Raw genomic sequence first — 113790 nt, forward strand, 5'->3', positions numbered from 1 at the left:
ACCGAGCAGGCCCCGCCCGCCGAGACGCAGGAGGCCCGGCTCCAGCGCCTCTTCGACACGCACGACGGCGTGACCAAGCGATGGCTCGAGTACGAGCTCGACGTCGCCAAGGCCATCTCGTATCCGGCGATGAGCGACGGGCGCCAGCCCCTCACCGCGGCGTTCCTGCGCGCCAAGCGCGTGGCGGACAACCTCCGTCCGGCGTCCGCCAAGTCGCGGCTGACGAAGGAGCAGTTCACCGAGTACCGCAATGCGGTGACAGACTACGAGGTCGCCTTCGACGTCGCAGAGCGGGATGCCCGCCGCATCCAGGACTCGGGATTCACGGATGCCGAGCGCAAGCGCCTCGACACGGCCAAGCAGCTGCTCACCGTCGCCATCGACCAGGCAGCGACCCCGGCCGAGCGCCAGCTCGCGTACAAGCGCGTGCGGGAGGAGCTCGACGGCCTGATCTCGCTGTCGGACGGTGCGATCGACCGGCTGGAGAAGCAGGTATCGCTCGAGCTGACGATGGGCCCGTCGGCCACCCCCTCGGCCACCCCGGCGCCCGCATCCGATCAGCGCCGGCCCGCGGCATCCGCCCCGCCCTCGGCCCCCCCGGCGGCGTCGGCGCCGCCGTCGCAGCTTCCGACCCAGGCGGTGCCCCAGCCGATGCCGGCGCCGTGGCCCGTGCCGTCGCGCTCGGTCAAGCGACCGCCGAAGTCGTAGCCCGCCGCGTCAGCGGCTGTCGGCGGCTTCGGTGTGATGCCGGATGACCTCGGCCACCACGAAGTTGAACCACTTCTCGGCGAAGGCGGGATCGAGGTCGGCCTGCTCGGCGAGACTGCGCAGGCGCGCGACCTGCTGCTCCTCACGAGCCGGGTCGGACGCCGGCATCCCGTGCTCCGCCTTCAGCACGCCCACTTCCTTCGTGCACTTGAAGCGCTCCGCGAGCAGGAAGATCAGCGCGGCGTCGATGTTGTCGATGCTGCTGCGCAGTCGCAGCAGGGTGTCGGTCGGGTCGGCGTTCATGGATCCTCCTCTGCAACGACGATACGGGATGCCGTGTCCCCCTGATTCCGCACCTCTCGGGCTTGCGACTCAGCGAGCCATATAGTTAGCGGCATGACCGACGCCACGCCCGTTGCAGGGGCCGAGAAGACCGAGCCTGCCGACATCGCGGCGGTCAGCCCCGCCGCCGTGGATGGCCCCGCAGAGGCCGTCCCGGTCGGCGCGTCGGCCGAGGCTGCGACCGCAGACGCGCCGGTCGAGACTCCGGTGCCGACGAGCAGGAGGGCCGCGGGGCCCCGGGGGTCGGAAGGGTCGAAACCGATCTGGGCGTCCCTCAGCAACCCGTTCGCCGTCGGACTCTCGCTCACTCTGGGCGGTCTGGTCGCCGTCGGGCTCGGTACGGCCTTCGTCAGCCTGTCGACGATCATCATCTACGTCATCTTCGCGCTGTTCGCCGCGCTCGGCCTGGATCCGGTCGTGCGGTTCTTCGAGCGCCACAACGTCAAGCGCGCGTGGGGCATCGTCATCGTCTACACGATCTTCGCGCTCGTGATGGCCGGCATCCTGCTGCTCGTGGTCCCCGCGCTGGTCGGCCAGATCACGAAATTCTTCACCAACCTGCCCCAGACGATCGCCGACTTCGAGAAGACGCCGTTCTACGCGTGGCTGACGAGCACGTTCGGCTCCCAGGTGAGCGCCATCGTCGACCAGGTGCAGAAGTACTTCACCAGCCCCGCGAACCTCGCGAAGATCGGCGGCGGCGTCCTCAACTTCGCGGTCACGGTGGGCACGACGATCTCGGGACTGATCATCGTGCTGGTGCTGAGCCTCTACTTCCTGGCATCCCTTCCCTCGATCAAGGTCGCGTTCATCCAGTTCGCGCCCGCGCGCAACCGCGCCGTCGTCGGCGAGCTCACCAACCACATCACCGACTCCATCGGCGGATACCTGATGGGGATGGTGGTTCTGGCCGGCTGCAACTCGGTCGTCGCGTTCATCCTGCACCTGCTGCTGGGTCTGCCGTATCCGGGGATCATGGCGCTGCTCGCCTTCGCGATCACCCTGATCCCGCTCGTCGGCTCGGTGCTGTACTGGATGACGGCGACGGTGATCGCCCTGTTCACCGGCGGGTGGGTTCCCGCCTTGATCTTCGCCGTGGTCTACCTGGTCTACATCCAGCTCGAGGCCTACGTCCTGACCCCGCGCGTCATGAACAAGGCGGTCTCGGTGCCGGGCTCGCTCGTGGTCATCGGCGCGCTCGTCGGCGGCACGCTGTTCGGCCTGCTCGGGGCGCTGGTCGCCATCCCGATCACGGCGTCGATCCTGCTCATCATCAAGCAGGTCGTGATCCCGAGGCAGGACGCCAAGGTCTAGTCTTGCGGCCCGACCGGCCGGACTGGATACTGTGCCCATGGCCATCCGGGAGGCCGCGGTCGTCGACTGGACCGGACGTTTCGCCGAGTTCAGTGCACGCGAGGCGACGCTCACCGCGCCCGAGCTCGCCGAGTACGGCCAGGCGGCATGGTTCACCGGGCGCGATGACATCGCCGCCGTCGCGCTGGAGCGTGCGCATCTGACCTTCCTCGACGAGGGCGATCCGGTGTCGGCCGTCCGCTGCGTCTTCTGGCTCGGCTTCACACTCGGCGAGCGTGGCGAGGACGTCAAGGCGCGGACGTGGATGCAGCGCCTCTTCGAGCTGTGCGCCCGCTCCGCGGGCGACCCGACGATCGACGCCACAGCGGCGTTGTGCCGCGGCCAGGTCGCGTATCTCCAGGGCGACCTCGCGGGGGCCGCCACTCACTACCGGGAGGCCGCCCGTCTCGCCGAAGCCGCGGACGATCCTGATGTGCAGGTGCTCGGGATCATGGGCGAGGGGCGCGCGCTCATGCGCAGCGGCCGCCTCCAGGACGGCGTGGCATGCATGGACCGGGTCATGCTCATGATCGGCACGGGCAGGGTCAGCGACCGGGCAGCCGGTCCCGCGTACTGCGCCGTCATCGCGAGCCTCCTCGCCCGCGCCGACATCCAGCGCGCCCGCGTCTGGACGCGCGATCTCGGTGAGTGGTGCGACACGCAGCGCGGGCTCGAGCCCTTCCGCGGCGAGTGCACTCTGCACCGCGCGACCGTCATGCAGGTCGGCGGCGAGTGGGAGGCGGCCGTGCAGGCCGCGGAGAGCGTCTGCCGCACGGAGGAGCGGCCCGAGACGCTGGCCAACGCGTGGTACCGGCTCGCCGAGCTGCATCGCGTAGCCGGCCGCGGTGTCGCGGCCCGAGACGCCTACCGGCAGGCCGCAGGGCTCGGCCGAGAGGTGCAGCCCGGGCTGGCGCTGCTGCACCGCGACGCAGGTGAGCTCGACACCGCGTGGGCGGGCCTCGAGCGCGCACGGGCGACGGTGTTCGAACCGGCCGCGCGCGCGGAGGTCCTCGCCGCCGCCGTGGACATCGCCCTGGCCCGCCGGCAGCCCGCGATCGCGCGGGATGCGGCCGCTGAGCTGCGGGGATGCGCGGATGCGGTCGGAACGCTCCTGCTCCACGCCATGGCGGCGCAGGTGGACGGCGATGTCGCGATCGCCGACGGCCGCACAACGGATGCCCTGCAGCTGCTGCGGACCGCGTGGTCGCGGTGGCGGAAGCTCGACGCCCCGTATGACGCCGCGCGCGCTCGGTTCTCGATGGGGCGGGCGGCCCGAGCCGCGGGCGACGAGGAGGGGGCGCAGCTGGAGTTCGACGCGGCGCGCGCCGTCTTCGAATCCCTGGGCGCGGTGCCGGATCTCGCACGGCTCGAGCGGGTCGCGGCGGCCTCGGCGGGAGCCGCCGTCGCCGACGTCGGACTGAGCCGCCGGGAGCGCGAAGTGCTCGAGCTGGTGGCCGAGGGCCTGTCGAACCGGCGCATCGCGGAGCGGCTGTTCCTCTCCGAGCGCACCGTCGCCCACCACGTGGGCAGCATCCTGGCGAAGCTCGACGTGCCCAGCCGGTCGGCCGCGACCGCGTACGCGTTCGAGCACGGCCTGGTGTCCGCATCCTGAATTGGTCATTTCTGCCGATGCCGACCTTCGGCGCTCTCCGTAGCGTGAGCGAGAAGGAGGCATCATGTCCACCATCACGCTCGATCTGGCCATCATCGGGGCCGGAGCCGCCGGCCTGCACACCGCCCGTCTGGCCGCCGCCCGCTCAGCCGACTTCGCCGTCTTCGACGCCGATCCGCGCGTCGGCGACACGTGGCGCCGGCGGTACCGCACGCTGCGGCTGTTCACTCCACGCCGCTGGGCGAGCCTGCCCGGCATGCGCATCGACATCGGGATGTTCGCCTACCCGACCGCCGCCCAGCTCGCCGACTACCTGGAGCGGTACGCGGTCTCGTTCGACCTTCCCGTCCGCACGTCGACGCGTGTCGAGCGGCTGACGGTCGACGGGTCGGGTCGGTTCCAGCTCGACCTCTCCACGGGCGAGACGGTTCATGCCGAGCGCGTCGTCGTCGCGACGGGTGCCCACCATCGGCCGATCACGCCCGCGTTCGCTCGAGACCTCGACGCGGGCATCCACCAGCTCCACTCGCTCGACTACCGCGGGCCGGAGGACCTCGCCGACGGGCCCGTCCTCGTCGTCGGAGTGGGCAACTCCGGAACCGACATCGCGCTGGATGCCGCGGCATCCGGTCACGCCACGATGATCGCCGGGCGCGTACCGGGTGAGGTTCCCGGGCGCATCGACACCCCGATCGGGAACCTGATCAGCGAGATCTTCATCCGGCGGTTGCGCAACACGACGATCGACACGGAGAAGGGCCGGCGGTTCCAGGAGGAGCACCGCGGGCACGGCGTGAACCTCGTGCGCAACCACATGACCGACCTCCGGAAAGCCGGCATCCGTCATGTCGCGCGCGTGGCCGGTGTCGTCCGCGGGCGCCCCGTCCTCGAGGACGGGCACGCCGTGGATGCCGCCACCGTCGTCTGGGCGACCGGGTCGCTGCCCCGCCACGACTGGGTCGACATCCCCGCGGCCTTCGACGCCCGGGGGTGGCCGGCGCACGAGCGCGGCGTGGTTCCGGCCGTGCCCGGGCTGGCCTTCGTGGGGCTGCCGTTCCAGTACTCTGTCGCGTCGCCGACGCTCATGGGGATGGGTCGCGATGCTCAGTACGTCGTGGATCGGCTCTTCGCCGTCGACGCGAAGGCGACGGTCACCACCTGACTCCTCGGGCTCGCCGGGTCACGGCAGGGCGACGAGGCAGGTCGGCGACGGGACAGCAGTCCGGTGCCGCACCTTGCCCGGGACCCCGGTGCGCGTATCGAGGGTGAGCGAGGCGACGTCGTCCGACTTCTGACCCGCGACGAGCAGGGTGTCGCGCACCACGAGGTGGTGGCGCGGCCAATCCACCCCGGCCTCGACGAGTGCGACAGGTTCGAGCGATTCGCCCGAGCCGCGCACGCGCAGCGTTCCGATCGTGTTCGTGCCGCGCACTCCGGCGTACAGGAACGCGGCGTCGTGCGACAGCGCGAGCTCGGCGCCCGTGTCGGTCGGCAGGACCCCGGGCGCGATGGACGTGCCGCCCACGACGCTCCAGACGCCCTCGCGCGAGGCGCCGAGGACGAACACCTCGTGCGACAGCTCGGTGATGACGTACACGTGGCCGCTGGGGTGGCGCACCATGTGCCGCGGGCCGCTGCCCTTCGGCAGAACGACCTGCTGCACGGGGCGGAGCCCCTCGGGCGTCGCACGCCAGAACCGGACGAGGTCGTAACCGAGGTCGGTCGTGACCACGAGCCCGCCGGGCAGGAACATCGCCTCGTGCGCCCGCGAGACGCGCGCGTCGGCGTCCTGCGGCTCGGCCTCGGCATGCGTCAGCGCCTGCGCCGCCTCCTCCTCACCGTCGCCGCCCGGGATCAGGTACGCGTATTCGCCCGCGACCTCGCGCAGAGCGCGGGCCGCGGCGGCGAGGTCGATGCCGCCGTCCGTGCCGTCCGCATCCCTCGGCGGCGCGTCGGGACCGTAGGGATCGACAGCGGCGGGAGCGATGGATGCCGCGCCCGGCCGGCCCGCGGCATCCAGACCCACACGGACCACGCGTCCGTCGCCCCAGCACGCCGCGACGAGGTACGACGCATCCGGAGACACGACGACGTGGCAGTTCAGCCGGCCGGTCGGAACCGGCTCGCCCAGCGCGACGAAGCTCTGCTCGCCGGTCCGGCGGAAGCCCTGCACCGCCCCCGTGCCCTCGAGCGACGCGTAGACGACGTCGAGCGACGGATGTCGCGCCACCCACGACGGCGAATCGGCCGTCGCGACCGTGCCGGCGAAGCCGAGGGGTCCGCCCGCCAGGGCGTCATCCGGAGCGCCGGCGAACAGCATCCCGATTCCGGAGCCCGCTCCGTCCATGTCGGCGGTGTAGCCGCCCGTCAGGAACCTCATACGAGATCGTGGCGCACGACGACTTCGTCGCGCGCAGGGCCGACGCCGACGACCGAGATGCGGGTGCCGCTCATCGCCTCGAGGGCGAGGATGTACTCCTGCGCCTCGACCGGCAGCTCGTCGAAGGTGCGGGCGCCCGAGATGTCGGCCTTCCAACCGGGCAGGTACTCGTAGATCGGCTTCGCGTGGTGGAAGTCGGTCTGGTTGACCGGCATCTCGTCGAAGCGCACGCCGTCGACGTCGTACGCGACGCACACCGGGATGCGGTCGAGCCCCGTCAGGATGTCGAGCTTCGTGAGCACGAGGTCGGTGATGCCGTTGATCCGCGTGGCGTAGCGCGTGACCGGAGCGTCGTACCAGCCGACGCGACGGGGTCGGCCGGTCGTCGTGCCGAACTCGAAGCCCCGCGAGCGCAGCCAGTCGCCGCTCTCGTCGAACAGCTCCGTCGGGAACGGGCCGGAGCCGACGCGCGTCGTGTAGGCCTTGACGATGCCCACGATGCGGTCGAGGCGGTTCGGACCCACGCCGGAGCCGGTGGCAGCGCCGCCCGCGGTCGCGGACGAGGACGTCACGAAGGGGTACGTGCCGTGGTCGACGTCCAGCATCGTGGCCTGTCCGCCCTCGAAGACGACGACCTCTCCGGCGTCGAGCGCGTCGTTGAGCAGCAGCGACGTGTCGGCGACCATCGGCGCGAGGCGCTCGGTGTACGACAGGAGGTCGTCGACGATCTCGTCGCACGTGATCGCGCGGCGGTTGAAGACCTTCACGAGCATGTGGTTCTTCTGATCGAGGGCACCCTCGACCTTCTGCCGAAGGATGTTCTCGTCGAAGAGGTCCTGCACCCGGATACCGACGCGGTTGATCTTGTCCGCGTAGGCCGGGCCGATGCCGCGCCCGGTCGTGCCGATCTGCCGCTTGCCGAGGAAGCGTTCGGTCACCTTGTCGAGTGTCCGGTGGTACTGCGTGATGATGTGCGCGTTGGCGCTGATCCGCAAGCGCGACGTGTCGAGGCCGCGGGCGTTCAGCGCCTCGAGCTCGTTGAAGAGCACCTCGAGGTCGACGACGACGCCGTTGCCGATCACCGGGTTGACTCCGGGGGTCAGGATGCCGCTCGGCAGCAGGTGCAGGGCGTACTTCTCGTCACCGATGACGACCGTGTGCCCTGCGTTGTTGCCGCCGTTGAACTTGACCACCCAGTCGGTGCGGTCGCCGAGGAGGTCGGTGGCCTTGCCTTTCCCCTCGTCCCCCCACTGGACTCCGATGATCACGATTCCTGGCATGAAGCCCTCCGGGTGTCTCAGGTCGGGTTGCACCCCATCCTATCGAGGAGGTCGGCGCCCTCCTCGATAGGGTGAGCGCATGCTGCAGACCACGGCGTGGGCGCGGGCGTGGACGATCGCCCGTATGGCAGGCGCCCTGCTCATCCTCATCGGAGTCGCCGCCCAGGCGGCGAAGACGTTCAGCGGGGCGCTCGAGAAGCACCAGGACGTGGCCACCGTCATCGTCAACTTCTTCAGCTTCTTCACGGTCCTGTCCAACTGCGGCGCGTGCATCGTGCTGGCCTGGGCGGCGGTCTGGTTCTGGACTCGGGCGAAGGATGCCGGTCCCGAGCCGCGCGGTCTCGGCCTCGCCCTCGCGTCGGTCTCGACCTACATGATCGTCACGGGAATCGTGTACAACCTTCTGCTGCGGGGCATTGCGCTCCCGCAGGGGACGACCGTGTGGTGGTCGAATGAGATCCTGCACGTCGTCGGGCCGCTGTTCCTGCTGCTCGACGTGTTCCTCGGCCCGCGACGCCGATGCCTCGGCTGGGGGGCGATCGGCGTCGTGCTGATCTTCCCGCTCGCCTGGGTGGCGTACACGCTGATCCGCGGCGAGCTCGTCGTCAACCCCGTGACGGGCGAGCACTGGTGGTACCCGTATCCGTTCCTGAACCCGCACCTGGGCGGCTATCCCTCGGTCTGGCCTTATGTCGTCGGCATCGCCGTGGCGCTCGGCGTGGTCGCGGCCGGTGTGGTCTGGGTGAGCCGGCGGCGCGGTCGCGCAGCATCCCCGGACGATCAGTCCGTCGGCAGTCCGGCCCTCGCCAGCAGCTGAACCGCGGGGAGGTCGGCGGGCGCCCACTCCAGGTCGCCCAGCTCGTGCGGCGGGACCCACCGGAGCTCCGAGTGCTCGGTCGGCTCCGGCATGCCGTCGACGAGCCGGCAGAAGTAGGTCGTCAGGACCACGTGACCGTGGGTCGTCGACTCGACGTGGTCGCCGACCTCGACGGTGCACCGCAGCTCCTCGATGAGCTCGCGGCGGAGCGCCTCCTGGGGCGTCTCGCCCGCTTCGACCTTGCCGCCGGGGAACTCCCACATCCCGGGCAGGTCCATCTGCGGCCCGCGCCGCGCGGCCAGGACACGTCCGTCGTCGACGAGCACCGCGCCGACCACCTCGATCTGCCCCACGGGGTCCACCGTAGCCCGCGCGCCGGTCGCGGGCCGAAGGCTGCCGCGGGAGTGTGACAGGGCCCGCCATCGGGGCACGTCCCGCGCAAATAGACTGTCGGCATGTCGAAGGTCCTCCAGTCCCTGCCCATCGGCGAGCGCGTCGGCATCGCCTTCTCGGGGGGTCTCGACACCTCGGTCGCGGTCGCCTGGATGCGCGACAAGGGCGCCGTGCCGTACACCTACACCGGCGATCTCGGCCAGTACGACGAGGACGACATCGCGTCGATCCCCGACCGCGCACTGCAGTACGGGGCGGAGGCCTCGCGACTCGTCGACTGCAAGACGGCACTCGTCGAGGAGGGCTTCGTCGCCCTGTCGTGCGGCGCGTTCCACATCCGCAGCGGCGGCCGCACCTACTTCAACACGACGCCGCTGGGACGCGCCGTCACCGGCACACTGCTCGTGCGCGCCATGAAGGACGACGGCGTGGACATCTGGGGAGACGGCTCGACGTACAAGGGCAACGACATCGAGCGGTTCTACCGCTACGGCCTGCTCGCCAATCCCGCGCTGCGCGTCTACAAGCCCTGGCTGGATGCCGACTTCGTGACCGAGCTCGGCGGCCGCCAGGAGATGAGCGAGTGGCTCGTCGCGCACGGCTTCCCGTACCGCGACTCCGCGGAGAAGGCCTACTCCACCGACGCGAACATCTGGGGGGCGACGCACGAGGCCAAGACCCTCGAGCACCTCGACGTCTCGCTCGAGACCGTCGACCCGATAATGGGCGTGCGCTTCTGGGACCCGAGCGTCGAGATCGCGACCGAGGATGTGACCGTCACGTTCGAGTCCGGCCGCCCGGTCGCGATCAACGGCGTCGAGTTCGCGGATCCGGTCGAGCTCGTGCGCGAGGCCAACGCCATCGGCGGACGCCACGGCCTCGGCATGAGCGACCAGATCGAGAACCGGATCATCGAGGCGAAGAGCCGCGGCATCTACGAGGCTCCCGCGATGGCACTGCTGTTCATCGCGTACGAGCGACTGCTCAACGGCATCCTGAACGAGGACACCCTCGCGACCTATCACGAGCAGGGCCGCCGTCTCGGCCGCCTGATGTACGAGGGCCGCTGGCTCGAGCCGCAGTCGCTGATGCTGCGCGAGTCGATCCAGAAGTGGGTCGGCTCCGCGATCTCCGGCTCGGTGACCCTGCGCCTGCGCCGGGGCGAGGACTACTCGATCCTCGACACGAGCGGTCCGGGCCTCTCGTACCACCCCGAGAAGCTCTCGATGGAGCGCGTCGGCGATGCGGCCTTCGGCCCGACCGACCGCATCGGGCAGCTCACGATGCGCAACCTCGACATCGCCGACTCGCGCGCGCGCCTGGAGCAGTACGCGGGCCTCGGCCTCATCGGCGGCGCCACCGGCGCGCTGGTGGGTCGCCTGGAGAAGGGCGCATCGTCGGAGATCACCGAGGGCGAGGATGCCTCGGCCCTCGCCGAGGCGGTCGAAGAGGCATCGGAATCCGCGGCCTTCGACACCGGCACCGACTGACTCAGACGGAATTAACTTGCACAGTCGTGTGCAAGTTATAGTGGAGGGGTGAACAGCACCCCTCCGTCTGCGCGCCGTCCCCGCCGAGATGCCCTCGAGAACCGAGCCGGCATCATCGCCGCGGCCACCGCCGCCCTCGCGCTCGACCCCCGCGCATCCCTCGACGTCATCGCCCGCGGCGCCGGCCTCACGCGCCGCGCCGTCTACGGCCACTTCGAGGATCGGGATGCGATCATCCGCGAGATCCTCGCCGGCGGCGCACCGCGCTTCAACGCCATCGCGCTCGGCATCGCCGACCCCGAGGCCCCGCTCGCGCTCGCCCGCCTGACGGCCAGGCTGTGGCGCGAGGCCGCGATGGTGCAGGTCGCCGCGGCGATCGCGCTCGACGACGCGCACGTCCACGAGACCGCCGACATCCTCGCACCGCTCCGCCGGGTCCTCCTCGCCATCGTGTGTCGCGGACAGGATGACGGCACCCTCCGCGACGACCTCCCCGCCGCGACGACCGCGCGCCTCATCGAGGAGACCGCGCGCTCGGTGGTCTCGCACCTCGACGCATCCTCGCCCGAATCCGGGCCGGTCGCGGTCAAGGCCGTGCTCGGGATCGCGGGACTCTCGTGGACCGAGTCGAGCGCGCTGGTGGCGGCGCATCCCGATCTCTTCGACGGACCCGCCCGCGCGGAAGCGGCCGCCTGATGCGCGTTGAGCTGCAGGAGGTCTCGAAAGGCCTCGCCCTTCCGACGACCTCGCTCGCGTACTCCTCCGGCGAGGCTGTCGTCGCGGTCGCCGAGACCGAGCAGCGGCCGACGGTGCTCGGCCTCATCGCCTCGGGCCGCATGCGCTCGGCGACGGGGCACGTCCTCATCGATGGACGGGAGGACGCCGCGACCCTCCGGCGAAGGGTCGCCCTGGTCGACGCCCCCGCGGTCAGCGACCCGGCTCCCGATGTCACCGTCGCGGGCGTCACGGCCGAGGAGCTCATGTTCGCCGGCCGCACCGCCACTCCGATCGCCGTGCGGCGATGGCTGGATGCCGCGGGCTTCGGCGACCTCGCCCGTGTGCCGATCGGCGACGTGCCGGCCCGCGAGCGCATCGCGCTCCTGCTGGAGCTGACCGCGCTCCGCGCGGGCGTCGAGGGGATCGTCCTCGTCTCGCCCGATCGCCATGGCGGCGACCCGGTCGAGTGGATGCAGCTCGCCGACGACATCGCCGCCCGCGGCATGGCCGTGCTCGTGATCGCGGGAGAGGCCGCGGCATCCCTTCTCCGCCTGTCGTCGCCCGCGGCGACCCCCCAGCCGGCACCGGTCCCCGAGCCTGTCGAGGGGCCCGAGCCTGTCGAGGGGCCCGAGCCCGCACCGGTCCCCGAGCCTGTCGAGGGGTCCGAGCCCGCACCGGTCCCCGAGCCTGTCGAGGGGCCCCAGCATCATCCTTCCGACCTGTTCGGGATTCAGTCCGCCGAGGGCGCCGAATGTGCGACACGCCGGGAATCGTCCGCGGTGATCACCGAAGAGACTGAATCCCGAACGAGCGAACCCGAACACCCCGTGACCGCAGGGACCGACCCCTCGACAGGCTCGGGGACCGACCCCTCGACACGCTCGGGGACCGAAGCGGAACACCCGGGCAGCGGACCCGAAGAAGGCGAGGACCAGCGATGAAGGTCCCCGCGATGATCGCAGCGGAGCTGCGCCGTCTGACGTCGACCCGCATGTCGGTGATCGCGCTGATCGCGCTGATGCTGGTGCCCGTCCTCTACGGCGGGCTCTACTTGTGGGCCAACCAGGACCCGTACGCGCGCCTGTCCGACGTGCCCGTCGGGCTCGTCGTCGCGGACGAGGGCGTCGGCGACACGAACTACGGCGACCAGGTCGCGAAGGAGCTCGTCCACGGCGGGGCGTTCGACTGGCAGATGATGTCGGCGAAGGCTGCCACGGCGGCCCTGCAGGACGGCTCGGTCGACTTCACGGTCACGCTGCCGAAGGACTTCTCGGCCGCTCTCACCTCGGTCTCGGGCGACACCCCGCATCAGGCGAGAATTCTGCTGGAGACGAACGACGCCAACAACTACCTCGCCTCGACGATCGGCACGCAGGCCGTCGAGAAGATCCGGCGTTCGGTCGCTCAGCTCGTCGGACAGGAGGCCGCCACGCGGCTGCTGACCGCGATCTCGGACATCCGCGCGAACCTCGTCACCGCAGTCGACGGCGCATCCGCCCTCGCCGACGGCGCCGCGAGCGCGCACGACGGTGCCCAGCAGCTCTCGAACGGCGCTTCGCAATTGGCGAGCGGTACCGCGACCCTCGCGCAAGGTGCCCATCAGGTCGCGGACGGCGCAGCCCAGGTCGCAGCGGGCAACCGCACGCTCGCCGGCTACGCCGACCGCGCCGGCGCCGCCTCGCAGGACATCGCGAACGCGCTGCCCCATGCCCGCACCGACATCATCGCCGAGCTGCAGAAGCAGGGGCTCGACCAGGCGCAGATCGATGCGGTGGTCGCGAAGCTCGATGTGCTCGGCGACAAGGTGCGCGCGGGCAACACGACCGTGCAGGGCGCGGTCGGCAAGGTCGACCAGTTGTCGGCCGGCGCGAACCAGGTCGCGTCCGGCGCCGCACAGGTGGCGTCGGGGGCGGATGCCGCGGCATCCGGGTCCGCCCAGCTCGCGAGTGGCGCCTCCGCACTGACGTACGGGCTCGGCACCCTCACAACGGGCGCCGACCGGCTGCGCGACGGCCTGAAGGACGGCGTCGCGAAGATCCCCGACTCGTCGGCGGCGTTGCGCGCCGCGCAGGCGAAGACGATCGCCGATCCGGTCGACGTCTCGTCGGGCAAGCTCGCATCCGCCTCGAACTACGGCTCCGGACTGGCGCCCTTCTTCGCGGCCCTGGCGGGATGGATCGGCATCTACGCGCTGTTCCTCATCGTCAAGCCGATCTCGCGCCGCGCTGTGACGGCGCTCCACCGTCCCGTCAAGATCACCCTCGCCGGCTGGCTGACCCCGGCGGTGCTCGGCGGCATCCAGATGATCGCCCTCTTCGGCGTGCTGGCCGTGGCGCTCGGCTTCGGGTTCGCGCATCCGCTCGGCACGCTCGGCGTGATGGTCGTGGCCTCCTTCGTCTACGCGTCGATCATCCTGGCGCTGAACGTGTGGCTCGGTTCCGTCGGCCAGTTCCTCGGGCTCGTCCTCATGGTGATGCAGCTCGTGACGGCGGGCGGCACCTTCCCGTGGCAGACTCTGCCCGGGCCGCTCGCGAGCCTGCACCACGTGCTTCCGATGGGATACGTGGTGGATGCGATGCGCCAGCTGATGTACGGCGGAGACCTCGCGCGCGCCGGCGGCGACCTGCTCGTGCTCGCGGCGTGGCTCGTCGGAGCGCTCGTGCTGTCGATGATCGGCGTGCGGCGGATGATCCGCGGGCGCACACTGCGCGACCTCCAGCCGAGCCTCATCGGCTGAACCCCGAAAGGCCTGACCCGCACGAATCCCGAACGGGGCTCGGCGGAGGCGAGAGCCCAGGCTACGATTCGGAGGGCGGCCGCGGACACCCGAGTCCCGGCCGCCCTGACACCGAGTTCCATGCCGGGAGACCCCTCGATGACGAAGACCGACACGGCGTCCATCGCTGCCGTCCATGCCGAGACCACGCCGAAGCGCCGCGTCGGCCGCACCATCGGGATCACTCTCTTCGGCATCGTCGCCGGCGTCGTGGCGATCGCGCTGGTCGCCGCGGGCGTCGGGCTCTGGGTCGTGCAGCGGTCGTTCCCCCAGCTCGACGGAACGATCGCGTCTGCGGGCCTCCATTCGAAAGTGAGCGTGCTGCGCGACGACCGCGGCATCCCGACCATCACCGCCGACGATTCGCACGACCTGTTCTTCGCGCAGGGCTACGTGCACGCGCAGGATCGCTTCTGGGAGATGGACTTCCGCCGTCACGTCACGAGCGGCCGGCTCTCGGAGCTCTTCGGCATATCCCAGCTGCCGACCGACGAGTTCCTCCGCACGCTCGGCTGGCATCGCATCGCCCAGCAGGAGGTGGACAGGATGGATGCCGCCACCCGCGCCTACTACCAGGCCTACGCCGACGGGGTGAACGCGTACCTGTCCGATCATGAGGGGTCCGCGGCATCCCTCGAATACGCGGTGCTGGGCCTGCAGAACCCCGGCTACACCATCGAGAAGTGGACGCCCGCAGACTCGGTCGCGTGGCTGAAGGCGATGGCCTGGGACCTCCGCGACAACATCGAGGCCGAGACCGAGCGCGCCACCTTGGCCGCGAACTACGACACGGCCAAGATCCACGAGCTGTACCCGGACTACCCGTACGACAAGAACCCGGTGATCGTGCCGACGATCAGCACCAAGGCGCCCGCACCGGCGGCGGCCGCCGTGTCGACCGCCGCATCCATCCAGTGGAAGAGCGTGAACAGCGTCGTCGAGGCGGCGGGCGCGCTGCTGGGGGGTGCAGGCGAGGGCATCGGCTCGAACTCGTGGGTCGTGTCCGGGGCGCTCACCGCGTCGGGCAAGCCGCTGCTCTCGAACGACCCGCACCTGGGCGCGGCGATGCCGAGCGTGTGGTACCAGGTGAACCTGACCTGTGCGACCATCACGGCGGACTGCCCGTTCGATGTCGGCGGCTTCAGCTTCTCGGGGCTTCCCGGCGTCATCATCGGCCACAACGCCAAGATCGCGTGGGGCTTCACGAACCTCACGACCGATGTCACCGACCTCTACATCGAGAAGGTGCAGGGCGACAAGTACTGGCGAGACGGCCAGCTGGTCCCCCTGCAGGTGCGGACCGAGACGATCAAGGTCGCCGGCGGCCACGACGTCAAGCTCACGATCCGCTCCACCGTGCACGGCCCGATCGTGTCGTTCAGCGGCGACTTCCGGGGCATCGCGGCCGCCCCGCACACCGGCTCCAGCACCGGCGAGGTCACGACACCGCAGGGCGCTCCCGAGGGCGTCACCGCGGTGAGCCTGCAGTGGACCGCACTGCAGCCCGGCACGACGGCCCAGGCGATCTTCGCCCTGAACGCAGCGCAGGACTTCGCCGGCTTCCGGCACGCGGCATCCCTCTTCGACGTTCCCGCGCAGAACCTCATCTACGCCGACACCGCGGGCGACATCGGCTACCAGACGCCCGGCCGCCTGCCCATCCGCGGGGCGGGAGACGGATGGATGCCGCAGCCCGGGTGGGACTCGGCCTACGACTGGAAGGGGTACATCCCCTTCGACAAGCTGCCGGTGTCGTACAACCCACCCGAGGGCTACATCGTCACAGCCAACAACCCGATCGTCGGCCCGGACTACCCGTACTTCCTCACGAAGGACTGGGACTACGGCTGGCGCGCGGCGCAGATCACCGAGCTGATCGACCGGCTGTCGTCGCAGCGCAAGCTCACCGCGGCCGACATGAACGGCATCCAGGCCGACACGTCGTTCTGGATGGGCATGCGGCTCATCGCCGCCTACTCCGACATCACCGTCGACGACAAGGGCGCCGCATCCGCCCTCTCCCTCCTGAAGACATGGGACGCCCGCGACGATGCGGACTCATCCGCGGCCGCCTACGCCAACGTGCTGTGGGACGAGCTCGTGAAAGACCTGTTCACCGCGCGCGCACATCCCGTCTCCCTCGACGGGCAGGGCCGCCTGTTCCTCGTCGTCGACAAGCTGCTCGGCGAGCCGACCTCGTCGTGGTGGACCAACGACCGCATCGGCGTCTCGGGCGAGCGCGAGATGCTGCAGAAGGCCGCGGTGGACGCCTACCACCGCCTCGCGAAGCTGCAGGGCGACACCCCCTCGAAGTGGAGCTGGGGCGACCTGCACGCGCTGACCCTCACGAACGCCACTTTCGGGACCTCCGGCATCGCGCCGATCGAGTGGCTGTTCAACCGCGGTCCGTTCCCGGTGAGCGGAGGATCGTCGGTCGTGGATGCGACGGGCTGGGTGCTCGGCAAGGGATTTCAGACCGTGACCGTGCCGTCGATGCGGATGATCGTCGACCTGTCGGGCTTCGACGAATCCCAGTGGAACAACCTCACGGGCGAGAGCGGACACGCGTTCCACGAGAACTACTTCGACCAGACGGACGACTGGAAGCACGTCCGTCTGTCGCCGTGGGCGTTCTCCCCGAAGGCCGTCCGGGCTGCCGCGACGCACTCCCTCACGCTGACCCCGAAGGGCTGACCCAGCCCGTCGACGCCGGCACCGGCGTGGATGGGCTTGCCAGGGGTCTTGGACGAACCGTCCAGACTCGCCGCCTACGGTGGTCCGAGTTCGTCGCCCGCACCCGAATGCGTGCGACGGATGCCTCGGCACGGCCGCTCGTGAGCGGCAAGGTGACTCAGCATCCAGCGATCGCTCACGCGTTCTCTCTCCCACCGTCCGAGGCGACACGCCTGCCCGGGTGACGCGTGCTGACGCGTGCGCCCGTTGCCGCCGCGCCTGGAGACAGGCCGGCGTGCGGACACGCAGGACAGCCCGACAATTGGAGTTTCATGCGCGTCCCCACACGCATCCACAAGTTCGCCATCCCCGCCATCGCCGTCATCGCGGCGGTCGCCATCCCCCTCGGCGTCGCCACGAGCGCCGCCGCCGCCGACGAGCTCATCGCCTCCGGATCCCTGTCCGTCGAGCGCAGCGTCGACCACTCGGCCGCCTTCTTCGCCGTGACCGCGCGCGCCACCTCCGAGCGCGCCGCCGGCAAGGTCGACACCAGCTCCCTCGACCGTCAGACGGCCATGCTCGACGATTCCGAAGGGCTCCCGGCCGCGACCGTCGACGCCCTGACCGACCTCGTCCGCACCAACACCGCCCGCATCTCGCAGGAGCTCGCCGACACCCAGGCGCGCGAAGCGGCCGCTGCGCAGGCGGCGGCCCAGGCGGCCGCGGCCGCCGCCGCTCTCGCTCAGGCGAACACGCCCGACGGCGCTCGCGCCGTCGCCCGCTCCATGGCGGCCAGCCGCTACGGCTGGGGCGACGGACAGTTCTCCTGCCTCCAGTCGCTCTGGCAGAAGGAGTCGGGCTGGAACTACAAGGCCTACAACAAGGGCGGCGGGGCGACCGGCATCCCGCAGGCCCTTCCCGGCTCGAAGATGGCCGCGGCCGGCGCCGACTGGCAGACCAACGCCGCCACGCAGATCGCCTGGGGCCTGTCGTATATCAAGGGGTCGTACGGCTCGCCGTGTGCGGCCTGGGCCCACTCGCGGGCCGTCAACTGGTACTGATCCGACACGTTCCCGTCGTCGGGGTACACAACCGCGGGTCGTCCACGCGACACGCCGGGCGCACCCATCCGCCGCCCGCGTGTCGCAAGGTAGACCCGCGGTTGTGCACGCCCGGCCCACCCGCGGTTGTGCACGCCCGGCCCGGGCGCTGCGGCGCCGACCGCGGGAGCCGAACTCAGCCGCCCGCGGCCGGCGGCGTCTCCCGCGACTGGGCGAGCTCGTCGACGTAGAGCGACGGCTCGTCGATCGTGCCGTTGCGGTACGCTTGCCGGCCGATCATGTGGGCCGCGAGGGGTGCCGTCGCGAGCTGGATCAGCACCACAGCGACGAGGAACGCGACCACCGGCCACGACCGCAGCGACAGCGCGATCGCCACGCAGATGAGCAGGAAGCCGAGCACCTGCGGCTTGGTCGCCGCGTGCAGGCGCGTCGGCACATCGCGGAAGCGCAGGAGGCCCACCGCGGCGGAGAGGCACAGCAGAGCACCGGCGAGCACGAGGGCCAGGGACACCGCATCCAGGATCGCGTTCATCCCTCCCCCTTGTCCCTGCGCGCGACGTACCGCGCGATCGCGATGGAGCCGAACACGCCGACGGCCGCGATGATCAGCAGCACGGGCAGCGTGGTGACGTGGTGGTTGATCGCCATGTCGGCGCCGAGCACGCACATCACCTCGGTGAGCAGCACGTCGGATGCGACGGCCCGGTCGAGGATCGACGGCCCGACGACGATCCGCCACAGGGTGAGCAGCGCGGCGACGGCGAAGACGACGTAGATCACCATGAGCACCGGGTTCATGCCGACCTCACCGCCTCGACCTGCGCCCTCGACCCCAGCGCCATGACGATCCGGCGCTCCCAGCGCAGCACGCTCTCGCGCTGACGCTCGACATCCAGGTCGGACGAGACGCCGACGACGTGCAGGTACAGGATCCGCCGGTCCCGGTCGGCCTCGATGATGAGCGATCCGGGAATGAGGGATGCGGTCACCCCGACGTGGGTCATGATGAGGTCGTCGTCGGTGCGCAGCTGTACCGCGATCACCGCGGTGCCGGGATAGCGCCAGGGATTCATGACCTGCCAGGCGACGGTGAGCGATCCGCGCACGAGGGCGCCGACGAAGGTCACGACGAACACGAGGCCGAACCAGAGGTTGAGCCGGCCCGAGAGCTCGACCGCGGGGAGACGGAAGACGCGGGTGACGAACACCGCGACGACGACGCCCGTGACGAAGGCGAGCACGGTGAACTGCCCCCACAGCAGCATCCACAGGGCGACGAGCCAGACGAAGAACGGCAGCTGGCGCCACGCGCGCCGGGCGACCGACACCCCGGGGCTCACTTCGCCGCCTCCTGCCCGAGCTGGACGAGACCGACGGGCTGGAGGATCTCGGCGCCGATGCGGTTGCAGACGTCGTACAGCGGTCCCGCGAAGACCGTGAGGGCGACGGTGGCGGCGACCATGCCGACGGTCGCACCCGTCATGATGCGCGGGATGGCGCGGCGCTCGGTCTGCACGAGGGCCTCCGGCGCGTCGCCGAGGTACGCGACGCGCGCCTCGGTCTCCGGCTCGGCGAGGTCCTCGTCGCTCTCGCGCCAGAAGGACAGGTTCCACGCACGCATCAGGGCGTACAGCGTGAGCAGCGACGTCACGATGCCCCCGACGATGAGCACCATCATGAGCGGGGTGCCGACCTGGGCGGCCGCGTCGAACAGCGCGAACTTGCCGATGAACCCGGAGAAGGGCGGCAGGCCGCCCAGGTTCACCGCGGGGATGAAGTACAGCACGGCGATGACGGGGGCAGCCCGCATGAGGCCCTTGACCTTGAGGATGGACGTCGACCCGGCTCTGCGCTCGATGAGGCCCACCGCGAGGAACAGCGTCGTCTGCACGACGATGTGGTGGACGATGTAGTACGTCGTCGCACCGAGCGCCGCCGGGGTGGCGATCGCGATGCCGAAGACCATGTAGCCGATGTGGCTCACGAGCGTGAACGACAGGATGCGCTTCATCTCGGCCTGCGCCACGGCCCCGAGCACCCCGACGATCATCGTCAGCAGAGCGACGATCAGCAGCAGCGTGTTGACGTCGTTGTCGCGGAACAGCTCGGTCTCGGTGCGGATGATCGCGTACACGCCGACCTTGGTCAGCAACCCGGCGAACACCGCGGTCACCGGCGCCGGCGCCGTCGGGTACGAGTCCGGCAGCCAGAACGACAACGGGAAGACCGCGGCCTTGATGCTGAAGGCCAGGAGCAGCATGACGTGCAGAACGAGCTGCGTCTGCTGCGGCAGCTCGCTCATGCGCTGCGAGACCTGCACCATGTTCACAGTGCCGAGGGCCGCGTAGACCATCGCGATCGACGCGAGGAACAGCACAGACGACACGAGCGAGACGACGATGTAGACGATGCCCGCGCGGATGCGGCCCGACGTCCCGCCGAGGGTGATGAGCACGTACGACGCGACGAGCAGGATCTCGAACCCGACGAAGAGGTTGAACAGGTCCCCGGCGATGAAGGCGTTGAAGATGCCCGCCGCGAGCACCAGGTACGTCGGGTGGAAGATGGACACCGGGGTGTCGTCATCCCCGTCCGCCGCCCCCTGGCCGACGGAGTACAGCAGCACCGCGAGCAGCACGATGCTGGACACCAGCACGAGCAGGGCCGCGAGCCCGTCGACGTAGAGCACGATGCCGAACGGGATCGGCCAGCCGCCCACGGAGACCGCGATGGGCTCGCCCCGCACGCCGACCGCCGCGAGGAGCACCGCGGAGATCACGAGCACGCACGTGAGGGTCGCGATCGACACGACGATCTGCGTGCGCCGATGGCGGCCGGCGATCAGGGCGATCGCCGCCCCGAGGAGGGGCAGCGTCACGAGCAGGGGCACGAGCGCGCTCATCGCGGGCCGCCCCCGTCCCTCTCGTCCGTCGGCGCGTCGTCGCGGATGTCGGCGATGTCGCGGTGGTGCAGCACGCGCAGCGGTGTCGTCGGGGTCCCGATGAAGTCGGTCGTCTCGTCCTCGTCGGCCTCCTCGAGCTCGACCTCGTCGTCGAGCGCGTCCTCGACCGCCTCTCCGCGCTGGCGCACCTCGATATCGGCTTCGTCGTCCGGCACGATGTCGGCGCGGCCGAGCTGCCACGAGCGGTAGATCAGGGCGAGCAGGAAGGCCGAGACGGCGAACGTGATCACGATCGCGGTGAGCATGAGCGCCTGCGGCAGCGGGTCGGACACCCTGCCCTCCGCACCGTGGAACGGCGCCTGGCCGGGGTATCCCATGACGATGAGGAGCAGCAGATTCACGGCATTGCCCAGCAGCAGGAAGCCGATCAGAACCCGGGTGAGGCTGCGCTCGAGCATGGCGTAGACGCCGCACGCGAAGAGCACGGCCATGATGACGATGAGGATGCCCGAGACGCTCACGGCAGCGGCACCCCCTCTCGCCGCTGTCCTTGCAGCTGCCGGTCGACCTCCGCGCCGAGGCTGCGCAGCACGTCCAGGACGAGCCCGACGACGACGAGGTACACGCCGATGTCGAAGATCGTCGAGGTGACGAATTCGATGTGGCCGATGACCGGGATCGTCGCCTCGAAGAACGCGCTCGTGAGCGGGTCGGCGCCGAAGAGCAGGGGCACGACCGCACAGGCCACCGCCAGCGTCATCCCGACCCCGAGCAGGCGCCCGGCATCCGCCGGCGCCGCCGCGCCGAGTTCGTAGCGCCCGCCGCCGATGTACCGCATGACGAGCGCCATGCCGGCGACGAGCCCGCCGGCGAAGCCGCCTCCGGGTGCGTTGTGGCCGGCGAAGAGCAGGAACAGCGACACGACGATGATCGAGTGGAAGAGGATCCGCACGATCACCTCGACCATGAGCGACCGGTTCTCGGTGCGCACACGCTGTCCGCCGACGAGCCACGCCTGCCAGCCCGTCGTCTTCGACGAGCGCGGCCGGACGCCCTCCGACGTCTCGACCATCGGGCGTCGGCTGCGCACCGGCAGGGCGGACAGGCTCGACAGCCGGTCGGCACGGTCCGTGACGAAGACGAGGGATGCGACGCCCGTCGCCGCCAGGACGAGCACCGACAGCTCGCCCATCGTGTCCCACCCGCGCAGGTCGACCAGGGCGACGTTGACGACGTTCTTGCCGTGGCCGAGGTCGTACGCGAGGTCGGGGAAGCGCTCGGAGATCGGCTTGTAGACCCTCGCTCCGGTCGCGACGAGGGCGACCGCGGCCATCGTGAGCCCGACGGCTGCGCCGATCACGCCTCTCGCGATCGGCTTGACGGATGCATTGTGCTCGCCGAGACGGGACGGGATGCGTCGCAGCACCAGCGCGAAGGCCACCATCGTGACGGTCTCGACGAGCACCTGCGTGAGCGCGAGGTCGGGGGCGCCGCTCGTCGCGAACAGCACGACCATGCCGAGCCCCGTGACCGAGACGAGGACGACACCCGTGTAACGCTTGCGTGCCCGGACGGCGACGAGCCCGGCCGCGATCATGAGCGGGGCCACGAGCAGCTGGGCCGGGGTGTGCCACGCATCCAGCTGAGCCCGCCATCCGCTCCCGGCCAGCAGGGCGGTCCCCTCGGCGGCGACGAAGACGATGAAGATCGTGCCGACGTACACGGGGAGCGAACCGGTCTGGGTGAAGCTCGTGACCGAGACGGACACCCGCGCGATGCCGCGCAGGGTCGCGTTGTACGCGTCCGCCGCGGTGAAGGGCAGCAGGCGCCGGCGTGCATCCCACCGCGTGCGGACGGTCAGCCAGAACACGACCGCGCCCACCGCGATCGAGGCCAGCGAGATCCACAGCGCGGGCTCGATGCCGTGCCACGGCGCGAGGTGCGCATCGGGGGGTGCGGGCACTCCGGGACTCGACGGAGGCAGGGTGTCGGCGTAGCCGGCGAGCACCGTGTCGAGGACGGGCGAGGCGATGCCCGCGACGGCCGTGAGGGCTGCGAGCAGGATGGGGGCGGACAGGAATCCGATGGGGGGATCGGGCCATTCCGTCTTCGGCATGGGGCGGCGGGCGCTGCTCTTCTTGGTCCAGAAGGCGCCCCACACGAACCGGATGCCGTACGCCGTCGTCAGCACCGATCCGAGGGCGATGCCGATCAGGGCGACGAGCCCCCACACCTCGCCGTGCGACGCCTCGAAGAGAAGTGCGGAGAGCGACCCCTCCTTCGCCACGAAGCCGATCGTCGGCGGGATGCCGATCATCGAGGCCACCGCGATCATCGAGAAGACGGCGAGAGTCGGCGCCTGACGGCCCACGCCGCTGAGCTCGCCGACGTCGCGCGTGCCGAGCTGGCGGTCGATGACGCCCACGACGAGGAAGAGGCTCGACTTGAACAGGGCATGGCCGATGAGAAGGGCCATGCCGGCGAGCGCGGCGTTGCGGGTGCCGTAGCCGAGGACGACGGTGAGGAGCCCGAGCTGGCTCACCGTGCCGAACGCGAGGATGCGCTTGAGGTCCGTCTCCCGGAGGGCCTGGAAGCCGCCGAGCAGCATCGTGAAGACCCCGAGACCGATGACGATCGGTCGCCAGGGTGCGGCGAACGCGAACGCCGGAGCGAAGCGCGCGATGAGGTAGATGCCCGCCTTCACCATCGCCGCCGCGTGGAGATACGCGCTCACCGGTGTGGGCGCGGCCATGGCCCCGGGCAGCCAGAAGTGGAAGGGGAAGATGGCCGACTTGCTCAGCGCGCCGACGAGGACCATGACCAGCGCGGCATCCGCGAGCGCACCGGTCGGCGGGTGCGCGAGGATCTCCGACATGCTGCTGGTGCCGGCCATCACCACGAGCAGCACGACGCCGACGAACATCACGAGACCGCCGACCGTCGTCACCAGCAGGGCCTGCAGCGCCGCCCGCCTGCTCCCGCCGCGGCGGTGCGCGTACCCGATCAGGAGGTACGACAGGATGCTCGTGATCTCCCAGAACATCACGAGCACGACGATGTCGTCGGTCAGCACGAGCCCGTACATCGCCCCGGCGAAGGCGAGGAGGACGGCGGAGAACTGCCCGAGGCCCTCGCGCTTGCCGCGGAAGTACCAGCGGCAGTAGAGCATGACGAGCGCCCCGACGCCCGTGACGATGAGCGCCATGATCCACCCCAGGGTGTCCATGCGCATCGACAGGACGATGCCGAGGCTCGGGATCCAGTCGTAGGACTCCGTCACGATCCCGCCCGAGACCACGGCCGGCGCCTGAAGCGCAGCCTGCACGAAGGCGGCGGCCGCGAGCGCCGCCCCGATGTAGAACGTGCGGGCCCCGATCCGGCCGACCAGCCACGGCAGCGCCAGCGGGACCACCGCGAACGCACCGAGGAGAGCCAGCATGGGCGACCTCCTCGGAGTCGTCGGCCGGAGGATTCCTCCGGCACGGGCGATTCGGGTCGGCCCAGTCTATCGGCGGCGCTTCCGCCTCCTTCGCCCTCACCTCCCCCGACCCGCGAGCCCACACTGATCTCCCGAACCCACAGCCGATGGCCGCCCATCGCCTGTGGGTTGGGGAATCGTGTGTGGGTTCGCGCGAGACGAGCGGCTACAGGCGGGGAGGTGCCGTGGTGTTTCCGGCGCGGAAGGTGCACGTGAACCGGAAGGACGCCGCATCCCGTCCGTCGAGGCGTGCGGCCACCGCCTCGCCCGCCGCGCGTCCCTTGTCGGTCGCGGGCTGCACCACCGTCGTGAGCTCGTAGGGTTCGAGGCCGTCGACGACCACGCCGTCGAACCCTGTGACCGAGAGGTCCTCGGGCACGCGCAGCCCGGCCTCCTCGGCCGCGCGGATCATGCCCGCAGCGAGCAGATCGCTCTGGGCGATCACCGCGGTCGGCCGGCCTGCGGCGAGGATCGCGCGTCCCGCCGCGAGTCCCTGATCGATGGAGCTGCTCTCGGCGGCGAACGCAGGCGCATCGGGGAAGACCTCGCGCGCGCCGCCCAGGCGCACGCGCGTCACGTCGGTCGTGATCTCCCGGTCCTCTCGGATCCAGCCGAACGTCCGCACCGCGTCCGCGGGCAGTGTCAGCAGCACGACGTCGGTGTGCCCCAGGCCACGCACGTGCTGCGCCACCGCCCGCTGGGCCTCGTGGTTGTCGAGGTCGATGCGCGGCACATGGGGACCCGCATCCCCCTCGATGACGACCACGGGGATGCCGCGGGCCTCGAGCACGGCGAGCTGGTCGCGCATCCGCCCGCTGCAGCCGATCAGGACGGCCGCGTCGATCGGCGCCGTCGTGAGGGAGGGGTCTGATGAGGCGCCCTCCGGCGTCTCGTCGTCGCGGAGCAGGAGGAGGCCGGCGCCGAGCGGCGCGACGGCATCCGCGAGACCGTCCATCATGTGGGTCACGACCGGGTCGAGGAACACCCGGCTGAGGTGGTCCTGGAAGACGACGCCGACGATCCCCGAGCGGCCGCGGCGCAGCGAGGCGGCGCGCGGATCGGGTCCGGTGTAGCCGAGGGTCGCGGCTGCGACGAGCACCCGACTCCGGGTGGCGTCCGACACGGGCGTCTTGCCGCTGAAGACGACGGATGCGGTGGACACCGACACCCCCGCCTCCCGGGCGACGTCTGCGATCGTGGCTCTGCGAGAACTCATGGTCCTCCGATGCTAACGCGCCGGGGTTCCGCTGTGTCGAATCGATTCGATATGCTGTTCCGATGGACACCCCGCTCACTCGCGTGCAACTCGTGCGCTGGCGCACCGCCGTGTTCGCGATCTTCTTCGCCACCGGCCTGGGCTTCGCGACGTGGGCGTCGCGTGTCCCGACCGCCAAGGCGAACCTCGGCATCGACGACTTCCAGCTCGGCATCCTGCTGTTCGCCTCCGGCGCCGCCTCGATCCTCGGCCTGTCGCTCGCCAATGTGCTCCTCGCGCGCTGGGGAGCCCGCCGAGGGCTCCTGGTCGGGCTCGCGATCTTCGCCGGCGGCATCCTGCTCGTCGGCCTCGGCGCGCAGACGTTCACGTCCTACGCGCTGACGGGCGTCGGACTCGCCCTCATGGGACTCGGGATGGGCGCCACCGACGTCATGATGAACGTCGAGGGCGCCGCGATCGAGCGGGCGAGCGATCGCACGATCATGCCGCTGTTCCATGCGCTGTTCAGCCTTGGCACCGTCGCCGGCGCCGGCATCGGCGTCGCGATGACCTTCTGGAGCGTGGGCATCGCGCCGCACCTGTGGATCATGGGCGTGGTCGTGGTCGTGGGCGGCCTCGTGGCGGTCGCGTTCGTCCCGCGGCGCGAGGCGGTCGAAGACCCGGTCCCCGGCGAGGCCGGGCCGACCCGGCGGGAGAAGTTCGCCGCGATCCTCGCCGTGTGGCGCGATCCGCGCACGTACGCGATCGGGGCGATCATGCTCGGGATGGCGTTCGCCGAGGGCGGCGCGAACGACTGGCTGCCGCTCGCCGTCGTGGACGGCCATGGCGGCACCGTCGCTCAGGGCGCCATCGCACTCACCGTCTTCTCGGTCGCCATGACGGCGGTCCGCGCGCTCGGCGGTCCGCTCGTCGACCGGTTCGGGCGCGTGTGGACTCTCCGCATCCTCGCCGTCGCCGCGGGTATCGGGCTGATCGTGTTCATCCTGGCGCCCACGCTGCCGATCGCGCTGATCGGCGTCGCGCTGTGGGGCGTCGGCGCCTCCCTCGGCTTCCCGCTCGGGATGTCGGCCGCGGCCGACGATCCGACCAAGGCCGCCGCATCCGTCAGCGCCGCCGCCACGATCGGCTACATCGCGTTCCTGTGCGGCCCGCCGATCCTGGGCTGGATCAGTCACCAGATCGGTCTGCTCAACACCCTGTGGATCCTCGTGGGCCTGATCGCCCTGTCCGGCTTCGCCTCCGGAGCCGCCAAGCCCATCGCGGGCTCGACGGTCGGCGCGGGCCGCGCGCACAACGAGGCCTGAGCCTCGGCGTCAGGTCACATCGTCGAAGTCCCCGTGGACCCACGCGATGTGCCGATCGGCCGAGCGCCGCACGACCGCGCGGGCGTCCGCCGGGATGACGTTCGCGAAGTTGCCGTAGAGCCGATCGAACGCGAAGCGCTCGACGTGGGCTGCGACCCGCTCCACGACGGCCCCCGACAGCGGGATGCGGTTGGGGTAGCTCCACATGAAGCTCACCGAGGTGCGGTCGGGGTTCGCGAAGATCGTGTCGCTCGACAGCAGCACGCCCTTCCCGTCGGCTCCCGCCGCCCAGTGCACGACGGAGCTCCCGGGGAAGTGCCCACCGGGCTGCGTCAGCGTCACGCCGGGGAACAGCTCGATGTCGTCGGTCCAGAAGCGCATCGCGGGATCGGTCCGCGCGACCCACTCCCTGTCCCTCTCGGCGATGAGCACCGGCACCCCGCCGAGCGCGCGGCTCCACTCGACCTGCGCGCCGTACATGTGCGGATGGCTCGCCATGATCGCCGCCACCGGTCCGAGCTCGCGGATCGCGGCGACGGCCGCATCGTCGAGGTAGCCGATCGGATCGAACAGCAGGGAACCGGCATCCGTTCGCAGCAGCTTCGCCTGCTGCCCGATGCCCGCCCCCGGGCGGCTGGTGATCCCCCAGAGGTCGGGCTCGATCTCGGCCACCTCCGTCCGGTAGCCCGCCGTCCGCATCTCCTCGAGAGTCGTCCACCGCTGGCCCTCGGCCGGGACCCACTGCCGTGGATCCGCGCAGATCGCGCACACCTCCACGCGCTGCTCGTGCTCGACGGCACACGTGGCACAGATCCAGAAGGACACCGCATCCCCTCTCCTGCCGGACGCCCATCGGCCGGCACCCGCCCCGCGCGAGGCAAGCACAGTCAAACACGAGCGCTCGATGTCGCGCCGGGCTGACGCCCTCCCTGCCCCGGCTAGGCTCGAACGGTGCGCCTTGTCATCGCCCGCTGCTCGGTGGACTACTCCGGGCGCCTGAACGCCCACCTGCCGCTGGCGACACGCCTGCTCGTGCACAAGGGCGACGGCAGCCTGCTCGTGCACTCCGACGGCGGGTCGTACAAGCCGCTCAACTGGATGAGTCCGCCCTGCACGTTCACCGTCGAGGACCCGACGGGCGAGGGCGTCATCGAACAGTGGCGCGTGACGCACGCCAAGTCGGGCGATGCGCTGGTGGTGCGCATCCATGAGGTCCTCCACGATTCGCTGCACGAGCTCGGGATCGACCCCGGCCTGCAGAAGGACGGCGTCGAGGCCGACCTGCAGCGCCTGCTCGCCGAGCAGGTCGGCGTCATCGGCGACGGGTTGACCCTCGTGCGCCGCGAGTTCCCGACCGCGATCGGCCCGGTGGACCTGCTGCTGCGCGATCCGGCCGGCGGCACGATCGCCGTCGAAGTCAAGCGCCGCGGCGACATCGACGGCGTCGAGCAGCTGACCCGCTACCTCGAGCTGCTCGGCCGCGACCCGCACCTGGCCCCCGTGACCGGCGTCTTCGCGGCACAGGAGATCAAGCCGCAGGCGAAGGTCCTCGCCGCGGACCGCGGCATCCGCTGCGTGACCCTCGACTACGACGAGATGAAGGGGATCGAATCCGGTGCACCCCGACTCTTCTGACTCCGCCCGCTCCCCGTGGACGTGCATCCTGTGGGATGTCGACGGGACGATCGTGGACGGATCGGATGCGATCCTCCGACGGCTCGCGATCACGCTCGAGCACTTCGGCCTGCCTGCTGCGAAGCGCGAGGAGCTCGCGCACTGGATCGGGCCGCCGATGTTCGAGTCGTTCCAGCAGAACGTCGGCCTGTCGCCCGATCAGGCGGCGGAGGCCGTCGCGTACTACCGGGGCCTGAGCAAGGCCGAGGGCTACACGATCGGCGCGCGGGTGTACCCGGGCGTCGGCGAACTCATCGCCGAGCTGCACGCGTGCGGCATCCCGCAGGCGACGGCGAGCTCGAAGCCCGAGAACCAGGTCGTCGCGCTGATGGACCACTTCGGGCTCGAAGACTACTTCGTCACGATCACCGGTGCGAGCCCCGATGAGCGGACCCTCGGCGCGAAAGCCGACATCGTGCGAGAGGCCCTGCGACGTCTCGCCGCAGCGGGCGTGGACACGACGCGACCGGTGCTGATCGGCGACCGCCACCACGATGTCGACGGCGGCGCGCAGAACGACGTGCCGGTCATCTTCGTGCGGTGGGGCTTCAGCTGGCCGTACGAGGCGGACGGCGCCCAGGCCGCGGTCGACGACGTCGACCAGCTCCGCGATCTTCTGCTTGTTCGCGGCTGAGCCATTCTGAATAACCAGACCGCCTTCAATAGGCTTCTGCCGTGACGGATGCCGTGATGCCGACGTCGAATCGCGCCCTCGCCGTGATTCGACGAATCCCCGCGACCCTCGGGATGGTCGCGGCGATCCTCATCATCGGGATCGTCTCGCGGGGGCTGTGGCATCCCTTCCGGCACAGCCCGATGTGGGAGACGTTCGCCTACGGTCTTCCGGCGTTCGAAGCCGGGCGCTTCTGGACCCCGTTCACCGGCACGTTCCTCATCGCGTGGCCCTGGATCTACATGCTGGTGTTCCTCGGCTTCACCGGGATGGCGTACCTCGAGTACCACCGCGGCTGGCGCGTCGCCCTCGCCTACTTCTGGATCGGCCAGCTCTTCGCGATCTTCGCCGCCGCGCTCATCCTGTGGTTCTTCAGCAGCTTCACGGGCTGGGAGTGGGCGCGCGAACAGGCGACGGTGGTGGATGTCGGGCCCGGCGGAGGCGTGCTGGCCTGCGTCGCCGCCGCGATCGGTCTCTTCCACGCGCCGTGGCGGGTGCGCGCGTGGTCGTTCCTTCTGGCGTTCCTCTTCGTCGCGATGCTCTTCTGGGGCAACGTTCTCGACCTCGAGCACCTCCTCGGCGTGCTGCTCGTCCTCGTGGTCGACCGCAGCCTGCGCCTGCGGCGCACGACCGTCCGAGAGCAGCGGCTGCTCGCGTTCCTGGGGCTCGTCACCCTCGGCGTCATCGAGATCATCGTGCTGATCGTGCCGACGGACGGACTGTTCGGCTCCACCGCCCCGGTCTCGGGCTCGGCCGTCGACATCCTGACCGACATCGTGGTGATCGGCTTCGCGGCGAACGGCCTGCGGCGGGGGCGCCGCTGGGCATGGATCGTCGCCATCATCCTGTCGATCGTCAACATCCTCAGCATGGCCCTGCTCATCCTGCTGATCGGGCTCGAGGGTCTGCCCGAGATGCACATCCTCCTTCGCGGCGATCCTGCGGTGTCGCTCGCGACCGGCGTTCTCTGGATCGTCGCCTTCGTCTACCTGATCTTCGTGCGGGGAGCGTTCCAGGTGCGCCGCTCCTCGAAGCTCGGGCAGCATCCGGCTCCCACCGTCGAGGACGTCAAGGCCGAGATCCGCGCCCACGGCGGCGGCACCCTGTCGTGGATGGCGACGTGGGACGACAACAGCTACCTGCGCACCTCCGACGGGATCGTCGCCTACCAGCGCAGGTCGGGCGTCGCGATCGCCCTCGGCGACCCGATCGGACCGGCATCCGGAATCGCCCGATCGACCCGGGAGTTCATCGAGACGGTCGAGCACGAAGCCCTCATCCCGTGCTTCTTCAGCGCTACTGCGCCCACCAAGGCCGCGGTCCCGGCGGGGTGGCGCAGCCTCATCGTCGCCGACGACACCATCGTCGATCTCCCGGGGCTCGAGTTCACCGGCAAGCGGTGGAACAACGTCCGCACCGCGTTCAACCGCGCGGAGCGCGAGGGCGTGCGATTCCGGCTGACGCATCTGCGCGACGAGCCGTGGGGCGTGCAGCAGCAGTTGCGGGCGATCTCGGAGATGTGGGTCGGCGACCGCGGCCTGCCGGAGATGTCGTTCACCCTCGGCACCCTCGACGAGGCGGCCGACCCCGAGGTTCGACTCGCCCTCGCCGTCTCCGAGAACGGCGATGTGGAGGGCTTCCTCTCCTGGCTCCCGCGCTACGGTCCGGGCGGTCATGTGATCGGATGGACGCTCGACCTCATGCGCCGGCGCGAGGGCGGCTTCCCGACCGTCATGGAATTCCTGCTCGGCGCCTCGGTCCGCGCGTTCCGCGACGAGGGCGCCTTGGTCGCATCACTGTCCGGCGCGCCCCTCACGCACGAGGGACCGTCGGATCCCGGCATCATCGGCGACCTCACCGATCGACTCGCCGCCGCCCTCGAGCCGGTCTACGGATTCCAGGCGCTGCACCGGTTCAAGCAGAAGTTCCACCCGCGCTACGAGCGGATGTATCTCCTCTACCGCGAGGAGGGCGATCTCGCCCGCATCGCGACCGGCCTCACCCGCGCATTCCTGCCCGACGCCACACTGCGCCAGTTCGCGGGCGCGGGTCTCGACCTCGTGCGTCGCGACTAGAAGCCGGGGCGAACGGAAAGGGACCGGATGCCGCGGCATCCGGTCCCTTCGGTCTCCGATGTCAGATCGGACGGATGTTCTCCGCCTGCAGACCCTTCGGACCCTGCGCGACGTCGAATTCGACGCGCTGGTTCTCCTCCAGGCTGCGATAACCGCTGGCCTCGATGGCCGTGTAGTGGGCGAAGACGTCTGCTCCGCCGTCATCCGGCGCGATGAAGCCGAAGCCCTTCTCCGAGTTGAACCACTTGACGGTGCCCTGCGTGCTCATGTACTGCCGTTCTCCTGCACTCCCCGGCGCGAGTGCACCGGCTTTGCCGACAACGCTAACGAATTCCGGGCCGTTGTACAGGAGCGAAAACGGAAGGTGACGTAAAAGTTGCATGAAATGTCACCCCGAGCCCTAGTATTGGGGCGCCCATGAGCACCGACGCTGCGCTTCCCCGTCTCGAACCGCAGGGTGCGACTCTTCGCGACGACGTGTACTCGGTGATCGCGGAGGCCATCCTGGACGGTCGCCTCGAACCCGGCTCGACTCTGCGAGACCTCGATCTCGCCGAGAGCCTCGGAGTGTCGCGGACGCCCGTGCGCGAGGCCCTCCAGCGTCTGCAGCGGATCGGACTCGTCGAGGTCTCCGCCAACCGGTGGACCCGGGTCTCCGTTCCCGATCAGGGCCTCTACGAGTCGTCACGGGAGTTCATGGTCTACATGATGGGCAATACGCTCAGCATCGCGCTTCCCCGCATCACCGACGAGCAGCTCGAGACGGCCCTCGCGATGCTGGACGACATCATCGAGGCGTCGGATGCCGACGAGCACATCCGGCTCGTCCGCGCCAACGCGACCTTCTTCCGCTACCTCACCGTGTCGAGCGGCAACCGGGTGCTGCTGCGGGTCCAGGAGGAGGCGGACTACGCGATGCGGCGCAACACCGTCGGCTGGCGTCCGTACGGCGAGTGCCCCGACCAGCGTCGGGTCGAATACCTCGCCTTGAGGGATGCCGTCGCCTCCCGCGACGGCGCGGCCGCGGAGGCGCTCATCCGCAAGCGGCACGGCTACGCCTGACGGAGCCCCCGGTAGGTTGGGGCCATGGGGCACATCGAGCTGCGCGACCTCGACGACGACGACCTCGACGCCATCTTCGAGATGATGCGCGACCGGGAGGCCGTCCAGGAGGCGGCGTTCACGGCGACGGATCCGGATGACCGCGCCGCCTTCGACGCGTGGATCGCACGGCAGCGCGCCAACCGCGAGAACGCCCTGTTCGTGGTCACCGAGAACGGCGGGTTCGCCGGCACGGCGGGGGCGTTCACGACCGACGGCGACCGCGAAGTCACGTACTGGATCACCGCCCACGCGCGCGGGCGCGGTGTCGCCACGGAGGCCCTGCGGCTGCTCGTGTCGCGGGAGCCCACCCGGCCGCTGTTCGCACGGGTCGCCTCGCACAACGTCCGCTCGATCGCCGTCCTGGAGAGGGTCGGATTCACCGAGGTGTCGCGCATGATGTCGTTCGCCCCGGGCGTCGGCCGCGAGGTCGAGGAGCGCGTCTACAGCCTGCTCCCCGCCCTGGAGTGATCGGGCGAGGGCGAAGACGACGGAAGGGGCCCCTTTCGGGACCCCTTCCGTCGTTCGGTGCGCGAGGGGGGAGTTGAACCCCCACGCCCTTTCGGGCACTGGCACCTGAAGCCAGCGCGTCTGCCTATTCCGCCACTCGCGCGCGAGTCGTGGTCGCCCACGGACTCAACTTCACGAGGGTATCACGTCGGTGCGCGCTCCCCGAATCCGCTCGAGCGCACACCAGCGGAGTTCCCCACACGAGCGGATGTGCTGATCGCATCCGTCCGCAGAAACGCAGAAGTCCGCTGCTGCGTCGTGCACGCCGATCTCGTTCACGGCCTCCCCAGGCTGTACAACTAGCATGTAGCCACCGGATCGACCCGAGGAGTCGTGTGGGACTACTGGACAGCTTCGAGAAAGGTCTCGAGCGCGCCGTGAACGGCGCGTTCGCGAAGACCTTCCGCAGCGGCATTCAGCCTGTCGAGATCGCCTCGGCTCTGCGCAGCGAACTCGACAAGAAGGCCGCTGTGGTGACGCGCGACCGCATCCTGGCGCCCAACACCTTCACGGTCCGGCTGTCGTCGTCCGACAGCGAGCGCATGGCCACGCTCGGCAACGCCCTCATCGACGAGCTGCACGACCTGGTCGAGGCGCACGCGAAGGCGCAGGGATACTCGTTCGCGGGCCCGGTCACGATCACGCTCGTCCGCGACGAGCAGCTCACGACGGGCACCTTGAGCGTCGAGTCGAAGACCGCCCAGGGCAGGGTCTCGTGGCGGGCCGTCGTCGACATCGCCGGCAAGCGGCATCCCCTCGTCAAATCCCGGACCGTGATCGGCCGGGGCAGCGACGCGGACATCACGGTGGCGGATGCCGGCACCAGCCGCAAGCACGTCGAGATCCTGTGGGACGGCGAGCGCGCGATGGTGCGCGACATGAACTCCACCAACGGCACGAGTCTCGACGGCCACCGCATCGTGGAGGCCGCGCTCCCGCCGGACTCGACGATCACCATCGGGCACACCGACATCGTCTTCCGGGTCGTGGCCCAGGCCGCACCGCCCGTTCCGCCTCCGCCGCCGGCCGACTACACGCATGCATACGACCACCGCAGCGGAAGCGCCTTCTCGTGAGCGAGCTGACCCTCCTGCTGCTGCGCGTCGGGTTCCTCGTCCTGATGTGGTTCTTCGTGTTCGCGGTCGTCTACTCCCTGCGCGCCGATCTCTTCGGCGTGAAGGTGCGCCGCATGCCCGACACACCGGCACCCGCGCCGGCCCCGGTCGCGAGCGCGGTGCCGGGCGCGGCATCCCCGACCGCTCCCGCGCCCGTCGCGCCCAAGCCCGCGTCCTCCGGCAACGGTGCGCCCGCCACCCTGTCGTCCGTGTCCCGCATCGTCATCACGAGCGGCCCGAAAGCCGGCCTCGAGCTTCCTCTCGGCCGCGAGCCGCTGACCATCGGCCGCTCCAGCGAGTCGGGCCTCGTCATCCGCGACGACTACACGTCCAGCCATCACGCGCGACTCGTCCTGTGGGGCGAGCAGTGGATGATCCAGGACCTCGACTCCACCAACGGCACATGGCACGACGGTCAGCGTGTGGCATCGCCGGTGCCGGTGAAGGTCGGCGCACCGATCAAGGTAGGCGCCACGACGTTCGAGCTGCGGAAGTAGCCCGGACGCCCATGGTCTTCGAAGGATCGAGCGCCGCGCTCTCCCACACCGGCAAGGTGCGGTCGAACAACCAGGACTCCGGCTATGCCGGATCCAATCTGTTCGTCGTCGCGGACGGCATGGGCGGTCACGCGGGCGGCGACGTCGCATCCAGCCTCGCGGTCACTCGTCTGGAGGACCTCGACCGCGCGTTCACCACGACCTCCGAGGCGGAGCGCGCGCTGCAGAGCGCGGTGACAGATGCTGCGCAGGACCTCATCTCGACCGTGCGGGCCCGTCCCGAGCTCGCCGGCATGGGCACCACCGTGAGCGCGTTGATCATGGTCGACGACTACGCCGTGATCGCGCACATCGGCGACTCGCGCATCTATCTGTTCCGCGACGGCGCGCTCACGCAGATCACGACCGACCACACCTTCGTGCAGCGCCTCGTCGACTCCGGCCGCATCACCGTGGAGGAGGCGCGCTACCACCCGCGCCGCTCGGTTCTCATGCGCGTTCTCGGAGACCAGGATCCCGATCCCGAGATCGACACGTTCATCATGCCGACCCAGCCGGGCGACCGCTGGCTGCTGTGCTCGGACGGCCTCTCCGGCGTCGTCGACGACGCACACAGCTCGAAGGCGCTCGGGCTCGGGCTCGCCCCCGGCCGCACCGCGGACCTGCTGCTCAAGCAGGCCCTCGACGCGGGGGCGCCCGACAACGTCACGATCGTCATCGTCGACGTAGGCGGCGCGCATCCCGTCTTCTCGGGAACCCCGACCATCGTCGGCTCGGCCTCCAACCCGCGCGGCGTCGAGGTGCCGGCCGCGCGCGCGGGGCGGGCGGGATGGCTGCACGCCGCACGGGTGGCCGCCAACGAGCCCACGCACTTCGAGCCCGCGCCGGAGTTCCTCGAGGAGCTCATCGAGGAGGACAAGCGTCGCGCACGACGACGCCGCATCGGGTGGATCGTCGGCCTCCTCGTCGTCCTGGCCGCGTTCGCCGCCGGCCTCTTCGCCGCCTACCAGTGGACGCAGACGCGCTACTTCGTAGGCGCTGACGACGACACCGTGGTGATCTTCCGCGGCATCCAGCAGGACATCGGACCGATCTCCCTGTCCTCCCCGTACGAGGACACCGGGCTCGCCCTGGACTCGCTGTCGGACTTCAACCGCGCCACCGTGGAGGCCACCATCCCCGCGTCGTCCCTCGCCGAGGCCGAGGAGATCGTGGCGCGGCTCGAGTCGGTCTCAGGGGGTGGACAATGACGGATGCCGCCGCCACCGGCCCTGTACGACCGGACGCCACGACCGAGCCGCCGCGCACAACGGAGCCGCCGCGCACGACGCCGCAGCCGAGCGACGATGCCGGGCCCGCGACCGACACCGCGGTCCTGCGCGCCCTGAAGAAGATCCGCGTTCCGCAGACGCGCCGCAACCGGGAGCTCGGTCTGCTCGTCTTCGCGTTCGTCATCAACGGCGCCGCCATCGCGCTCGTCCAGCTCGGCGCAGCGGGCCGGCTGGACCCGAAGTTCCTCATCTATCTGGGCGGCCTGACCGCGCTCGTCGTCGCCCTGCACATCGTGCTCAGGCTGCGGGCGAGGGATGCCGACCCCTTCGTCGTGCCGATCGCCACGCTCCTGACGGGCATCGGGCTCGCCGAGATCTACCGCATCGACGTCGCCGTGCACGTGCACGGCTGGGCCGCCTACTCGACTCGTCAGCTGGCGTGGGCCGGCATCGCCCTCGTCGGAGCGATCGCGGTGGTGCTGCTGCTGCGGAACTACCGCGTGCTCTTCCGGTACACGTACATCGCGGGGTTCGCCGGAGTCTTCCTGCTCCTGCTCCCGATCGTGCCGGGTCTCGGCGCGAAGGCGAACGCCGACGTGTGGGTCCGACTCGGATTCTTCTCGTTCCAGCCGGGCGAGCTTGCGAAGATCGCCCTGGGCATCTTCTTCGCCGGGTATCTCGTGCGCACGCGGGAGAGCCTCACGTCCACCGGCACGCGCTTCCTCGGCCTCACGTGGCCCCGCGCCCGCGAGCTCGGCCCGATCCTCGTGGTCTGGGCGGTCTCACTCGGCATCATCGTGCTGCAGCGCGATCTCGGCACCGGTCTGCTCATCTTCGGCATGTTCGTCGCGATGCTCTACGTCGCGACCGGCAAGACGAGCTGGGTCGTCCTCGGTGTGCTGCTCGCCGCGGGCGGCGCGTTCCTGGCGTCTCGGATCCTGCCGTACGTCGGCGGCCGCTTCGAGAACTGGCTCAACGCCTTCGATCCCGCGGTCATCAACGCCACCGGCGGCAGCTACCAGCTCGTGCAGGGGATCTTCGGACTCGCGCAGGGCGGCCTGATCGGCACCGGTCTGGGTCAGGGCCGGCCGTACATCACGCCCCTGTCGCAGAGCGACTACATCTTCGCGAGCCTCGGCGAGGAGATCGGCCTCATCGGCGTCTTCGCGCTCCTGTGCCTCTACATGGTGTTCGCGAGCCGCGGCATCCGCATCGGACTGGCCGGACAGGACGACTTCGGCAAGCTGCTCGCGACCGGCCTCTCGTTCACGATCGCCCTGCAGGTCTTCATCATGGTCGGCGGTGTGACGCGCATCATCCCGCTCACGGGTCTCACGACACCGTTCCTGGCGGCGGGCGGGTCGTCGCTGGTGGCGAACTGGATCATCGTGGCGTTGCTGCTGCGGATCTCGGATGCGGTCCGCAACCGCCCGCGGGTGGTGATCGGATGACACACGGTACGCGTCCGGGTGCGCGCCGGCGCACCCATCGCCCGAAGGGGGCGGTCCGATGACGAAAGAGCTGCGACGGCTGAGCATCGTCATCCTCTTCATGTTCCTCGCCCTGTTCGCGTCGACGACGATCATCCAGGTCGTGCAGGCGGATGCGCTGGCCCAGAACACCCACAACACCCGGGCGCGCTACGACGCCTACCAGGTGCAGCGCGGCTCGATCATCGCGAGCGGCTCGGCGATCGCCTCGTCCGTGCCGTCGAAAGACGTCTACGTGTGGCAACGGGTGTACTCCGACGGAAAGATGTGGGCTCCCGTGACGGGCTGGTTCAACCCCGCACTCGGGTCCGCGTCGGGCATCGAGAAGGCGATGAACGGCGCCCTCGGCGGCACCGCCGGGTCGCTGTTCATCGCGCGCATCGAGCAGATCCTCACAGGCCAGCCACCGCGTGGGGCGAACGTCGAGCTGTCGCTGGATGCGACGGTGCAGAAGGCCGCCTTCGACGCCCTCGGCAACCTCCAGGGCGCGGTGATCGCGATCGAACCGAAGACCGGCCGCGTCCTCGCGATGGTGACGAGTCCGACGTACGACGCGAACACCCTCGCATCGCACGACACGAAGGCCGTCAATGCCGCGTACGACGCGCTGGACGCCGACCCGACGCATCCCCTCTACAACCGCGCGATCGGCGGCAACCTCAACCCGCCCGGATCGACGTTCAAGCTCGTCACCGCATCCGCGGCCCTCGCGACCGGCAAGTACACCCCGCAGTCGACCCTGCCGAACCTCGCCGCGTATCAGCTCCCGCAGTCGACAGCCGTCGTGCACAACGACACCGGCGGCACGTGCGGACCGGGCGACACGGTGACCATCGCCGACGCGCTGCGCCTCAGCTGCAACATCCCGATGGCGGAGCTCGCCGTCCAACTGGGCGACGAGACGATCCGCGCGGAGGCGGAGAAGTACGGCTTCAACAAGAGCTTCGACATCCCGCTCGCCTCGACGCCGTCGACCTACCCGCGCTCCATCCAGGACGACGCACAGACCGCACTGAGCGGCTTCGGCCAGGGCAAGGTGCTGGCTTCGCCGCTGCAGATGGCGATGGTGTCCGCGGGGATCGCGAACGGCGGCGTCGTGATGAATCCGCGCATGGTCGACCGTGTGATCAACCCCGATCTGTCCGTGCAGCAGACGTTCGGGAGCACGCAATTCGGCAGGGCGCTGGACGCGAGTCTCGACGCGCAGATGGTCCAGATGATGGTCGCGAATGTCAGTGACGGCATTGCGACGAATGCAAGAATAGACGGGGTCGACGTGGGCGGTAAGACGGGCACGGCAGAGAACGGACCGGACAAGCCGTACACACTCTGGTTCACCGGATTCGCACCCGCCGAGAACCCGCAGGTCGCCGTTGCCGTCGTTGTCGAGAACGGTGGCGGCAAGGGGCAGTCAGGCAGCGGCAACACCATCGCCGCGCCGATCGCGAAGAAGGTCATGGAGGCGGTGCTGGGCAGATGAGACCGACGCAGGGAGTGACCTTCGGCGGGCGCTACGAGCTCGAGACTCGGATCGCGATCGGCGGCATGGGCGAGGTGTGGGAGGCTACCGACCACGTCATCGGCCGCACCGTCGCCATCAAGATCCTCAAGGACGAGTACATGGGCGACCCGGGCTTCCTCGAGCGCTTCCGCGCCGAGGCCCGTCACGCCGCGCTCGTCAACCACGAGGGCATCGCCAGTGTCTTCGATTACGGCGAGGAGAACGGAAGCGCCTTCCTGGTCATGGAGCTCGTGCCCGGTGAGGCGCTATCCACCATCCTCGAGCGCGAGGGCTCCCTGTCCACCGACAAGACGCTGGACATCGTCGCCCAGACGGCGGCGGCCCTGCAGGCCGCGCACGCTGCGGGCCTGGTGCACCGCGACATCAAGCCGGGCAACCTGCTGATCACGCCCGATGGCCGCGTCAAGATCACCGACTTCGGCATCGCCCGCATCGCCGACCAGGTCCCACTCACGGCGACCGGCCAGGTGATGGGCACCGTGCAGTACCTCTCGCCCGAGCAGGCGTCGGGGCACCCGGCATCCCCCGCCACCGACATCTACTCGCTCGGCATCGTGGCCTACGAGTCCCTCGCGGGCAAGCGCCCGTTCACCGGCGAGTCGCAGGTCGCGATCGCGATGGCCCAGATCAACGAACAGCCCCCGCCGCTGCCGCCCACGGTGTCGCAGCCGGTGCAGAACTTCGTGATGGCCATGATCGCGAAGAAGCCCGACGAGCGTCCGGCCACCGCGTCCGATGTGGCGCGCGCGGCGACAGCCCTGCGCCGCGGTGACGTCGCCGCCGCGGCTGCTGTCGTCCCCGCCATCGCCCTCGGCGTCGCCGGCCTGGCTGCGGCGGACGGGTTCACGCAGCTGCTCGGCGCCCAGAACACGGGCACCGCCACCCAGCTGATGCCTGCAGCCGACGCCGTGGCCGTCGAGGAGTCGACGGAGAAGAAGAAGCGCAGCCCCTGGACCTGGCCGCTCATCGCGCTCATCGCCCTGCTGCTCATCGTCCTCATCGGCACGCTCTGGGCGCTGCTCGCCAACAACGGCAACGCCGCGGCGCCGATCACTTCGAAGACCCACACGTCGGCTCCGCCGTCGCCGACTCCGAGCAACACCCCGACGACCGTCGACGTCGCCTCGCTCGGCCTCGTGGGGCAGAAGTGCGACTCCGCCATGACCGCGGCGAGCAGCGCGGGCCTCGTGCCGACGCTCGATCCGAAGGCGGCGACCCCGTCGACGAGCGATCAGCAGGGAACCGTGGCCTCGACCAACCCGTCCGGCGGCAATGCCGACAAGGGGTCGTCGATCACGATCACGTGCTACGGGCAGCTTCCCGACATCAAGGGTCCGTCGTCGGCTCCCCAGCTGACGCAGAACGGGCAGGCGGTCGCGACGGTCGTCGCAGGATCTACCGTGACGGTGAACTGGGCCGCATTCACATGCCCGAGCGGCACCGGCGCCCTCAGCGGCTACACGCTCAACGTCACGGGCGGCACTCTGCCCAACGGCACGCAGACGTCGAACTTCGACCCGGGCACCCGCACGGCTCAGATGACGGTCGCCAACCAGCCCGGCGGCACCGTGACGGCCAGCTACCTCGCGCTGTGCAGCGGGTCCGCCGGCCAGCGCGAGTCGGGCAGCTCGCCGACGGTGCAGGCATCCATCACCGCTCCCCCGCCTGCGACTCCGCTCCCCACCCCGACTCCCTGATCCATGGCGGAGCAGGGGTCGGAGGTCCGTGAGGGCACCTCGGTTAGGCTGACGATGAACTCAGGGAGTGAAGTGTCGGCCGATCCTCGCGTGCTTTCCGGGCGCTATCGCGTCGACGAGCCGATCGGCCGTGGCGGTATGGCGAGCGTCTACCGCGGATACGATCTGACGCTCGGCCGCGATGTCGCGATCAAGCTCCTTCACCGTGATCTGGCGATGGATGCGGCGTTCCGCACGCGCTTCCGGCTCGAGGCCCAAGCCGCGTCCCGCATGGCGCACCCGACGATCGTCCGCGTCTTCGACGCCGGTGAGGACACCGAAGAGGGCCCCGACGGCACGCGGCTCCCGGTCCCCTACATCGTCATGGAGCTCGTGGAGGGCACCCTCCTGAAGGACCTCATCGCCGAGGGGCCGGTCGGCATCCAGGACTCGATCCGCTTCATGGACGGCATTCTCGAGGCCCTCGAGTATTCGCACCGGGCGGGAGTGGTCCACCGCGACATCAAGCCGGGCAACGTCATGATCACGACGGCCGGTCAGGTGAAGGTCATGGACTTCGGCATCGCCCGCGCGGTGTCCGACTCGTCGTCCACGGTCGCGGAGACCACCACGATCCTCGGCACGGCGGCGTACTTCTCCCCCGAGCAGGCCAAGGGCGAGTCCGTCGACGCCCGCGCCGACCTCTACTCGGCCGGTGTGGTGCTGTTCGAACTCCTCACCGGGCGCCAGCCGTTCCGCGGCGAATCGCCGGTCGCGGTCGCCTACCAGCATGTCAGCGAGGCGCCGGTGGCGCCGAGCGAGCTGGTGCCCAGCATCCCGCGGTCACTCGATGCGGTCGTGCTGCGCGCTCTCGCCAAGGACCCATTTCAGCGGTATCCGGATGCAGCGGCCTTCCGCTCGGCACTCGATGCGTCGGTCTACGGCGCGGGGCCGTCCCAGCGCCAGGTCGACACGCTGACCAACGAGCTGTACGGCCCGAGCACGAGGAACGCTGCCGATACCGCACGTTCGCTGCGGCAACTGAGCACCGACACGACGATGACGCGGACGCAGTCCGCTCCCCCTGTGGCGTGGATCTGGGCCGGAGTCGCCCTCATCGCCGTGCTGCTGATCTCCCTGCTCTTCTGGGTCGTCACTCTGCGCGCGCCGGGCGGCGCGCCGACGAGCGCCAACGTCGTGCCGGACGTCACCTCGATGACCTACGCCAAGGCGAGCGCGATCCTCGGCAAGCAGGACCTCATCGCGGTGCGCATCGACGAGCCCAGCTCGACCGTGGCGCAGGGCAACGTCATCCGCACGGATCCGGGTGCGAACACGGCCGTCGTCAAGGGGCAGAAGGTCGAGATCTACGTCTCGAAGGGGCCGCAGACCTCCACGGTCCCGACGCTCGTCGGACTGCCGCAGGCGGGTGCCGAGCAGGCCATCGCCGACGCAGGGCTCCAGGTCGGCACCGAGACGCCACAGGACGACCCCAACCAGGCCGCGGGAACCGTGCTGTCCACCGATCAGCAATCGGGCACGAAGGTTCCGACCGGGACGGTCGTCAATCTGATCGTCGCCTCCGGACAGGTCGTCATCGTGGATGTGACCGGCTACACGGTGGATGCTGCGACCCGTCAGCTGGAGGACCTCGGCCTCACGGTGAACACGGCTGATGATCCGTCGTGTTCGGCGAAGGGAACGGTCAGCACGCAGTCCATCGCACCGGGCAAGGCGCCGATCCACTCGACGATCACGCTCACCGTCTGCAGCGGCTGACCGCCCGGCTCAGAGCCGATGGGGTGCCAACCGCGCGCCCCGCGCGGCAGCTCCTGCCGCCCCGGTCTGCTCGAGCCAGTTGCCCAGCAGCCGGTAGCCGCCCTCGGTGAGGACGCTCTCGGGGTGGAACTGCACGCCCTGCACGGGCGCCGAGCGGTGGCGAACACCCATGATGACCCCCGCGTCCGTGCGCGCGGTGACGACGAGCTCGTCCGGGACGCTCTCCGGCACGATCGCCAGGGAGTGATACCGGCCCGCGATGAACGGATCGGGCAGGCCCGCGAACAGAGGGTCCCCGTCGTGGTGCACGGTGGATGTCATCCCGTGCATGAGCTCCGGCGCATGGTCGACGTGCCCGCCGTACGCCTCGGCGATCGCCTGGTGGCCGAGGCATACGCCGAGCAGAGGGATGCCGTCGGCCGCAGCCGCCTTCACGACCGGGATGGATGCCCCGGCGTCGCCGGGCGTGCCCGGGCCCGGCGAGACGAGCACGCCGTGGTGTCCGCGGATCGTCGGGGACGCCGCATCCATCGCGATCTCGTCGGCCTCGACGAGATCGACGTCGGCGCCCAGCTCGCGGAGGTAGTCGACGAGGGTGAAGACGAAGCTGTCGTGGTTGTCCACCACGAGGATGCGGCTCACGAGACCGTGGCGTCCTGCGGGTCGACGATCGTGCTCACCCACGGGAAGACGAACCAGAACAGCGCGTACAGAACCGCAGCCGCCAGGGCGAGCAGGATGACGACCCGCACCCACCACGGGCCGGGAAGGATGCGCCAGAGGGCTGCGTACATCGTTCGACCGTCCTCACGACACCGGATCGAGGGATGCGGGCGCCCCCGCCGAGCGCGGGGTGAACGACTCGAACGTGCTGTAGGCCACGATCCGCTCGGACTTGGAGTACATCGGGCTGCAGCTGGTCATCGTGAGGTACTTGCCGTCCGCCGCGACCCCGACCTGCTGCGGCACCGGCAGCAGCACCTCGACGGCATCAGGCTTCACGTACTCCAGCGTACGGAACCGATACGTGTACCACCCCTGCGGGGTCTCCATCACGATGGCGTCGCCGACGTGCAGCGTCGCGATGAGGTTGAAGGGCTTGCCGAACGTCGTGCGATGTGCGGCGACCGCCATGTTGCCGGTCTCGCCCGGCATCGCCGTGCCCGGGTAGTGCCCGATGCCGATCGGATCGAGGGTCTTCGGGCGCGTGACGCCGCCGGCCATGCGCACGGCGTAGTCCGAACCGAATCGCGGAATGTGCATGACGGCGAACACCTGACCGTCACCGGGCTGCGCCATGACCACGGGGTCCACGGTCACCGCGGGTCGGGTGGTGTCGGCCTCTGCGCTCGCAGACGGCGAGGGCGAGGGAGACGCGGATGCCGCCCAATCCTGCGACAGGGAGTTGCCGACCGCGTCGCGCTCGGCGGCGATGATCCAGTCCCCGATCCACAGCTGCCAGGCGACGAAGAGCAGCGCCACGACGCCGAGCGTGATCAGCAGCTCTCCGAGCACGCCGAGCACGCTCACCCGGTGACGAGGACGTCGAGAACGTCGTTCGTCACCCAGCGGCTCCGCTGTCCGGGACCCGGGAACCTCTGACACATCACGAGTCTATGTGGGCACGATTAAGAGGCCACCGACGATCCGCCTACAATATGGGCATGGCACGATCAGGCAAGGGTGACGATCAGCTCACCGAACGGAGCGACGCAGACGCAGCGCCGAACCCGGTGTGGTTCAAGCCCATCATGATCGGGCTGATGCTCGTCGGTCTGGTGTGGGTGCTGGTCTTCTACCTGTCCGCCCAGCAGTACCCCATCCCCGGCATCGGCGCGTGGAATCTCGTCATCGGCTTCGGCATCGCGTTCGTGGGCTTCCTGATGACGACGCGCTGGCGCTGACGACGACACGAATTACACCGGTGTGATTCATCCCCAGCTGGGGATGAACCTGTGGATAACTATCCGTAGATGAACACCGGGACGACGAGCAGCACCAGCAGCGCCGCGACGATCGTGCCGAGCAGAACGATCTGCAGCCGCCGCTGACGGAGGGCCCGCGTGCGGGCGAGGACGAGTCCCACGGCCGCGCCGGTGATCAGCCCGCCCACGTGCGCCTGCCAGGCGACCGACGTGCCGGGCAGGAAGCCGATCACCAGGTTGATCGCGATCACCACCGCGATGCCGGCGACGTCCGCGCCGATGTGGCGGCCGATCACGAGGAGTGCGCCGAACAGTCCGAAGATCGCGCCCGATGCGCCCACGACGGGCGTGTCGAACGACAGCAGGGCGACGCCCACCGCCCCGCCGAGGCCGCTGATGAGATATGCCGCCACGAAACGTCCGTGACCGATGAGCGGCTCGAGGATGCGTCCGATCATCCACAGCGTCAGCATGTTGAGGCCGACGTGGATCCAGCCCGAGTGGACGAACATCATCGTGATCGGTCGCCACGGCTCGAAGTGGCCGGTGAGCGAGGGATAGAGGTAGGGCGCGTAGAACACCAGCTGGGTCTGCAGCGCCGGCACGAGCTGCTGCGCGAAGAACACCACGGCGGTGATCCCGATGAGCCAGTACGTCGCGAGCGGTCGGCTGTCGAACGCCCGCAGCGTGCTCGTGCGGGCACGCGGCATCCGCTTCGTCGACGACTGCCGCTTCTCCTGCGTCGCGTGCTGCTCTTTGCGCCCGTTGGCGAGGCACTCCGGGCAGATCACGCCGACAGGCGCCTGCGTCTGACACTCGGGACAGATCGTGCGCAGGCACCGCTGACAGAGCACGAAGCTCTGCCGGTCGGGATGCCGGTAGCAGTAGTTGTCGCGGTTGTCCGCGAACTCGGCCGACGTCACAGCGGGTGTCAGACCTCGGTGATGTCGATCGACTCGATGACGACAGGCTCGATCGGTCGATCCTGTGCGCCGGTCGGAACGCCGCTGATCTCATCGACGACGCGACGCGACGCGTCATCGGCGACCTCGCCGAAGATCGTGTGCTTGCCCTGCAGCCAAGGAGTCGGGTCTGTCGTGATGAAGAACTGGGACCCGTTCGTGCCCTCGACGGCGCCCGTGATGGCGTTGCGACGCAGGCCCGCGTTGGCCATCGCGAGGATGTAGGGCTTCGAGAAGTCGAGCTCGGGGTGGATCTCGTCGTTGAAGTTGTAGCCGGGACCGCCGGTGCCCTGGCCGAGCGGGTCGCCGCCCTGGATCATGAAGCCCGGGATGATGCGGTGGAAGATGACGTTCTGGTACAGCGGGCCCTCGCCCGGCTTGCCGGTCGCGGGGTTCGTCCACGCCTCGCTGCCGTCGGAGAGACCGATGAAGTTCTGGACCGTGCGGGGTGCGTGGTCCCCGTAGAGGTTGACGACGATGTCGCCGTGGTTGGTGTGGAGAGTGGCGACAGCGGTGTGGTTGACCATGCATCCATTCTTTCAGAGTTCTGTAGATCCCCTCCCTGTACGGGTGCGCTCTGGCAGGATAGGGAGACCATCCATCGACAGGAGGGCATCCCGTGAGCGTCAGTCGCAAGCGCAAGAAGGAACTCCGCCGGCTGCAGGGCCAGGCGACCCAGCTGTGGGAGGCGCAGCAGGTGCTGGTCGGTGAGGCGGCGAACGTCGCCCGCGAGGCCGGTCGCCAGCTCGGCCATTACAACCGCGAGACGGTCGTGCCCACGGTGCAGGACAAGTACGAGAAGTACGCGGCCCCGTATGTCGACAAGGGCGTGAAGTTCTCGCGCCGCGTGTACTCCGACCGGATCGTTCCGGCCGCTGGCGCAGCTCTCGGCTCCGCTCTCGAGGTGTGGGACGTCGCGAACGAGACGCGTGCCGGTGCGGCGGTCGCCCGTGGAGCCGACGTCGTCCGCAAGTTCGCGTCGAAGACGCCCGTCGTCGAGCCCCCGAAGAAGGGCCTCGGCGCGGGTGGGGTCATCGCGATCATCCTCGGCGTCGCGGCCGCGGTCGGCGTGCTGTACGCCGCCTGGCAGACGCTGCGCGCCGATGACGAGCTCTGGGTCGCAGACGACCCGCTGCGTGCGCCCGAGGAGTGAGCGCCTCCGCATCCGAGCCTGACGACCAGTCCGCCGTCGATCCGGTCGCCCGTGTGCGGGCGGCCGCTTCGGCGCGTGGTCTGTCGATCGAGGTTCGCGAGCGGCCCGCCGCGCACAGCCTCGCCGAGGCGGCCGAGATCCTCGGTCTGCGCCCGGCCGACATCGTGAAGACCCTCGTCGTCAAGCGCGCCGACGACACGTACCTGTTCGCGCTCATCCCAGGCGACCGCGGCATCTCCTGGCCCAAGCTGCGGGGGGTGGTCGGTGTGAACAAGCTGCAGCTGCCCGACCCGCAGCGGGCGCTGGACGCGACCGGGTACGCGCGTGGGACGATCACCCCCATCGGCAGCAGCACCGACTGGCCTGTGTACGCCGACACCGACATCGTCGGGCGGCGCATCGCGATGGGCGCGGGCGCGCACGGCTACAGCGTGTTCGTGGACGCCGATGATCTGATCGTCGCGTACGGCGCGACCGTCGCCGACATCTCCGTCCCGGTGGAGGACCTCGGTCAGTAGTCGATGCCGGCCATGCCGACGGCGATGTCGACCAGTCGGACGCGGTGCAGCGTCCCGACATCCTCGAGGGCGAACCACGCAGCCCGGTCGGTGGACCCCGCCACCTCGTGGCGCAGGCGACCGCCGGTCACGGTGGCGCGATAGACGATGCGCAGCGTGTGGAGAGGTCCTGTCGCGTCGGGTGAGATGCGGTGCGACTCCGCGATGACCTGCGAGTGGATGCCGAGCAGCTCGTCGACGCGCACCCGATACCCCGTCTCCTCACGCACCTCGCGGCGCACCGCATCCTCCGGATCCTCACCGTCCTCGAGACCGCCGCCCGGCATGGTCCATCCGGACCGGCCGTTCTCGTTCCAGTGCGCGAGCAGGAGCCTGCCGTCGTCATGTCTGACCACCGCGTATGCGGCGACGCGCATGTCCATGACGACACGATACCCAGGGGCCGCCCTCGGTCCGCCGATCGCGGGTAGAGTCCAGGCGGAGGCACAGGGTGAGTTCGCAGCCGGCATCGGAGGACCACGCTGCAGAGGCCGTGCGGCGGCGTCGGCCACGATGGTCGGAGTTCGCGTGGATCGGCGTCCTCGCGGCCATCGGCATCGTCCAGGTGATCCGGCACCAGTGGTTCGATGCGGCGATCTACGGGCTCGTGGTCGCGCTGCTCGTGGCAGATGCGATGGGCCTGCTTCCGGATCGCGCCCGCAGCCGGTCGCGGCCGCTCCGATCGATGCTGATCGCCGCTCTCGCGTGCGGCCTGGTTCTGTCGATCGCGCCCCGGCACAGCGCGGTGATGATGGCCGCCATGGTGATCATCGGCGTGTCCGCCGCGACCGCGGCCTGGCCCGGAACGCGCGAACCGGCACGTCACTGGCCGCAAGGGATCGTCCGACTGGCACGCGCGTGGGCGCTCTGCGTCATCGCCGGATGCGTATGGGAGCTCGGCGAGTTCATCGCCACGCGGATCGCCCCGCACCAGACCGCCGATTCGATGAGCGACATCGCGAACCCGGCCCTGTCCACCGCGGTGGGCCAGATCGCGTTCGCGATCGTCTGGCTCGCCGCCGGTGTGTGGCTGCTGCGTCGAGGGAAGCACCCATGATCTTCAGCGAACTGATGTTCGGCGCGTGTGCCGTGGCTCTGGTGGTCGCGACGTGGTGGCTGCACCGGATGGATGCCGAGGCCACCATCACCGCGCTGTTCGATCAGATCATGACATCGCGGGCGGCGCGGATCGCGATCATCGTGATGTGGTGGTGGATCGGCTGGCACTTCCTCGCCGGCCAGACCGTGGATGTGTGAGCTCCCCGGTGGCCGTGCAGCGTGCGCCGGCAATAGCGTGGAGCGGTGATCACCCTCCCCTTCGCCGCAGACGTCTACGCCGGCCGCCTCGAGCGGGCACGCTCGCTCACGCGGGCGAGTGGGCTCGGTGCGATCATCGTCGGCCCCGGCTCCGATCTGGCATACCTCGTCGGCATCGAGGGCGACACGATCGAACGACTGACCGCGCTGGTCGTGCCCGCGGACGGTGAACCGACGGTGATCGTTCCCCGCATGGAGCTGGCCAAGCTTCGCGGCACGGCAGTATCGGCGCTCGACCTCCGCGTCGTCGACTGGGTCGACGGAGACGACCCGCACGGGCTCGTGCTGTTCGCCCTGCCGAGCGCCCCCTCGCGGATCGGCGTCTCCGACGCCCTGCCGGCCCTGCATGTCATCCCGATCGGCGACCGGCTGGGCGTGCGGCCGGAGCTCGCGACGCCGGTGCTTCGCGAGGGTCGCATGATCAAGGACGCGGCGGAGATAGTGGAATTGCGGCGCGCGGGGGCCGCGATCGACGCGGTCCACCGGCGTGTGCCGGGGATGCTGCGCCCTGGGCGGACAGAGCGCGACGTCGCATCCGAGATCGCCGCCGCGATCGTCGAGGAGGGTCACCGCACGGCCGACTTCGTGATCGTGGGCTCCGGCCCGAACGGCGCCGATCCGCACCATGAGGTCTCGGATCGGGTGATCGAGGAGGGCGACATCGTCGTCGTCGACATCGGCGGCCCGGTGCCGTCGGGCTACAACTCCGACAGCACCCGCACGTACGTCGTCGGGACTCCGGCTGCCGAGGCTGCCGGGCGCATCGAGATCCTCGTGCGTGCACAGCAGGCGGCGGTGGATGCGGTGCGCCCCGGCGTGACGGCGGAGCAGGTGGATGCCGCCGCCCGCGACGTGCTCGCAGAGGCAGGACTCGCGGACGCCTTCCTCCACCGCACCGGCCACGGCATCGGCGTCTCGGTGCACGAGGAGCCGTACATCGCTCCGGGCAATCCGCTCCCGTTGCGCGAGGGTATGGCGTTCAGCATCGAGCCCGGGATCTACTTCCCCGGCCGGTGGGGAGCTCGCATCGAGGACATCGTCGTCGTGACGGCGGATGGATGCGAGCGCCTCAACATGACGCCCCACGGCCTGACCCCCGCGGGCTGACTCAAAACTGTGGAGCCTAGGAGATTCGAACTCCTGACATCCTGCTTGCAAAGCAGGCGCTCTACCAACTGAGCTAAGGCCCCGGGGCTTCGGAGTGGGGCTACCAGGACTTGAACCTGGGACCTCTTCATTATCAGTGAAGCGCTCTAACCGCCTGAGCTATAGCCCCGTGCTTCCGGCGATCTGCTCGCCGTCAACCTGCAAGACTTTACCGGAGTCGGCGGGATTTCACGAATCGAGCACGTGACGTCGGCCCATCCGCGCCGAGTCAGCACAGGCTCGCCTTCGTTGCCTCGGGGTGGCGCCGGTGGTTGACTCGCCCCTGTGACCATGGAAGACGCGACACACGCGAGCGAACCGCACGCCGGCGGCATCGGCCAGCGACTGAACTGGCTGCGCGCGGGCGTCCTCGGTGCGAATGACGGCATCGTCTCCGTCGCATCGATCGTCGTCGGCGTGGCGGGTGCGACCACCAGCGCCGGAGCACTCCTCACCGCGGGACTTGCAGGCCTCATCGGCGGCGCATTCTCGATGGCGCTCGGCGAGTATGTCTCGGTGAGCAGCCAGCGCGACAGCGAGCGGGCGCTCATCGAGAAGGAGCGCCGCGAGCTCGCGGAGATGCCCGAGCAAGAGCTCGCCGAGCTCACCCAGCTGTACCGCGACCGCGGACTCAGCGATGCGACCGCACAGCAGGTCGCCGTCGAGCTCACCGCGCACGACGCCCTGGCCGCCCACCTCGAGGTGGAGCTGCACATCGACCAGAACGACCTGGTCAGCCCGTGGCACGCCGCCTTGGCATCCGCCATCGCCTTCACGATCGGAGGCATCCTGCCGCTGCTGGCGATCCTGCTGCCCCCTTCCGAGTGGCGCGTCGCGACGACGTTCATCGCGGTTCTCATCGCGCTCGCCCTCACGGGCACGATCTCGGCCCGGTTGGGCGGCTCGTCGGCACCTCGTGCCGTCCTGCGCCTGGTCATCGGCGGCGCGCTCGCGCTGTTCGCAACGTGGCTCATCGGCACGCTGCTGGGCAACAGCGGCGTGGTCGCTGCGGCGCTGCGCGCCGCAGGCGTCAGCTGACTCAGTTCGAGGTGAAGCCGACCAGCAGCCCGCCGGTGATCTTCACCGCGAGATTGTAGATGCCGGCGACGATTGCACCCATCACCGTGATGACGATGAGATTCAGGATGGCGACGATCGAGGCGAACGCCATCACCTGAGGCAACCCGACGAACTGCGAGAGCGTGACGCTGCCGTCGGAGAAGCTCTTGAAGAAGTCATCCATCTTCGCGATCAGGCCCGTGCCCTGCAGCACCAGGTAGATCAGAAAGAACATGACGATCGTCGCGATGGCGACGGCGACAGCGGCCAGGAAGCAGAGCTTCACGGCTGACCAGAAGTCGACATAGACGAGGCGCAGGCGCACCTGCTTCGCGCTGGTGTTCGTCGAGGATTTTCTGGCCAGTTTGTCAGCTACAGTGCTCATGCCTCAGTACTCACTTCCGGGGTCTCGGGGGACGCATCCGTTGCACCCGCTTCCGACTCGGCATCCGCCGACTCCTCCACCGCGAGCGCACGCTCGCCGTTCCGGGCAATGGCGAGGATGCGATCGTTGTCGTCGGGCCTGGCGAACACGACTCCCATCGTGTCGCGACCCTTCGCAGGCACCTCAGCCACGGCAGACCTTACCACCTTGCCGCTGGCAAGAACCACCAAGACCTCGTCGTCCTCCGAGACGATCAGGCCGCCCGCGAGATCGCCTCTTTCGTCGTTCAGCTTGGCGACCTTGATGCCCAGTCCACCGCGATTCTGCACGCGATACTGGTCGACCGACGTGCGCTTCGCGTAGCCGCCCTCGGTGACGACGAAGACGTATCCGTCGTCCTGGGCGACGGATGCCGACAGCAGGCTGTCGGCGGCGCGGAAGTCCATTCCCTTCACGCCGGACGTCGAGCGGCCCATGGGACGCAGCGCCGAATCCGTCGCCGCGAAGCGCAGCGACATGCCCCGGCGGCTGATGAGCAGGATGTCGTCGCCCTCATCGACGAGCAGTGCGCTGACGACCTCGTCGTCAGGCCCCTCCTCGCCCTCGTCCCCCTCCTCGGGCGTCTGCCCGCGGAGCTTGATGGCGATGATCCCGCCCTGGCGGTTCGTGTCGTACTCGGTGAGCCGCGTCTTCTTCACGAGACCGCTGCGGGTGGCGAGCACGAGGTACGTCGCCACCGTGTAGTCGCGGATGTCGAGGATCTGCGCGATGTCCTCCCCCGGCTGCAGCGCCAGGAGGTTCGCGACGTGCTGGCCCTTGGCGTCGCGGCCCGCCTCGGGCAGCTCGTAGGCCTTCGTGCGGTAGACGCGTCCCTTGTTGGTGAAGACAAGCAGCCAGTGGTGGGTCGTCGTGACGAAGAAGTGCTCGACGACGTCGTCGGCGCGCAGCTGCGCGCCCTTCACTCCCTTGCCGCCGCGGTGCTGCGAGCGGTAGTTGTCACTGCGCGTGCGCTTGATGTAGCCGTCGCGGGTCACCGTGACGACCACCTCTTCCTCGGGGATGAGGTCCTCGACCGACATGTCGCCATCGAAGCCGAACATGATCTGCGTGCGGCGCTCGTCGCCGAACTTGTCGACGATCTCGCTCAGCTCTTCGTGGATGATCTGCCGCTGCATCCCGTCGTCGGCGAGGATCGCGATGTACTCCGCGATCTCGATCTCGAGCTGGGCGAGACGGTCGTTGATCTTCTGCCGCTCGAGGGCAGCCAGGCGACGCAGCTGGAGGGCGAGGATGGCGTCGGCCTGCAGCTGGTCGACGTCGAGGAGCTCGATGAGTCCCTGGCGCGCGGTGTCGACGTCCGGGGAGCGGCGGATGAGCGCGATCACCTCGTCGAGCGCGTCGAGCGCCTTCACGTACCCGCGCTGGATGTGCGCCTCGGCCTCGGCCTTGTTCAGCCGGAACTGCGTGCGGCGCACGATGACCTCGACCTGATGCACGAGCCAGTGCGAGATGAAGCCGTCGATCGACAGGGTGCGCGGCACGCCGTCGACGATCGCGAGCATGTTCGCGCCGAAGTTCTCCTGCAGCTGGGTGTGCTTGTAGAGGTTGTTCAGCACGACCTTGGCGACGGCATCCCGCTTCAGCACGATGACGAGGCGCTGACCGGTACGGCCGGACGTCTCGTCGCGGATGTCGGCGATACCGGAGATCTTGCCGTCCTTGACGAGCTCGGCGATCTTGATCGCGAGGTTGTCGGGGTTGACCTGGTAGGGAAGTTCGGTGACGACGAGACTGGTGCGCCCCTGGATCTCCTCGACGTTGACGACGGCGCGCATCGTGATCGAGCCGCGGCCGGTGCGATAGGCGTCGTGGATGCCTTTCACCCCGAGGATCTGGGCGCCCGTCGGGAAGTCCGGTCCCTTGATGCGCTGGATCAGCGCCTCCTGCAGCTCCTCGTGCGTGGCCTCCGGGTGCTCGAGCGCCCAGAGCGCGCCCTCCGCGACCTCGCGCAGGTTGTGCGGCGGGATGTTCGTCGCCATGCCGACCGCGATGCCGACGGAGCCGTTGACGAGGAGGTTCGGGAACCGCGACGGCAGGACCGTAGGCTCCTGCGTGCGGCCGTCGTAGTTCGGCTGGAAGTCGACGGTCTCTTCCTCGATGTCGCGCACCATCTCCATGGCGAGCGGCGACATCTTGGTCTCGGTGTACCGGTGGGCGGCCGCGCCGTCGTTGCCGGGCGAGCCGAAGTTGCCCTGGCCGAGCGCGAGCGGGTAGCGCAGCGACCACGGCTGCACCAAGCGCACGAGAGCGTCGTACACCGAGCTGTCGCCGTGCGGGTGGAACTGGCCCATCACGTCGCCGATGACGCGCGTGCACTTGGAGAACGCGCGGTCCGGGCGATACCCGCCGTCGAACATCGTGTAGATGACGCGCCGGTGGACGGGCTTCAGTCCGTCGCGGACGTCGGGCAGCGCACGCCCGACGATGACGCTCATCGCATAGTCGAGGTACGACCGCTGCATCTCGAGCTGCAGGTCGACCTGGTCGATCCTGCCGTGATTGTGCTCCTCGGGGCCGGCGGTGGCTTCGGGGGTGGTGTCGTCAGTCATGTGCTCTCGTCGATTCGGAAGGATCGGTCCTCAGGCGCTGAAAGCGCGGCGATCAGATGTCGAGGAAGCGAACATCCTTCGCGTTCTGCTGGATGAATGAGCGGCGACTTTCGACGTCGTCGCCCATGAGCGTCGAGAAGATTTCGTCCGCGGCCGCGGCGTCATCCATCGTGACCTGCAGCAGCGTGCGGGACTCGGGATTCATCGTCGTCTCCCACAGCTCCTGGTGGTTCATCTCGCCCAGACCCTTGTAGCGCTGGACGCCGTTCTCCTTCTGCAGGCGCTTGCCGGCGGCCAGGCCGGCGGCCAGGAGTGCGTCCCGCTCGCGGTCGGAGTACACGTACTCGTGTTCGGCGTTCGTCCACTTCAAGCGGTAGAGAGGCGGCTGCGCCAGGTACACGTAGCCCATCTCGATGAGCCCGCGCATGTACCGGAACAGGAGCGTGAGCAGCAGCGTCGTGATGTGCTGGCCGTCGACATCGGCATCCGCCATCAGCACGATCTTGTGGTAGCGGGCCTTCTCGGGGTTGAAGTCCTCGCCGATGCCGGTGCCGAACGCCGTGATCATGGCCTGGATCTCTGCGTTGCCCAACGCACGGTCCAGCCGCGCCTTCTCGACGTTCAGGATCTTGCCCCGCAGCGGCAGGATGGCCTGGGTCGCGGGGTTGCGGCCGGTCTTGGCCGAACCGCCGGCGGAGTCTCCCTCGACCAGGAAGATCTCGGAGATGACCGGGTCCTTCGAGCTGCAGTCGCTGAGCTTGCCCGGCATCCCGCTCGTCTCGAGGAAGCCCTTGCGGCGCGCCGTCTCGCGCGCCTTGCGGGCGGCCATGCGGGCACTGGCCGCGTCGATCGACTTGCGGATGATGCTTCTGGCCTGGGTGGGGTTGCGGTCGAACCAGTCACCGAGCCGGTCGCCGACGACCTTCTGCACGAACGCCTTCGCCTCGGTGTTGCCGAGCTTGGTCTTGGTCTGCCCCTCGAACTGGGGCTCCGACAGCTTCACCGAGATGACGGCCGTGAGCCCCTCGCGCACGTCCTCGCCGGAGAGGTTGTCGTCGCGATCCTTCAGGAGGTTGTTGGCGCGGGCGTACTTGTTGACGAGCGCCGTGAGCGCTGCCCGGAAGCCCTCCTCGTGCGTGCCGCCCTCGTGCGTGTTGATGGTGTTGGCGAACGTGAAGACGTTCTCGGTGTAACTCGTCGTCCACTGCAAGGCCATCTCCATGGCGATCTTGCGCTCGGGGTCCTCGGACTCGAAGTCGATGATCTCGTCGTTGACGACGTCCGTACGGCGCAGCTTGTTGAGGTACTCGACGTAGTCCACGAGGCCGCGCTCGTAGAGGTAGGTCTCGGACGGGGTGATCGGCGTCTCGTCCGTGCCTTCCGACGGATACGCCGATTCGGGGCGCTCGTCGGTCAGCGTGATGCTGAGGCCTTTGTTGAGGAACGCCATCTGCTGGAAGCGCGTGCGCAGGGTGACGTAGTCGAAGTGGACGCTCTCGAAGATCGTCGGGTCCGGCCAGAACGTGATCGTCGTGCCCGTCTCATCCGTCTCCTCGCCCTTGGCGAGCGGCCCCTCAGGGACTCCGCCGTCGCGGAAGGACTGGCGCCATACGTGACCCTGGCGCTTCACCTCGACGTCGAGCCGGCTCGACAGCGCGTTCACGACCGAGGAGCCGACACCGTGCAGACCACCGGAGACCGCGTAACCGCCGCCGCCGAACTTGCCGCCGGCGTGCAGGACGGTGAGGACGACCTCGACGGTGGACTTCGACGGGTCGGACGAGTGCGGGTCGACCGGGATGCCGCGGCCGTTGTCGACGCAGCGCACGCCGCCGTCCTCGAGGATCGTGACGACGATCTCGTCGCAGTAGCCGGCGAGCGCCTCGTCGACGGAGTTGTCGACGATCTCCTGCACGAGGTGGTGGAGGCCGCGCTCACCGGTCGAGCCGATGTACATGCCGGGGCGCTTGCGCACGGCTTCGAGGCCTTCGAGCACCTGGATGGCGTCGGCTCCGTAATCGTTGCGAGGAGTGGGCTGCTGCGCCGAAGTGTCGTCCTCGGGAACGCTTGCGGTGGTATCTGACGTCATAGGTGTTCGCGCTCTCCGATTCGTCCAGCGGCTGTGCTTCCATCCTATCGTGCGGGAGGGCGGCTTCAGTGGGAAAACGCCCGCTGAGGCCTCCAAATCGGTGTCTGAGGCTGCTGAGGTGTCTCAGCCGTAGGTATCGCGTGGACCGCGGCCTGGAACGGCTCTGGTACCCCATTTCCAGGAGGGGACGTCCGGCCCGAGGAAGCGCAAGTTCTCCACACCCGCTTCGGGGAAGCGCCGAAGGATCTCGGTGAGCACGTGCGCCCGAATCAGCTGGAGCTGCTTCGCCCAGGCCGTCGAGTCGCACTTGATGGTCAGGGTTCCGTCGGTGAGGTCGACGGGATGCGTGTGCCTCGCAGTCTCTGCGCCGGCCACTTCGTCCCATCGACGCACGAGATCCTCGCGCGCGAGATGCGGATTCCATCCCGAGTCGCGGGTGAGGGCACCGAGGACGTCGCCGATGCCCTGCGGGTCACGGCCGGGCATGAAAGGCTGCGCCTCGTCGTCGCCCGTCCTCCGCTTGCGGCGTTTGCGCCGGGCCGACGGCTCGAGGCCGCGCAACCGCAGGTACGTCGCGATCGTCTCCGGGATCTCCGGCTCGGGTTCAGGCATCCTCGGTCCCGAGGATCGTGCCTGCCTCGATGCGGATGACCCGGCCGCGGAGGTTCGCCGGCACGTCCTGCTCGACCGCGGCCGTGACGATCACCTGCTCGAAGCCCGCCGCGATGTCGGCGAGCCGTGCGCGGCGTTCGGCGTCGAGCTCGGCGAACACGTCGTCGAGGATCAGCACGGGGTCGCCGAGAAGCGACTCGGCGCGCAGCAGCTCAGCCGATGCGAGCCGGAGCGCCAGCGCCACCGACCACGATTCGCCGTGCGACGCGTATCCTCTGACCGGCAGTCCGCGCACGCGCAGGAGCAGATCGTCACGGTGGGGGCCGACGAGGGTCATTCCCCGGTCGAGCTCGGCCGTGCGCCTCGATGCGAGCGCCTGGCGGAACATGTCGGTGATCGACGCATCCACCGAATCGTCGTCGTCCGCGTCCTCGCCATCTTCGGGGTCGACGCCGCGCACGGAGAGGGCCCACTCGAGTTCGGCTGAATGATCGGCACCCGCGATGACGGTGTAGGCGTCCGCGAGCGGCTGAGCGAGGTCGGATGCGAGCGCCAGGCGCGCCTCGATCACCTGTGTGCCGAGCGAGACGAGCTTGTCGTCCCACACATCGAGCGTGGAGAGTGCGTCACCCTTCACGCCGCGGGCACGTGCGGACTTCAGCAGCGCGTTGCGCTGGCGGAGCACGCGGTCGTAGTCGGCGAGGACCGCCGACATCCGGGGTGTGCGCTGTGCGAGCAGCTGGTCGATGAAGCGGCGGCGCCCCGAGGGATCCCCGCGGACGATCTGCAGGTCCTCGGGGGCGAAGAGGACGACCTGCGCATAGCGGGGCAGCTCAGACGGACGCACGTTCGCGCCGTTGACCCTCGCCTTGTTGGGCCCCTGCCGATTGATCTGCACCTCGAGGCCGACGTGGCGCTCGCCGTGGGCGAGGCGGGTCCGGACGATCGCGGCATCCGCCCCGTCACGCACCATGGGCGCGTCTGACGAGACACGATGCGAGCCGACGGTCGCGAAGTAGGCGACGGCTTCGGCCAGATTCGTCTTGCCCTGGCCGTTGCGTCCGATGAACACCTGTGGACCGGGGCCGAGCGCCACGTCGGCGGCCGCATAGTTGCGGAAGTCGACGAGACTCACATGCTCCACGATCACCGGTCAAGCCTAATGAAGCGCCCTGACGTCGGGACCGACGGCGATGATCCGCGGTGGGAGGTCAGCGCAGCAGCAGGTTGGGCTGCAGCAGGTACTTGAACGAGTCCTCGCCGCCCTTCTCGATCGATGTCTGCGGCGTGATCAGGACGGGGCTGAGCTTGTTCTGGTTCTCGCTCGAAGTGAACGTGATGCGGGTGAACTCGCTGCGCACCGCGCCCAGTGCCTCGAGCAGGTACTGCGGGTTCAGGCCGAGGGTGACCTCCTCGCCGGTGAGAGTGGCATCCACCGACTCGGATGCCCGCGCCTGCTCGGTGCCCGAGGCATCCATCGACACGCCCTCGGTCGTGAAGGTGAAGCGGAGCGGTGCCGACCGGTCGAGGACGAGCGACACGCGGCGGACCGCTTCCATGAGATCGCCCGTGTTGACCACCGCATAGTGGTCGGTCTGCTCGGGGAACAGCCGGCGCACGGGCGGGAAGTTGCCCTTGATCAGGAGGGACGTGACGGTCCTGTCTCCGGAGCTGAACGCGATGATCTCGCGATCTCCCGTGCCCGAGAAGGCGATGGAGATGTCGCCGCCATGGGCGAATGTCTTGCCGACCTCGGTGAGCGTTCGGGCGGGGACGAGCGCCGTCGTGGTGTCGTCGGATGCTGCGCGGCCGCCGTCCCATGGGATCTGGCGGAGCGCGACGCGGTAGCGGTCGGTCGCGACGAGGCTGAGGTGGGTGCCGCTCACCTCGAGCTGCACTCCGGTGAGCACAGGGGTGACGTCGTCTCGCGAGGCGGCGAACGCGACCTGCGAGATCGAGGTTCCGAAGTCCTCCGCGCGCACGAGACCGGACTCGCCGGAGACCTCGGGAATCGCGGGGTACTCCTGAACGGGCATGGCCGAGAGGGTGAAGCGCGCCGAGCCGCAGGTCAGCACGATGCCGCCGTCCTCGTCGACCGCGATCTGGATCGGCGCGTTCGGGAGTTTGCTCGCGATGTCGGCCAGCAGCCGGCCGTGCACGAGGATCGTGCCGGGCTCGTCGACCGTGGCCTCGATCGTGGTGCGTGCGGATGCCTCGTAGTCGAACGCCGAGAGCGACAGTCCGTCGTCGCCGGCCTCGATCAGCACGCCCGCGAGGATCGGCTGTGGATTCCGCTGCGGCAGGAGCTTGACCACGAATGACACGGCTTCGCTGAACACATCGCGATTGACGTGGAACTTCACGGGACGCTCCCTCGACATCTGGCTGGGCCTCCCATGCTAGTGCCCGACCCTGCCCCGATCGGTAGAGGACCGGATCGGGCCGGATCGATCTCGCGAAGGTGATCGAGCGGGGCTGTATCTATCTGTCTCTGTCATCTTGTTAACAGTTGTGGAAACTGTGGATAAGTCCGTGGACAGTAGACGGCTCATGGGAACTACACGGTTGTGACTTGTGGAAGACCTGCGGAATCACGCGGGAGCCACTCCGGCGAGCGCCGATCGATGTGATTCGGTTCTCCACAGGCCCGAGTCATCCGCTCACAGCGTTCCGACCCTCGAGCCGAGTTATCCACAGGTTATCCACACTGTGAAGAACGGGCATGATGGTGCGCGGGAGCGCTCGTGTCAAGTGCGAGTGGCGCATGCGTTGACGCGCATGCATCCGGCAAGCGTCTGAGCGTCTGCTGAGCGGTCGCTGAATGCGGCCCGAGGAGCGCAATGCGGTCGCGAGAGGGTCAGCGACGGCCGAGTTGCGTGGTGATCTCGGTGACCTGGTTGTAGATCGAGCGGCGTTCTTTCATGAGGTCGCTGATCTTCTTGTAGGCGTACATCACCGTCGTGTGATCGCGGTTGCCGAAGAGCTGGCCGATCTTGGGGAGCGACAGGCTGGTGCGCTCCCGACAGAGGTACATCGCGATCTGGCGTGCCGTCGCGACGGCCTGCGAGCGGCTCGAGCCGTAGAGGTCGTCGACGGAGAGCTTGAAGTATGCGGCCGTCGCCGTGATGATGTCCGTCGGCGAGATGACGTTGGCGTCGTCCTGATCGACGATGTCGCGCAGCACGGTCTGAGCGAGCGACATGTCGAGCGTGGAGCGGTTGAGGCTCGCGAACGCGGACACACGGATGAGGGCGCCCTCGAGTTCGCGGATGTTCGAGGAGACGACGGTCGCGATGTACTCGAGCACGTCGTCCGGGATCTGCAGGCGCTCGCTCTGCGCCTTCTTGCGGAGGATCGCGATGCGGGTCTCGAGGTCGGGTGCCTGGACGTCCGTGATGAGGCCCCACTCGAAGCGGCTCCGCATCCGATCCTCGAAGCCGGTGAGGTGCTTGGGCGGCACGTCGCTCGTGATGACGACCTGCTTGTCGTGGTCGTGGAGGGTGTTGAACGTGTGGAAGAACGCCTCCTGCGTCTCCGCACGTCCCTGCAGGAACTGGATGTCGTCGATCAGGAGGATGTCGACATCGCGATAGCGGGCCTGGAACGCCGAGCCGCGGTTGTTGGCGATCGAGTTGATGAAGTCGTTCGTGAACTCTTCGCTCGAGACGTAGCGCACGCGGATGCCGGCGTAGAGGCTCTGCGCATAGTCGCCGATCGCGTGGAGGAGGTGGGTCTTGCCGAGGCCCGAGTCGCCGTAGATGAAGAGCGGGTTGTACGCCTTCGCCGGCGCTTCGGCGACGGCGACGGCTGCGGCGTGCGCGAAGCGGTTGGACTGCCCGATGACGAAGTTGTCGAAGGTGTACTTCGGGTTCAGTCGGGTGTCGCTGCGGGACGGCGTCTGATCGATCGGCTCGGCGGCGACGGGTCGCGCGATCGGCGGATCCGGTACCGCGCTGGTGGATGCGACGGCGACCGTCGGCGCGGGGCTGTCGGTCAGATCGGGGTTGACGACGACGCGGAACGCGCTGACGACGGGCTCGGCATCCACCCGCTCGAGCGCCTCGAGGATCGGCGCGCGCATCCTCTTGTTGATCTGCGCGGCGGTCAGATCGTTGGGGACGTCCAGGTAGAGCGTGCCGCCCATGACGCCCTGAGGTACGGCGAGGCTCAGGAATCCATGCAACTGCGGGGTGATCCGGTCGTCGTCGACGAGGACGTCGAGGACTGCCGTCCATACCGGAACGTCCGGAATCTCCTGCGGTGCCATTGCCCCCCCGGGTGTGTGAGAACCACCGGGCCGACGGATGCCGAGTGCCTGTGGATAAGTGCCCGTGCCACGCTAGTCAGGGGTGCGTCGCAGAGCAAACTCCACTGTAGAACCGGGGTGCGTGTCCCTGCCAGGGGTTGCTCACAGGTTGTGGATAATGCCTCGTGAGGCCTTTCGGTTTGAGTTCTCAGGCCCGACGACGTAGCCTTAATCGGTTGACTTATGCCTGAACGGCAGTCCGTCCCGACCTTCCCGGAGCCGAGCCTTCCGGTGAGACCTGATCCGGAGTGATCCCATGACCAAGCGCACCTTCCAGCCCAACAACCGTCGTCGTGCCAAGAAGCACGGCTTCCGCGCCCGCATGCACACGCGTGCCGGCCGCGCCATCCTTTCGGCTCGCCGCGCCAAGGGGCGCAGCGAGCTCTCGGCCTGAATCCACACGGTGCTGGCGCGGCCGAATCGTCTGACCCGCGGCGCGGACTATAAGGCAGTCGTCCGTCGGGGCCGTCGGCGCGCCGGTGCGAACGCCGTTGTCTACGTGGCGGCATCCGGCGAGGATCGGGCGACCCGCTTCGGCTTCATCGTGAGCAAGCAGGTGGGCGGAGCCGTCGTGCGCAACACGGTCCGCCGACGCCTGAAGGCCATTTGCGCGGAAGCGCTGCCGTCTGTGGAGGCCGGCTCGGACATCGTCCTCCGCGCGCTGCCCGTCGCGGCCGGCGCATCCTTCCAGGACCTGCGCGCGGATGTGCAGCGCCATCTGCCGCGGAGGGCCGCATGAGCGGCGCGAGTCTCCCGATGGCATCGATCGGCGACGGCCGCTTCGAGGGGTCGGACCTGAGTAGCGCCATCCCCCTCCTGCCTCGCAACGCCGTCCTCGCGCTGCTGCACGGCTATCGCGCGACGATCTCGCACACCTACGGCGATGTCTGCCGTTACTACCCGTCATGCTCCGCGTACGCGGTCGGCGCGGTGCAGCAGCACGGAGCCGTCAAGGGCTCGTTGCTCGCGGCGGCCCGGATCGCCCGGTGCCACCCGTGGGCGGCCGGTGGCGTGGACGACCCGCCCGCGCACAAGAACTTCCGCTTCGAGCTCACGCCGCGCGGATACGTCGTCCCCCTGAGAAAGGACTGATCCTTGCCGGATCTCCTCGGAATCATCCTCTGGCCGCTGAAATGGGTCGTCGAGCTCATCCTCGTCGCCTGGCACGGTCTCTTCACCTTTCTCGGCATGCCCCCGGCGGACGGCCTGACATGGGTGCTCGCCATCATCGGACTGGTGATCGTGGTCCGCGCGGCCCTGATCCCGCTGTTCGTCAAGCAGATCAAGAGCCAGCGCAAGATGATGGAGATCGCGCCGGAACTCAAGAAGATCCAGGAGAAGTACAAGGGCAAGCGCGATCAGCTCTCTCGTGAGGCGATGAGCCGCGAGACGATGGCCCTGTACAAGAGGAACGGAACATCCCCCGTCTCCGGCTGTCTCCCACTTCTCGTGCAGATGCCGGTGTTCTTCTCGCTGTACAGCGTGCTCAACGGGGTCTCAACGAATGCGAAGAGCGGTCACGGCGGTGTCGGCCCGCTGACGCCTGAGCTGACGCTCGAGTTCTACAACGCGAAGCTCTTCGGCGTCGCGTCGCTGCACGAGTCTCTCGTCGACACGATCAAGACGCAGCCGGTCGGGTGGCAGACCACCGTCGCCATCATGGTCACCCTCGTCGTGCTGATGATCGCGTCGCAGTTCTTCACCCAGCTGCAGATCGTCTCGAAGAACCTCTCCCCCGAGGCCAAGCAGGGCCAGGCGTACCAGATGCAGCGCGTGATGCTCTACATCCTGCCGTTCGCGTTCGTGTTCTCGGGCATCTTCTTCCCGCTGGGCGTCGTCATCTACTGGTTCACGTCGAACATCTGGACCGCTGTGCAGCAGTTCCTCGTCATCCGCAATCTCCCGACTCCGGGTTCGCAGGCGGCCAAGGAGCGGGAGGAGCGTCTCGCTCGCAAGGGCAAGGCCATCGATGCGAACGGCAAGATCATCTCGCTCGAGAAGTACCAGGCCGAGCAGCAGCGTCTGCTCGAAGAAGCCGAGAAGGCGCGTGCCGCGGCCCCGAAGCGCCAGCAGCCGGTGAGCAAGCAGCGTGCCAAGAAGCAGGGGCAGAAGGGTCCGGCCACCGCGGGTGGAGGCTCGAGCGCCTCGTCGCGTGACACCGGCGCCGACAGCGCACAGACCTCCTGATCCATCGATTGTAGGAACGAGCTATGACCGACTCTCCCGTCACCGCCGACTCATCCACCGAGGGTCAGGCGACCGTCGCACAGCTGGAGCAGGAGGGTGACATCGCTGCGGACTTCCTGGAGGGACTGCTCGACATCGCCGACATCGACGGCGACCTGGCCCTGGATGTCCGTGCCGGCCGTGCGTACGTCTCTGTGGAGGCCGACGGCACCGGCACGCTGAGTCTGCTGTCGGAGCCCGACACCGTGCAGGCGCTGCAAGAGCTGACGCGCATCGCAGTGCAGACGCGCACGGGCCGCTTCTCGCGGCTCATCCTCGACATCGGCGGTTCGCGGGACACCCGCGAGCAGCAGCTCGGGACGCTCGTCGACCGAGCGATCGCACGGCTGGAGGATGGTGCGTCCCAGGCGTCCTTGCCCGCCATGTCAAGCTACGAGCGCAAGCTGGTGCACGACATCGTGGCCGAGCGGGGCTACGTCTCTGAGTCGTACGGCGAGGGTGCCGACCGCCACACGGTCATCCGCCGCGGCTGATCCGTCCGGCATGTCGACTCTCGAACCCGAGCCGTCCGAGGCGGCAGAACTCTTCGGTGCTCGCATCGATGTCGCCCGCCAGTTCGTGGCGGCGCTGGCCGAGCACGGCGAGGAGCGCGGCCTCATCGGGCCCCTCGAGCTTCCGCGATTGTGGACGCGCCACGTTCTGAACAGCGTCATCGCCGCTCCCCTCTTCGCCGGCCGGGTCGGCGACGTCGGCTCGGGCGCCGGGCTGCCTGGACTGGTGCTCGCCATCGCTCGGCCGGATGTCGAGTGGGTTCTCATCGAGCCGATGGAGCGGCGCGTGGCGTGGCTGAACGAACAGGTGTCGGAGCTCGGGCTGGAGAACATCGAGGTCGTGCGTGCACGCGCCGAGGACTGGCGCGGTGGACCGGTTCTGGATGCCGCGACCGCCCGGGCTGTCAGTGCACTGCGCACCCTTATTCCGCTGACCGCTCCCCTGGTCCGCGATGGAGGCCGGCTCATCCTGTTGAAGGGTGTGAACGCGGCTGCCGAGGTCGCGGCAGCCGAGAAGCAGATCAAGAAGTTCCGGCTGTCCGACGTGAAGGTGTCGGTGCTGGGCGAGGGCGTGCTCGCCGAGCCCACGCGCGTCGTGACAGCGAACGTACGCTGACGCGCAGGCTTGAAGGTGCCTGAAGTGCACCGGTATGGAGGTCCCTGCTGTGATCGCCGTCGTGCGATCGAGTTTCACGTGAAACACGCGGGGGCCTGAGCTTGCTCAAGCAGATCGTCATGACGCCGCCTGGAGACGGTTGTCGTACTGGCCCGCAGTCTGGCGCCGGTCGCGCAGGCACGATGTGACATGGACGGCGCCCTGGGCTGAGAATCGCACGCGGGTAGGTTCTCGTCGCCTGCTCGGTGGTTCGGCGCGTCGCCCCGCATCTTGGGGCGCGCCCTGCATCCGTGGACCGGTGGGTCTGTAGACGAAGCGCGGCGAGTGATGCGGGTCTGAGCCGGATCAAAACCGCGCACTTGTAGCCCTCTTCGTGTTCGGCTTGGACCTGCATCGGACCTGGGTCCGAGTTCTCTGCAGCACTGCGGCCCACGGGTTCCGAGTTGTTCTTCCCCGCATACCTCGACACGGTCACCGTCGTTCGGGACGGGCCGCGATCCGGACCGACTGATGTTTCACGTGCAACGGCCCTGTCGCCCGCACGGAGATCCGCTCGAAGCGTCCAGACCGCGCGGGGGTTCGCATAGCGAGACCCACGCGGGGGCTGGGCGTGATCGTTCACCCACGGGTGACGGGGGTTGCGGGGATCGTCCAAGGTGTGCCGAGCGCCGGTCCGCCGCAAGACCCCGGCCCGCAGTTCATCCCTATCCCCCGGGGACGTCGGTGTGCGCCGCGTTGCACGCGACTCACGTTTTGGGGCGTGCTCCTCTGAATGCGGACGCGCGCGGGTCGAAGCGGTCGAGCGGGACCAATGTTTCACGTGAAACCTTTCGCGAGGTGTGGTCGTTCCTCGGCGCGGTTTGGCATGCCCAGGACCGGCCCCGGAGGCGCGCCACCTGCCGGCAAAGCGGGGTGCGCGAGGACGCTAGCTGGCGTGCACACGCCAATCGGTGTGTCATGCGCCTCGAAAAGTGTCGGCCGCGGCGCGCGGGCGGGGTCTCTCCGAGGTCGACCCAAGCATCCCGTGCCCCCTCCCCCAATGAGGCAAGACGCGCAACGAACTGGTTGGGTGTGGAGCGATTGTCGCCGCGGGTGAAAGCCCGACGACGGAACGGACCAACCGACGCGCGCAAAGGCCAACGAAGAGGGAACGGCGGAGGTCTACACCCTGTGGATGATGGCGTGCTGTGTCCTGATTCGTGCCGGTCGGTTCCAGTCCCGGCCAGATCCAACTGATTTGAGGCGGATGTAGGAGTCGGGCAAGCGGACGAAGGGGATCCTCGTCACGGCTGCCCCTGCACGGGTCGGAGGACCTGTCCGTCCTGGGCTCGTGCAATCGTCGCCTGTGGCGACGCGCGCGGCAGATGCGATGTCTTGCGTGGAACGCGTCGAGAACATCCGAGTGGAAGGAGCGCTTTACGCGAGATGCGCGGACGGGACCGCTCTGGACCGCGTACTTGCCCGGCCCCGGGCTGCAGCCGCGCACGGGCTGCGGTGTGAGTGCGCCCACGGGCGGAAGGCTCACGTGAGACGAGAGGGACGGACCTCGGTCCCCGGGCGAAGGTCCTCCCGGAGCGCCGGTGCGGACACGGGATGGCGGGTCCACAGGCGCCTCGCCACCGATGAACTCCTCAGCGCGGCCGTTCGTCTGCTGCACCCTCCGCATGTTTCACGTGAAACGTGCGGCTGAGCGTGGGCGCCACTCTTCCGAGGGAGAGCGCGCGGGGTCGGCGCACCCATCAGCGCGCGTTACTCGTAGGACGCCGCCCCGGAGGTGGGCGACCACGTGCCGGTCCTGGCGCAGGTGTCACGTCGAGCGTGCGCGGCATCTTGGCCCCAAAGCTCTCCCCACCGAAGGTAGGGGCGTCTGCGCGCTTCAGCGCAGGCGGCGTGAGCCCCGGCGGATCTCGCCGGCGGGGGTCTGACCCGCCCATCTCGCGCACATGCTTCGCGTGAAGCGCGCTGACGGCCGGACGCCTCCAAGCGGTGACGCCGGAAGATCGGCAACGTGAGCGCGTGGCGGGGTCTAAAAGTACGGCGTCGTCGACGAGATGCATACGCCGGATGGGCCGTCTCCCGGTATTGCTGGCGGCTGGTCATTAAGCACCTCATGTTTCACGTGAAACGGCTTGGTTGGGCTGCAGTCCAGGCGAAGAGAGATCACCGGAGCGTGGAGTGCATGCGGCGGATGTGTGGGTTCCGAGGGATCGCTGGCGGCGGGCCGGAGCACCGCGTGTTCCAGATGAATGGGTGGGGCGGACTGGAGTGCAGACGCGAGACGGGTCCCGAGCGGGGTGCGCACGCCGCATGCGCGGTGCTCGAGGAACGTTCGGCGGGGAATCTCGCTGCACATCATGTTTCACGTGAAACGGCGGGCGGCGCGAGTCCGGGGTGCAGAGAAGCTCCCTCCGTGGGAAGGCGCACACCGGATACGGCGTGGCCCTGCCCGCGGCGCCTCTCACAGGACATCAAGTTTCACGTGAAACGGCGGGTGGCGCGAGTCCGGGGTGCGGAGAAGCTCCCTCCGTGGGAAGGCGCACACCGGATACGGCGTGGCCCTGCCCGCGGCGCCTCTCACAGGACATCAAGTTTCACGTGAAACGGCGGGTGGCGACAGTCCGGGCGCAGAAACGCTCCCTCCGCGGGAAGGCGCACACCGGATACGGAGTTCGCATGCCCGCGGCGGATCTCGCAGCACATCATGTTCCACGTGAGCGGACGCACTGGCGTCGTAACGAGAAGACTCCTGGCGCGCGGGGAATATGAACGCCGGATGGGGTCTCGCGAGCACTGCTGGCGCGGGCCTGGAGCACCTCGCGTTTCACGTGAAACGGCAGGCGGTGCGAGTCCGGGGTTCAGCGACGTTCCCAAGAGGTCGGAGGGCGTCCGCCGGATACAGCGTGGCTCTGCCCGTGGCGGATCTCGGTGCTCCTCATGTTTCACGTGGAACGGACCGGCGACGTGGAGTCCAGGCCAAGAGTGTTCTTCCAAACGGGAATGCGTACGTTGGATGATGCCAATCTCTGGGAATTGCGGGCAGCGAACCTGGCTACACGCCTGTTTCACGTGAAACAACCGGATGGGCCGGTGCCTAGGTGTGGAGTCTCCATCGCGCGTCAGGGTCGCGCACGCGGCATGCGCGGTCTGTGGCGCTTGCCCGCCGCGGATCTCGCAGCACCATGTGGCTGCTTCTCGCTCTGCTCAACGACCGGGGTCCGAGCCCTTTTCACCGGTGCCGTCGTCGTGGCTGACGGGAAGAACACGTCGACCGGACGGTCCTCACTCATCTCGGTCGTGGGGATGAGGGCTCCGATGCCTCGGCCGAGTCCTGTTCGCTTTGCCATCAAGATGCCTTCTCTGGGGTGTCGTCGGTTCCGCGCTGCATGATCTCGACGGCAGCCTCGCGGTACGCGAGGGCGCCGCCCTACCGATGTTTCACGTGGAACGACGGCAGGGACGGTCGTCCGAGCGCTCACAGAATCCGGAAATGAGCTCGTGCTCCGGGTACGGAAATCCTCCCCCTCCCCGTGGCCCACCACCGACAGCGTGCATCCATGGTCAGGCGACGCCGGCCGTTCCCTGTGAAGCACTGTCCAGCGAGGTCGCGGTCCCCTCGCCCCGACCGGTCACCGCTGCCCAGCACCGACAGAGCGCATCCATCGTCACGCCACGCGCGCCGTTTCGCGGGAGACGCTCTCTAGCGAGTTCGCGATCCACTCGTCCGGGCCAACGCACGCGTGCAGCCGCGGCCGAGGCGCAGAACATATCACGAGCAGAACGATGGGCCCGTCGGGGCCGCGGTGAGCGCTCCCCCACGGCGGCGCAAGGGCGCGGATCGACGCGCGCACGCGACCAGCTCGGCGACGTCGCGGACGTGGGCGCGTCCGCAGTCTGTGCGCCTCGCACCTGGAGTCAGCTCCTCGCCGCGCCAACGGTGGGTCAACGGTGGGCCAACGGTGGTGGAGAAGCAGCCTGCGACCGCGATCACAAGGGTGGCGCACGTGGACGGGATTCGGAACAGGAATCGCCAAGCGTGCCTCCGGATGGCGCCGCCGACGCGGCACACCGGCCGCAGCCGCGGCCAGTGTCGGTAACTCTGAGAAGCCGAGCCGTGAGCACGCCAACGACGTGAAGCAATGATGTTCCACGTGAAACATGCTGCTCTCCGACCCGCCCGACCGGACACGACCAGACACGCCGCGGCAGACGTGGCACACCGCATACTCGTCGCCCGGCACGACCACGTGTTCGCGTGGCTCCGCGGCGCATGATGCCTCGGCTCGAGAGAGCTCCTGCGACGTTCCGGCCGTGCGGCCCAAGAGGAACACGGTGACGCCGCACGGCGCTGCGGCGGCAACCACGCATCCTCTGCGCGGGCACTTCCGGTGAAGAATCTGGCGTTTCACGTGAAACACGAGCGGCGCGAGAATGACAGATCGGCGCACTCCACGTGAGCGACGACCCACAACCCGTACTTCAGGTTCCGGAGCGCGCTCCCCCTGACTGGCCGAGCAACACCGCACGGGGAACGGCAGCGCTCCAGCCCGCGGAGCCGACACGCGGGCCGCCGCGACGACGGGCGGGCCGCGGCGACGAGGGGATGTCGCGGCGAAGCCGAGGCGCCCTCCCATCCGCCGCCCGCACCGGCGGCACCATCACCAGCCTGACATCACGTGCGGCGAACCGCTGATCCGATGGCGCGCGAGCCCGAGTCGGGATGACGGTGCCGTGCGCGCAACACGGCCGCGGCTGCCACCGACGCCTGGGTGGCGCAGGCGTACCGTGCATAACCAGCGTGAAATCCAGCTGCAGCGAGTCACAGCGCTGGGTGGCAGCCCCGTTGCCCTCTGTCGACGACGATGTCTGCTTCGGGCTCGCCGGGTGTGACACCCTTGCATCCTTCCTCCACAGCCCACACGCGAGCGAAGTTCCGCCCGATCCGGGGTGACACGCGGGCATGACGAACCCCGCGGGTTAGAGTGGAAACGTTGTGTGCGACCGGGAAGAAAGAGAGCGTTTCACGTGAAACATCCCGAAAACGCCGCGGTCGACACGTCGTTCGATGACCACGACACCCCCCTCGCTCGCGAACTCGCAGCCCTGAACGCACGCCGTCGTGCGCTGGAAGGCGCGGTTGTCGAACTCCCCTCGGAAACCCGTGTCATCACTGTTTCCAACCAGAAGGGCGGGGTCGGCAAGACGACCACGGCCGTCAACCTCGCGGCATCCCTCGCGGATCTCGGCGCGCGCGTCCTCGTGATCGATCTCGACCCGCAGGGGAATGCATCCACTGCCCTGAGCATCCCCCACTCGGCAGACGTACCGAGCATCTACGACGTGCTCATCGACGAATTCCCGTTGTCCGAGATCATCCAGACGAGCCCAGAATCGCCGCTCCTCACCTGCGCGCCGAGCACCATCCATCTCGCCGGGGCCGAGATCGAGCTGGTGACGCAGGTCGCCCGCGAACATCGGCTGCGGACGGCACTCGATGACCACCTGTCTGTGCTCGACGAACCTCCGCACTTCGTGATCATCGACTGCCCGCCCTCGCTGGGACTCCTGACGATCAACGCCTTCACCGCGGCGCAAGAGGTGCTCATCCCTATCCAATGCGAGTATTACGCACTGGAAGGTCTGAGCCAGCTGCTCGGAAACGTGCGCATGATCCAGAAGCACCTCAACCCGAGGCTGCATGTCTCGACGATCCTGCTGACGATGTACGACGGGCGCACACGCCTCGCGCAGCAGGTTGCGGAAGAGGTCCGCTCCCACTTCAGTCGCGAGGTGCTGGATACCGTCATCCCCCGCTCCGTCCGGGTCTCGGAGGCTCCGAGTTTCGGGCAGACGGTCATCGCCTACGACGGACAGTCGGCCGGCGCCCTCGCGTACCGCGAGGCTGCCGTCGAGATCATGCAGCGCGGAACCGACGACACCCCAGAGAAGGCATCTTGATGGCAAAGCGAACAGGACTCGGCCGAGGCATCGGAGCCCTCATCCCCACGACCGAGATGAGTGAGGACCGTCCGGTCGACGTGTTCTTCCCGTCAGCCACGACGACGGCACCGGTGAAAAGAGCTCGGACTCCGGTCGCTGAAGAGAGCGAGAAGCAGCCGCACGCTGAACTCGTCGACGTCCCCGGCGCCCGCCTCGCGCACATCGATCCGCACGCCATCGTCCCCAACCCGCGCCAGCCGCGCACCCACTTCGACGCGGACCACCTCGCCGAGCTCGTCCACAGCGTCCGCGAGTTCGGCGTGCTGCAGCCCGTCGTCGTGCGCGAAGCCGAAGGTGGCACCTACGAGCTCATCATGGGCGAGCGCCGCACCCGTGCGGCCCGCGAGGCTGGCCTCACGTCGATCCCCGCCGTCATCCGCGACACGGCCGACGAGGACCTCCTCCGCGACGCGCTCCTCGAGAACCTGCACCGCTCCGAGCTGAACCCGCTCGAAGAGGCATCGGCCTACCAGCAGCTGCTCGAAGACTTCGGCATCACGCAGGAGGAGCTCGCCACCCGCATCGGACGCTCGCGTCCGCAGATCAGCAACACGATCCGCCTGCTCAAACTGCCGGTTCCCGTGCAGCAGCGGGTCGCTGCCGGCGTCCTGAGCGCGGGCCACGCGCGCGCGATCCTGTCGCTCGACGGTCCGGACGCCATGCAGAAGCTGGCCGACAAGATCGTCAACGAGGACCTGTCCGTGCGGGCGGCTGAGGCCATCGCCAAGGGGACGGATGCCACGGAGATCAGGCGCCCTGCTCCCAAAGCGGGAGCCCGTCGCGGTCACCTGGACGAGATCGCCGATCGCCTCGGGGATCGTCTCAACACCCGGGTGAAGATCAGCCTCACCGCGCGAAAAGGCCAGATCAACATCGATTTCGCTACCATTCAGGACCTGAACCGCATTCTCGCCGAGCTGGGCGAGGACTCCTACGGCATCTGAGCGAGCTCCGCGGCTCGGCGACGCAGGTGCGCGGCCTCGGCCGCATTGCCCGGGAGCTCCGCCGCAGCCCGGAAAGTGCGGGCCGCGGCATCCCTCTCCCCCGACCGGGCGAGCAGGTCCGCCTTGACCGCCTGCAGCGGCCGATAGCTCGCGAGCGCGCCCGAGCGCTCGAGCTCATCCACGAGTGAGAGCGCCTCCCTGACCGCTCCCGACATCGCGACGGCAACGGCGCGGTTCAGGCGCACGACGGCGGACGGCTGCACGGCATCCAATGCGGCATACAGGGCCGCAATGCGCGACCAGTCCGTCTTGTCGGTCGAGCCTGCGACGGCATGCTCCTGAGCGATGAGAGCCTGCAGCGCGTAGACACCAGGGTCGGCGTTCAGAGCCAGCGACCTCGCCAGGCACTCACGGCCGCGCGCGATGGCAGTGACGTCCCACAGCGTGCGGTCCTGCGCATCCATCGTCACCAGCTCCCCCGCCGTGTCACGGCGGGCAGCGAAGCGCGAGGACTGCAGCTCCATCAGAGCGAGCAGCGCCCAGGTGTCGGCGCTCTGCGGCGCAAGAGCCGTGAGCAGGCGCGCGACGCGGACGGCATCTGTGGCGACGTCGGCACGTACGGCCTCGTCGCCGACGCTCGGCGCGTAGCCCTCCGTGAACATGAGGTGGAGCACCTGGAGGACGCTGTCGAGCCGAGCCGGGCGACCCGCGCGATCCGGCACCTCGAACGGGACGTCGGCCGTGCGCAGGTCACGCTTCGCCCGGACGATCCGCTGCTGAACCGAGGCCGTGGTGAGCAGCATCATCCGCGCGATCTGCTCCGTCGTCAGGCCGGCGACGACCCGCAGCGTGAGGGCGAGTCGGGATGCGGCCGGCAGCACCGGATGACAGCACACGAAGACGAGCCGCAGCGTGTCGTCGTCGATGCGGTCGGGGTCGCCGATGTCGGCGACGGGATCCCGTTCCGCGTCGCGCAGATCGTTGGCCAAGAGCTCCTGGCGCCGGGCGAGCCGCTCGCCGCGGCGCCACGCATCCATCGCCCGCCGCCGGCCCACCGTGAGGAGCCACCCGCCGGGAGATGACGGGATGCCGTCAGCCGGCCACGCGTCCAGCGCTTCCACGAACGCATCCTGCGCCAGGTCTTCTGCCCACACGACGTCGCCGGTGTACCGGGCGAGAGAGGCCACGATGCGCGCGGACTCCTCGCGCCAGACTGCCTCGACGTCGGCGACGGCGGAGTCTTTCGAGCGTGGATCGGGCACGGCTCCCACCCTAGGACCAGGGAATGCGGCGTCGGCGCACGCGATTACCCTTGGAGAGATGAACGAGTCGGAGGCGACACCCACGCGCAGAGCCAGCCTCGAGCTGCTGCGTGCAGAGGCGTCCGACGAGCTCTCGGTGCTCGTCGAGGAGCGGCTGCGCGCAGGCGAGGATCCCTGGGAGTTCATGAGCGACCTACCGACGGTCGACGAGCTCGTCGTCTTCACGCTGCGCGCCGAGAACATCGAGGCCGACGGAGGCCAGCTGCCCAACGCCTCTCGGCACTACCGGGTTCTGCGGCAGATCGCGCTGGACTATCCGCCGCTCACGCGTGCGGTGTGGCGGCTTCTCGGCGACTCCGGCTCCCACCGCCGATGGGACGCCGTCGTCCGCGACGCATCCTGAAACGGTCGACCGCACCCCAGATATACCGAAATCCCCGGCGAATGGGGAATCACCGGGGATCTCGCGAGCGCGCCTGCGCATCGTCTGGGGAACGACGCGGACTGCCTGGCTCAGCCGAGGAAAGCGGCCAGGTCCTGCTCGAGGGCGAACTTCGGCTTCGCGCCGATGATCGTCGTCTTGACCTCTCCACCCTGGAAGACCTTCATCGCAGGGATCGAGGTGATCTGGTACTTCATCGCGAGGTCAGGGTTCTCGTCGACGTTGAGCTTGAGGATCGTGATCTTGTCGCTGTTCTCCGACTGGATCTCATCCAGGATCGGCGAAACCATGCGACACGGGCCGCACCAGGCCGCCCAGAAGTCGACGAGCACGGGCCCGTCCGCGTTGAGCACGTCCTGCTCCCAGGTCGCGGAAGTCGTGGCCTTCGCAGTCATCTGCATCTCCTATCTCGGAAGTCGTTCGCTTGCATAAACAGGTGCAAGACCTGGATTGTTCCCGGCCGGCTCAGTGGCGGGATGCGGCGACGGGATCGGCGTCAGGCAGACCCGCGATCTGGTCGTCGTCCGGAGTGGGCAGCCCCGCCTCATTCAGCACGGCGAGGAAGTGCTCCGCGTCGAGGGCGGCGACGGTCCCGGATGCGGCGGCCGTGACCGCTTGTCGGTACGTCGGGTCGATGACGTCGCCCGCGGCGAAGACTCCCGGCACCGAGGTACGGGACGAACGGCCGTCGACCCAGATGGTCCCCTCCGGCGTCAGGTCGAGCACGTCGTGCACGAGGTGCGTGCGCGGGTCGTTGCCGATCGCCACGAACAGGCCTTCGAGCGGCAGCTCGCGGCGCTCGCCGGTCACGGTGTCCTCGAGGACGACGCCGGTGACGGCATCCGTCCCGAGAATGTCGACGACGGCGCTGTTCCAGACGAACTCGATCTTCTCGTTCGCGAAGGCGCGCTCCTGCATGATCTTGGACGCGCGGAGCTCGTCGCGGCGATGGATGACGTACACCTTCGACGCGAAACGCGTCAGGAAGGTCGCCTCCTCCATCGCCGAGTCGCCGCCGCCGACGACGGCGATCGTGCGCTCACGGAAGAAGAAGCCGTCGCACGTCGCGCACCACGAGACGCCACGGCCGGAAAGCCGCTCTTCGCCCTCGATGCCGATCTTGCGATACGCGGAGCCGGTGGCGAAGATGACGGCCGCTGCGTCGTGCGTCGTGCCGCTGCCGAGCTTCACCGACTTGACCGGACCGCCGAAGTCGACGGACACGACATCGTCGTAGACGACCTCGGCGCCGAACTTCTCGGCCTGCTCCTGGATCTTCGTCATGAGCTCGGGACCCTGGACGGCCTCGGGGAAGCCCGGGAAGTTCTCGACCTCGGTGGTGTTCATGAGTTCGCCACCCGCCTCGACCGAGCTGGCGATGACCAGGGGTGCCAGGTTGGCGCGAGCGGCGTAGATGGCCGCGGTCAGGGCGGCGGGGCCGGAGCCGATGATGATGAGCTGGCGCACGTGCGATCTCCTTCAGAACGTCCACGGATGCTCAACACATCGTAGCCGCGGGACATTCCAGGGCCCTGTGCGTGTCGACGTATGAAGGTCGCAGGCGGCTCAGCGCCGGATGAGTCGCCTCGCGATGCCCATGGCCGGGGCGAGCTCGGGTGCTCGCAGGAGCGCGAGCATCCCCACATACACGATGAGGCATACGATGCCGATCACCGCTGCGCCGAGGGCTCCGAAGAGCTGGCCGCGCGTCATCCAGCCGGTCGCCCCGCCGAGCAGGACGTACGCCAGCCAGCCGACGACCGCCGCCGGGATGGCCGCTGCGGCGAAGCGGGCGAGCGCACCGATCCACACGGCGGTGCCGATGCCGCCGAGCCGCCGATGCAGGAGCCATGTGGCCACGATCACCTGGACGAGGCTCGAGACCGACTGCCCGAGTGCCACGCCGGCAGCGAGCAGCGCGTCGGGAAGGACGGCCGCGGCGACGAGTGCCGTGCCCACCACGAGGGTGCACTGGAGCAGCGTGAAGAAGAACGGCGTGCGTGTGTCGTGGTACGCGTAGAACGTGCGCTGGATGACGAAGAGCACCGCGAGCGGGATCAGGCCCACGAGGTAGCACCACAGGACGGGCGCGGCTTGCACCGCCTGCGCGGCCGACCCGGTGAAGATCCGGGATGCCGGCACCGCCGCCACGGCCAGGGCCGCGGTGGCGATCACGATGAAGACGCCGAGCGTCCGGATGCTCTGGCCGATGTCGGAGCGGACGGCGTCGTCGCGGTCGGCAGCGGCGTGCTCGCTGAGCCTCGTGAAGTAGGGGGTGCCGATCGAGAGCACGATGATCGAGTACGGGAGCATGAACAGCAGCCATGCGTTCGCCGTCGCGAAGGCGCCCGGGCTCCCTTCCGGCGGCAGCACGCGGGTCTGCACGATCCCGGCGAGCTGCCCGGCGAGGACCATGAGGAAGGTCCAGCCTGCGAGCCTGCCGATGTCGCGCAATCCCACGCCCCGCCAGTGGAAGTCGGGGCGGATGTGCAGGCCCGCGCGACGCCAGAACAGCATGAGGATGCCGGCCTGCACGGCGATGCCGAGGGTCGCGGTGCCCCCCAGGACCGCGACCATCGTCGGCGTCCACGTCGTCGGCTGCGCGCCGAACACGAGCATGAAGACGCCGAAACCCGCGATCGACACGATGTTGTTGACGATCGGCGCCCAGGTGAACGGCCCGAAGACCTTTCGCGCATTGAGCGTCTCGCCGAACAGCGAATAGACCCCGTAGAAGAAGATCTGCGGCAGGCACCAGTAGGCGAAGGCGGTGCCGAGGGTCCGCTGCTCGGCGCTGAATCGCGCGCCGTACAGCCCGATCAGCTGCGGGGCGAACAGCAGCGCGAGCGCGGTCGCCCCGAGCAGGACGATCGTGCCGAGCGTCAGCAGCTTCGAGACGAACGCGTTGCCGCCGTCGGGATGCGCGGCGGAGCGCACGATCTGCGGCACGATCACGGCGGTGAGGATGCCCGTCGAGATGATCGCGTAGATGTTGTTCGGCAGCTGGTTGGCGATCGCGAACGCGTTGCCGGCCGCCGACGTGGAGCCGATCGCGGCGACGAGCACGATCGTGCGGAGGAAGCCCGTCAGCCGGGACACGATGGTGCCGGCGCCCAGGAGCGCGCTCGCGCGGCCGATGCTGCTCATCGCTCTGACTCCACGTCGTGGGGCTCGTCTTGAGCACCGGGGGATGCCGCGTCTGCGGGCGCCGCATCCACCGCCGCATCCTGTGCCTGCTCTTCGGCGGCCCCCGCATCGGCAGCCGACGTGGCGGCGCGGCGCCGTCTGCGCCGGACCGTGCGGATGACGCCCAGCACGAGGAAGGCCACGACGAGGACGATGAGGGCGATGAGGCCGAAGCCCTCCCAGTCGGCGCGGACGTTGACGTTGGCGACCTGGACCGTGCCGATCGAGACTCCCGTCGGACTCTTCAGCGACAGCGAGATGGCCACCTCGCCGTTGCCGACACGAGCCTTCACGGGGACGATCGTCCGCGTGTTGCTTGCTGCGCTCGCCTGCACGTCGGTCACCGGCTGCACGACCAGCTTCGGCGAGTCGGGCGAGGCGTGCAGGGTCACGTTGACCGGCCATTGCAGGTCGTTGCGCACCCAGAACCGCAGGTCGGCGCCCGAGCTCAGCACCACGAGGTCGCTGGGGGCGAGGATGCGCACCGAGTCGAGCGTTTTCGCCGTCTGCGCGCGATGCGCGGCGAGCGCCGCCGCCCACGCCTGGTCGTCGCCGACCCAGCCGCCGCCGATGAGCTGCAGGATCTGCCCGCGCTCAGGGCCGGTGAGGACGGCGGGATCGTCGAGGACCGACGAGAAGTCGTGCAGCGCCTCTTCGTCTCTCGACAGCGCTGTGAAGGCGGCGGTGCGGGCGGTGTCGGCATCCGTCTTCGCGAACGTCGTGTCGACGGGGGATGCCGACTCCAGCGACGCCAGGGTGGCGGGCGTCGCTCCGTCGAAGGCCGCCTCGATCGCCGCCCGGAGCCCGACCGGATCCATCGTGCTCGACCTGTCGACGGTGACGAGGAGCGGAGCACCGGCCGCATCCTTTCCCGCGAAGACCAGGTTCGCGGTCGCTGCGGCCAGCGGCGCGCCGCGGTGCTGCGGGTCGGTGGCGCCCGATGCCTCGGCGAGCTGCGTCGAGACGGCGCTGTCGTACAGGAGGACGCTGGAGCCCGCGATACGCGCCCGGGCCGGCACGGTGGCGTTCGATGCGCCCGCCGCGGTGGAGCCGGTGGCGACGAGCGTCAGCGCCGTGGTGTCGGCGGTACGCAGGGTCGTCAGCACCTTGTCGGTCGCCGTGTCGCTGAAGGGCCAGTAGATGCCCCGCACCGCTCCCGGGACGCCGGTCAGCGTCTTCGTGTCCGGGAGGCTCGGCGTCGCCGTCGGCGCCGGCGTCGCGCCGCCCGATCCGCTCTCGAAGTGGCTCGGGTCGAGGTAGGCGCTGAGTTCGAGAGGGGTCATGAGGGTCGCGGCGCCCGCGTTGATCTGCGCAGCGACGTCGGCGTCGCCGAACTGCAGGGCGAACCGGGCATTCGGCAGCGAGGTCAGGCGGTCGAGCCAGGCTGTCGCATCGGCGGGCGCAGAACTGCCGAGCACCCGGATGGCGGTCGGTATGGCCGGATCGACCGCGAGGATCGCCGGGGTCCCTGCCACGGCATCGAGGAGAGCCGTGAGACGGCCGTCGCTCGCAGTCATCGCCTGCAGCTGATCGGACGTCAGCAGCCCGGTGGTGAGCGGGCCCGCGGTGATCGGAACGACGACCCCGACGCTGGCCTGAGGCTGGGCGGGGTCGGACACGATCATGACGCTTGGTGCGGTGATCGCCCCATCCGGGTCATTGAGGCTCGCGAGCATCGGATACACACCCGGCGCCCGCTGCGCGTCCGCCGCCGGCACCTGCACGAGCACCGGCGACGACCCGCCGGACGGCACGGGGTCCATCGGTGTCGTGCCGACCGTCATCAGCTCGACGCCCGAGCGATCCCCGCCGAGCCATGCCGACAGTGCGGTGCGGTCGGCGAGCGGCGCCGTGCCGACCGACAGGGTGACCGTGCCGCCGTCGAACTCCGCAGCGGTGCCGTTGTCGAGCGTGACATAGGCGGACAGGCCGCCCTGCTGCGGCACGACACCCCGCCCGAGCGGCGAAAGGGTGAGCGTGGCCTTGCCCGACAGTTGAGTGGCGGACGGGCTCGGCGTCGGATCGGCCGCGTGCGCCATGCCCGGGGCGACCAGGACGGCGGATGCAGCGACGGCCAGCGCAGCGGTTCCCACCGCTGCCCGGCGAGCGATCCGGCGGACGGCCCCCCACGCAGGCGCGCCCGTGCGCGCGGCGTCTGCGGAAGCCGCAGCGGCCGCGTGCGCGCCGGGGGAGGTCGTGGTCATGCTCGGCTTCTGCTCGTGTGCGCTCCACGCACATGCTCATGCTCGTGCTCCGGTGATTCTACGGGGCGTGGTTCGGCGCATCCGGTGAGACGCTCCCAGTGCGGGCATGCGAGCGGTGGGCACGGGTGGGCACGGGGAGAATGGAGGGATGCCGCTCCCCCACCCCGTGCCTCGAACGGACGAGGCGCTCGCCCGCGCGCTTGCGGCCGATCTGTCCGCCGCCGGCTACACGACGGAGGGACTGCGTCGATTGTGGGGCGCCGCAGCAGACGGCGCGATCGGCCGCGGTCACGCGCTGCCCGCCCGACGCCTGCTCGCGGGCGACGATTCGGCGGTCGCCGTGATCGCTCGGCTGTTCGGGCTCGGCGACGCCGTCGCCGACGTGGATGCGGCGTTCCCTGCGACCGGGCTCGAAGGCCTCGAGTCCCTGGGGCTCGTGGTGCACGAGGACGGTCTCGTCCGGCCGCTCGCCCTCATCCGCCCGCAGGCGTTCGTCGACGAGGACGGCGCCGGTGAGTGGTGGATGGCGAGCGACCTCGACGAGGCCGCGCTCGGCGGTCCGCTGCCCGAGGATCACGTGCTCGGCGTGGGCGGCGCATCCCTCACCCTCGCCGGCCTCCAGCTCACCAGCCCGGCGTCCCGCGCACTGGATCTCGGCACGGGATGCGGCATCCAGGCGCTCCGGGCGCGGCGCCAGGCGCCGCGGGTGGTCGCCACGGATGTCTCCGAGCGCGCGCTCGCGTTCACCCGCCTGAATGCCGCGCTCAACGGCGTCGATGGGATCGAGACCCGCATCGGCGACATGTTCGAGCCGGTGCGCGGGGAGCTCTTCGACCGGATCGTCTCGAACCCGCCGTTCGTGATCACACCTCGCACCGCCGGCGTACCGGCCTACGAGTACCGGGATGCCGGCCGTGTCGGCGACGGACTGGTCGCCGAGTTCGTCGCCGGTGTGGGAACGCACCTCGCGCCCGGCGGCACGGCACAGCTGCTCGGCAACTGGGAGACGCGCGACGGTGTCGCGGGCCTCGACCGGGTGCGGGAATGGGTCGAGGGGTCTCCCGTGCCACTCGACGCGTGGGTCGTCGAGCGCGAGGACCTCGACCCGATCGCCTACGCGGAGCTGTGGATCCGCGACGGGGGCACCGCGCCCGGCATGGCGCGCTTCGACGAACTGCTCGGCGCCTGGCTGGACGACTTCGCCGCGCGCGGCGTGACCGCGATCGGCTTCGGCTACATCCTCCTCCGCAGGCCGCTCACCGGCGTGCCGGCGCTCAGCCGGTACGAACGGCTGCTCCAGCCCGTCTCCGAGGGCGGCCTCGGGTCGCACCTCACCGCCGCCCTCGCGGCGCACGATCGGCTTGCGGCGCTCGACGACGACGGGCTCGCGGCATCCATCCTGCTCGTCGCACCCGATGTGACCGAGGCGCGTCATCACCTGCCCGGGGCCGAGAACCCGAGCGTCATCGAGCTGCGCCAGGGCGGTGGGTTCGGGAGGGTGCTCGATGTGGACCCCGCGCTCGCGGCGCTCGTGGGTGCGAGCGACGGCGATCTCGCGGTCGGTCCGCTCATCGACGCGATCGCCCAGCTCATGGACACGGATGCCGTGGCCCTGCGCACCGACCTCCTCTCCCGTGTCCGCGAGCTGCTGTTCACGGGCTTCCTGCGCTTCGCCGACTGAATCGGCGCACAGGCGGGGTCGAAGGCCCCGGTTAGGCTCGATGTCATGCTGAACATGGCCGAGGGCGTCGCACGCCTGGGCGCTCTCGCCGAGTCGCCCGTGGTCGCGACCCTCGCCGAAGCCTTCGCCGAGGCCGGCCACGAGCTGGCGATCGTCGGCGGGCCCGTGCGCGATGCCCTGCTCGGGCGACCGGTGAACGACCACGACTTCACGACCGACGCCCGGCCTGACGAGATCCTGCGGATCGTGAAGCCGATCAGCTCGGTGCAGTGGGATGTCGGGCGCGACTTCGGCACGATCGGCGCCCGTGTGCGGCATGAGCAGGTCGAGATCACGACATATCGCGCCGACAGCTACGACGGCGCCACACGCAAGCCGACCGTGGAGTTCGGCGACACGATCGACGGCGACCTGGTGCGCCGCGACTTCACGGTGAACTCGATGGCCTTGCGGGTGCCCGGACGCACGCTGGTCGACCCCACCGGCGGCGTCGAGGACCTCGTGCGCGGCATCCTGCGCACGCCGAGCGACCCGCGGGTGAGCTTCGGCGACGACCCGCTCCGGATGCTACGCGCCGCCCGTTTCGCGTCCCAGCTGGGGTTCGAGGTCGACGACGACACGATCGCCGCGATCGCCGAGCTGCGCAGCACGATCCAGATCGTCAGCCCCGAGCGCATCCAGGGTGAGCTCGTGCGGCTGATGCAGACGGACGACCCGGTCCGCGGCATCCGTCTGCTCGTCGACACCGGCCTGATGTCCGAGTTCCTGCCCGAGATCCCTGCGCTGCGGCTCGAGATCGACGAGCATCACCATCACAAGGACGTCTACGAGCACTCGCTGACCGTGCTGCGCCAGGCGATCGAGCTCGAAGGCGAACGGCGCCCGGATGCGGCGCCCGACGTGCCGCTGCGCTTGGCGGCCCTCCTCCACGACATCGGAAAGCCGTCGACCCGTCGACTCGAGCCGGGCGGCGGCGTGTCGTTCCACCACCACGACGCCAAGGGTGCGCGCCTGGCCCGGCGGCGCCTGAAGGAGCTGCGGTTCGACTCCGCGACCATCGACTCGGTCACCCAGCTCATCGACCAGCACCTGCGGTTCTTCGGCTACGCCGAGGGCGCGTGGACCGATTCCGCCGTGCGGCGCTACGTGCGGGATGCGGGCCCCCAGCTCGAGCGCCTGCACATCCTGACCCGTGCCGACGTGACGACCCGCAACAAGCGCAAGGCGGCACGGCTGGCCGGCGCCTACGACGACATCGAGCGGCGCATCGTCGAGCTCGCCGCGCAGGAGGAGCTCGACGCCATCCGCCCCGAGCTCGACGGCAACCGCATCCAGGAGATCCTCGGCATCGCGCCGGGCCGAGAGGTCGGCGAGGCCTACCGCTTCCTGCTCGACGTGCGTCTGGACGAGGGCGTGATCGGACCGGATGCGGCGGAGCAGCGCCTGCGCGAGTGGTGGGCCGCCCGCACCTGACGCGAGCTGCTGCAGAACCGCGGAGATCTGCGCGGCGGCGGACGCTTCGACCATCTGGGGTCCGCAGAACGGCAGAACTCTGCAGCTTCGTGGGTCGTGACATGCGCGGCGCGCCTCGGCAGCGACACCCGGCCTACACTGGGCCCAGCACCGTCGCTCGAACGGAGCCTGCATGTCCTCGCCGTGGACTCCTCGCCGTCCGGGATCGCCTGACGCATCCCGCCTGCTCATCGAGCGCGCCCACGACGAGTTCGTGAGCGGCAACAGCGCCGATCCGCGGCTCGCCGACATCCGCGGCATCGTGCGCGACAGCTGGCGGCGCTCACTCGAGAGTCTCGTGGGCGTCGAGGGGCTCCCTCCCCTGGCGCTGGATGCCGAGCAGCTCGAGCGGCTGCGCAGCGAGCATCCGCTGGCCGGTGTCATCGACATGATCCGCGGCCTGCTGATGCCGGGCGATCCGACCGACTCCGGAGTCGTCGTCGCGGTCGGCGATGCGGCCGGCCGTCTGCTGTGGGTCGAGGGCGACGCGCACGTGCGGACGCTGACCGGCGACATGGGCTTCATCGCGGGTGCGGACTGGTCGGAGGATGCCGTGGGCACCTCCGCCCCGGGCACCTCGCTCGCGCTGGATCGCTCGGTGCAGATCCGCGGGGCGGAGCACTTCAACCGGCTCGTGCAGCCGTGGTCGTGCACCGCGGCACCGGTTCACGACCCGGAGACCCGCCGTGTGCTCGGCGTGATCGACGTGACAGGCGGCGAGCCGGTCGTCTCTCCGCAGGCGCAGCTGCTGGTGGATGCCACCGCCCGCGCCGTGGAGGGCGAGCTGCTGCTCAGCCGCATGCGGGCTCGCGCACAGAGCCGTGCGCCGCGACGCGCCTCCCCCCGATCGGCCCCGGTGCGCGCGACGCTGTCGGTCCTGGGTCGCAGCAAGGCGCTTCTCGAGGTCGCGATGGACGAGGGCGAGCACGTCGCCGAGGTCACGACCCGCCACGCCGAGCTGCTGCTCATGCTCGCCACGCACCGCCAGGGCCTCTCGGCCGAGCGCCTGGCCGAGCTCGTCTACGCAGACCCCGGTGCGACCGTCACGCTGCGTGCCGAGATGGTGCGGCTGCGCAAGACGCTCGAGCGCATCGCGCCCGATCTCGCGCCCGCATCCAAGCCCTATCGCCTCGACGTCCCGCTCGAGACGGATGCCGAGCAGGTCCTGTCTCTCCTGGACCGCGGCGCGCACCGGGTCGCACTCGCGGCCTACCGCGGTGACGCGCTTCCGGAGTCGACGGCCCCGGGAGTCGAGGAGTACCGCGACAACGTGCGCACTGCCCTGCGGGAGGCGCTGATGGCGGAGGCGAGCGTCGACGTGCTTCTGACGTTCGCGGAGACGGATGCCGCGGCCGACGATGTCGAGCTGCTGCGGCTGTGCCTCTCGATGCTGCCGGCGCGATCGCCGCGCCGCGCGGGCCTCGTCGCCCGCATCGAGCGCCTCGAAGCCTGAGCGCAACGTTCTGCAACCTTCCGGCGCCTACCGTCGACGCATCGCGGCACAGAAGCCGCGGACAACGTCGAAGGAGACACCATGACCATCGTCGAAGAGGGCGTCTCGAGCGTCTATGCCGCGCCGGGTGAGCGCGGGTCGGTCGCCGAGTACCGCACCCGGTACGGCCACTACATCGGCGGAGAGTTCGTCGACCCGATCAAGGGCGAGTACTTCGAGGACATCACGCCGGTCACCGGCAAGCCGTTCTGCGAGGTCGGCCGCGGCACCGTCGAGGACATCGACCGCGCGGTGGACGTCGCGTGGAAGGCGTTCGAGTCCTGGAAGCGCACCACTCCCGCCGAGCGCGCCGTCATCCTGAACAAGATCGCCGATCGCATCGAGCAGAACCTCGAGCGCATCGCCGTCGCCGAGACGTGGGAGAACGGCAAGCCGGTCCGCGAGACGCTGGCGGCCGACATCCCGCTCACGGTCGACCACTTCCGCTACTTCGCAGGCGTCCTGCGTGCCCAGGAGGGCTCGCTCAGCCAGCTCGACGAGGACACGGTCGCCTACCACTTCCACGAGCCGCTGGGCGTCGTGGGCCAGATCATCCCGTGGAACTTCCCCATCCTCATGGCCGCCTGGAAGCTCGCGCCCGCGCTCGCGGCGGGCAACTGCGTCGTGATCAAGCCGGCCGAGCAGACCCCCGCATCCCTGCTGTTCCTCTTCGACATCATCGGCGACCTGCTGCCGGCGGGCGTCGTGAACATCGTGAACGGCTTCGGCATCGAGGCGGGCGCACCGCTCGCGCAGCACAAGCGCATCCGCAAGGTCGCGTTCACCGGCGAGACCACGACGGGCCGCCTGATCATGCAGTACGCCTCGCAGAACCTCATCCCGGTGACGCTCGAGCTCGGAGGCAAGTCGGCGAACGTCTTCTTCGAGGACGTCGCCCAGTCGACGGATGACGCGTACTACGACAAGGCCCTCGAGGGCTTCACGTTCTTCGCCCTGAACCAGGGCGAGGTCTGCACGTGCCCGTCGCGCGCGCTCATCCAGCGGTCGATCTACGACCGGTTCCTCGGCGACGGCCTCGAGCGGGTCGCCCGGATCAGGCAGGGCAACCCGCTCGACCCGGAGACGATGATCGGCGCGCAGGCCTCGAACGACCAGCTCGAGAAGATCCTGTCGTACATCGAGATCGGCAAGGCCGGCGGCGCGAAGCTTCTGACCGGCGGGGAGCGGGTCGACCTGGGCGGCGAGCTGTCCGGCGGGTACTACGTCGCACCGACGGTGTTCGAGGGCACGAACGACATGCGGATCTTCCAGGAGGAGATCTTCGGGCCGGTCGTCTCGGTCACGTCGTTCTCGGACTTCGACGACGCGATCTCCATCGCCAACGACACGCTCTACGGCCTCGGCGCGGGCGTCTGGAGCCGTTCCGGCGACACCGCCTACCGGGCCGGCCGGTCGATCGAGGCCGGACGCGTGTGGACGAACACCTACCACCAGTACCCCGCGCACGCCGCCTTCGGCGGCTACAAGCAGTCGGGCATCGGCCGCGAGAACCACCTCAAGATGCTCGACCACTACCAGCAGACGAAGAACCTGCTGGTGTCGTATGCCGACGGAGCCATGGGCTTCTTCTGAGCCGGTATCCGGACCCGGGCGGAGGTCCCCCAGACTCCGCCCGGGGTCGCCCATTCACGGAGGAGAGCGGAATGACGGAGCGCGTGGCGGTGACGGATGCCGCGGCATCCCTCCTGCGCGAACTCACGGCACAGCACGGGCCGCTGATGTTCCATCAGTCCGGTGGATGCTGCGACGGCAGCTCGCCGATGTGCTACCCGGTCGGGATGTTCCTGACGGGTCCCGGCGACGTGGATCTCGGCACGATCGACGTCGGCCTGGACGACCCGATCCGGGTCTACATGTCGCACGCGCAGTTCGAGTACTGGAAGTACACGCACCTCACGATCGACGTGGTGCCGGGACGCGGCGCGGGCTTCTCGGTGGAAGGCCCGACGGGCATGCGGTTCCTCATCCGCAGCCGGATGCTCGACGAGTCCGAGCTCGCGCACTTCGGCCTGGCCGGCTGACGATCACCCCCTTCGCATCCCGGGGAGGGCCAGACCAGGCAGCTGCGGACGTAGGCTCAGGGCCATGTATGGATACGGAATGGCCGGGGTCGGCTGGATCGCCGTCATCTTCCTCTGGCTGATCGCGCTCGCGGCCCTGTTCGGCATCATCTACGCGGCTGTGCGGCTCGCCGCACTCCATGCGCTCAAGGCGCACACCCGCTGGCTCGACTCCGGCCGGCCCAGCGGCGGCTCGCACGTCTACCCGGCGGCACAGCAGCCGTACCCGGTCTATCCGAGCGCACAGCCCGGCCAGCCCGCACAGCCCAGCCCCCAGCCCGGCCATCCGGGCACGCAACCCGGTTATCCTGTGCCGCCATCGACGACCGGCCAGCCCTATCCCGGCTACCCGGGAGGACAGCAGGCATATGGAGGCCCTCAGCCCCCTCAGCCCCCGCAGCCGACGCCGCCGCTCCCCCACTCCGGCCGGGACGACCAGCCCGACCCCGAAGAGCCGTCCGGCCGCGCCGAAGCCTGAGGAGCAACAGGCTCAGAGCCAGCCGCTCTCCTCGGCGATGCGGGCCGCGTCTGCGCGATTGCGGGCGCCGGTCTTGCCGATCGCGCTCGACAGGTGATTGCGCACGGTGCCCTCGGACAGGTGCAGGATGCGGGCGATGTCGGCGATCGACCCTCCCGTGAGCGCGACGCCGAGCACATCGGTCTCACGCTCGGTCAGGGGCGAATCGCCCTGTGCGAGCGACTCCGCGGCCAGTGCGGGGTCCACGACGCGAAGTCCCTGCGCGACGCGCCGCACGGCATCGGCCAGCTGCGGGGCAGGCGTGTCCTTCACGACGAAGCCGGCTGCGCCGGCCTGCATCGCGCGCTTGAGATATCCCGGCCGCCCGAAGGTCGTGACCATCAGCGCGCGGCACGATGGGACCCTCGTGCGCAGCTCGGCGGCGGCCGCGATCCCGTCCATCCCGGGCATCTCGATGTCGAGCAGGGCGACGTCGGCGCTCGCGGCCAGGGCCGCGGGGGCCACCTCGTCTCCGCGGCCGACTTCGGCGACCACCTCGATGTCGGACTCGAGGCTGAGCAGCGCCGATAGAGCGCCGCGCACGAGCGCCTGATCGTCGGCGATCAGCAGCCGGATCACAGGGTCACCTCGAGCCGGAATCCGCCCAGCTCGCTGCGACCGACCGACAGTATTCCGCCCGCGGCATCCACGCGCTCCCGCAGTCCGGACAGCCCCGTCCCGGATCCGGACTCGACCGGCCCGACCCCGTCGTCCTCGACCGACACCACACGGGAGTCGAGACGGATGCGGCAGCGCCGCGCCTGTGCGTGGCGCACGACGTTCGTCACGCCCTCGCGCACGACCCATCCGGCCAGCTCCCGGTGCTCGGGGGGCACGGCATCCGTCGTCGAGGGCGCGTCGAGCGAGATGTCCGCCGCCGACAGGGCGACGCGGGCGGCCGCGAGCTCCCCGCTGATGCTCACGCCGCGGAAGCCGGCGACCGTCGCGCGCACGTCGGCGAGAGCTCCGCGCGCGAGCCCCTCGACCTCGGCCATCTCGGCCTTCGCCCGCTCGGGGTCGACGTCGACGAGCCGCCCCGCGAGCTCGCTCTTCACCGTGATCACGGTGAGCGAGTGGCCCAGGATGTCGTGGATGTCGCGCGCCACCCGTCCGCGCTCGCGCTCCGCGGCGATGCGCTCGACCTCCCGCTGCGCGAGGCGGGTCTGGTTGACAGCGACGATCGACCGCATGAACGCGGCCATCATGAGCGATATCGACGCGATGATCGCCGGCACCCACAGCACGTTCGCGTTCCAGCCCTGGTGGATGACGTCGAAGACGAGAGCCAGCGCCGAGAGCCCGAGGATCGAGGTCCAGGTGAGCTGCCAGGGCACGACGGCCGTGGCGACGAGGACGCCGACATAGGTCCAGACCGCGCATACCTGCCAGTCGAGCCACGGCCACAAGGCGAACGACAGCGCGAAGACCGCGGCGATGACGAGAAGGCGGCCGCGGAGACCAAGAGTCCAGTTGAGAGGCGTGGCCGCGAGGAAGGCCAGGGCATACCCGCACAGCAGGACGATGCCGACGGTCGCCGAGGCCGTCGAACCGGCGACCTGGACGATCTGCGTGCCGGCGCTGATCAGCCAGATGAGGGATATGCCGCCGCCGATATACCAGCGGCGCGCGCCAGGAGACCACAGCACCGAGGGTCGGGTCAGACCCTCCCCGACACGTGTGCCGGCCGACAGCACCGGCCAGCGCGGACCGTACCGATCGTCGCTCATGACCTCACCTCGCTCTCACCCTAGAGCCCGGCCGTCCTCCAACGCCGAGGCGTCGGAGGACGGCGTCCGCTCACCCTCGCTTGGTGTCGCGCCGGAAGAAGAAGACCGTCCCGGCGAGGAAGATGCCGAGCCACACCAGGGCGTTCACGAGCCACAGGATGTCGAACGAGTCGCCGGTCAGCGGCGCGCGCGCCATCTGCCCGATGCCGTAGACGGGCGTGAACTTCGCGATCGTCTGCAGGAAGTCCGGCATGTTGTTGAGCGGGTAGAAGATGCCGCCGATGAACGAGAGGAGCACGATCGCGAGGCTCGTGATCTGCGCCGCGTTCTCACCGGGCACCATGTAGCCGACCATCAGCCCGAGGGTGGTGAACACCGCGCTGGCGAGCACCCAGCTCGTGAGGCCCGTGACGATCCACTGGGCCGGAGTGAGGTGCACCCCGGCGATGGCGCCGGTGATGTAGGTCGCGATGACCGCGAGCAGACCGAGGAGCATGCCGGCGATCATCTTGATGATGACGTTGACGAACGGGTTCAGCGGCGTGAGGAGCAGCTGCCTGCTCCAGCCCTGCGCGCGCTCGACGGCGACGGCGGCGCCGGTCTGCGTGGCGGACATCATCGCGCCGTACATGGCCATCGAGACCATGATGTAGGCCGCGACGGACGGTCCGCCGGCCGAGATCGGCGTCTCGGTGAGGGGCACGGTGAGGAACCGGCCGCCGATGACGATGAACATCAGCACCGGGAACGCGATCGTGAAGATGAGCGTCCGGCGGTTGCGCAACTTGCGCGCGAGCTCGATGCCCAGGTAGGTCACGTTGAATCCCCCGAGCGGCGGCACACGGCGGTCGAGCCGCACGCGATCCGCGGGGGCGGCTGCAGCGGGCGTGGGGATCATGCTGCCTCTCCTTCCGAGGTGAGAGCGAGGAACACGCTCTCGAGGTTCTGCGGGGTGATCTCGACATCCCGGGCCGGCGTCTGCGTGAGCAGGTAGCGGGCCACGGCATCCGAGTCCTTCGTGTGGATCGCGATGCGGTCGCCCTGCGCTTCGACGCTCTCGACGTCGGGCAGCGCGGCCAGAGCGACCTGATCGGCGCCGCGGAGAGTCGCGTGGACGACGCGGCCGGACACGAGGTTCTTGATCTCCGATGTCGTGCCGTCGGCGACGACGCGTCCCTGGCTCATGAGGACGATGCGGTCGGCGTACTCGTCGGCCTCATCGAGGTAGTGCGTTGCGAAGAGGACCGTGCGACCACGGGCCGCGTCGGCGCGGATGGAGCTCCAGAACGAGCGTCGGCCCTCGACATCCATCCCCGTCGTCGGCTCGTCGAGGATCAGCAGGCCGGGGTCGCTGAGCAGCGCCATCGCGAACCGCAGCCGCTGCTGCTGGCCTCCCGAGCACACTGCGACCTTGCGGTCCGCGATCTCGCGGATGCCGGCACGCTCGAGCACCTCGTCGACCGGACGGGTCTCGGCGAAGAGGCTGGCCGTGAGCCGCAGGGTCTCGCGCACCGTGAGGTCCTTCAGCAGTCCGCCGGTCTGCAGCACGGCCGAGACGAGACCGTGGGCGATGGCGGCGCGCGGCGTGCGTCCGAAGACCTCGACCGAACCCGCATCCGGATGGGACAGACCGAGCAGCATGTCGATCGTCGTCGTCTTCCCGGCGCCGTTGGGGCCGAGGAACGCGACGATCTCGCCCGCGCGCACCGTCAGATCGACGCCGCGCACCGCGTGCACCTTCCCGAAGCTCTTCACGAGCCCGGCTGCGGCGATCGCCGTGACGGTCTCGACGCGCTCGCCCGGCGAGCGCACTGTGGTTGTTTCCATGCATCCAGGATGCCCGCGCCCCGACGCGCACGATTCGTCCGGTCGTCACGATCCGGGTGTGACATCCGTCATGCCGTGTCTCGATTCGGTTACGAATCATTCACCTCAGGCGACGGATCCGATGCCGCGGGTGAAGATAGTTCGTCATGCGGCGTCGACCCGGCGTGCGCAATTCTCGTTTCGAAGGGGAACCATGACTGTCCGTCGTTCCACTCGCGCCCGTCTGGGCCTGGCGATCGGCGCCGTCGGCGCGACCGCCGTCGTGCTCGCGGGTTGCGCCAGCACCAACAGCGGCGGTGGCAGCACCGCTGCCTCCAGCCAGCCGCTCATCATCGGCACCACCGACAAGATCACCTCGATCGACCCGGCCGGCTCGTACGACAACGGCTCGTTCGCAGTCATGAACCAGATCTACCCGTTCCTGCTGAACAGCAAGTACGGCACGGCCGAGGTCACGCCCGACATCGCCACGTCGGCCGAGTTCACATCGCCGACCGAGTACACCGTCAAGCTGAAGCCGGGTCTGAAGTACGCCAACGGCGACGCGCTCGACTCGTCCGACGTGAAGTTCTCGTTCGACCGCATGGTCAAGATCAACGACCCCAACGGCCCTGCATCCCTCCTGGGCAACCTCGACAGCGTCGAGACGCCAGATGCCACGACCGTCGTGTTCCACCTCAAGAACCCGAACGACCAGACGTGGGCCCAGGTGCTCTCGAGCCCCGCCGCTCCGATCGTCGACGAGAAGGTCTTCTCGGCCGACAAGGTCACGCCGGACAACACGATCGTCGAGGGCAAGGCCTTCGCCGGCCAGTACGAGATCAAGTCGTACAAGGTCAACCAGCTCATCGAGTACGTGCCCTACAAGGGCTACCAGGGCAACCTCGGCGCCCCGCAGAACTCGGGCGTCACGGTGAAGTACTACGCCGACCCGTCGAACGAGAAGCTCGACATCGGCAAGGGCAACATCGACGTGGCCTTCCCGAGCCTGTCGCCGTCCGACATCTCCGACCTCAAGACGAACAAGAACGTCAAGGTCGTCGACGGCCCCGGCGGCGCCATCCGCTACATCGTGTGGAACTTCAACACGATGCCGTTCGGCGCGACCGCGCAGGGCGCCGACGCCGCGAAGGCGCTCGCCGTCCGCCAGGCCGCCGCCGACCTCATCGACCGTCCGGCGATCGCGAAGGACGTCTATCAGGACACCTTCACGCCGCTGTACTCGTACGTGGCGCAGGGCTTCACCGGCGCGAACGATTCCCTCAAGGGTCTCTACGGCGACGGCAAGGGCGGCCCCAGCCTCGACAAGGCCAAGCAGACGCTGCAGGCCGCGGGTGTCACCACGCCGGTCACGCTGAACCTCCAGTACAACGGCGACCACTACGGCGCCTCGTCGGGTGACGAGTACGCCAAGATCAAGGCGCAGCTCGAGAACGGCGGCCTGTTCACCGTCAACCTCGCGCAGACCGAGTGGGTCACGTACCAGAAGCAGCGCGTCGACGGCTACCCGGTCTATCAGCTGGGCTGGTTCCCGGACTTCTCGGATGCGGACAACTACCTGACGCCGTTCTTCTCCAAGGAGAACTTCCTGTCGAACCACTACGACAACCCCCAGGTGCAGGACCTCCTCGCCAAGGAGGCCACGAACCCCGACGCGAATTCGCGCAAGCAGCAGATCGAGCAGATCCAGGACCTCGTCGCGAAGGACCTCTCGACGATCCCGCTCCTGCAGGGCACGCAGATCGCGGTCGTCGGCAAGGACGTCCAGGGCACGACCCTCGACGCCTCGTTCAAGTTCCGCTACGCACCGTTGCACAAGTAAGCAAGACCAGACCCGGGCCGGGAGGGGTTCGCCCCTCCCGGCCCGTGCCGTGACGTCCTAAGGTTCACTCATGGTCACTGCGGTCGATGCCGCCGATTTCGCCAGCCCCGTCACCGCGAAGCGCGGTGGTCTGTGGCGCTACATCCTGATCCGCCTCCTGCTGATCATCCCGACGATCCTCATCCTCGTGACCGTCGTGTTCATCCTGATGCGCGTGACGGGCGACCCCATCACGGCTGCGCTCGGCGGCCGGCTCGCACCGGCCGAGCTGGCACGACGCATCCACGAGGCCGGCTACGACAGGCCCATCCTCGTCCAGTACGTCGAGTACCTGCGCAACCTGCTCGTGGGCGACCTCGGGACGACGCTCACCGATAACCGTCCCGTCTCGCAGATCCTGCTGCAGTACGGCAGCGCGACGCTCGAGCTCGCGTTCTACGCGCTGATCGTGGCGCTCCTGGTCGGCATCCCGTTCGGCCTCATCGCGGCGTACCGGCGCGACCGCTGGCAGGACGCGATCCTGCGCACCGGCGCGATCCTCGCCTACGCGACGCCCATCTTCTTCGTCGCGATCCTGCTGAAGCTCATCCTCGCGGTGAACCTCGGAGCCTTCCCGGTGGCCGGCCGCGCATCCGTCCGCGTCGAGCTCGAGCTGCAGAGCATCACCAATCCGACCGGCATCTACCTGATCGACGCGATCCGGCTGGGCGATCCGGCCGCCGTCGCCGACGTGCTGTGGCACGCGGTGCTGCCCGCCATCGCCCTCGGGCTGCTGACCGCGGGCATCTTCCTGCGCCTCGTGCGCACCAACGTCATCGGCACGCTCGGGTCGCAGTTCGTCACCTCCGCCCGCTCGCGCGGCGTCGGCGAGTACACCCTCGTGACCAAGAACGCCTATCGCCCCGCCCTCATCCCCATCATCACGCTGATGGGCCTGCAGATCGCGGCCCTGCTGTCCGGCGCGGTGCTCACCGAGACGTCCTTCGAGTGGAAGGGCCTCGGGTTCATGCTGTCCGAGTATCTGAAGGCGCGGGACTTCGTGGCGGTGCAGGGCATCGTCATCCTGATCGCGATCATCGTGGCGGTCGCGAACTTCATCGTGGACGTGCTCGCCGTCGTCATCGACCCGCGGGTGAGGTACTGACATGGCTGCTCCCACGACCACGGCCACCGTCGCCGTCGCGCCGCGGAAGAAGCGGGTGATCGACCGCATCCCGGTGCTCTCTCAGCTGCGTCAGAGCGTGGGCCTCCAGCGCACCATGCTGACGATCGGCCTCGCCCTGGGCGCGCTCTTCATCATCGTCGCGGTCTTCGCTCCCTGGATAGCGCCCTATGGATGGGCTCAGCTCGGCGTGAACGGCAAGGACTTCGGCACACGTCAGCCGCCCAACCCGGTGAACCTCCTCGGCACGACCGTCAGCGGGTTCGACGTGCTGTCGCGCACGATCTGGGGCGCGCAGACCGCCCTTCTCGCGATCCTGTTCGCGATCGTGTTCTCGATCTTCCTCGGCGTCACGGTCGGCCTCCTGAGCGGCTACTTCGGCGGATGGCTCGACCGCACGCTCGTGGTCATCGCCGACGCGATCTACGCCTTCCCCTCGCTGCTCCTCGCGATCGTCATGTCGATCGTGATCACACAGGGCCAGGCCAACCTGTGGGGTGGGATCTTCTCCGCCGCGATCTCGATCACCGTCGTGTTCGTTCCGCAGTACTTCCGCGTCGTGCGCGCGGAGGTCGTGCGTGTCAAGGCCGAGCCGTTCGTGGAGTCGGCGCGGGTGATCGGCGTGCCGACGAACCGCATCCTGTTCCGTCACGTGCTGCGCAACTCGACCCGCACGATCCCGGTCATCGTCACGATCAACGCGTCCGAGGCGCTGCTCACGCTCGCCGGCCTCGGCTTCCTCGGCTTCGGCATCGAGCCGACGTCGGCGGCGGAGTGGGGGTACGACCTCAACCGCTCCGTCGAGGACGTCACGAGCGGCATCTGGTGGACCGCGATCCCCCCGGGCGTCGCGATCGTCATCGTGGTGCTCGGCATCACCCTCATCGGCGAGAGCCTGAACGACCTGAGCGACCCGCGCCTGCGCCGTCGCCGCCGCGCCGGAGGTGCCGCATGACTCCCGTCGACACGACTCCCGACATCGCATCCGTCGAGGGACTCCGCGTGGTGTTCGCGACGGATGGCGAGCCCGTCGTCGCCGTCGACGGCATCTCGCTGCAGGCCCACGCCGGCGAGGTGCTCGCCATCGTCGGCGAGTCGGGCTCGGGCAAGACCGTCACCGCGAACGCGCTCCTGGGGCTCATCCCCGAGAACGCGACCATGTCGGGGGCCATCGTCATCCAGGGCCGCGACGGCGGAGAGACGGATGTCGTGCACGCCTCGTCGTCCCAGCTCCGCGCCATGCGCGGCCGGGACGCGGCCATGGTGTTCCAGGAGCCGTCCACGGCACTGAACCCGGTCCTCTCGATCGGCGATCAGATCGCACAGGGCCTGGCCGCCCACGAGAAGCTCAGCAAGAAGGAGATGCGCGCCCGCGCGGTCGACATCCTGCGCAAGGTCGGCATCCCCGACCCGGAGCACCGCGTCGACGAGTACCCGCACCAGTTCTCCGGCGGCCAGAAGCAGCGCATCGTCATCGCGATGGCCCTCGTGCTCGACGCCGGCCTCATCATCGCCGACGAGCCCACGACCGCCCTCGACGTGACGGTCCAGGCCGAGATCCTCGACCTGCTGCGGGCGTGCCGCGACGAGTTCGGCGCCACGGTCGTCATCATCACGCACAACATGGGCGTCGTCGCCGACCTCGCGGACCGTGTGATCGTGATGTATCAGGGCGAGATCGTCGAGCAGGCGTCGGCGCGCGAGCTGTTCGCGAACCCCCAGCAGGAGTACACCCGCGAGCTGCTTGCGGCCGTCCCGCGCGTGGGCCAGGGCAAGAGCGCCACGCAGGATGCCGGCATCCCTGCGCCCACGACCGCACCTGCCGATGCCGTGGTCGTCGCGCAGAACCTGCACATCGCGTATCCCGGACGGTTCGGCAGCGCGGGGGTCATCGCCGTGAAGGGCGTGGACTTCTGGATCGGTCCGAACGAGGTCGTCGGGCTCGTCGGTGAGTCGGGTTCGGGCAAGACGACGATCGGGCGATCGATCGTCGGGCTCACCCCCGTCGTGGAGGGGTCGCTCACCGTGCTCGGCACCGAGATGAAGGGCGCGCGCTCCCGACGTCTCACGAAGCTGCGCCCCGACATCGGTTTCGTCTTCCAGGACCCGGCGACCAGCTTCAACCCGCTCCTGACCATCGCGGAGTGCATCGCGGAGCCTCTCATCGTCCACGGACGGGCGCGAAGCGTCGCAGGCGCCCGCCCCCGCGTCGACGAACTGCTGGATGCGGTGCACCTGCCCCAGGCGTTCGGCGACCGGTACCCGCACGAGCTGTCCGGCGGCCAGCGCCAGCGGGCCTCGCTCGCGCGCGCCATCGCGCTCCACCCCAAGCTGCTCATCGCGGACGAGCCGACGAGCGCTCTCGACGTGTCCGTGCAGGCGCGCGTGCTCGAGCTGTTCGCCGAGCTGCAGGCGCAGCTCGGTTTCGCCTGCCTGTTCATCAGCCACGATCTCGCCGTCATCGACGAGGTGGCCGACCGGATCGTCGTGCTGCGGCACGGCGTCATCCGCGAGCAGGGCACCACGGTGCAGGTGCTGACCGACCCGAAGGACGACTACACCAAGCGCCTCCTCGCCTCGCTGCCCGTGCCCGACCCGGCGGCGCAGGCGCTGCGTCGAGCCGCCTGGCACGAGACCGTCGCCTGACGTCGCACGGACCGGCCTTCGGCTCCGCGCTGTTCCTCACGCGACAGGTCGACATGGTCGTCTCGCGGATGCTGCGGGTCCCCCAGGCGCACGCGCGCTGCTGAGGATCGCGGCTCAGTCCAGCGGCCGGTTCACCTCGTCGCCGTCCCAGCCGAGGTCGGCATCGGCGGGGAGCGGCACGACATCGAGGCCCGGCGCCCTGACGAGGGCGGCGACCAGTTCGGACGAGCCTCCGACGAGCGTCGAGTCGAAGTCGATCTCGCTCACGACGATCCACGCCCGGTCCGCCGGCCACACGATCGCCGGTGACTCGGCCTCCGCGTCGAACCCCGAGGCTGCCCGTGCCGGGTCGCGCCACGGCATCCGCGTGGGCCAGTCCGGCTCCGCGAGTTCGGCTATGCCGCCGCGGAAGAGGACGAACGAGCGACCGGGCAGGTCCAGTCGCGGGCCGCGCGAGACGGTGTCGGAGAGGACGCCAGGCTGCCACGTCGGCTGGCGGAAGGCGTCGTTGAACTTGTCGCGGGCGGCGTGCGCGAGAAAGGCGGCGTGCAGGGGATCCGCATCCTTTTCGACGAACAGACGGGATGCGCCGTAGCCCATCGCGCCGACCAGCCCTCCCCATCCCTCCCAGACGGCGACGCCTCCGTCGCGCGGGGTCGTGGTGTGGTCGGCGAGGACGCGTGCGAGAACGGCCCAGGATGCGGCATCCAGCTGACCCTCCCGCGGCGAGTCGTACCGCCAGCCCTCGACGTCGCGCGGCTGGCCGAAGCCGTTGTCGCGCGGATCGACCCGGACGAGCCGCAGCCACTGCGCGAGCGGATGCATCACGGTGCCGAAGGCGGCCGCGACGCGATCCCAGGTCACCCGCTCGACGTCGATCTCGGGTGCATCGCGCTGGAAGCTCCGCCACCCTGCGCGGTCGCCGTCCGCCGGCCATTGCCGGTCCACGGGCCGCTCGCGCGTGACCGGATGCAGCACCCGGGCGTAGGCCGGAAAGCCCCGCGGGATGACGTCGTGCACCGTGCTGCGCCAGGGCCGGTCCACGCCCGCCGCTATCCAGTCCCCCGCATCGACGTCCGCCGTCCACTCCATGGCATCACGCTACCTCCCGGACGCGATTCGGCTCCGGGCGACGCATCCGGTACCATGGGAGGGTTGTCCAGGCGTCCGCGCCCGGACACGTGCAAACACACCCTCCTGCTGCCGGGAAATGCCCGGCAGCCGTTCTAGTCCGAAGGAGGTGGGTAAGTGACGCACCAGTACGAACTCATGGTCATCCTGACCCCTGAGCTCGACGAGCGCCAGGTCGCCCCGAACCTCGACAAGTTCCTGAAGGTCATCACGAATGATGGTGGCTCGATCGACAACGTCGACGTGTGGGGTCGCCGCCGTCTCGCCTACGAGATCCAGAAGAAGTCCGAGGGCCTCTACGCCGTCGTCAACTTCACCGCGACGAGCGAGGCCACTCAGGAGCTCGACCGCCAGCTGAAGCTCAGCGAGCTGGTCATGCGCACCAAGGTCCTCCGTGCCGAGGAAGCCATCGCGCAGGTCGCCGCCGAGAAGAAGCGCTCGGACGAGAAGGCCGCCCGCAAGGCTGCTGCCCCGGCCAAGGTCGCGAAGGCGTAAGGGACTATGGCCGGCGAGACCGTCATCACCGTGGTGGGCAACCTCACGGCTGACCCCGAGCTGCGTTACACGCAGAACGGGCTCCCCGTCGCGAACTTCACGATCGCGTCGACGCCGCGCACCTTCGACCGCGCCGCCAACGAGTGGAAGGACGGCGAAGCGCTGTTCCTCCGCGCGAGCGTGTGGCGCGAATTCGCCGAGCACGTGGCCGGCTCGCTGACCAAGGGCTCCCGCGTCATCGCGACCGGGCGTCTGCGTCAGCGGTCGTACCAGGACCGCGAGGGCCAGAACCGCACGTCCATCGAGCTGGAGGTCGACGAGATCGGCCCCTCGCTGCGGTACGCGACCGCTCAGGTCACGCGTGCCGCCAGCGGCGGCTCGGCCGCCGGCGGCGGTCAGCAGCGCTCATTCGGCCGTGACGACGAGCCGTGGTCGACCCCGGGGTCGAACAACGGATCGAACGCGGGCTCGAACCGCGGCGGCTCGGACAACGGTGCGGACGCCTGGGCCGCCCCCGGCTCGTACGGCGACGACACCCCCTTCTAAGAGATTCACGGATGCTGCGGCATCCTCCCCACGCCCCCTCCACGCGCCGCTTGCGCGCCGCGAAGAGCCTCCGAGCGTGTGGGCCCATCAGGAAAAAGGACTGACCAATGGCTGGAAAGGCGAGCGGCGACCGCCGCAAGCCGCGGAAGGGCGCGAAGAACGCAGCCCCCGCGAAGGCGATCCGCGTCGGCGTCATCGACTACAAGGATGTCGCCACGCTTCGCAAGTTCATCTCGGAGCGCGGAAAGATCCGCGCCCGTCGCATCACCGGTGTCTCGGTGCAGGAGCAGCGTCTGATCGCCCGCGCGATCAAGAACGCCCGTGAGATGGCGCTCCTGCCCTACGCCGGCGCTGGCCGGTAAGGAGTACCGATATGGCAAAGCTGATTCTCACGAATGAGGTCGCCGGGCTCGGTAGCGCCGGTGACGTGGTCGAGGTCAAGAACGGGTACGCCCGCAACTACCTCATCCCCCAGGGCTTCGCTGTGACGTGGACCCGTGGCGGCGAGAAGCAGGTGGCGTCGATCCGCGCCGCCCGCGACGCGCGCGCGATCCACGTCCACGAAGAGGCCGTGGCACTGAAGGACTCCATCGAGGCCGCCAAGGTGAAGCTGGCCGTCAAGGCCGGCGCCGAGGGGCGCCTCTTCGGCGCCGTCAAGACGGGCGACATCGCGGACGCGGTGAAGGCCGCTGGTCTGGGCGAGCTCGACAAGCGCAAGATCCACATCACCTCCCCGATCAAGTCGGTGGGCGAGCACGAGGCGACCGTTCGCCTGCGCGACGACCTCACCGCCGTGATCACCCTGCAGGTGGTGGCCGCGAAGTAATTCGCGTCTCCTTCTTTCGAAGCACCAGGATGCCGCGGACCCTCGGGTCCGCGGCATCCGGCGTCTGCGCGCCGGTCTCCGACCGGGTCGGAGGGGTCAGAAGATCCAGTTCGCCGCCGCGGCGACGGGCCAGGACCACGCGGCGGCCGCGGAGGCGAGCTTGTCCGGACTGCGCACCTCGACGAGGCCGGCGAGCGCGAGCCCGGCGAGCGACGTCGACCCGAGGTGGGCGGCTCCCAACTCGCGGATGTCGAGCACGAGGTCGGGCTCGGCGTCGGTGCGTGTGACGCCGGCGTGCTGCCAGGCGTCGGCACGCACCCGCCAGCGCCCGGCGTTGGCGGGCAGCATCCCGTCGCTCACCTCGAGCACCACGTCGACCTCGCCCGCATAGCGGCGCTCGGCGAGAGCGCGCGGCAGGTCGAGGATGCGCACCCACGTGTGGTCCTGGTAGTCGGCGGTGGCCGCGCGGATGTCGACGATCAGGCTCACGATCGGGTCGTCCACTGCGACGATGCCGGCCTTGACGCGCGTGGTGAGGTCGAGGTCGAGCAGCGTCGACCACAGCCGGTGGGCGGCGGCAGGAGCCAGCGCGACGGCTTCACGCACATGGACCGTTCCCTCGGGCCCGCCGCGCTCCCAGGCGACGGTGCGCCGGAAGGTCGCGAAGGCGACGGGCCTGCCGTCGCCGTCCCGGACCAGGAGGAGCCTCAGCGACTCGCGCCCGTCGCGTGTCAGGGGAGGATCGGCCTCGCGGGCCGTGCGCAGCTCGGGTGTCTCGCGCGTCGCCCAGCCTGGTCGCCCCAGGCCCTCCGGCACGCGGGCGTAGCTTTGGTGGATCTCCGCGACGATCGGGCCGTGGATGCCGGCATCCCATTCGACGATGTCGATGTCGAGCGCGTCCGACCCGGCGACCGGACGGAGCGCGGCACGACGGGCCAGCGACAGTGAGAGCGTCGTCGACGCCATCCCGTAGCCGAAGCGGCCGTAGATGGGCGGCTCCGAGGCGGTGAGCGCCGAGATGGCCTCGCCGTTGGCGATGCAGTCCTCGAAGTGGAACTCGATCATGCTGCGCAGGATGCCGCGGCGACGGTGGTTCGGATGCACGCCGACCCACGTGAGCCAGCCGCAGGCCACCTCCGCGCCGGGCACCGGGTAGGCCCGCAGCGGATACGTCGCGTGGAATCCCGCCAGGTCTGTGCCGTCCTCAGGACGGCCGACGCCGTAGGCGCGCGACCACGTGAGCGGGCTGGGGACGCCCCGGAGCTGTTCCACGGAGTGGTCGGTGGGGAAGGCCCAGACGTCGAGGCGGAGGACGTCGTCGAGACGATCGGAGCCGACGGGTGCGAGACGGTAGGGCGCGGGTACAGGCATCCCCTCACTGTGGCGGGGATCGGATGCGTCCGCAACAGACCTGGTCCGGACATGCAGAAGCGCGGGTGCGCGCGAGGGCTGGGGAACCGCGCGCGCACCCGCAGTGTCACCGTCGAGCCTCGCGGGCCGCGGCCGCTCAGGAAGACCGCGGCAGTGCCGCGGGCACGAAGTGGCCGATCAGGCTGACCGGTGACACGGTCGGCGGAGCCGTGATCGCGGCCCCCCGGCCACGGTCCTCTCCGCCCGAACGCCGGGGGCGGGCCCAGGCAAAGCCCGCACCCCGGCGTGAGTGGATCAGCGCCGCACGGCGCCCGCCCAGCGCTGGGCGCCGAAGGCGGCGCCACCGAGGATCAGCGCGATCAGCGCGATCAGCAGCGCACCCAGAGCACCCGTGCCGCCGGTCTCGGCGAGCGAGCCGGTCTCCGCCGACGCCGCTGTGGCCGTTCCGACGGATGCCGGCGAGCCGGTCGTGCCGGGGGTGCCGGGCGTTCCCGGTGTGCCTGGGGTGCCGGGCGTTCCCGGTGTGCCGGGCGTGCCGGGGGTGCCGGGCGTTCCCGGTGTGCCGGGGGTGCCGCTGTCGGTCGTGGTCTCGCTGCTGCCGAGCACCGAGATCGCGTTGCCGCTGATGGTGATGGGCAGGCTGATCGGCGCCACGAGCTGGGTGCCCGACAGGATGCCGCCCAGACCGCTCGTGATCGGTCCCGTGCTGCCGCCCGTGCTGCCGCCCATTGTTCCGCCGTTGGTGCCGGTGGTCGCGGCGGTGGAGTGTCCCAGCACCGAGATCGCGTTGCCGATGACGTTCACCGGTGCCGTGATCGGTGCGAGCACCTGCGTGCCGCTCAGGAGCCCGGCGCCGCCGTCGGTCCACGCGCTGCCGCCCGTCGTCGGGGTGCCGGCCGAGGTGCCGGTCCCGCCGCTGGTCGTGGCGGTGGAGCGCCCGAGCACCGAGATCGCGTTGCCGGCGAGGTTCACCGGTGCCGTGATCGGTGCGACGAGCTGGGTGCCCGACAGGATGCCCTGCGATCCGCTGGTCGTCGGCCCGGTCCCGCCGCTGGCCGCGGTCGTGCCGGAGCTCGCCGTGCCGCCGCTGGTGGCGGCAGTCGAGTGGCCCAGCACGGAGATCGCGTTGCCGCTGACATTCACGGGTGCCGTCACCGGTGCGACGACCTGCGTCCCGCTGCCGACGCCGTCAGCGCCGGACGTCGTGGCCGACGAGACGGGAGCCGATGCGGGAGCGGGCGCCGGCGCGGTTGCCGGTGCCGAGCTGCTGCTCGACGAGCGCCCGAGGACGGAGACGGCGTTGCCGCTCACCGTCACCGGAGCGTTGACGGTGACCAGGGCCTGAGTGCCGGAACCTGCTCCCCCGCTGCCGGTCGTGGCGGCGGATGTCGCCGGTGCCGGAGCGGGCGCCGCGGGCGCCGGCGAAGTCGCCGTCGAGTGTCCGAGCAGCGAAATGGAATTGCCCGAAACGGTGATCGGCGCCGAGACGCTGACGAGGGCCTGCGTCCCCGACAGGATGCCGTTGTCGCCCGAGGTGGTGTTGTCCGCGGCGTTGGCCGCGGTTGCGCCGAGCAGCGTGATGCCGCCGGCGATGAGCGTGCCCCAGAGGGCGCGCTTGTAGAAAGTACGCATGAGAAGTTCTCCCCAAAATGATCGATGTCGAGCGCGCGATCGCGCGTCGTTGCCTGTTCCGTGCCGCGGCGCCTGAGCAGCGCTGAGATGCGGCCGGGGCTCGATCAGTCGGGGGAGATGTCGGTGTCGTAGACCGGCACGGGAGGCGCCTGCTGGTCGCTCGAGACACGTCGACGCACCCAGGCACGGTGTGCGAAGAACAGTCCGAACGCGAGCAGCGCCGTCGCGCCGCCGGGCCCTGCACCGGAGGAACCCGCGGAAGTCCCGCCCGGCGTTGCCGCGCCGAGGACGGGAGAGGTGTCCCCCGCGAGGCGCAGCGCGCCGTCGGCGGGGGAGAGTGTGAGGACGACGGATGCCGCGGCATGCACCGCTGCGGCCGCCTGACGAAGCGTGGCCGTCAACGCATCGAGCGCGATGGACTCGCCGGCGGTGGTCGGTTCGACGCCGGCGGGCGCTGCACCCTGGTCGACGAGGCCGGGAACGACGGGAACGCCCGGGATGCCGGGCACTGTCGGCGTCGAACCGGGAGCCGCGAGGACGTCCGTCGCCGTGCCGGTCACGGCGCCGACGGTGTCGTCGACGACACCCGTCACCGCGCCGAGGGTACCGGTCAGATCGACCGAGTCGACGACGCTTCCGACCGCGCCCACGACGCTGCCGACGACCGGCAGGGGCGCGGTGGCCGTGGTCGCCGTATCCAGCAGAGCGGTCACCGTGGAGTCGACCGCCTTCACCACGGGGGCGATGGTCTTGGTGACCAGTCCGCTCGTGGAGCTCGCGATCGGCTGGGTGGCCGAGGCCACCGTGTTCGTCGTCGTCGTGACGACCTGCGTGACCGTCGGTCCGACGACCGGAACAGCGGCGGTGGTCTTCACCACGGCCTGTACGACCGGAGTCCTGACGGCTGTCGTCGTGTTCGTGGCAACCCTCACCGTGTTGTCGACCGTCGACGTGAGGCCCCCGAGCAGACCGCCGGAGTCGTCGGCGCGTGCTTCTGAGGTCCCCAGACCGAGGATGAACGACATCGCCAGCCAGGCGAACGCGAAGCCTATGCCGATGAGAATCCAGGAACCCCAGCGGGGCCGCTGATGTGCGGTCTCCACGTTCACCTCCCAAGACGAGTAGTGCCTCGTGTCCTCGAACTGCGACACGGGCTGGTGAGGGTGCCTGGACTGTAGACGATACCCCCGATCGCCCGTCGCGTCCACACGCTGGAGAAACTTCTTGTTACGCGCGCGGTTGTGCACAGGCGGTGCTCGCCCGCGAAACCTTCAACGTGAACTTCATATCGGATTCCATCCACAGTGTGTGGAATTAGAAACCCCAGTTCAACGGCGCTAAAAATCTTCATACTCGCGTCGGTGCCGGCTGTTCTCCACAGGTGTTCTGCACAGGACCTGCGGCGTTTCCCGCAGGATGTCCACAGAGTTATCCACAGGGCGTGTTGCGTGCCGACATGGCCGTCCCTAGCGTGGGGTGCGGCCCGCGGGGGGACGCCGGGCATCCATCGTGCGAGCGATCGATGTCGGCGGTTCGTGCTGTGCTGGGCTCGTCGCAGTGCCCGAGCATCCGAGGAGGACGCCCACGTGTCGATCGCCGACATCGCATCCGAACGACTCGGTGCACCGCGCGAGCACGAGCGCACTCCGCCGCACGACATCCTCGCGGAGCAGAGCGCGCTCGGCGGCATGCTGCTGTCGAAGGATGCGGTCGCCGATGTCATCGAGACGCTGCGCGGCATCGATTTCTACGTCCCGAAGCACGAGCTGATCTTCGAGGCGATCCTCACGCTGTACTCGCACGGCGAGCCCACGGATGTCGTCGCCGTCACGGACGAGCTCATCAAGACGGGGGAGCTGGAGCGAGCCGGCGGTGCCGACTATCTGCACACCCTGACGTCGATCGTCCCGACGGCGGCGAACGCCGGGTACTACGCATCCATCGTCTCCGAGCGCGCGCTGCTGCGCCGCCTCGTCGAAGCGGGCACGCGCATCGTGCAGATGGGGTACTCCGGGCAGGGCGAGGCGCTCGACCTCGTCAACAACGCGCAGGCGGAGATCTACGCCGTCACCGGCGCCGATGCGGCCGAGGATTATGTTCCGCTGACCGTGGCGGTCGATGCGGCCGTGGAGGAGATCGAGGCCGCGCGCGGACGCGACGGCCAGATGACCGGCATCCCGACCGGCTTCGCCGGACTCGACCAGCTCACGAACGGCCTGCATCCCGGTCAGATGATCGTGGTGGCCGCCCGGCCGGCTATGGGCAAGTCGACGCTCGCTCTCGACTTCGCGCGGGCTGCCGCGATCAAAGCCGAGATGCCGACCATCGTGTTCTCGCTCGAGATGGGGCGCAGCGAGATCGCCATGCGTCTCATGAGCGCCGAGGCTGCGGTGCCGCTGCAGAACATGCGCAAGGGCACGCTGGACTCGCGCGACTGGACGACGATCGCGTCGACGCGCGGGCGGATCGACTCCGCGCCCCTGTACATCGACGACAGCCCCAACATGACGCTGGTCGAGATCCGCGCCAAGTGCCGGCGGCTCAAACAGCGCGCCGGCCTGAAGATGGTGATCATCGACTACCTGCAGCTCATGACGTCGGGCAAGCGCGTCGAGAGCCGTCAGCAGGAGGTCTCGGAGTTCTCGCGTGCGCTGAAGCTTCTCGCCAAGGAGCTGCAGGTGCCGGTCATCGCGCTGTCGCAGCTCAACCGTGGCCCGGAGCAGCGCGCCGACAAGAAGCCCGCACTGTCCGACCTCCGTGAGTCGGGCTCGATCGAGCAGGACGCCGACATGGTGATCCTGCTGCACCGCGAGGCGGCCTACGAGAAGGACAGCCCCCGCGCGGGGGAGGCCGACCTCATCGTGGCCAAGCACCGCAACGGCCCGACCGACACGATCACGGTGGCCTTCCAGGGCCACTTCTCGCGCTTCACCGACATGGCCGCCGGCGGCGACTTCGCCTGAGCCCTGCGCGCGCTCCCCTGGGAGGACGCCGGTGCCACCGGCCGGATGTATGGCGCGCTGCGCATAGGAAGAGCACACTGAGTACAGAGCCAGGGACCGACGTCTGGGGGACGCACCGTGGGAGATCTGCTCGCATTCGCATCCGGGGACGACGGCGGCGTCGTGTACGTCGAGACCGCCGACGTCGAACGTCCGCTCATGCGCGGCGGGGCGGCCTCGAACGTCATCGAGGCGGGCCAGAGCCTCGAGCAGGTGGTCGGGCGCATCGGGCCGATCGTGCAGAGCATGATCGCCGAGATCCGCAGCTCGTCGGAGTGGCCGGACGAAGTCGAGATCGAATTCTCGGTGAAGATCTCGGCGGACTCGAACCTCGTCATCGCCAAGGCGGGCGGCGAGGCGAACTTCCGTATCGCCCTGAGGTGGGGTGGCCGCGGAGGCGCGTGATGGCGGTCACGATGTACGACGACCTCCAGTTGCGGATCGACCGCGACGCAGATGGCTCGTACCGCGTCCTGGCGATGGCGCCGGACGGGCGGACGGCACGCGGCTCGTTCGTCTCGCCGCTGAGCGACGACGAGCTCGATGACTTCGTGCAGCGCGTCGGGCTGGCGCGGCGACGCGGCGGATCGGCGGACACCCGGATGGATGCGATCCGCGACGTCGGGGCCGCCCTCTTCGACTCGCTCATCAAAGAGGAGGTGGGCACGGTCTTCTACTCCGCGCGCAGCGCGGCTGCCGAACGCGACCGTGGCCTGCGCATCACGCTGCGACTCTCGGGGTCGCCCGAGCTGATGCGGCTGCCGTGGGAGTTCCTCTACAAGCGGCCGCGTTTCCTCGCCCAATCGATACAGACGCCGGTCGTGCGCGCGCTCGACGTGGACTCCGCGATGCGCCCGCAGCGACTCACGCTGCCGCTGCGCATCCTCGCCATGGTCAGCAGCCCGTCCGGCTACCCCGAGCTCGACGCCGATGCCGAGCGCCGGAACCTGGAGCGCGCCCTCGCCGCGCCGCGCGCGGCGGGGCTGGTCGAGGTCAGCTGGCTCGAGCGCGCGACGCTCGGCGACCTGGCCCGGCGGGTCGAGGAGCTCGACGGCGTGCACGTGCTGCACTACATCGGCCATGGCGCGTACGACGAGGTGACGGATTCGGGCATCCTGGTGCTCGAGACTCCGCAGGGCCGCGCTCACGATGTCTCGGGCGAGGAGATCGGCGCGATCCTGCAGGATGAGACGAGCCTGCGACTCGTCGTGCTGAACGCCTGCGAGGGAGCGCGCACCTCGCACGTCGACCCGTTCTCGGGCGTGGCTGCGAGTCTGGTGAACTTCGACATCCCGGCGGTGATCGGGATGCAGTTCGAGATCACGGACGACGCCGCCATCGCGTTCAGCGAGAGCCTCTACACGGGACTCGCACACGGACTGCCGGTGGATGCTGCGCTCGCCCCGGCGCGGCGGGCCATCGTCGGCGCGATGCTGCCGACCGAGTTCGGCACGCCCGTCCTGTACCTTCGCGACGGCGACGCCCGGCTGTTCGACCTCCAGGGCGGCCTCCCCGCTGCGGCGCAGCAGGAGGAACCGCCGGACGACACCGACGGCCCGGCATCCGAGACCGAGACCGAGGCCGAATCCGCCGAGAATCCCGTCGTCGAAGAGTCTTCGCCCGCGGAGGAGGGAGGGCCCGTCGACAAGATCCTCGACGCCGGGGCGTCGGTCGACGCACCGCAAGCGCCGGAGGCGATGGCCGCCGCGGAGTCGGTCGCGGCGGAGCCGGTCGGGGCGGAGCCGCTCGGAGCGGAGCATCCGCTCGAGGTCGCCGGCGAATCGCCGGCGCGGTCCATCCCCGAGCCAGGCGTGCAGACGAACCCACCGGAGCCGCCGCCGGATCGCGGGGCGCGGCCCCTGATGCTCGCCGTCGCGACCGCGTGGGCCGGCGCGTTGCTGCTCGTGGTCGCGGCCGCGTTCCTCTTCGCGGCGGGCCTGGGTGCCGGCGACGTCGCGGCTGCCGCCGGACTGGGCGCCCAGACGCTCGGCGTCGTCGCCCTCGCCGTCCACTCCAGCGTCCGGCCGCGTGACGCCGTCCCGGCCGCCTACCTCTACGGCGCGGCCGCTGTGCTCAGCGCCGTCGTGATGATGACGGTCGGCACCGACGCGCGGGCTGCTTCGTGGGTCCAGCTGGCTTATGGGCTGGTGCTCGTGCTCACGGGAGGCTGGCTGATCCGGGCGAGCCGTCGGGTGGGCAGCCGGTTCGCGGCGAGCCTTGTCACTCCCGCACCCGCGGTGATCGTGTCGGGCGCCGTGTCGACCATCGCCATCATCCTGTGGCTCAGCGGCGTGAACTCGAGCGAGGGCCGACTGTGGCCGCTGAGCGTGCTCGGCATCGCCGCGGGGTATGTCGTCTCGGCGCTCGCGCTGAAGCGAGAAGCCCGAGGCGGCTCGGCCGCGGCCGGATTCCGTGTCGAGATCCCGGTCGCGCTGGCGTGGACGGGTGCAGTCGCGCTCGCCGTCCTGGTCGCCTCCGTTCTGGCCCAGGACCCGAACGGTCCGGCGCTGCGCCTCGACGCCGCGACTGCGCAACTCCTGGCAGTGGCTCTCCTCGCGAGCCACCACGCGGCGCGGCCCCACCGCGACAGCAGGCTCGCGGCCGCGGGCTATGGGCTCGCCGCGGTCGTGAGCCTCGTCTCGATGATCGGCGCGAGTGTCGGAGAGAGCGCCTACGCGGCCTACGCCGTCATCCCCTGGGCCGAGCTCGTGGTCGGCATCCTGCTCGGGGCCGTCGGACTCTGGCTCACCGCGGTCGGCCGGGCGCGGGGCGGCCGGTTCGGGAAGAGCCTGTGGATCCCCGGTCCGTACGTCATCGCCGGCGGAGCGATGACGGCCCTCGGCGGCGCGGTCGCCGTCGCAGGCTCCTACGATCTCGGCGCGGTCATCCGCTGGATCTGGCTTGCGGCACTGCTCGGGATGGCGGTCGGCTACGCGCTCGCGGCGGTGTCGCTCGGGCGGGAAGGGGTGGCAGGCGAGGCATCCGCCGATCGGGAACACGCCGACCGGATCGCATAGGCCGCCGCCGCGGCGTGGGATGCAGGGGGGGTGCCGGCCGGACGGGCCTTCGAGATATGGTCGCGTCATGATGGTCGATCAGCGCGTGTGGATCGCGGCCGGAGGGGCCACGACATGACGGGCATGGGCCGGAACCTCATCGGCACGGCTGCCGCCGTCGTCGCCGCGGCCGCCACGGGCTCGGTCGCCTCATCCGCGACCCGGAGCCGCTGGTACAAGAAGCTCGACAAGCCTCCCTACCAGCCCCCTCCCCAGGTTTTCCCCATCGCATGGACGGCCCTGTACGCCGACATCGCGGCGACCTCCGCCTGGGCTCTCACCGCGCTCGAGGGGCGACCCCGCGAGAAGCGGCGCTACCGCGTCGCGCTCCTGGGCAACCTCGCCTTGAATGCCTCGTGGTCATGGGTGTTCTTCCGCGGACGCCGGCTCGGGCTTGCCGCAGTGGTCGCGGCGCTCCTCGCCGCCAGCTCGGCCGATCTCGTGCGGCGCACGGGCTCCGCGAAGCGCGGAGCAGGCGTGCTCCTGTCGCCGTATGCCGTGTGGTGCGCGTTCGCCATGGTGCTGAGTGTGGGGATCTGGCGCCGCAACACCCGCTGAAGCACCGCGCCGAAAGAGCCGGAAGAGCCGAAAGAGAGCGAAGAGGGGAACGGGCGAGGATGAAGCTGCTGCTCACCTCCGGAGGTGTGACGAACGACTCCATCCGGAATGCATTGGTGGACCTGCTGGGCAAGCCGATCGCGGAGAGCACGGCCCTGTTCATCCCCACCGCGCAGTGGGGGCAGCCGCAGTGCTCGCCCGAGTCGGTGTGGATGTCTGTCGCCGATCACTGGCAGGGTGAGGGGGGCTTGACCGGCATGGGATGGAAATCGGTCGGGGTTCTCGAGCTCACGGCGTTGCCGAGCATCGGCGAGGACCGCTGGGTGCCCTGGGTGCGCGACGCGGACGTGCTGCTCGTCGACGGCGGTGAGGCGGTCTACCTCGCGACGTGGATGCGGGAGTCCGGCCTCGCCGACCTCCTCCCATCCCTCGGCGACACCGTGTGGGTCGGCGTGAGCGCGGGGAGCATGGTCATGACACCGCGCATCGGCGACGAATTCGTCGACTGGAAGCCCGGCGAGGGCGACGAGACCCTCGGCGTCGTCGACTTCTCGATCTTCCCGCATCTCGACTACCCGGGCTGGTCGGGCAACACGATGGACCGCGCACGGGATTGGGCGACGCGCATCCCGGGCACCGCCTACGCGATCGACGACCAGACCGCGATCTCGGTCGTCGACGGCACCGCCGGGGTCATCTCGGAGGGGCACTGGCAGCTCTTCCGCGATGGCGTCGCCAGCGAGCCGACGCCGGCCGGAGGCTGAACATGCGCAAGGTGACCTACTCACTCGGGCTGTCGCTCGACGGATACGTGAGGGGGCCGGATGGCCGCTTCGACTGGTCGGCGCCGGACGACGAGATCTTCGCATTCGTCACCCAGGAGATCCAGCTGGACGGAGTCCATCTGCTCGGACGGCGGCTCTACGAGACGATGCTCGTCTGGGAGGACGACGAGCAGGTCGCGCAGTTCGGCGACGCACTGCAGGAGTGGGCAGCGATGTGGCGGCGGCTGCCGAAGGTCGTGTTCTCGAGGTCGATCGACGCGGTCCAGGGCAACGCCCGCCTGGCCACGGGCAGCCTCGCCGATGAGATCGAGCGCCTGAAGGCCGAACCGGGGGAGGGGGACATCGCCATCGGCGGGGCCGAGCTCGCCGGGCAGGCGATCGACGCGGGACTCGTCGACGAATTCCGGATGCGGGTCCACCCTGTGGTCGTCGGCGGCGGCACGACGTACTTCCCGCATCACGATCGCCGCGACGACCTCGAGCTGCTCGAGTCCCGGACGTTCGGCTCGGGCGTGGTCTTCCTGCGGTATCGCGTCATCCACTGAGGGGTTCCGCGCGTGGGGCCCGGCCCCTAGGCTCGGGCGCATCCGGCTCCGGAGCGCGCGCAGCGCGCCGACGAAAGGAACACCGTGCAGACGCTCAAGATCGATTTCATCACGTCGCTCGACGGCTACGGCGCCGCAGCAGGATGGCCCGGCCTGTGGGGCGTGTGGGGCAAGGAGTACCTCGACTGGCTCGCGACCTCGCCCGAGAAGGACGACCCGCTGCTCATGGGTGCGACGACGTATCGGCTGATGTCGAGCTTCACCGCCGAGGGGGAGCGCGGCACCGAGGCGCTCGACGGCATCCCGAAGTACGTCTTCTCCTCCACCCTCGACGAGCCGCTCGCCTGGGCGAACTCCACGCTCGTCTCGACGGACGCGGTCGAGCACGTGCGCCGGCTGAAGGAGGAGTCCGACCGACCCTTGCGCACTCTCGGAAGCGTCGCCCTCTGCCGATCGCTGCTTCTGGCCGGGCTGGTCGATCGCTACCGGGTCTGCATCTTCCCCGTGATCACCGGCGCGACCGGGCAAGAGCGCATCTACGACGGCTACCCGGATGTCCGCCTCGAGCTGGTGGAGGCGCGGACCTTCGACAAGGCCGTCCAGCTCCTCGAGTATGTGCCCACGGTGCTCGAGGAGCCGCCGGGGGCCTGAGACGTCCCATGCGGGCTCGCACATCGGGGCGTAGGCTCGGCGGGTGCGCGCACTCATCCACTCCGAATTCGGAGACCCCGCCCAGGTACTCAGCGTCGAAGAACTGCCCGTTCCCGAGCCCGGACCGCGCGAGGTGCGGATCAGGGTCATCCTCGCCACGATCCACAACCACGACCTGTGGACCGTGCGCGGCACCTACGGCTACAAGCCGCAGCTGCCGGCCCGCGCCGGCACCGAGGCCGTCGGCATCGTGGACGCCGTCGGGCCGGAGGTCGAGGGCATCGAGGTCGGTCAGCGCGTCGCGACGGGCGGGACGTTCGGCACGTGGGCCGAGTACGTCATCGCGAAGGCGGGGGCCGTCGTCCCCGTTCCCGACAGCATCCCCGACGAGATCGCGGCCCAGCTCATCGCCATGCCCTTCAGCGCGATCACGCTCGTGGACTTCCTCGGCGTGGAGTCCGGCGACGTCGTCCTGCAGAACACCGCGAACGGCACCGTCGGTCGCCTCGTCGCCCAGATCGGGGCGAGCCGTGGCATCACGGTGATCGGCATCGTTCGCCGCGCGTCGGATGTCGACGAACTCGCGTCCGCGGGCATCTCGAACATCGTCTCCACCGACGATGACGGCTGGAAGGATCGCGTGCGCGAGCTCGCCGGCGACCGGCCGATCCGGGCTGCCGTCGACTCTGTCGGCGGCTCCGCGGCCGGCGATCTGCTGCACCTCCTCGGAGACGGCGGCACCCTCGTCTCGTTCGGGGCGATGGCGTCGGACCGCATGCAGCTCTCCTCCGGCGACCTCATCTTCAAGCAAGCGGTCGTGAAGGGGTTCTGGGGCTCGAAGGTGTCGGCGGCGATGCCCGGCGACACCCAGCGGGCGCTGTTCGGCGAGCTGTTCCAGCTGGTCGGCTCCGGCCGGCTGACGCTGCCGGTGGACAGCATCCATCCCCTCGACGACATCGCCGGCGCGGTGGCGGCCAGCACACGACAGGGGCGCGTCGGGAAGGTGCTGCTGCGGCCCTGAGTCAGCGGCGGTGCAGGAAGAGCACGGGGATGATCCTGCTGGTCTTCTTCTCGTAGTCGCGGAACCCCTGGCTCGCGGCGGTGAACTTCTCCCAGGCGGCGTCGCGGGCCTGTCCCTTGAGCTCCTCGGCGCGCACCGCGACGAGGTCGGCCTCGCCCGGCACCTCGATGGTGACATCGGGATGGGCGAGCAGGTTGTGGTACCAGGCCGGGTTCTCGGGTGCACCGCCCTTGGATGCCGCGATGAGCCAGCCGTCGCCCTCGGGGATGGCCCTGACGGGTGCGATCCGCTCCGCGCCCGTCTTCGCACCGACATGGTGGAGGAGCACGAGGGCGCGCCCGAACGGCGGCGACTCGACGAGACCGTCATGGGCGCGGAATTGGTCGATGATCTGCTGGTTCCAATTCGCGTGCGGGTCGCTCATGAGCACTCCTGTCAGCCGGCGGCTCGGGATGCGGGCGAGCCCGCAGTCACATTGTCTCCCGAATCGTCGCTTATGAATTGACACATCTGTCTGTCATTACAGTCATTTGTGCGTTACGCTCGCCGCATGAGCACGATGGACGAACGGCTGGCGTACGCCGATCGTGTCGCAGCGGTATGGTCTGCCCGCTACCGGGTCGCCCCGATCACGGGTCGGATCGCCGGTTACCTCTTCGTCTGCGAGCCGGCGCATCCATCGATCGATGAGCTCGCGGCGGCACTTCAGGCCAGCCGCAGCGCCGTCGTCGGCGGAGTGCGGGAGCTCGAGGCGCGGCGATGGGTGCGTCGCTCCCGCTCCGCAGGAGAGCGCGCCGACCGGGTGAGTCTCGTCTTCGATCGGACGCGCGGCTTCGATCCCGCACCGTACCTCGAGGCCGCGGCGATCGCGGAGGACGGACTCGTGCTGGTGGCCGACTCCGCCACCGAGCAGCGCGCGGTGCTGGAGGAGACCGCATCACTCAACAGGTACCTCGCCGAGCAGCTGCCGCGTCTGCTCGACGACTGGATCGCGCAGCGAGCGGATCGCGGTCGATGACGACGCATCCGAGTCGGAGCGAGGTCACGGTGGGGGATGACCGTCGCGTCGCGTGGCACGACGTGGGCGACCCCGCGGGTCGGCCGTGCCTGTTCCTCCCCGGCTCGTCGAGTTCGGGGCTCGCGGGTCTCGCGCTCGACGCGGCGGCGAAGGATGCGGGCATCCGCCTCATCGCCCTCGACCGGCCGGGCCTCGGCAGGTCCGGCCGTGCGCCGGTACGCAGGCTCGTCGACTGGCCCGACGACGTGGCCGAGCTGCTGGATCAGCTGGAGATCGGCCGCGTCGGGGTGCTCGGGCACTCGGCGGGCGGGGCCTTCGCGCTCGCGGTCGCGTACCGGCTGACGGACCGGGTCTCCGCGACCGTCGTGTGCGCCGGCTCCGGCCCCTACAGCGAGGAGTGGTTCCGCGATCGGGCCCGGATGTCTCGCACCTCCCGGATGTACTACGGCATGGCGCTGCGCGCGCCCACCGTGTTCGGGCGGCTGATGGCATCCAGCACGCCCCGGACGCAGAAGGGCATCGACCGCACCATCGCCCTCGTCGCGCGCGGCTCGTCGCCCGACGCTCGCTTCGCGCGCGAGCAGCCCGAGCGGATGCGGATATCGCTGGAGGCCGTCGCCGACGGATTCCGCGACGGGCCGGAGGGGCCGACGGATGAGGCGCGGATGATCTGCAGCCCGTGGGGCTTCGAGGTCGCGGATGTCCAGGCTCACGTCGAATGGTGGCACGGCGAGCAGGACGGCAACGTGCACCCGGCCGCAGGTCGCGCCATGGCGGCTCGGCTGCCGCACGTGACCGCGCACTTCGTCGACGGCGGACACGCGCTGCTCTTCGAGCGGAGCGGGCCGATCCTCGAAGGCATGCGCGCCGACCGGCCGTGACGACTGGTCGTCACCCGCGGCATCCCGGTCAGTACTGTGGCCGTATGGTCTCGGTCGGGCGCGCGCTCTCGTGGTGGGCGCGCGACTACGCGTATGCGGGGTACTGGCAGGTCCGCGGCACGCTGACGCCGGGATCGAGGTCGGAACTCGCCACCGGCGCCGGCCGGCCCGTCGTCATGCTGCCGGGCGTCTGGGAGACGTGGGGATTCCTGCGGCCGCTCATCGATCCGCTGCATGCGGCCGGACACCCCGTGCATGTCGTTCCGGACCTGCGCCGGAACGGCCGGCCGGTTCCAGAGACCGCCGAGACCGTCGCGGCGATGCTCGCCGACCTCGATCTGCGCGACGTCGTCCTCGTGGCGCACAGCAAGGGCGGCCTCATCGGCAAGTACCTCATGGTCGAGCTCGACCCTGAGCAGCGCGTGCGCTCGATGGTCGCCGTCTGCACGCCGTTCGGCGGCTCCGACTATGCGCGCTACATGGTGTCGCGCACGCTGCGGGCCTTCGCACCGAACGAACCCACCACGCTGCGGCTGCAGGAGCAGCTCGAGGTGAACTCGCGCATCACGACGATCACGGGGGTGTTCGACCCGCACATCCCGAAGACCGTGCAGCTCGACGGCGCGCGCAATCTGACACTCGACGACGGCGGGCACTTCCGGATCATGGAGAACCCCGAGGTCATCCGGACGGTGCTCGAGGTCGCCGCGGGCGAGTGGCCGCCCACCGCGCGCTGACGCAGGGGGTGGCATCCATCGCCCGTCCGCCGATCAGGGGACGATGATGTCGAATCCCGGGTCACTCGCGGTGAGCACCGCGGTGAGGGATGCGAGGACGGATGCGTCGCCCGAGAGCTCGACGCCAGGGCTGGCGCTGTCGCCGCCGACGAGCGCCAGCAGGCGCGGCTTCGTCAGGGCCAGCGTCGCGCCCGCCGTCGACGCATCCGCCGGCTTGGCGATGTAGACGAGCACCCCGTTGCGCAGCGTCACGCGGAAGTTGCGGCCTTCGTCCGTCACGGTGATGTCGAGCGCGAGGTCGAGGTCCCAGGCCCGCGGGCCGTCGACCGAGATCGCGACCGCGTCGAGCAGCTGCTCCGTGGTCAGCTGCGCCAGGATGCCGGGTGCGGCGGCTGTGGCCGGTGTGCCGAAGTTGCCCTCCCGCAGCTCGGTCGCACCCGAGAGGAAGAAGTTCCGCCACGTGGCGTTCTCGGCGCCGTAGGCGAGCTGCTCGAGCGTCGCCGCGTAGAGGTCGCGCGCGCCCGCGTGGTCGGAGTCGGTGAACACGGCGTGATCGAGGAGGGTCGCGGCCCAACGGAAGTCGCCCTCGTCGTACGCCACGTGCGCGAGCTCCACGACGCGGTCGATACCGCCGATCGCCGCCACATAGCGTTCGGCCTGCGCCTTCGGCGGGTGGGGCCAGAGGCGAGCCGGATTGCCGTCGAACCAGCCCATGTACCGCTGGTAGATCGCCTTCACGTTGTGGCTGACGCTGCCGTAATACCCGCGCGCATGCCAGGCGTTCTCGAGGGCGGGGGGCAGCTGGATCTCCTCGGCGATCTCCGCACCGGTCATGCCCCGGTTGAGCATGCGGAGGGTCTGGTCGTGGAGGTAGGCGTAGAGGTCGCGCTGCAGGCCGAGGAACTCGCGCAGCTCGGCGTTGCCCCACGTGGGCCAGTGATGGGATGCGAACACGACGTCCGCGCGGTCGCCGTAGCGCTCGATCGCCTCGGTGAGATACCCCGACCACCCGTGCGGGTCGCGCACCAGCGCTCCACGGAGAGTCAGCAGGTTGTGCAGCGTGTGCGTCGCGTTCTCGGCCATGCACAGCGCGCGCAGTTGCGGGAACAGGAAGTGCATCTCGGCCGGAGCCTCGGTGCTCGGGGCCATCTGGAACTCGATCTCGACGCCGTCGATCGTGTGGGTCTCGCCCGTCCTCGAGATCTCGAGCGTCGGCGGGATGATGCCCGGATGACCGGTGGAGGTCGTCGGGCCGAGACCGGCGCCGACCGCCCCGCGTGGTCCGCGCGCGAGAGCCGCGCCGTACATGTAGCCCGCCCGCCGGGACATCGCGGTGCCGGCGAAGACGTTCTCGGCCACCGCCTCGGCGACGGTGCCCTCGGGTGCGATGATCTGCACGGCTCCCGAGGCGACCTCGTCCTCGCTGACGATTCCGAGCACGCCGCCGAAGTGGTCGACGTGGCTGTGCGAGAAGATGACGGCCTTCACCGGCCGGTCGCCTCGGTGCCGGCGGTAGAGCTCGAGGGCGGTCGCCGCCGTCTCCTTCGAGATCAGCGGGTCGATGACGATGACCCCGCTGTCCGACTCGACGAAGCTGACGTTCGACAGGTCGAATCCACGCACTTGGTAGATGCCCGGAACGACCTCGAACAAGCCGTGCTTCGCGGCGAGCGT

At 69.5% G+C, this 113790-nt stretch carries 106 protein-coding genes, 3 tRNA genes and 1 pseudogene (2 of these 110 only partly in view); 65 read left to right on the forward strand and 45 right to left on the reverse strand.

The genetic code is table 11. The features are described from left to right. Window positions 1-708, forward strand: partial view of a hypothetical protein gene (locus tag SM116_RS01055; RefSeq protein WP_320942617.1) — the 3' portion only. 195 nt of this gene lie to the left of the window's left edge; only the last 708 of its 903 coding nucleotides appear in the window; its start codon lies off the left edge, out of view; it ends in the stop codon at window positions 706-708. A gap of 9 nt (window positions 709-717) precedes the next feature. On the opposite strand, the gene SM116_RS01060 is transcribed toward SM116_RS01055, so the two are convergent. Further along, complete coding sequence (locus tag SM116_RS01060) at window positions 718-1011, reverse strand: chorismate mutase (RefSeq protein ID WP_320942618.1); 294 nt, start codon at window positions 1009-1011, stop codon at window positions 718-720. 93 nt (window positions 1012-1104) lie between these two features. On the opposite strand from SM116_RS01060, the gene SM116_RS01065 reads away from it, so the two are divergent. The 3 genes from SM116_RS01065 to SM116_RS01075 all read left to right on the forward strand — a co-directional run bounded on the left by SM116_RS01065 (window position 1105) and on the right by SM116_RS01075 (window position 5177). Then, window positions 1105-2364, forward strand: coding sequence for an AI-2E family transporter (locus tag SM116_RS01065; RefSeq protein WP_320942619.1), 1260 nt, complete (start codon window positions 1105-1107; stop codon window positions 2362-2364). A 37-nt stretch (window positions 2365-2401) separates the two neighbouring features. Next, window positions 2402-4015, forward strand: a complete 1614-nt coding sequence (locus SM116_RS01070) for a response regulator transcription factor (RefSeq protein ID WP_320942620.1) — start codon at window positions 2402-2404, stop codon at window positions 4013-4015. Between the two features lie 64 nt (window positions 4016-4079). Continuing rightward, a complete protein-coding gene (locus tag SM116_RS01075) occupies window positions 4080-5177 on the forward strand; it encodes a flavin-containing monooxygenase (protein ID WP_320942621.1) in 1098 nt (365 codons plus the stop codon). Between the two features lie 18 nt (window positions 5178-5195). Here SM116_RS01075 and SM116_RS01080 read toward each other — a convergent pair whose 3' ends face one another. Beyond that, window positions 5196-6395 carry a lactonase family protein gene (locus SM116_RS01080; protein ID WP_320942622.1) on the reverse strand — a complete coding sequence of 400 codons (1200 nt, stop codon included), beginning with the start codon at window positions 6393-6395 and terminating at the stop codon, window positions 5196-5198. Then, window positions 6392-7675 carry an adenylosuccinate synthase gene (locus SM116_RS01085; RefSeq protein ID WP_320942623.1) on the reverse strand — a complete coding sequence of 428 codons (1284 nt, stop codon included), beginning with the start codon at window positions 7673-7675 and terminating at the stop codon, window positions 6392-6394. The genes SM116_RS01080 and SM116_RS01085 overlap by 4 nt, the downstream gene beginning before the upstream one ends. Window positions 7676-7754: 79 nt before the next feature. On the opposite strand from SM116_RS01085, the gene SM116_RS01090 reads away from it, so the two are divergent. Beyond that, window positions 7755-8492, forward strand: coding sequence for a Pr6Pr family membrane protein (locus SM116_RS01090; protein WP_320942624.1), 738 nt, complete (start codon window positions 7755-7757; stop codon window positions 8490-8492). Here SM116_RS01090 and SM116_RS01095 read toward each other — a convergent pair. Continuing rightward, window positions 8456-8845: a (deoxy)nucleoside triphosphate pyrophosphohydrolase gene (locus tag SM116_RS01095; RefSeq protein WP_320942625.1), complete on the reverse strand. Its 390-nt coding sequence runs from the start codon at window positions 8843-8845 to the stop codon at window positions 8456-8458. The two genes, SM116_RS01090 and SM116_RS01095, sit on opposite strands and share 37 nt — an antisense overlap. Before the next feature lie 102 nt (window positions 8846-8947). Here SM116_RS01095 and argG point away from each other — a divergent pair, with 102 nt between their 5' ends. From argG to SM116_RS01125, 6 genes are all read left to right on the forward strand, one after another. Next, on the forward strand, window positions 8948-10375 hold the full coding sequence (gene argG / locus SM116_RS01100; RefSeq protein ID WP_320942626.1) for an argininosuccinate synthase: 1428 nt from the start codon (window positions 8948-8950) through the stop codon (window positions 10373-10375). A 48-nt stretch (window positions 10376-10423) separates the two neighbouring features. Next, window positions 10424-11071 (forward strand): TetR/AcrR family transcriptional regulator, encoded by a 648-nt coding sequence (locus tag SM116_RS01105; protein WP_320942627.1) that lies wholly within the window; start codon window positions 10424-10426, stop codon window positions 11069-11071. Then, a complete protein-coding gene (locus SM116_RS01110) occupies window positions 11071-12033 on the forward strand; it encodes a hypothetical protein (RefSeq protein WP_320942628.1) in 963 nt (320 codons plus the stop codon). The genes SM116_RS01105 and SM116_RS01110 overlap by 1 nt, the downstream gene beginning before the upstream one ends. Beyond that, window positions 12030-13829: a YhgE/Pip family protein gene (locus tag SM116_RS01115; RefSeq protein ID WP_320942629.1), complete on the forward strand. Its 1800-nt coding sequence runs from the start codon at window positions 12030-12032 to the stop codon at window positions 13827-13829. Before SM116_RS01110 ends, SM116_RS01115 begins: the two co-directional genes overlap by 4 nt. Before the next feature lie 138 nt (window positions 13830-13967). Then, window positions 13968-16562 (forward strand): penicillin acylase family protein, encoded by a 2595-nt coding sequence (locus SM116_RS01120; protein ID WP_320942630.1) that lies wholly within the window; start codon window positions 13968-13970, stop codon window positions 16560-16562. Window positions 16563-16873: 311 nt separating this feature from the next. Continuing rightward, complete coding sequence (locus SM116_RS01125; RefSeq protein WP_320942631.1) at window positions 16874-17602, forward strand: aggregation-promoting factor C-terminal-like domain-containing protein; 729 nt, start codon at window positions 16874-16876, stop codon at window positions 17600-17602. A 175-nt stretch (window positions 17603-17777) separates the two neighbouring features. Here the strand turns inward: SM116_RS01125 and mnhG are convergent, their stop codons facing one another. The 7 genes from mnhG to SM116_RS01160 all read right to left on the reverse strand — a co-directional run bounded on the left by mnhG (window position 17778) and on the right by SM116_RS01160 (window position 25198). Next, the gene (gene mnhG / locus SM116_RS01130; RefSeq protein ID WP_320942632.1) at window positions 17778-18134 is read right to left on the reverse strand and encodes a monovalent cation/H(+) antiporter subunit G; all 357 of its coding nucleotides are present in this window, start codon (window positions 18132-18134) and stop codon (window positions 17778-17780) included. Beyond that, the gene (locus tag SM116_RS01135; RefSeq protein WP_320942633.1) at window positions 18131-18400 is read right to left on the reverse strand and encodes an MrpF/PhaF family protein; all 270 of its coding nucleotides are present in this window, start codon (window positions 18398-18400) and stop codon (window positions 18131-18133) included. Before SM116_RS01135 ends, mnhG begins: the two co-directional genes overlap by 4 nt. Next, window positions 18397-18942, reverse strand: coding sequence for a Na+/H+ antiporter subunit E (locus SM116_RS01140; protein ID WP_320942634.1), 546 nt, complete (start codon window positions 18940-18942; stop codon window positions 18397-18399). Before SM116_RS01140 ends, SM116_RS01135 begins: the two co-directional genes overlap by 4 nt. Then, window positions 18939-20504, reverse strand: a complete 1566-nt coding sequence (locus tag SM116_RS01145) for a Na+/H+ antiporter subunit D (protein ID WP_320942635.1) — start codon at window positions 20502-20504, stop codon at window positions 18939-18941. The genes SM116_RS01140 and SM116_RS01145 overlap by 4 nt, the downstream gene beginning before the upstream one ends. Further along, window positions 20501-21025 carry a Na(+)/H(+) antiporter subunit C gene (locus SM116_RS01150; RefSeq protein WP_320942636.1) on the reverse strand — a complete coding sequence of 175 codons (525 nt, stop codon included), beginning with the start codon at window positions 21023-21025 and terminating at the stop codon, window positions 20501-20503. Before SM116_RS01150 ends, SM116_RS01145 begins: the two co-directional genes overlap by 4 nt. Then, the gene (locus tag SM116_RS01155) at window positions 21022-23943 is read right to left on the reverse strand and encodes a Na+/H+ antiporter subunit A (protein ID WP_320942637.1); all 2922 of its coding nucleotides are present in this window, start codon (window positions 23941-23943) and stop codon (window positions 21022-21024) included. Before SM116_RS01155 ends, SM116_RS01150 begins: the two co-directional genes overlap by 4 nt. A 205-nt stretch (window positions 23944-24148) precedes the next feature. Next, window positions 24149-25198 carry a LacI family DNA-binding transcriptional regulator gene (locus SM116_RS01160; RefSeq protein WP_320942638.1) on the reverse strand — a complete coding sequence of 350 codons (1050 nt, stop codon included), beginning with the start codon at window positions 25196-25198 and terminating at the stop codon, window positions 24149-24151. A gap of 62 nt (window positions 25199-25260) precedes the next feature. Here SM116_RS01160 and SM116_RS01165 point away from each other — a divergent pair, with 62 nt between their 5' ends. Then, a complete protein-coding gene (locus tag SM116_RS01165) occupies window positions 25261-26502 on the forward strand; it encodes an MFS transporter (protein ID WP_320942639.1) in 1242 nt (413 codons plus the stop codon). A 9-nt stretch (window positions 26503-26511) separates the two neighbouring features. Here SM116_RS01165 and SM116_RS01170 read toward each other — a convergent pair whose 3' ends face one another. Continuing rightward, entirely contained in the window at window positions 26512-27327 is an 816-nt protein-coding gene (locus tag SM116_RS01170; protein ID WP_320942640.1) for an MBL fold metallo-hydrolase, read from the reverse strand. A gap of 126 nt (window positions 27328-27453) precedes the next feature. Here SM116_RS01170 and nucS point away from each other — a divergent pair, with 126 nt between their 5' ends. Genes nucS through SM116_RS01185 form a run of 3 tightly spaced genes read left to right on the forward strand, consistent with a single transcriptional unit; the run spans window position 27454 to window position 30924 of the window. Continuing rightward, window positions 27454-28137, forward strand: coding sequence for an endonuclease NucS (gene nucS, locus SM116_RS01175; RefSeq protein WP_320942641.1), 684 nt, complete (start codon window positions 27454-27456; stop codon window positions 28135-28137). Continuing rightward, complete coding sequence (locus tag SM116_RS01180; RefSeq protein WP_320942642.1) at window positions 28118-28810, forward strand: HAD hydrolase-like protein; 693 nt, start codon at window positions 28118-28120, stop codon at window positions 28808-28810. Before nucS ends, SM116_RS01180 begins: the two co-directional genes overlap by 20 nt. Window positions 28811-28851: 41 nt before the next feature. Next, window positions 28852-30924, forward strand: a complete 2073-nt coding sequence (locus SM116_RS01185; RefSeq protein WP_320942643.1) for a bifunctional lysylphosphatidylglycerol flippase/synthetase MprF — start codon at window positions 28852-28854, stop codon at window positions 30922-30924. Between the two features lie 61 nt (window positions 30925-30985). On the opposite strand, the gene SM116_RS01190 is transcribed toward SM116_RS01185, so the two are convergent. Then, window positions 30986-31192, reverse strand: coding sequence for a cold-shock protein (locus SM116_RS01190; RefSeq protein WP_320942644.1), 207 nt, complete (start codon window positions 31190-31192; stop codon window positions 30986-30988). 149 nt (window positions 31193-31341) lie between these two features. On the opposite strand from SM116_RS01190, the gene SM116_RS01195 reads away from it, so the two are divergent. Continuing rightward, entirely contained in the window at window positions 31342-31986 is a 645-nt protein-coding gene (locus SM116_RS01195) for a GntR family transcriptional regulator (protein WP_320942645.1), read from the forward strand. Between the two features lie 24 nt (window positions 31987-32010). Then, on the forward strand, window positions 32011-32496 hold the full coding sequence (locus SM116_RS01200) for a GNAT family N-acetyltransferase (RefSeq protein WP_320942646.1): 486 nt from the start codon (window positions 32011-32013) through the stop codon (window positions 32494-32496). Between the two features lie 58 nt (window positions 32497-32554). On the opposite strand, the gene SM116_RS01205 is transcribed toward SM116_RS01200, so the two are convergent. Next, window positions 32555-32638: transfer RNA gene (locus SM116_RS01205), tRNA-Leu, on the reverse strand. A gap of 232 nt (window positions 32639-32870) precedes the next feature. Between SM116_RS01205 and SM116_RS01210 the strand changes: the two genes are divergently transcribed. Genes SM116_RS01210 through pknB form a run of 7 tightly spaced genes read left to right on the forward strand, consistent with a single transcriptional unit; the run spans window position 32871 to window position 41885 of the window. Then, window positions 32871-33611 (forward strand): FHA domain-containing protein, encoded by a 741-nt coding sequence (locus SM116_RS01210; RefSeq protein ID WP_320942647.1) that lies wholly within the window; start codon window positions 32871-32873, stop codon window positions 33609-33611. Then, window positions 33608-34147 (forward strand): FHA domain-containing protein FhaB/FipA, encoded by a 540-nt coding sequence (locus SM116_RS01215; protein ID WP_320942648.1) that lies wholly within the window; start codon window positions 33608-33610, stop codon window positions 34145-34147. Before SM116_RS01210 ends, SM116_RS01215 begins: the two co-directional genes overlap by 4 nt. A gap of 11 nt (window positions 34148-34158) precedes the next feature. Beyond that, entirely contained in the window at window positions 34159-35397 is a 1239-nt protein-coding gene (locus tag SM116_RS01220) for a PP2C family protein-serine/threonine phosphatase (protein ID WP_320942649.1), read from the forward strand. Further along, the gene (locus SM116_RS01225; RefSeq protein WP_320942650.1) at window positions 35394-36869 is read left to right on the forward strand and encodes an FtsW/RodA/SpoVE family cell cycle protein; all 1476 of its coding nucleotides are present in this window, start codon (window positions 35394-35396) and stop codon (window positions 36867-36869) included. The genes SM116_RS01220 and SM116_RS01225 overlap by 4 nt, the downstream gene beginning before the upstream one ends. A gap of 58 nt (window positions 36870-36927) precedes the next feature. Next, entirely contained in the window at window positions 36928-38388 is a 1461-nt protein-coding gene (locus SM116_RS01230) for a peptidoglycan D,D-transpeptidase FtsI family protein (protein WP_320942651.1), read from the forward strand. Further along, window positions 38385-40127 carry a serine/threonine protein kinase gene (locus tag SM116_RS01235; protein ID WP_320942652.1) on the forward strand — a complete coding sequence of 581 codons (1743 nt, stop codon included), beginning with the start codon at window positions 38385-38387 and terminating at the stop codon, window positions 40125-40127. Before SM116_RS01230 ends, SM116_RS01235 begins: the two co-directional genes overlap by 4 nt. Before the next feature lie 54 nt (window positions 40128-40181). Beyond that, window positions 40182-41885, forward strand: coding sequence for a Stk1 family PASTA domain-containing Ser/Thr kinase (gene pknB, locus SM116_RS01240; RefSeq protein WP_320942653.1), 1704 nt, complete (start codon window positions 40182-40184; stop codon window positions 41883-41885). A gap of 9 nt (window positions 41886-41894) precedes the next feature. Here pknB and SM116_RS01245 read toward each other — a convergent pair whose 3' ends face one another. Genes SM116_RS01245 through SM116_RS01255 form a run of 3 tightly spaced genes read right to left on the reverse strand, consistent with a single transcriptional unit; the run spans window position 41895 to window position 43415 of the window. Then, the gene (locus tag SM116_RS01245; RefSeq protein ID WP_320942654.1) at window positions 41895-42527 is read right to left on the reverse strand and encodes an anthranilate synthase component II; all 633 of its coding nucleotides are present in this window, start codon (window positions 42525-42527) and stop codon (window positions 41895-41897) included. Then, window positions 42524-42679 carry a hypothetical protein gene (locus SM116_RS01250; protein ID WP_320942655.1) on the reverse strand — a complete coding sequence of 52 codons (156 nt, stop codon included), beginning with the start codon at window positions 42677-42679 and terminating at the stop codon, window positions 42524-42526. Before SM116_RS01250 ends, SM116_RS01245 begins: the two co-directional genes overlap by 4 nt. Before the next feature lie 13 nt (window positions 42680-42692). Further along, window positions 42693-43415, reverse strand: coding sequence for a class E sortase (locus SM116_RS01255; protein WP_320942656.1), 723 nt, complete (start codon window positions 43413-43415; stop codon window positions 42693-42695). A gap of 134 nt (window positions 43416-43549) precedes the next feature. On the opposite strand from SM116_RS01255, the gene SM116_RS01260 reads away from it, so the two are divergent. Then, window positions 43550-43789, forward strand: a complete 240-nt coding sequence (locus SM116_RS01260; RefSeq protein WP_320942657.1) for a cell division protein CrgA — start codon at window positions 43550-43552, stop codon at window positions 43787-43789. Window positions 43790-43848: 59 nt separating this feature from the next. Here the strand turns inward: SM116_RS01260 and SM116_RS01265 are convergent, their stop codons facing one another. Together SM116_RS01265 and SM116_RS01270 are read right to left on the reverse strand one after the other, a co-directional pair. After that, the gene (locus SM116_RS01265) at window positions 43849-44733 is read right to left on the reverse strand and encodes a rhomboid family intramembrane serine protease (RefSeq protein WP_320942658.1); all 885 of its coding nucleotides are present in this window, start codon (window positions 44731-44733) and stop codon (window positions 43849-43851) included. 8 nt (window positions 44734-44741) lie between these two features. Next, window positions 44742-45299 (reverse strand): peptidylprolyl isomerase, encoded by a 558-nt coding sequence (locus SM116_RS01270; RefSeq protein ID WP_320942659.1) that lies wholly within the window; start codon window positions 45297-45299, stop codon window positions 44742-44744. 92 nt (window positions 45300-45391) lie between these two features. Here SM116_RS01270 and SM116_RS01275 point away from each other — a divergent pair, with 92 nt between their 5' ends. Both SM116_RS01275 and SM116_RS01280 read left to right on the forward strand, forming a co-directional pair. Next, window positions 45392-45925, forward strand: a complete 534-nt coding sequence (locus SM116_RS01275; protein WP_320942660.1) for a DNA helicase — start codon at window positions 45392-45394, stop codon at window positions 45923-45925. Window positions 45926-45978: 53 nt separating this feature from the next. Next, window positions 45979-46443 (forward strand): aminoacyl-tRNA deacylase, encoded by a 465-nt coding sequence (locus tag SM116_RS01280; protein ID WP_320944220.1) that lies wholly within the window; start codon window positions 45979-45981, stop codon window positions 46441-46443. Here the strand turns inward: SM116_RS01280 and SM116_RS01285 are convergent. Further along, the gene (locus SM116_RS01285) at window positions 46437-46865 is read right to left on the reverse strand and encodes an NUDIX hydrolase (RefSeq protein ID WP_320942661.1); all 429 of its coding nucleotides are present in this window, start codon (window positions 46863-46865) and stop codon (window positions 46437-46439) included. The two genes, SM116_RS01280 and SM116_RS01285, sit on opposite strands and share 7 nt — an antisense overlap. A gap of 68 nt (window positions 46866-46933) precedes the next feature. Between SM116_RS01285 and SM116_RS01290 the strand changes: the two genes are divergently transcribed. The 3 genes from SM116_RS01290 to SM116_RS01300 are packed head-to-tail and all read left to right on the forward strand — an operon-like array spanning window position 46934 to window position 48906. Then, a complete protein-coding gene (locus SM116_RS01290; RefSeq protein ID WP_320942662.1) occupies window positions 46934-47539 on the forward strand; it encodes a hypothetical protein in 606 nt (201 codons plus the stop codon). Continuing rightward, window positions 47536-47739: a DUF6186 family protein gene (locus SM116_RS01295; protein ID WP_320942663.1), complete on the forward strand. Its 204-nt coding sequence runs from the start codon at window positions 47536-47538 to the stop codon at window positions 47737-47739. Before SM116_RS01290 ends, SM116_RS01295 begins: the two co-directional genes overlap by 4 nt. Window positions 47740-47784: 45 nt before the next feature. Further along, window positions 47785-48906, forward strand: a complete 1122-nt coding sequence (locus SM116_RS01300; RefSeq protein ID WP_320942664.1) for a M24 family metallopeptidase — start codon at window positions 47785-47787, stop codon at window positions 48904-48906. A gap of 10 nt (window positions 48907-48916) precedes the next feature. Here the strand turns inward: SM116_RS01300 and SM116_RS01305 are convergent. After that, window positions 48917-48989: transfer RNA gene (locus tag SM116_RS01305), tRNA-Ala, on the reverse strand. A 12-nt stretch (window positions 48990-49001) separates the two neighbouring features. After that, window positions 49002-49075 (reverse strand) — tRNA-Ile (locus SM116_RS01310). Between the two features lie 161 nt (window positions 49076-49236). On the opposite strand from SM116_RS01310, the gene SM116_RS01315 reads away from it, so the two are divergent. Then, a complete protein-coding gene (locus SM116_RS01315; RefSeq protein WP_320942665.1) occupies window positions 49237-49983 on the forward strand; it encodes a VIT1/CCC1 transporter family protein in 747 nt (248 codons plus the stop codon). A 1-nt stretch (window position 49984) separates the two neighbouring features. Here SM116_RS01315 and SM116_RS01320 read toward each other — a convergent pair whose 3' ends face one another. The 7 genes from SM116_RS01320 to dnaA all read right to left on the reverse strand — a co-directional run bounded on the left by SM116_RS01320 (window position 49985) and on the right by dnaA (window position 59966). Continuing rightward, window positions 49985-50389 carry a DUF3566 domain-containing protein gene (locus SM116_RS01320; RefSeq protein ID WP_320942666.1) on the reverse strand — a complete coding sequence of 135 codons (405 nt, stop codon included), beginning with the start codon at window positions 50387-50389 and terminating at the stop codon, window positions 49985-49987. After that, complete coding sequence (gene gyrA / locus SM116_RS01325; RefSeq protein WP_320942667.1) at window positions 50386-52998, reverse strand: DNA gyrase subunit A; 2613 nt, start codon at window positions 52996-52998, stop codon at window positions 50386-50388. The genes SM116_RS01320 and gyrA overlap by 4 nt, the downstream gene beginning before the upstream one ends. A gap of 52 nt (window positions 52999-53050) precedes the next feature. Next, window positions 53051-55087: a DNA topoisomerase (ATP-hydrolyzing) subunit B gene (gyrB, locus tag SM116_RS01330; protein WP_320942668.1), complete on the reverse strand. Its 2037-nt coding sequence runs from the start codon at window positions 55085-55087 to the stop codon at window positions 53051-53053. 123 nt (window positions 55088-55210) lie between these two features. Beyond that, entirely contained in the window at window positions 55211-55699 is a 489-nt protein-coding gene (locus SM116_RS01335; RefSeq protein WP_320942669.1) for a DciA family protein, read from the reverse strand. Then, a complete protein-coding gene (gene recF / locus SM116_RS01340) occupies window positions 55692-56849 on the reverse strand; it encodes a DNA replication/repair protein RecF (RefSeq protein WP_320942670.1) in 1158 nt (385 codons plus the stop codon). The genes SM116_RS01335 and recF overlap by 8 nt, the downstream gene beginning before the upstream one ends. Before the next feature lie 61 nt (window positions 56850-56910). Further along, window positions 56911-58062: a DNA polymerase III subunit beta gene (gene dnaN / locus SM116_RS01345; protein ID WP_320942671.1), complete on the reverse strand. Its 1152-nt coding sequence runs from the start codon at window positions 58060-58062 to the stop codon at window positions 56911-56913. Between the two features lie 494 nt (window positions 58063-58556). Continuing rightward, window positions 58557-59966, reverse strand: a complete 1410-nt coding sequence (dnaA, locus tag SM116_RS01350; protein ID WP_320942672.1) for a chromosomal replication initiator protein DnaA — start codon at window positions 59964-59966, stop codon at window positions 58557-58559. 295 nt (window positions 59967-60261) lie between these two features. Between dnaA and rpmH the strand changes: the two genes are divergently transcribed. From rpmH to rsmG, 6 genes are read left to right on the forward strand one after another with little or no spacing between them, the layout of a single operon-like run. After that, window positions 60262-60399, forward strand: coding sequence for a 50S ribosomal protein L34 (rpmH, locus tag SM116_RS01355; protein WP_320942673.1), 138 nt, complete (start codon window positions 60262-60264; stop codon window positions 60397-60399). Window positions 60400-60408: 9 nt separating this feature from the next. Continuing rightward, on the forward strand, window positions 60409-60744 hold the full coding sequence (gene rnpA, locus SM116_RS01360; RefSeq protein ID WP_320942674.1) for a ribonuclease P protein component: 336 nt from the start codon (window positions 60409-60411) through the stop codon (window positions 60742-60744). Next, window positions 60741-61097, forward strand: coding sequence for a membrane protein insertion efficiency factor YidD (gene yidD, locus SM116_RS01365; protein ID WP_320942675.1), 357 nt, complete (start codon window positions 60741-60743; stop codon window positions 61095-61097). Before rnpA ends, yidD begins: the two co-directional genes overlap by 4 nt. A 3-nt stretch (window positions 61098-61100) precedes the next feature. Then, window positions 61101-62192 (forward strand): membrane protein insertase YidC, encoded by a 1092-nt coding sequence (gene yidC / locus SM116_RS01370; RefSeq protein ID WP_320942676.1) that lies wholly within the window; start codon window positions 61101-61103, stop codon window positions 62190-62192. A 23-nt stretch (window positions 62193-62215) separates the two neighbouring features. Further along, window positions 62216-62725, forward strand: coding sequence for a Jag family protein (locus SM116_RS01375; RefSeq protein ID WP_320942677.1), 510 nt, complete (start codon window positions 62216-62218; stop codon window positions 62723-62725). 10 nt (window positions 62726-62735) lie between these two features. Then, the gene (gene rsmG, locus SM116_RS01380; RefSeq protein WP_320942678.1) at window positions 62736-63359 is read left to right on the forward strand and encodes a 16S rRNA (guanine(527)-N(7))-methyltransferase RsmG; all 624 of its coding nucleotides are present in this window, start codon (window positions 62736-62738) and stop codon (window positions 63357-63359) included. A gap of 3242 nt (window positions 63360-66601) precedes the next feature. On the opposite strand, the pseudogene SM116_RS01385 reads toward rsmG, so the two are convergent. Next, window positions 66602-66703 (reverse strand): annotated as a pseudogene (locus tag SM116_RS01385) (ParB/RepB/Spo0J family partition protein); the annotation flags it as partial. 1678 nt (window positions 66704-68381) lie between these two features. Between SM116_RS01385 and SM116_RS01390 the strand changes: the two are divergent. Next, the gene (locus tag SM116_RS01390; RefSeq protein WP_320942679.1) at window positions 68382-69314 is read left to right on the forward strand and encodes a ParA family protein; all 933 of its coding nucleotides are present in this window, start codon (window positions 68382-68384) and stop codon (window positions 69312-69314) included. After that, a complete protein-coding gene (locus SM116_RS01395; protein WP_320942680.1) occupies window positions 69314-70300 on the forward strand; it encodes a ParB/RepB/Spo0J family partition protein in 987 nt (328 codons plus the stop codon). The genes SM116_RS01390 and SM116_RS01395 overlap by 1 nt, the downstream gene beginning before the upstream one ends. Here SM116_RS01395 and SM116_RS01400 read toward each other — a convergent pair. Further along, complete coding sequence (locus SM116_RS01400; protein ID WP_320942681.1) at window positions 70288-71562, reverse strand: RNA polymerase sigma factor; 1275 nt, start codon at window positions 71560-71562, stop codon at window positions 70288-70290. The genes SM116_RS01395 and SM116_RS01400 overlap by 13 nt on opposite strands. Window positions 71563-71620: 58 nt before the next feature. Between SM116_RS01400 and SM116_RS01405 the strand changes: the two genes are divergently transcribed. Continuing rightward, window positions 71621-71965, forward strand: a complete 345-nt coding sequence (locus SM116_RS01405) for a tryptophan synthase subunit alpha (protein ID WP_320942682.1) — start codon at window positions 71621-71623, stop codon at window positions 71963-71965. A 110-nt stretch (window positions 71966-72075) separates the two neighbouring features. Here the strand turns inward: SM116_RS01405 and trxA are convergent, their stop codons facing one another. The 4 genes from trxA to SM116_RS01425 form a co-directional block, all read right to left on the reverse strand. Next, window positions 72076-72399, reverse strand: a complete 324-nt coding sequence (gene trxA / locus SM116_RS01410; RefSeq protein WP_320942683.1) for a thioredoxin — start codon at window positions 72397-72399, stop codon at window positions 72076-72078. A gap of 70 nt (window positions 72400-72469) precedes the next feature. Next, a complete protein-coding gene (gene trxB / locus SM116_RS01415) occupies window positions 72470-73471 on the reverse strand; it encodes a thioredoxin-disulfide reductase (RefSeq protein WP_320942684.1) in 1002 nt (333 codons plus the stop codon). Between the two features lie 99 nt (window positions 73472-73570). Continuing rightward, a complete protein-coding gene (murJ, locus tag SM116_RS01420; RefSeq protein WP_320942685.1) occupies window positions 73571-75151 on the reverse strand; it encodes a murein biosynthesis integral membrane protein MurJ in 1581 nt (526 codons plus the stop codon). Beyond that, on the reverse strand, window positions 75148-77394 hold the full coding sequence (locus SM116_RS01425) for a DUF6049 family protein (RefSeq protein ID WP_320942686.1): 2247 nt from the start codon (window positions 77392-77394) through the stop codon (window positions 75148-75150). The genes murJ and SM116_RS01425 overlap by 4 nt, the downstream gene beginning before the upstream one ends. 148 nt (window positions 77395-77542) lie before the next feature. On the opposite strand from SM116_RS01425, the gene SM116_RS01430 reads away from it, so the two are divergent. From SM116_RS01430 to SM116_RS01455, 6 genes are all read left to right on the forward strand, one after another. Continuing rightward, window positions 77543-79075 carry a DUF7059 domain-containing protein gene (locus SM116_RS01430; protein ID WP_320942687.1) on the forward strand — a complete coding sequence of 511 codons (1533 nt, stop codon included), beginning with the start codon at window positions 77543-77545 and terminating at the stop codon, window positions 79073-79075. A 45-nt stretch (window positions 79076-79120) separates the two neighbouring features. Next, window positions 79121-80548, forward strand: coding sequence for a CCA tRNA nucleotidyltransferase (locus SM116_RS01435; RefSeq protein ID WP_320942688.1), 1428 nt, complete (start codon window positions 79121-79123; stop codon window positions 80546-80548). Window positions 80549-80720: 172 nt separating this feature from the next. Continuing rightward, window positions 80721-82040, forward strand: coding sequence for a GAF domain-containing protein (locus SM116_RS01440; RefSeq protein WP_320942689.1), 1320 nt, complete (start codon window positions 80721-80723; stop codon window positions 82038-82040). Window positions 82041-82121: 81 nt separating this feature from the next. After that, window positions 82122-83672, forward strand: coding sequence for an acetaldehyde dehydrogenase ExaC (gene exaC, locus SM116_RS01445; RefSeq protein ID WP_320942690.1), 1551 nt, complete (start codon window positions 82122-82124; stop codon window positions 83670-83672). A gap of 71 nt (window positions 83673-83743) precedes the next feature. Continuing rightward, window positions 83744-84121, forward strand: coding sequence for a DUF779 domain-containing protein (locus SM116_RS01450; RefSeq protein ID WP_320942691.1), 378 nt, complete (start codon window positions 83744-83746; stop codon window positions 84119-84121). A gap of 64 nt (window positions 84122-84185) precedes the next feature. Further along, the gene (locus SM116_RS01455; RefSeq protein WP_320942692.1) at window positions 84186-84638 is read left to right on the forward strand and encodes a hypothetical protein; all 453 of its coding nucleotides are present in this window, start codon (window positions 84186-84188) and stop codon (window positions 84636-84638) included. Window positions 84639-84650: 12 nt separating this feature from the next. Here SM116_RS01455 and SM116_RS01460 read toward each other — a convergent pair whose 3' ends face one another. The 4 genes from SM116_RS01460 to SM116_RS01475 all read right to left on the reverse strand — a co-directional run bounded on the left by SM116_RS01460 (window position 84651) and on the right by SM116_RS01475 (window position 88231). After that, window positions 84651-85256 (reverse strand): response regulator transcription factor, encoded by a 606-nt coding sequence (locus SM116_RS01460; protein WP_320942693.1) that lies wholly within the window; start codon window positions 85254-85256, stop codon window positions 84651-84653. After that, window positions 85253-86404, reverse strand: a complete 1152-nt coding sequence (locus SM116_RS01465; RefSeq protein WP_320942694.1) for a sensor histidine kinase — start codon at window positions 86402-86404, stop codon at window positions 85253-85255. Before SM116_RS01465 ends, SM116_RS01460 begins: the two co-directional genes overlap by 4 nt. A gap of 70 nt (window positions 86405-86474) precedes the next feature. Further along, window positions 86475-87302: an ABC transporter permease gene (locus SM116_RS01470; RefSeq protein WP_320942695.1), complete on the reverse strand. Its 828-nt coding sequence runs from the start codon at window positions 87300-87302 to the stop codon at window positions 86475-86477. Continuing rightward, entirely contained in the window at window positions 87299-88231 is a 933-nt protein-coding gene (locus tag SM116_RS01475; protein WP_320942696.1) for an ABC transporter ATP-binding protein, read from the reverse strand. The genes SM116_RS01470 and SM116_RS01475 overlap by 4 nt, the downstream gene beginning before the upstream one ends. Window positions 88232-88424: 193 nt before the next feature. Between SM116_RS01475 and SM116_RS01480 the strand changes: the two genes are divergently transcribed. The 4 genes from SM116_RS01480 to SM116_RS01495 all read left to right on the forward strand — a co-directional run bounded on the left by SM116_RS01480 (window position 88425) and on the right by SM116_RS01495 (window position 93861). Next, on the forward strand, window positions 88425-90053 hold the full coding sequence (locus tag SM116_RS01480; protein ID WP_320942697.1) for an ABC transporter substrate-binding protein: 1629 nt from the start codon (window positions 88425-88427) through the stop codon (window positions 90051-90053). Window positions 90054-90123: 70 nt separating this feature from the next. After that, window positions 90124-91197, forward strand: coding sequence for an ABC transporter permease (locus tag SM116_RS01485; RefSeq protein WP_320942698.1), 1074 nt, complete (start codon window positions 90124-90126; stop codon window positions 91195-91197). Between the two features lies 1 nt (window position 91198). Further along, window positions 91199-92170: an ABC transporter permease gene (locus tag SM116_RS01490; protein WP_320942699.1), complete on the forward strand. Its 972-nt coding sequence runs from the start codon at window positions 91199-91201 to the stop codon at window positions 92168-92170. Further along, window positions 92167-93861, forward strand: a complete 1695-nt coding sequence (locus SM116_RS01495; protein WP_320942700.1) for an ABC transporter ATP-binding protein — start codon at window positions 92167-92169, stop codon at window positions 93859-93861. Before SM116_RS01490 ends, SM116_RS01495 begins: the two co-directional genes overlap by 4 nt. Before the next feature lie 114 nt (window positions 93862-93975). On the opposite strand, the gene SM116_RS01500 is transcribed toward SM116_RS01495, so the two are convergent. Beyond that, window positions 93976-94953: a hypothetical protein gene (locus SM116_RS01500; protein ID WP_320942701.1), complete on the reverse strand. Its 978-nt coding sequence runs from the start codon at window positions 94951-94953 to the stop codon at window positions 93976-93978. A gap of 156 nt (window positions 94954-95109) precedes the next feature. On the opposite strand from SM116_RS01500, the gene rpsF reads away from it, so the two are divergent. From rpsF to rplI, 4 genes are all read left to right on the forward strand, one after another. Further along, window positions 95110-95487, forward strand: coding sequence for a 30S ribosomal protein S6 (gene rpsF / locus SM116_RS01505; protein WP_320942702.1), 378 nt, complete (start codon window positions 95110-95112; stop codon window positions 95485-95487). Window positions 95488-95493: 6 nt separating this feature from the next. After that, window positions 95494-96033, forward strand: coding sequence for a single-stranded DNA-binding protein (locus SM116_RS01510; RefSeq protein ID WP_320942703.1), 540 nt, complete (start codon window positions 95494-95496; stop codon window positions 96031-96033). 107 nt (window positions 96034-96140) lie between these two features. Next, on the forward strand, window positions 96141-96395 hold the full coding sequence (gene rpsR / locus SM116_RS01515; RefSeq protein ID WP_320942704.1) for a 30S ribosomal protein S18: 255 nt from the start codon (window positions 96141-96143) through the stop codon (window positions 96393-96395). Between the two features lie 11 nt (window positions 96396-96406). After that, window positions 96407-96859 carry a 50S ribosomal protein L9 gene (rplI, locus tag SM116_RS01520; protein WP_320942705.1) on the forward strand — a complete coding sequence of 151 codons (453 nt, stop codon included), beginning with the start codon at window positions 96407-96409 and terminating at the stop codon, window positions 96857-96859. A gap of 96 nt (window positions 96860-96955) precedes the next feature. Here the strand turns inward: rplI and SM116_RS01525 are convergent, their stop codons facing one another. The 3 genes from SM116_RS01525 to SM116_RS01535 form a co-directional block, all read right to left on the reverse strand. Further along, window positions 96956-98230, reverse strand: coding sequence for a GNAT family N-acetyltransferase (locus SM116_RS01525; protein ID WP_320942706.1), 1275 nt, complete (start codon window positions 98228-98230; stop codon window positions 96956-96958). Between the two features lie 294 nt (window positions 98231-98524). After that, complete coding sequence (locus tag SM116_RS01530) at window positions 98525-99862, reverse strand: chaplin family protein (RefSeq protein ID WP_320942707.1); 1338 nt, start codon at window positions 99860-99862, stop codon at window positions 98525-98527. 104 nt (window positions 99863-99966) lie between these two features. Next, window positions 99967-100965 carry a hypothetical protein gene (locus SM116_RS01535; protein WP_320942708.1) on the reverse strand — a complete coding sequence of 333 codons (999 nt, stop codon included), beginning with the start codon at window positions 100963-100965 and terminating at the stop codon, window positions 99967-99969. 483 nt (window positions 100966-101448) lie between these two features. Here SM116_RS01535 and dnaB point away from each other — a divergent pair, with 483 nt between their 5' ends. The 8 genes from dnaB to SM116_RS01575 all read left to right on the forward strand — a co-directional run bounded on the left by dnaB (window position 101449) and on the right by SM116_RS01575 (window position 109480). After that, window positions 101449-102825 (forward strand): replicative DNA helicase, encoded by a 1377-nt coding sequence (gene dnaB, locus SM116_RS01540; protein WP_320942709.1) that lies wholly within the window; start codon window positions 101449-101451, stop codon window positions 102823-102825. A gap of 117 nt (window positions 102826-102942) precedes the next feature. After that, complete coding sequence (locus SM116_RS01545; RefSeq protein ID WP_320942710.1) at window positions 102943-103269, forward strand: CU044_2847 family protein; 327 nt, start codon at window positions 102943-102945, stop codon at window positions 103267-103269. Next, the gene (locus tag SM116_RS01550; RefSeq protein WP_320942711.1) at window positions 103269-105881 is read left to right on the forward strand and encodes a CHAT domain-containing protein; all 2613 of its coding nucleotides are present in this window, start codon (window positions 103269-103271) and stop codon (window positions 105879-105881) included. The genes SM116_RS01545 and SM116_RS01550 overlap by 1 nt, the downstream gene beginning before the upstream one ends. Window positions 105882-105995: 114 nt before the next feature. Continuing rightward, complete coding sequence (locus SM116_RS01555; RefSeq protein WP_320942712.1) at window positions 105996-106478, forward strand: TspO/MBR family protein; 483 nt, start codon at window positions 105996-105998, stop codon at window positions 106476-106478. Between the two features lie 59 nt (window positions 106479-106537). Next, window positions 106538-107242: a Type 1 glutamine amidotransferase-like domain-containing protein gene (locus SM116_RS01560; RefSeq protein ID WP_320942713.1), complete on the forward strand. Its 705-nt coding sequence runs from the start codon at window positions 106538-106540 to the stop codon at window positions 107240-107242. Between the two features lie 2 nt (window positions 107243-107244). After that, complete coding sequence (locus tag SM116_RS01565) at window positions 107245-107808, forward strand: dihydrofolate reductase family protein (RefSeq protein WP_320942714.1); 564 nt, start codon at window positions 107245-107247, stop codon at window positions 107806-107808. Window positions 107809-107892: 84 nt separating this feature from the next. Next, window positions 107893-108459 (forward strand): dihydrofolate reductase family protein, encoded by a 567-nt coding sequence (locus tag SM116_RS01570; RefSeq protein ID WP_320942715.1) that lies wholly within the window; start codon window positions 107893-107895, stop codon window positions 108457-108459. 43 nt (window positions 108460-108502) lie between these two features. Next, window positions 108503-109480, forward strand: a complete 978-nt coding sequence (locus SM116_RS01575) for a zinc-binding dehydrogenase (protein ID WP_320942716.1) — start codon at window positions 108503-108505, stop codon at window positions 109478-109480. Window position 109481: 1 nt separating this feature from the next. Here SM116_RS01575 and SM116_RS01580 read toward each other — a convergent pair whose 3' ends face one another. Further along, window positions 109482-109904, reverse strand: coding sequence for a nitroreductase/quinone reductase family protein (locus tag SM116_RS01580; RefSeq protein ID WP_320942717.1), 423 nt, complete (start codon window positions 109902-109904; stop codon window positions 109482-109484). 126 nt (window positions 109905-110030) lie between these two features. Between SM116_RS01580 and SM116_RS01585 the strand changes: the two genes are divergently transcribed. Genes SM116_RS01585 through SM116_RS01595 form a run of 3 tightly spaced genes read left to right on the forward strand, consistent with a single transcriptional unit; the run spans window position 110031 to window position 112116 of the window. Beyond that, window positions 110031-110498: a MarR family transcriptional regulator gene (locus tag SM116_RS01585; RefSeq protein WP_320942718.1), complete on the forward strand. Its 468-nt coding sequence runs from the start codon at window positions 110031-110033 to the stop codon at window positions 110496-110498. Continuing rightward, window positions 110495-111379, forward strand: coding sequence for an alpha/beta fold hydrolase (locus SM116_RS01590; protein WP_320942719.1), 885 nt, complete (start codon window positions 110495-110497; stop codon window positions 111377-111379). The genes SM116_RS01585 and SM116_RS01590 overlap by 4 nt, the downstream gene beginning before the upstream one ends. Window positions 111380-111423: 44 nt before the next feature. After that, complete coding sequence (locus SM116_RS01595) at window positions 111424-112116, forward strand: esterase/lipase family protein (protein ID WP_320942720.1); 693 nt, start codon at window positions 111424-111426, stop codon at window positions 112114-112116. A 33-nt stretch (window positions 112117-112149) separates the two neighbouring features. Here the strand turns inward: SM116_RS01595 and SM116_RS01600 are convergent, their stop codons facing one another. Further along, on the reverse strand, window positions 112150-113790 hold the 3' portion of the coding sequence (locus SM116_RS01600) for an alkyl/aryl-sulfatase (protein ID WP_320942721.1). Its footprint extends 234 nt past the window's final position; 1641 of the gene's 1875 nt are visible here — the last part of the coding sequence; its start codon lies beyond the right edge, outside the window; the stop codon is at window positions 112150-112152.

The sequence above is a fragment of the Microbacterium rhizosphaerae genome, assembly GCF_034120055.1.
Lineage (GTDB): Bacteria > Actinomycetota > Actinomycetes > Actinomycetales > Microbacteriaceae > Microbacterium > Microbacterium rhizosphaerae.

Coding starts and splice junctions, on each gene's coding strand:
- SM116_RS01060 (WP_320942618.1), bottom strand. CDS start 1,011: ATGAACGCCGACCCGACCGACACCCTGCTGCGACTGCGCAGCAGCATC.
- SM116_RS01065 (WP_320942619.1), top strand. CDS start 1,105: ATGACCGACGCCACGCCCGTTGCAGGGGCCGAGAAGACCGAGCCTGCC.
- SM116_RS01070 (WP_320942620.1), top strand. CDS start 2,402: ATGGCCATCCGGGAGGCCGCGGTCGTCGACTGGACCGGACGTTTCGCC.
- SM116_RS01075 (WP_320942621.1), top strand. CDS start 4,080: ATGTCCACCATCACGCTCGATCTGGCCATCATCGGGGCCGGAGCCGCC.
- SM116_RS01080 (WP_320942622.1), bottom strand. CDS start 6,395: ATGAGGTTCCTGACGGGCGGCTACACCGCCGACATGGACGGAGCGGGC.
- SM116_RS01085 (WP_320942623.1), bottom strand. CDS start 7,675: ATGCCAGGAATCGTGATCATCGGAGTCCAGTGGGGGGACGAGGGGAAA.
- SM116_RS01090 (WP_320942624.1), top strand. CDS start 7,755: ATGCTGCAGACCACGGCGTGGGCGCGGGCGTGGACGATCGCCCGTATG.
- argG (WP_320942626.1), top strand. CDS start 8,948: ATGTCGAAGGTCCTCCAGTCCCTGCCCATCGGCGAGCGCGTCGGCATC.
- SM116_RS01110 (WP_320942628.1), top strand. CDS start 11,071: ATGCGCGTTGAGCTGCAGGAGGTCTCGAAAGGCCTCGCCCTTCCGACG.
- SM116_RS01115 (WP_320942629.1), top strand. CDS start 12,030: ATGAAGGTCCCCGCGATGATCGCAGCGGAGCTGCGCCGTCTGACGTCG.
- SM116_RS01120 (WP_320942630.1), top strand. CDS start 13,968: ATGACGAAGACCGACACGGCGTCCATCGCTGCCGTCCATGCCGAGACC.
- SM116_RS01125 (WP_320942631.1), top strand. CDS start 16,874: ATGCGCGTCCCCACACGCATCCACAAGTTCGCCATCCCCGCCATCGCC.
- mnhG (WP_320942632.1), bottom strand. CDS start 18,134: ATGAACGCGATCCTGGATGCGGTGTCCCTGGCCCTCGTGCTCGCCGGT.
- SM116_RS01135 (WP_320942633.1), bottom strand. CDS start 18,400: ATGAACCCGGTGCTCATGGTGATCTACGTCGTCTTCGCCGTCGCCGCG.
- SM116_RS01145 (WP_320942635.1), bottom strand. CDS start 20,504: ATGAGCGCGCTCGTGCCCCTGCTCGTGACGCTGCCCCTCCTCGGGGCG.
- SM116_RS01155 (WP_320942637.1), bottom strand. CDS start 23,943: ATGCTGGCTCTCCTCGGTGCGTTCGCGGTGGTCCCGCTGGCGCTGCCG.
- SM116_RS01160 (WP_320942638.1), bottom strand. CDS start 25,198: ATGAGTTCTCGCAGAGCCACGATCGCAGACGTCGCCCGGGAGGCGGGG.
- SM116_RS01165 (WP_320942639.1), top strand. CDS start 25,261: ATGGACACCCCGCTCACTCGCGTGCAACTCGTGCGCTGGCGCACCGCC.
- SM116_RS01190 (WP_320942644.1), bottom strand. CDS start 31,192: ATGAGCACGCAGGGCACCGTCAAGTGGTTCAACTCGGAGAAGGGCTTC.
- SM116_RS01195 (WP_320942645.1), top strand. CDS start 31,342: ATGAGCACCGACGCTGCGCTTCCCCGTCTCGAACCGCAGGGTGCGACT.
- SM116_RS01200 (WP_320942646.1), top strand. CDS start 32,011: ATGGGGCACATCGAGCTGCGCGACCTCGACGACGACGACCTCGACGCC.
- SM116_RS01220 (WP_320942649.1), top strand. CDS start 34,159: ATGGTCTTCGAAGGATCGAGCGCCGCGCTCTCCCACACCGGCAAGGTG.
- SM116_RS01225 (WP_320942650.1), top strand. CDS start 35,394: ATGACGGATGCCGCCGCCACCGGCCCTGTACGACCGGACGCCACGACC.
- SM116_RS01230 (WP_320942651.1), top strand. CDS start 36,928: ATGACGAAAGAGCTGCGACGGCTGAGCATCGTCATCCTCTTCATGTTC.
- SM116_RS01235 (WP_320942652.1), top strand. CDS start 38,385: ATGAGACCGACGCAGGGAGTGACCTTCGGCGGGCGCTACGAGCTCGAG.
- pknB (WP_320942653.1), top strand. CDS start 40,182: ATGAACTCAGGGAGTGAAGTGTCGGCCGATCCTCGCGTGCTTTCCGGG.
- SM116_RS01250 (WP_320942655.1), bottom strand. CDS start 42,679: ATGTACGCAGCCCTCTGGCGCATCCTTCCCGGCCCGTGGTGGGTGCGG.
- SM116_RS01260 (WP_320942657.1), top strand. CDS start 43,550: ATGGCACGATCAGGCAAGGGTGACGATCAGCTCACCGAACGGAGCGAC.
- SM116_RS01270 (WP_320942659.1), bottom strand. CDS start 45,299: ATGGTCAACCACACCGCTGTCGCCACTCTCCACACCAACCACGGCGAC.
- SM116_RS01285 (WP_320942661.1), bottom strand. CDS start 46,865: ATGGACATGCGCGTCGCCGCATACGCGGTGGTCAGACATGACGACGGC.
- SM116_RS01295 (WP_320942663.1), top strand. CDS start 47,536: ATGATCTTCAGCGAACTGATGTTCGGCGCGTGTGCCGTGGCTCTGGTG.
- SM116_RS01315 (WP_320942665.1), top strand. CDS start 49,237: ATGGAAGACGCGACACACGCGAGCGAACCGCACGCCGGCGGCATCGGC.
- SM116_RS01320 (WP_320942666.1), bottom strand. CDS start 50,389: ATGAGCACTGTAGCTGACAAACTGGCCAGAAAATCCTCGACGAACACC.
- gyrA (WP_320942667.1), bottom strand. CDS start 52,998: ATGACTGACGACACCACCCCCGAAGCCACCGCCGGCCCCGAGGAGCAC.
- gyrB (WP_320942668.1), bottom strand. CDS start 55,087: ATGACGTCAGATACCACCGCAAGCGTTCCCGAGGACGACACTTCGGCG.
- SM116_RS01335 (WP_320942669.1), bottom strand. CDS start 55,699: ATGCCTGAACCCGAGCCGGAGATCCCGGAGACGATCGCGACGTACCTG.
- dnaA (WP_320942672.1), bottom strand. CDS start 59,966: ATGGCACCGCAGGAGATTCCGGACGTTCCGGTATGGACGGCAGTCCTC.
- rpmH (WP_320942673.1), top strand. CDS start 60,262: ATGACCAAGCGCACCTTCCAGCCCAACAACCGTCGTCGTGCCAAGAAG.
- yidD (WP_320942675.1), top strand. CDS start 60,741: ATGAGCGGCGCGAGTCTCCCGATGGCATCGATCGGCGACGGCCGCTTC.
- SM116_RS01375 (WP_320942677.1), top strand. CDS start 62,216: ATGACCGACTCTCCCGTCACCGCCGACTCATCCACCGAGGGTCAGGCG.
- rsmG (WP_320942678.1), top strand. CDS start 62,736: ATGTCGACTCTCGAACCCGAGCCGTCCGAGGCGGCAGAACTCTTCGGT.
- SM116_RS01395 (WP_320942680.1), top strand. CDS start 69,314: ATGGCAAAGCGAACAGGACTCGGCCGAGGCATCGGAGCCCTCATCCCC.
- SM116_RS01405 (WP_320942682.1), top strand. CDS start 71,621: ATGAACGAGTCGGAGGCGACACCCACGCGCAGAGCCAGCCTCGAGCTG.
- trxA (WP_320942683.1), bottom strand. CDS start 72,399: ATGACTGCGAAGGCCACGACTTCCGCGACCTGGGAGCAGGACGTGCTC.
- murJ (WP_320942685.1), bottom strand. CDS start 75,151: ATGAGCAGCATCGGCCGCGCGAGCGCGCTCCTGGGCGCCGGCACCATC.
- SM116_RS01425 (WP_320942686.1), bottom strand. CDS start 77,394: ATGACCACGACCTCCCCCGGCGCGCACGCGGCCGCTGCGGCTTCCGCA.
- SM116_RS01430 (WP_320942687.1), top strand. CDS start 77,543: ATGCCGCTCCCCCACCCCGTGCCTCGAACGGACGAGGCGCTCGCCCGC.
- SM116_RS01435 (WP_320942688.1), top strand. CDS start 79,121: ATGCTGAACATGGCCGAGGGCGTCGCACGCCTGGGCGCTCTCGCCGAG.
- SM116_RS01440 (WP_320942689.1), top strand. CDS start 80,721: ATGTCCTCGCCGTGGACTCCTCGCCGTCCGGGATCGCCTGACGCATCC.
- exaC (WP_320942690.1), top strand. CDS start 82,122: ATGACCATCGTCGAAGAGGGCGTCTCGAGCGTCTATGCCGCGCCGGGT.
- SM116_RS01450 (WP_320942691.1), top strand. CDS start 83,744: ATGACGGAGCGCGTGGCGGTGACGGATGCCGCGGCATCCCTCCTGCGC.
- SM116_RS01455 (WP_320942692.1), top strand. CDS start 84,186: ATGTATGGATACGGAATGGCCGGGGTCGGCTGGATCGCCGTCATCTTC.
- SM116_RS01465 (WP_320942694.1), bottom strand. CDS start 86,404: ATGAGCGACGATCGGTACGGTCCGCGCTGGCCGGTGCTGTCGGCCGGC.
- SM116_RS01470 (WP_320942695.1), bottom strand. CDS start 87,302: ATGATCCCCACGCCCGCTGCAGCCGCCCCCGCGGATCGCGTGCGGCTC.
- SM116_RS01475 (WP_320942696.1), bottom strand. CDS start 88,231: ATGGAAACAACCACAGTGCGCTCGCCGGGCGAGCGCGTCGAGACCGTC.
- SM116_RS01480 (WP_320942697.1), top strand. CDS start 88,425: ATGACTGTCCGTCGTTCCACTCGCGCCCGTCTGGGCCTGGCGATCGGC.
- SM116_RS01485 (WP_320942698.1), top strand. CDS start 90,124: ATGGTCACTGCGGTCGATGCCGCCGATTTCGCCAGCCCCGTCACCGCG.
- SM116_RS01490 (WP_320942699.1), top strand. CDS start 91,199: ATGGCTGCTCCCACGACCACGGCCACCGTCGCCGTCGCGCCGCGGAAG.
- SM116_RS01495 (WP_320942700.1), top strand. CDS start 92,167: ATGACTCCCGTCGACACGACTCCCGACATCGCATCCGTCGAGGGACTC.
- SM116_RS01500 (WP_320942701.1), bottom strand. CDS start 94,953: ATGGAGTGGACGGCGGACGTCGATGCGGGGGACTGGATAGCGGCGGGC.
- SM116_RS01510 (WP_320942703.1), top strand. CDS start 95,494: ATGGCCGGCGAGACCGTCATCACCGTGGTGGGCAACCTCACGGCTGAC.
- rpsR (WP_320942704.1), top strand. CDS start 96,141: ATGGCTGGAAAGGCGAGCGGCGACCGCCGCAAGCCGCGGAAGGGCGCG.
- rplI (WP_320942705.1), top strand. CDS start 96,407: ATGGCAAAGCTGATTCTCACGAATGAGGTCGCCGGGCTCGGTAGCGCC.
- SM116_RS01525 (WP_320942706.1), bottom strand. CDS start 98,230: ATGCCTGTACCCGCGCCCTACCGTCTCGCACCCGTCGGCTCCGATCGT.
- SM116_RS01530 (WP_320942707.1), bottom strand. CDS start 99,862: ATGCGTACTTTCTACAAGCGCGCCCTCTGGGGCACGCTCATCGCCGGC.
- SM116_RS01550 (WP_320942711.1), top strand. CDS start 103,269: ATGGCGGTCACGATGTACGACGACCTCCAGTTGCGGATCGACCGCGAC.
- SM116_RS01555 (WP_320942712.1), top strand. CDS start 105,996: ATGACGGGCATGGGCCGGAACCTCATCGGCACGGCTGCCGCCGTCGTC.
- SM116_RS01560 (WP_320942713.1), top strand. CDS start 106,538: ATGAAGCTGCTGCTCACCTCCGGAGGTGTGACGAACGACTCCATCCGG.
- SM116_RS01565 (WP_320942714.1), top strand. CDS start 107,245: ATGCGCAAGGTGACCTACTCACTCGGGCTGTCGCTCGACGGATACGTG.
- SM116_RS01580 (WP_320942717.1), bottom strand. CDS start 109,904: ATGAGCGACCCGCACGCGAATTGGAACCAGCAGATCATCGACCAATTC.
- SM116_RS01585 (WP_320942718.1), top strand. CDS start 110,031: ATGAGCACGATGGACGAACGGCTGGCGTACGCCGATCGTGTCGCAGCG.
- SM116_RS01590 (WP_320942719.1), top strand. CDS start 110,495: ATGACGACGCATCCGAGTCGGAGCGAGGTCACGGTGGGGGATGACCGT.
- SM116_RS01595 (WP_320942720.1), top strand. CDS start 111,424: ATGGTCTCGGTCGGGCGCGCGCTCTCGTGGTGGGCGCGCGACTACGCG.